Below are 115,110 nucleotides of genomic sequence, written 5' to 3'. Positions count from 1 at the left end.
CTGCATAACCTCTACAAAACGCTGGATCAGGCGCGTGAAGAGCGCGGCGGGATCTCGTTTGAGAGCGAAGAGGCGAAGTTCATCTTTAACGCTGAACGCCGCATTGAACGTATTGAGCAGACCCAGCGTAACGATGCCCATAAGCTGATTGAAGAGTGTATGATTCTGGCAAACATCTCGGCGGCACGTTTCGTTGAGAAAGCCAAAGAACCTGCGCTGTTCCGTATTCACGATAAACCGTCGACCGAAGCCATCACTGCGTTCCGCTCCGTGCTGGCTGAACTGGGTCTGGAACTGCCTGGCGGTAACAAGCCAGAGCCGCGTGATTATGCTGAATTGCTGGAGTCGATTGGCGATCGCCCGGATGCGGAAATGCTGCAGACCATGCTGCTGCGTTCCATGAAGCAGGCGATTTACGATCCGGAAAACCGCGGTCACTTCGGTCTGGCGCTGCAGTCTTACGCCCACTTTACCTCACCGATCCGTCGTTATCCGGACCTTTCCCTGCACCGCGCGATCAAGTATCTGCTGGCGCAGGAGCAGGGTCATAAAGGTAATACGACCGAAACCGGTGGCTACCATTATTCAATGGAAGAGATGCTACAACTCGGTCAGCACTGTTCCATGGCCGAACGTCGTGCAGATGAAGCGACGCGCGACGTGGCAGACTGGCTGAAGTGTGACTTTATGCTGGACCAGGTGGGTAACGTCTTTAAAGGCGTGATTGCCAGCGTCACCGGCTTTGGTTTCTTCGTCCGTCTGGATGAACTGTTTATCGACGGTCTGGTGCATGTCTCCAGCCTGGATAACGACTACTACCGTTTCGACCAGGTCGGGCAGCGCCTGATTGGCGAATCTGGCGGCCAGACCTATCGTCTTGGCGATCGCGTGGAAGTGAAGGTCGAAGCCGTTAATATGGACGACCGTAAAATCGACTTTAGCCTGATCTCCAGCGAGCGTGCCCCGCGTAATGTGGGTAAAACGGCGCGTGAAAAGACGAAAAAAGGGGGCAACGGCAACAGCGGTGGCAAACGTCGTCAGGCGGGTAAGAAGGTAAACTTCGAGCCAGACAGCGCGTTCCGCGGTGAGAAGAAACAGAAGCCGAAGGCCGCAAAGAAAGAGGCCCGGAAGGCGAAAAAGCCGTCCACCAAAACGCAGAAAATTGCGGCTGCCACCAGGGCAAAGCGCGCAGCGAAGAAACAGCAGGCGGAGTAATTCTCCCCCTCAACCTGACCCTCTCTCCTGCGGAGAGAGGGAAAAGAAAAGACAGAACGAGAACCATCAATGAGTGAAATGATTTACGGCATCCACGCGGTGCAGGCCCTGCTGGAGCGCGCACCGGAGCGTTTTCAGGAAGTGTTTATTCTGAAAGGGCGTGAAGACAAACGTCTGATGCCGCTGATCCACGCCCTGGAAGCACAAGGTGTCGTGATCCAGCTGGCGAACCGCCAGTTCCTGGATGAGAAAAGTGAAGGTGCCGTTCACCAGGGCATTATTGCCCGCGTTAAGCCAGGTCGTCAGTATCAGGAAAACGATCTGCCGGATCTTATCGCCGGGCTGGAAAATCCATTCTTCCTGATCCTTGACGGCGTGACCGACCCGCACAACCTTGGCGCATGTCTGCGAAGCGCAGATGCGGCAGGTGTTCATGCGGTTATCGTGCCGAGGGATCGCTCTGCACAGCTTAACGCGACGGCGAAGAAAGTGGCCTGTGGCGCAGCGGAAAACGTACCGTTGATCCGCGTCACCAACCTGGCGCGCACCATGCGTATGCTGCAGGAAGAGAATATCTGGATCGTCGGTACCGCGGGTGAAGCGGATCATACTCTGTATCAGAGCAAGATGACCGGCCGTCTGGCCCTGGTGATGGGTGCTGAGGGCGAAGGTATGCGCCGTCTGACCCGTGAGCATTGCGATGAGCTGATCAGCATTCCAATGGCGGGCAGCGTGTCGTCTCTGAACGTCTCCGTGGCAACAGGTATCTGCCTGTTTGAAGCGGTACGTCAGCGCGGGGAATAAACAGCAAGGCCGTCCTGAGGACGGCCTTTCGTATTTTCTGTGGGAGAGTCACCAGACGGTGAAAAACTCACTCCTCCAGTGACCGCAAATGGTCATCCTTCCTGAGCGTCATTAGCGCGAAGATACTCACTACCGCCGTCGCCATGACGTAATAAGCCGGAATATCCAGGTTGCCCGTCTCTTTAATCAGCCCGGTAATAATCAGCCCCGCACAGCCCGAGAAAAGGGCGTTCGACAGGGAATAAGCCAGCCCAAGCCCGGTATACCGTACGCGCGTCGGGAACATCTCTGAGAGCATCGCCGGCCCGGGACCTGCCAGCATCCCCACCAGACCACCCGCAATCAGCACCACCAGCGCTTTGATGGCCAGCGTGCTGGACTCCGCCTGTAAAACCTTCAGCAGCGGCAGGGCAAGGAGCAGCAGCAACGTGGTGGCGACGATCATCACCGTGCGGCGTCCGATTTTGTCGCTCAGGATCCCGGACGGAATAATCGTCAGCGCAAAACCGATATTCGAAATCACCGCAATCAACAGCGCCTGGTTAAACCCGGTATGCAGCGCCGACTGCAGATAGGTGGGCATTATCACCAGATAGGTATAACCCGCCGCTGACCAGACCATCACCCGGCCAATGCCCATCACAATGGCGTTGAGCGTGGCGACGGTATCAGCCTGAGCGGCAACCGGCTTTTCCTGCTGTTGCACAAAGCTTGGCGTCTCTTCCATACTCACCCGCAGCCACAGCGCCACCACACCCATCGGTAATGCCAGGAAGAACGGGATGCGCCAGCCCCAGTCATGCAGGGCTTCCGGTGTCAGAAGGGCAGAGAGCAGTGCGACAATGCCAGCGCCTGCTAACAGGCCCAGCGCGACGGTAAATGACTGCCATGCACCGTAGAGGCCCCGCTTGCCGCGTGGGGCAAACTCGGTCATCAGCGAGACGGCGCCGCCATACTCACCACCGGCGAACAATCCCTGCAGGATGCGCAGCAGCGTGATAATCAGCGGGGCGGCAATGCCGATGCTGGCATAGACCGGCACAATACCGATTGCGGCGGTGGCCAGCGTCATCAGCACCAGTACAATAATCAGCGTCGGTTTTCGGCCTATCCGGTCACCTATTCTGCCAAACACAACCGCGCCCAGCGGGCGGAAGAAGAAGGCGATGGCAAAGGAAGCGTAGGTGAGGATCAGGCTGGTCAGCCCCGCGTCCCCCTCAAGCTGGAAGAAGTTCTTCGCAATTACGGTCGCCAGAAAACCATAGACCGCAAACTCATACCACTCGATAAAGTTACCAATGGAGCCTGCAATTAATGCACGCTTATGCACATCCGGTTGCATAACGTTCCTCACTGAAAGGGGGGTAAGAATAAATTATTCAACAAAAGCGAATGCGCGAAATAGTTTATTCTTATGTTCTGTGAGCTATTTCACGAATGATATCAGCGGGATCGTCATCGTGTGACCTCACTCCCATGCAGCGTGCACGTGGCCTGTCCATACTTATCTTCATTGCCACTGAAGGAGGGAGACAGCATGCACTGGCAGACCCATACCGTTTTTAATCAACCTGCACCGCTCTCAAACAGCAACCTTTTCCTCTCTGATTGCGCTCTGCGTGACGCGGTTGTTCGCGAAGGCGCCGAGTGGGATATCGAGCTTCTTGCCAGCATCGGCCAGCAGTTAGGAACCGCGGAATCGCTGGAACTGGGCAGGCTGGCGAACGTTAATCCGCCGGAGTTATTACGCTATGACGCCACCGGGGAGCGACTGGATGATGTTCGCTTTCATCCCGCATGGCACCTCTTAATGCAGGGACTTTGCGCCAACCGTGTCCATAACCTGGCGTGGGAAGAGGAGGCGCGCAAAGGCGCGTTTGTCGCCAGAGCTGCACGTTTTGTCCTGCACGCTCAGGTAGAAGCGGGCACGCTTTGCCCTGTCACCATGACCTTTGCTGCTACACCGCTGCTGCAACAGGCGCTGCCCGAGCCGTTCCGTGACTGGATCACGCCGTTAATGAGCGATCGTTACGATCCTCATCTTGCCCCAGGGGCGCAAAAGCGCGGCCTGCTGATTGGCATGGGGATGACAGAAAAACAGGGCGGCTCGGACGTACTCAGCAATACCACCAAAGCGGAAAAGTGCAGTGACGGCAGCTACCGGCTTATCGGGCATAAATGGTTTTTCTCTGTGCCGCAAAGCGATGCGCATCTGGTGCTGGCCCAGGCGAAAGGGGGGCTGTCCTGCTTTTTTGTTCCACGCTTTTTGCCTGACGGGCAACGCAATGCCGTACGTCTGGAGCGGCTGAAAGAGAAGCTCGGCAACCGCTCTAACGCCAGCAGCGAAGCGGAATTCCTGGATGCGTCCGGCTGGCTGCTGGGGGAGGAAGGAGAAGGGGTACGCCAGATCCTCCGAATGGGCGGCCTGACGCGGTTTGACTGCGCGCTGGGCAGTCATGGGCTGATGCGTCGGGCTTTATCCGTGGCGCTTTACCATGCGCATCAACGCCAGACGTTTGGTAAAAACCTTATCGACCAGCCGCTCATGCGCGATGTGCTGAGCCGCATGGCGCTGATGCTGGAGGGCCAGACGGCACTGTTGTTCCGTCTGGCCCGGGCGTGGGACAGGCGTGCCGATCCTCAGGAGGCCGCCTGGGCACGGCTTTTCACCCCCGCGGCGAAATACAGCGTCTGCAAAGCGGGTATCCCGTTTGCGGCGGAAGCCATGGAAGTGCTCGGCGGCACAGGCTACTGCGAGGAGAGTGAGCTTCCCCGTTTGTACCGTGAGATGCCCGTGAACAGCATCTGGGAAGGGTCCGGCAATATTATGTGCCTGGACGTTCTGCGTGTTCTGACGAAGCAATCCGGCATCCTCGACCTGCTTGTGGATGATTTTGCCCAGGTAAAAGGGCAGGACAGGCACTTCGATCGCAGCTGGCGTCAGCTTCAGCAAAAACTGCGAAAACCGCAGGAGGCGCAGGGGCGGGAGATTACGCAGCAGCTTTTCCTGCTGGGGGCCGGAAGTCAGATGCTGCGGCACGCATCGCCACCCGTGGCGCAGGCGTGGTGCCGCATGATGCTTGATACCCGTGGCGGTACGCTGATGAGCGAGCAGGTGCAAAATGACCTGCTGTTGCGTGCCACGGGCAGGGTTGGCTAACTCTTTAGCTGGAACAGGCTCACCAGTTGGGTGAGGTGTGAGCCTTTCTCACGCAGCGTGTGTGCGGTTTGTTCGCTGCGTAGGACGCGGTCGGCGTTGATGTGCGACGCTTCGCCAATGTGGGTCATGGCCAGATTAACCTGGCCTATTCCCGCGGATTGCTCGCGGGACGCATGGTTAATCTCCGTGACCAGCTTGTTGATGTTATCGATATGCACGATGATGGAATCCATCGCCAGACGCGTTTGTTCAGACAGCGCATGGCCTTCGCTGACTTTTCTAAGCGTATCACCGATGAGCTGTTCAATCTCCTTCACCGCGTTGGCACTGCGTCCTGCCAGCGCGCGTACTTCCTGCGCCACCACCGCAAAACCTTTTCCGTGCTCGCCTGCGCGGGCTGCTTCAACCGCTGCGTTAAGCGCCAGAATGTTGGTCTGAAAAGCGATGGATTCAATCACGCGCGTGATGTCTTCGATTCGCTTTGATGCTTCGCGAATATCATCCATGGTAGCGACAGCGTGGGTGACCGTCTCACCGCCCTGGTGTACCGCGCGCGACGTTTCGCCTACCAGTTGCTGCGTTTGTTCCATGTTGGCGGCATTTTGCTGCACGGTCGCGGCCAGTTGCTCCATGCTGGCAGACGTCTCTTCTACACTGCTGGCCTGCTTGTTAATCTGCCCGGAGATTTCTTCGCTATCGGATGCCAGCGCGTTGGTGCCCATATGGATCTCCGCTGCGGCCTCGCGCACCTGTAGAACAATTTTCTGCAGTCCCCCTCCAATACCGTTAATGGCATCGATGAGCTGACCGACCTCATCCTGGCGGGTCACGGGCAGGCTGGAGCGCAGATCGCCTGCGGCATACTGTCGGGCCAGGTGGATCACATTGCGCAATGGGCGTGTCAGTATGCGTCGTATAATGACCACAAACAGACCTGCGAAGAGCACTGACAGCACCACCCCTGCCAGCAGGAAGCGGTCGCGCATGGCGGTCACGCTTGAGAGCAGTACCGATTTATCCACTTCGCCGACAATGGCCCAGTTCCAGCCTGGCAGTGGCGTATACGCCATGGTCAGCGTGCGACCATCGGCACTGACGCGCTCCAGCGTGCCGGATTTATCACTCAACAGCTGTTGCTGGATAGCGCTATCCCACTCCGGTACTTTTCCCTCCGCGCTGGTGTGGAACAGATACTGCCCGCGCGTTTTGCCATGGCTGCGGTCCAGAACAAAGAAGTGACCGCTCTCGCCCAGTCGACGGTTGAGGATTTTCTCGCGCATGACGTTCCAGGAGTGAGTGATGTCCACACCTACAAAGATGATTGCAATGACCTGGCCGTCTGCGTTTTTAACCGGCTGGTATTGGGTGATGTAGCGCTTGCCGAACAGCAGCGCCAGACCGCGATAAACCTCGCCCCGGGTAACGGCGGCAAAGGCCGGGCTGGTGGTATCCAGAACGGTGCCCATTGCCCGCTCGCCGTTCTCTTTGCGCAGCGATGTGGCGACGCGCACAAAGTCGTTACCGCTACGCACAAACAGGGTCGAGATTGCCCCTGTCCGGCTCAGAAAATCGTCTGAAAGGGTATTGTTTTCATGTAGCCCGGTTTCCCCTCCTTTCAGGAGCGGAACGTTAATCCCGTTAATCGTCTGGGTTTGAGTGTTATCAACGCTCAGTGGCTGGGGCAAAAAGGTGGTAAACAGCCGGGTATAACTCTCGACCTCTTCACTCAGGCTGGTGTTAAACATCTGCACCATATCGACCATGCCGGTGGACTGATTATGCAGGTCTTCTATCGCGAGGGCTTCAAGCTGCTGGCTGGCTTTTTGGCTGAGCAGAAAAGTGAAAAACAGAAACAGGATGGCGACACTGGCACCGGTAAGCAGCGACAGCTTTGCACCCAGACCTGCACGACGGAAAAAGTTGATCATAAATTGCTCATCATTGAAAAGGTATGGCTTTTCAACGGCAGAGCAGAGATAACGTTTACTGGTTTAGTGTAACAAAATGTTATTTAATTGTTTTTAATTGGTTTGCTAAAAGATAAAAAATTTGCAAAAACGAAAAGCCACTAAAAGTAAGTGGCTTTTATCGGAGGGGGATTACGCGTAGAGAATGGCCTGTACCCGCCAGTGATCGATGTACTGATCTTCCTGCATCTGGATAATGCGATACCATGAAGCACCCTGCTCATCGGCCTTTAATGCAACGACACGTTCAACGTCCTGCGGGCTCCCCGAAATATTATTCACGGAGATCTGGCCAATTTCATTCAGGCCAGTCACACAATCAGCACTGGCAAATTCAGCTGACTGCGCGGTTGTGCTCACAAGACCTGCTGAGAGCAACAGTGTGGTCAAAGCAAGAGTTCGTTTCATCGTCAGCTCCATTTCACATGTCTCCGGTATCCGCCGGGCAATCCTTCGCGAATAAACTCACTTCCATTGTTGCGGGCATGGAGTTTATTGTGGACAGGAAAGTGTCTATGGACGCAAAGCAGTGTAAATGTCGTTCAAATGAAGACGATCATTGACGATACAGAATGGCCTGTGAGTACCACTGTCCCGTAATGATGGTTTCGTCGATCATAATGATGACGTAATAATCTGCTTTGGCGGCGACGGCTTGTGCCTTTATTGCTTCTTCCGCGTCATCCGGGGAGCCGCGAACCAGCGCAGAGACGGTACCCATACGCTGTAATCCTTCCGTCTGATTACGACGGATTTCCTGCGGGTGATCGGCCACCGGGGGAGCGGGTTGTGGCGTTCCCTGCAGCGCGCTACAGCCACTGAGCAGTAACATCAGCAATAAAGCAGCAAACCTGCGCATAACCATATCTCGTTTCCTGATAGCCATAGTGTAGTTGTCTGTGAATTTAGTTTTGGGGGAATGTTCCCGAAGTGTTAGCTGGGGCGTAATTTTCGAATGAAAATAGCGTGAAATCGTAACCCAGTTCTCAACATTATGAATCATTCATCATTACAGGGTCGACAATGATTGAAATTGAAATACGCCATCTGGGTGATCGTGAAATATTACACGCAACACCTGCCGGAAAACGTGAGGAACCACTGCCTGTTATAGTGTTTTATCATGGGTTTACCTCATCGAAGCTGGTCTACAGCTATTTTGCGGTGGCGCTCGCGCAGGCCGGTTTTCGTGTGGTCATGCCGGATGCACCTGACCACGGCGCACGTTTTACCGGCAACGAACAGGCGCGACTTGGGCAGTTCTGGCACATTTTGCACGGTAGCCTGACCGAGTTTGCCGGGCTGCGCGACGCGCTTTATCAGGCAGGGCTGGTGGCTGATAATCGGCTGGCCGTGGCTGGGGCATCGATGGGCGGGATGGCGGCGCTGGGGATCATGACGCACCATCCAGAAGTGAAGTCAGTGGCTTGTCTGATGGGCTCGGGCTACTTTACCTCTCTGGCGAAGACGCTTTTTCCACCTCAGGCACTCACGGAGGTTGAGGCGGCGCTTGCAGAGTGGGAGGTTACCCGGGCGTTACCGCGTCTGGCCGATCGTCCTTTGCTGTTATGGCATGGTGATGCGGACGATGTGGTTCCACCCGGAGAAACGTTCCGGCTTCAGCAGGCGCTACAGCACGAGGGGCTGGATGGCAACCTGACCTGCCTGTGGGAAGCGGGCGTTCGCCACCGCATTACGCCAACGGCGCTGGACGCCACGGTGGACTTCTTCCGCCAGCACCTTTAAACGCACAGGACGTTGACACCCTGATCTTTCAGTTTCTGGAGGATCTCAGGGTTGGCACCTTTGCCGGTGATCACCATGTCTATCTGTTCAGCACGGCTGAACAGCATTCCTGCGCGTTCGCCCACTTTACTGCTGTCGACCAGCACAACGAGCTTGCCCACCACGTTAAGCATGTTTTGTTCTGCCATGGCGGTCAACATATCGGTTTTGTAGAGGCCATCCGCGGTCAGGCCTTTGCCACTGGTAAACATCCAGTGTCCGGCATAAAGACTGTTTTCGCTGTCCTGCGGGCTGAGCGTAATGGACTGGCTCTTGTTGTACTGGCCGCCCATGATGACCACGCTTTCATGCTCCTGATCGATAAGATAGTTAGCGAGCGGCAAGTAGTTCGTGATGATTTGTACCGGCTTTCCGCACATCTCCCGACCTAACAGAAACGCCGTGGAGCCGCAGTTGATCACCACGCTCTCGCCGGGGTTCACCAGCTGCGATGCCGCTCTGGCAATACGGACTTTTTCATCATGATTTTGCGCCTGATGAATGTTCATCGGCGTCCAGCGTGGACGCTGCTGGCTAATCGCTTCCGCACCGTTGCGGACTTTTTTCAGCTTACCGCTTTCATCCAGCTTATTAATATCCCGCCGCGCTGTTGCCGGGGAAATCCCTAAACGTTCGATCACTTTCTCAACGGTGACAAACCCTGTTTGCGCCAGGAGTTCCAGTAATATTTGATGCCGTTGCGCTTCCGTCATGAGCTATTCCGATAAGAATTGATTTTAAAAGATGATATTTGAAATAGCGTGAAATTACTAAAAGAAATATGAAACCGCCAGACACTCGGGTCTGGCGATGGGCCTTAATAATCAGAGGAATGACTTGAACGGCAGGTCTGGCTCAAGAGTAAAGCAATCATCAAAGCCACGTGGGTAGTGATACTCGAGATTGTCTTTGTCCAGCGGCCAGGTGAACTTGCCTCCTACCTGCCAGATGAACGGCTTAAAGCCATACTTCAGGCGATCTTTTTTCATTTCCCACAGTACGCGTATCTCCTGCGGGTCGGCCTGGAAGTTTGACCAGATATCGTGGTGGAAAGGGATCACTACTTTGGTGTTCAGCGCTTCCGCCATGCGCAGCATATCGGCGCTGGTCATTTTATCTGTAATGCCGCGTGGGTTCTCCCCGTATGAGCCGAGCGCCACATCAATCTGATGCTCATTGCCGTGCTTTGCATAGTAGTTTGAGTAGTGAGAGTCACCGCTGTGGTACAGGGAACCGCCGGGCGTTTTAAACAGGTAGTTCACCGCACGTTCGTCCATACCGTCTGGCAGTACGCCTGCGGCTTTCTGATCGGCCGGAAGAGTAATCAGTGCAGTGCGGTCAAAGGCATCCAGCGCGTGGATCTCAACGTCTTTAATTTTGACCACATCGCCCGGTTTCATGACGATGCAGCGCTCTTTCGGTACGCCCCAGCCGATCCATAAATCCACGCAGGTTTGCGGCCCGATGAACGGTACGTCATCGGCACAGTTTTGCATGACCGCTGCCGCCACGTTGACATCAATATGATCGTTATGATCGTGCGTAGAGAGAACGGCATCGATCTGGCGAATGGCGAACGGATCAAGAACAAACGGTGTGGTACGCAGGTTTGGCTGAAGTTTTTCCACGCCCGCCATGCGTTGCATCTGATGGCCTTTTTTCATCAGCGGGTTACCGTGACTCTGTTTGCCGGTGCCGCACCAGAAATCGACACAAATATTCGCGCCACCTTCTGATTTCAGCCAGATCCCCGTGCACCCCAGCCACCACATTGCAAAGGTACCAGGAGCAACCTGTTCCTGCTCAATCTCTTCATTCAGCCAGCTACCCCATTCCGGGAAAGTGCTCAGAATCCATGATTCACGGGTAATGGTGTTCACTTTACTCATCGTTTTGACTCCTGCTTTAATCAAAAGTAATCAACTGGTGATTTATTGTGATTAATGCTGTCACCATTTCACGCGCATTGCAACGATCAAAATGTGTAATTTTATCTGCCTGACGTCACGGACGCTCTTCTCGCTTCTTGTTATCTTTTACCGTATTAATCATTAATTGCATGAATTATATGGAAATAATTCTATGTGGCATGCCGAAGTGAAAATCATTACTAACACCAGGGAAATAATTTGCGTGATGCGTCACAAATAATCAGATTTAATCTTGTGATGATTATTTGTGATTAATAGAGTGTTGTCACCAACCGCACAGGGATTGCCCCTCGTGTTCTCATTTCTGGAGAGAGTTATGGAGATCCTCTACAACGTCTTTACCGTGTTCTTTAATCAGGTAATGACTAATGCCCCGCTGTTGTTGGGCATCGTGACGTGCCTTGGCTATATCCTGCTGCGTAAAAGCGTCAGCGTTATTATTAAAGGCACCATTAAAACCATCATCGGTTTCATGCTGTTGCAGGCGGGTTCAGGCATTTTGACCGGCACCTTCAAGCCGGTAGTGGCCAAAATGTCGGAAGTCTATGGCATCAACGGCGCCATCTCTGACACCTACGCCTCGATGATGGCCACCATCGATCGCATGGGCGATGCCTACAGCTGGGTAGGGTATGCGGTCCTGCTCGCGCTGGCGCTGAACATCATTTACGTTCTGTTGCGCCGCATTACCGGTATTCGCACCATCATGCTGACTGGCCATATCATGTTCCAGCAGGCAGGGCTGATTGCGGTTTCCTTCTTTATCTTTGGCTACCCAATGTGGACGACCATTATCTGCACCGCGGTGCTGGTCTCGCTCTACTGGGGTATCACCTCCAACATGATGTACAAGCCCACGCAGGACGTCACCGACGGTTGCGGCTTCTCCATCGGCCACCAGCAGCAGTTTGCCTCCTGGATTGCCTATAAAGTCGCGCCGTATCTGGGCAAAAAAGAAGAGAGCGTCGAAGATCTTAAACTGCCGGGCTGGCTGAATATTTTCCACGACAATATCGTTTCTACGGCGATTGTGATGACCCTCTTCTTCGGTGCCATTCTGCTCTCCTTTGGCATTGACGTCGTACAGGCGATGGCGGGTAAAACCCACTGGACTGTCTATATCCTGCAAACAGGTTTCTCTTTCGCGGTGGCGATTTTCATTATCACCCAGGGCGTGCGTATGTTCGTTGCCGAGCTGTCCGAAGCCTTCAACGGTATCTCTCAGCGTCTGATTCCCGGTGCGGTACTGGCGATTGACTGCGCGGCTATCTACAGCTTCGCGCCAAACGCGGTGGTCTGGGGCTTCATGTGGGGCACCATCGGCCAGCTGATTGCGGTGGGTATCCTGGTGGGCTGCGGCTCTTCCATTCTGATCATTCCTGGCTTTATCCCGATGTTCTTCTCCAACGCCACCATCGGCGTCTTTGCGAACCACTTTGGTGGCTGGCGCGCGGCGCTCAAGATCTGCCTGGTGATGGGGATGGTGGAAATCTTCGGGTGTGTGTGGGCGGTCAAGCTCACCGGTATGAGCGCCTGGATGGGCATGGCCGACTGGTCAATTCTGGCACCACCGATGATGCAGGGCTTCGCCTCCGTTGGCCTGATCTTTATGGCTGTCATCATCCTCATTGCTCTGGCTTATATGTTCTTCGCTGGTCGCACTCTGCGGGCTGAAGAAGATGCAGAAAAACAAACAGCAGAAGTTTCTGCTCATTAAGGAGTTTCGATTATGACCGTACGTATCCTGGCTGTGTGTGGCAATGGGCAAGGGAGTTCCATGATCATGAAGATGAAAGTGGACCAGTTTTTAACCCAGTCAAACATCGACCACACGGTGAACAGCTGCGCAGTGGGCGAATACAAAAGTGAACTGAACGGCGCGGACATCATCATCGCCTCTACCCACATCGCCGGTGAGATCACCGTGACAGGCAACAAATATGTGGTAGGCGTGCGCAACATGCTGTCGCCAGCCGACTTTGGGCCAAAGCTGCTGGAAGTGATCAACGCGCATTTCCCACAAGATGTGAAGTAAGGACGCAACATGAAACTACGTGATTCGCTGGCAGAGAACAGCTCCATCCTTTTACAGGCCGACGCCAGCACCTGGCAGGAGGCGGTGAAACTTAGCGTAGATCTGCTGGTAAAAGCCGATGTTGTCGAGCCGCGTTATTACCAGGCCATTCTGGATGGCGTTGCAGAGCACGGCCCTTACTTCGTGATTGCACCAGGGCTGGCGATGCCGCATGGCCGCCCGGAAGAGGGTGTTAAAAAAACCGGCTTTGCGCTGGTTACGCTGAAAACACCACTGGCTTTCAACCACGAAGATAACGACCCGGTCGACATCCTCATCACCATGGCGGCTGTTGATGCCAACACCCACCAGGAGGTGGGCATTATGCAGATCGTGAATCTGTTTGATGATGAGGCCAACTTCGACCGTTTACGCGCCTGCCGCACCGAGCAGGATGTGCTGGATTTAATTGATAACGCCACTGCGGCGGCAGTTTAAGAGGGAATTGAAAATGTCATTACCAATGTTGCAGGTCGCGCTGGATAACCAGACGCTGTCTCACGCTTACGAAACCACCCGCCTGATTGCGGAAGAAGTGGACATCATTGAAGTCGGTACCATTCTATGCGTGGGCGAAGGCGTTCGCGCCGTCCGCGACCTGAAGGCGCTGTATCCGCATAAAATCGTGCTTGCGGATGCCAAGATTGCCGATGCGGGCAAAATTCTTTCCCGTATGTGTTTTGAAGCCAATGCCGACTGGGTCACCGTTATTTGCTGTGCGGATATCAACACGGCTAAAGGTGCGCTGGATGTGGCAAAAGAGTTCAACGGTGATGTGCAGATTGAGCTGACCGGGTTCTGGACCTGGGAGCAGGCGCAGGAGTGGCGTGACGCGGGCATTCAACAGGTGGTTTATCACCGCAGCCGTGATGCGCAGGCCGCTGGGGTAGCGTGGGGGGAAGCGGATATCAGCGCGATTAAGCGTCTGGCCGATATGGGCTTCAAAGTGACCGTGACCGGAGGCCTGGCGCTGGAAGATCTGCCGCTGTTCAAAGGTATCCCAATTCATGTCTTTATCGCAGGCCGTAGCATCCGTGATGCCGCCTCTCCGGTAGAAGCCGCGCGTCAGTTCAAACGCTCAATCGCTCAGCTTTGGGGCTAAGGAGCGGGTATGTTGTCTAAACAAGTCCCGCTCGGCATCTATGAAAAGGCACTCCCTGCGGGGGAGTGCTGGCTGGAGCGGCTGCAACTGGCGAAACAACTCGGCTTCGATTTTGTTGAAATGTCAGTGGATGAGACGGACGAACGCCTGTCTCGCCTGGACTGGAGCCGCGAACAGCGTCTGGCACTGGTTAGCGCCATTGCTGAAACGGGGGTACGTGTGCCTTCCCTGTGCCTCAGCGCCCATCGTCGTTTTCCGCTTGGCAGTGAAGATGATGCTGTGCGTGCTCAGGGGCTGGAGATCATGCGTAAAGCCATTCGCTTTGCCCAGGATGTCGGCATCCGTGTGATCCAGCTGGCGGGGTATGACGTTTACTATCAGGACGCCAATAATGAAACGCGCCGTCGTTTTCGTGACGGCCTGAAAGAGAGCGTCGACATGGCCAGCCGTGCTCAGGTGACGCTGGCGATGGAGATCATGGATTATCCGTTAATGAACTCCATCAGCAAGGCGCTGGGTTACGCGCACTACCTGAATAATCCGTGGTTCCAGCTCTACCCTGATATCGGCAATCTGTCAGCCTGGGATAACGACGTGCAGATGGAACTGCAGGCGGGTATTGGTCATATCGTGGCGGTTCATGTCAAAGATACCCGGCCTGGTGTATTCAAAAATGTTCCGTTCGGCACCGGGGTGGTGGATTTCGAACGGTGCTTCCAGACGCTCAAACAGACAGGGTATTGCGGGCCTTACCTGATTGAGATGTGGAGTGAAACGTCGGACGACCCGGCAGCCGAAGTGGCGAAGGCGCGGGACTGGGTCCGTGAACGTATGGCGCGGGCTGGGTTGATGGAGGCTGAGCATGCATAAGCTTAAGCAGCAGGTCTTTGAGGCCAATATGGATCTACCTCGCTACGGTCTGGTGACGTTTACCTGGGGTAACGTCAGCGCCATCGACCGTGAGCAGGGGCGGGTCGTGATTAAGCCCAGCGGTGTGCCCTATGAGTCCATGACCGCCGACGACATGGTGGTTGTGGATCTTCATGGCAACGTGGTTGACGGAAAGTGGCGTCCTTCTTCTGATACCGCCACCCATCTGGCACTGTATCAGCGTTATCCCTCCCTGGGCGGCGTTGTGCATACACACTCGACTCATGCCACGGCCTGGGCGCAGGCAGGGCTGCCCATTCCGGCTCTTGGCACCACGCATGCAGACTACTTCTTTGGCGATATTCCCTGCACGCGGGCATTAACGCAGGCCGAAGTGGAAGGGGAGTATGAACTCAACACCGGTCGCGTCATTATCGATACGCTGGCTGAGCGTGAGCCGCTGCATACGCCTGGTATTGTGGTGTATCAGCACGGTCCATTCTCGTGGGGAAAAGACGCTCACGATGCCGTGCATAACGCGGTGGTGATGGAGGAAGTGGCGCGAATGGCGTGGATCGCCCGCGGCATCAATCCGCAGCTTCAGGGCATTGATGATTACCTTATGAATAAACATTTCATGCGTAAACATGGGCCCAACGCCTATTACGGGCAGAAGTGAATAAGTGCTCTGGAATACCGAAAAACAGTTGTAACCGGTGGTATTTCAGAGCCATTAGCAAAAAAAAGCCCCCGGGCAGGGGGCAAGTTAAACTATGGCTATGTTCTCTTTGTTGGCTTTCCTGGTGCTAGCGTTAAAGCGTTATCGGTAGATATCTGCACTGGCGTGCATATTGCCGTTGCTGCCGGGCTCACGCATCAGTATGACGTGATAATATTGTGCACTCTGAGCATCGGTCTCTTGATTGAGTGCCTGATCTGCTTCACTTTCAGTGGCGAAATTATGATTGATGTAGATTACGCCTAAGCTCTGCACATCATCCATGTTTTGGGCCTGCCGGCCGTCTATCTTGATGGCTGCCATCGCGTTTGCACTGAGCAAAAGTGCAGCCATTACGGCAAATGCGATTTTTTTCATGATATGCGCTCCACGACTGCGTGCTGTGAAAGGGGGTGTTGCTCTCCTTTTATAAATAAGGTCTCTGATTAAAGTGTAATCACTTATCCGGCGGGGATGCGTGACCATTTCTGATGCTGTTGTTCAAAAAAACAACGCTTCCTGATGTGATTAATTTTAAATCACCCACTTAGACCAGCTTTACGCTTTGTGCGAATTATTTGTGCAATCAGCTTGAGTTTCCAGGGGCGCGCAAGTATTATGACGCGTCAATTTTTCAGCCGACCTTTAACACGTTCCTTGCCTCCCCGGGCCTCGGCTGACCCAGACAGGAGGCTGAATAATCCGTAAGGAGCAATTCGATGCGTCATTACGAAATCGTTTTTATGGTCCATCCTGACCAGAGCGAACAGGTTCCGGGCATGATCGAGCGCTACTCTGCTGCCATCACTGGTGCAGAAGGTACGATCCACCGTCTGGAAGACTGGGGCCGCCGTCAGCTGGCTTACCCGATCAACAAACTGCACAAAGCACACTACGTTCTGATGAACGTTGAAGCGCCGCAGGAAGTGATCGATGAGCTGGAAACTACCTTCCGCTTCAACGATGCCGTTATCCGCAGCATGGTTATGCGTACCAAAAACGCAGTGACCGAAGCATCTCCGATGGTTAAAGCGAAAGACGAGCGCCGTGAGCGTCGCGATGATTTCGCAAACGAAACCGCAGATGATTCTGATGCTGGGGATTCTGAAGAGTAATTTCTGATGACCAACCGTCTGGTGTTGTCCGGTACCGTGTGCAGGACCCCCCTTCGTAAGGTCAGTCCATCAGGAATTCCGCATTGCCAGTTCGTGCTTGAGCATCGTTCTGTGCAAGAGGAAGCCGGCTTTCACCGGCAGGCGTGGTGCCAAATGCCCGTTATTATTAGCGGACACGAAAACCAGGCCATTACTCACAGTATAACGGTCGGTAGCGCAGTAATCGTTCAGGGGTTCATTTCTTGCCACAAGGCAAAGAACGGCCTGAGCAAAATGGTTCTGCATGCCGAGCAGATTGATTTGATAGATTCTGGAGACTAGCCATATGGCACGTTATTTCCGTCGTCGCAAGTTCTGCCGTTTCACCGCGGAAGGCGTTCAAGAGATCGACTATAAAGATATCGCAACGCTGAAAAACTACATCACCGAAAGCGGTAAGATTGTCCCAAGCCGTATCACCGGTACTCGTGCAAAATACCAGCGTCAGCTGGCTCGCGCTATCAAACGCGCTCGCTACCTGTCCCTGCTGCCGTACACTGATCGTCATCAGTAATCGGGCACGGTCCATTAATACGACTTTAAGAGGATAAGGTAATGCAAGTTATTCTGCTTGATAAAGTAGCAAACCTGGGCAGCCTGGGTGATCAGGTAAACGTTAAAGCGGGCTACGCTCGTAACTTCCTGGTTCCACAGGGTAAAGCTGTTCCAGCTACCAAGAAAAACGTAGAGTTTTTCGAAGCACGTCGCGCTGAACTGGAAGCCAAACTGGCTGACGTTCTGGCGGCTGCTAATGCTCGCGCTGAGTCAATCAACGCACTGGGCACTGTTACCATCGTTTCCAAAGCTGGCGACGAAGGTAAACTGTTCGGTTCCATCGGTACCCGCGATATCGCTGATGCAGTAACTGCAGCTGGCGTTAAAGTGGCTAAGAGCGAAGTTCGTCTGCCGAACGGTGTTCTGCGTACCACTGGTGAGCACGAAGTGGACTTCCAGGTTCACAGCGAAGTGTTCGCTAAACTGGTTGTTAACGTTGTAGCTGAGTAATTTTACTCTGCTCACGTCGAAGCGCCGGCCTTGTGCCGGCGTTTTGTTTTTTTTAGGGACCAGGCTCGCGCTTTTAGTGCTTGTAGGGTCGCTATTCCTGGCGCATTCTCTGATAATAAAATGAAACGCAATTTTATTTATGAGATTCGACATGGAAACCGCTCTGCCCACGCCCGTATTTGCCCGTCGAAAGGTGGCCTATGCCTGCGCCACGCTCTGCTGTCTGCTTTGGGGTAGCTCTTACCCGGCCATAAAAAGCGGCTATGAACTCTTCCAGATTGCCACTGATGATATTCCCTCAAAGGTTGTGTTCGCCGGTTACCGTTTTCTGTTTGCGGGTGTGCTGCTGCTTCTCTTTGCGTTAGCACAGCGCAAGCCCATCGGCAGGTTCACGCCCGGGCAGTTTGGGCAATTGACCGTCCTGGGGCTGACGCAGACGAGCATTCAGTACACCTTCTTTTATATCGGACTGGCCTACACGACAGGCGTGAACGGCTCAATCATGAACGCCACCGGCACTTTCTTCAGCGTGCTGCTGGCGCACTTCATCTACCACAACGACAAGCTCAGCTATAACAAAACGCTTGGCTGTATTTTGGGCTTTGCCGGAGTGATGCTGGTTAACTTCCACGGCGGGTTAAGCGAATTCAGCTTCGTCTGGAAGGGAGACGGGTTTGTGGTGCTGGCAGCCTTTATCCTTTCTGCCGCCACGCTTTACGGAAAACGCATCTCCCAGACCGTCGACCCGACAGTAATGACCGGCTGGCAGCTCGCTATCGGCGGCGCGGCGCTGGTGGCGGGTGGCTATCTCACGGGAGGGACGCTGGAAGTGCATAGCATGACGGCCGTCGCGGTGCTGGGGTATCTGACGTTACTCTCTTCGGTAGCGTTTGCCCTCTGGAGCGCGCTGTTGAAAGTGAACCGCGTAAGTATGATTGCCCCGTTCAACTTTGTGATCCCCGTTGCCGGGACGGTGCTGTCCGCCATTTTCCTCGGTGAAAACATTCTGGACATCAAATATGCGATTGCGCTGGTGCTGGTCTGCTCGGGGATTTGGTGGGTCAATAAGCGGAGTCACTAAGAAGGGCATTGCCGGGGGGCTGGCTCGCCTTACCCGGCCTGAACATTAACGTGCTCTGATAAAACTGCCGTCAGGCTGGCGGGTAAACAGCACCTGCTGGCCATTTCCCGTATCAATCGTGAGCCCGGTGACGACGCCGCTGGCATTCTGACGTATCTGCACCAGCTGGCCGTTCTGCAAATTACTGAGCGGCTTGCCCGCGCCTTCCACCTGCGCCATGGCATACACATCGGTTGGCGGCAGATTGTGGTCGCGGAACAGCTGCGCAAGGGTTTTACCCGGCTCTACGCGATAGGAACGCCACTGCTGCTCAATGCCGGTTGGCTGCTGAGTCTGTGGTTCTGCCGGGGCCGCTGCCTGTTCCTGTTCATCCTGAATGGGTTCCGGTTCAACAGGCGCAACCTGTCCCGGATCGTTCGTCGGAGTGACCAGTTGCGTCTGCACAGGCTGGGTGTCAGGCTGCGGTCGCGTTTGCGACTGAATATCCAGCTGGGCATTGCGGGTCACCGTCGCGGTGTCGGCGTCATCGCCACCGGAAGGAAGCAGGAAGCCCACGATCACCATCAGCGCGCCAATGATGATCCCTCTGCGATGCAGAGGCGGCAGCGGGTCCATGATGCGAAAATTGTCCGGCGCCTGCCAGATTTTCGCCAGGGTAGGTTTCAGTTCAAATCGCCCGGGCATGGCTCTCCTCCTGCTCCGCGTCTTTTTTATCCTGTGCTCCGAAGTATAGTTTGCTAACTGCCTGAACGGCGTAGCAAACCCGACATCCGTGACATTCGTTCGGGATTAATCCTGGTTCTCTCTATTGTTTCTGTTTCGTCGCGGTTTGTCACCTTAACTTCAGACAAAGTTTTACCCATAAGGGCATGGCTGATATGCTGCCCGCTACTTTAAATGTGATGGAAGGAAAACCCATGACCACCCCGACTTTTGACACTATCGAAGCGCAGGCAAGTTACGGTATCGGCTTGCAGGTAGGACAGCAGCTGAGCGAATCCGGCCTGGAAGGTCTGTTACCCGAAGCGCTGGTGGCGGGTATCGCTGATGCGCTGGAAGGCAACAACCCGGCGGTTCCGGTTGATGTTGTGCACCGTGCGCTGCGTGAAATCCACGAACGTGCTGACGCCGTGCGTCGCGCGCGTTTCGAAGAGATGGCTGCAGAAGGCGTGAAATATCTGGAAGAGAACCGTGAGCGTGAAGGCGTGAACAGCACTGAGTCTGGCCTGCAGTTCCGCGTGATCAACCAGGGCGACGGCGCAATCCCGGCGCGTACTGACCACGTTCGCGTGCACTACACCGGTAAACTGATCGACGGTACGGTGTTCGACAGCTCTGTAGCACGTGGCGAACCGGCTGAATTCCCGGTTAACGGCGTTATCGCGGGCTGGATCGAAGCGCTGACCCTGATGCCAGTGGGTTCCAAATGGGAACTGACTATCCCGCACAACCTGGCGTACGGCGAGCGTGGCGCTGGTGCGTCCATCCCGCCATTCAGCACCCTGGTGTTTGAAGTCGAGCTGCTGGAAATTCTGTAATCAGCTTTTCTTATTTCCTCTCTCCTTCGGGGGAGAGGAATATAGTGATAAAACCTATAGTTACGACGGAATCAACATTTTATCTTGCAAACGAAACTGTTGCGTGTATTTTTGTGAGCTGTTTCGCGTTGTATGAGTGATATGACACTCACTTTAAACATATTATTAACATAATATCCAAATCATAGTATTCATCCCGCCGATTCTTACCTAATATCGATGAGTCCTTTCATGGGGACCGTTATTTTTTTGACGTATTTAAAGGCCAGAAGAGCCTTAACAACACAGACAGGCATAAACAGGAAAATATCACATGGTAGATCAGGTTAAAGTCGTCGCCGACGAAGAGGCGTCGTCTGAACAGTCGCTACGGCGCAATCTCACAAACCGTCATATTCAGCTCATTGCCATCGGGGGTGCCATCGGTACCGGGCTGTTTATGGGGTCAGGTAAAACCATCAGTCTTGCCGGGCCGTCGATCATTTTCGTTTATATGATCATCGGTTTTATGCTCTTCTTCGTGATGCGTGCAATGGGTGAATTGCTGCTCTCGAACCTCGAATACAAGTCCTTTAGCGATTTCGCTTCCGACCTGCTTGGCCCCTGGGCGGGCTACTTCACCGGCTGGACCTACTGGTTCTGCTGGGTGGTGACCGGCATGGCGGATGTGGTCGCCATCACGGCCTACGCGCAGTTCTGGTTCCCTGGGTTATCGGACTGGGTGGCCTCGCTGGCGGTGATTGTTCTGCTGCTGAGCCTTAACCTCGCCACCGTTAAAATGTTCGGTGAGATGGAGTTCTGGTTTGCGATGATCAAAATCGTGGCGATTATCGCCCTGATTGTTGTCGGCCTGGTGATGGTACTGACGCACTTCCAGTCTCCAACCGGCGTTCAGGCTTCGTTCGCGCATCTGTGGAATGACGGCGGCTGGTTCCCGAAAGGCATCAGCGGCTTCTTTGCCGGTTTCCAGATTGCGGTGTTTGCCTTTGTGGGGATTGAGCTGGTCGGTACCACGGCGGCGGAAACTAAAGATCCGGAGAAATCCCTGCCGCGCGCGATTAACTCCATCCCGATTCGTATCATTATGTTCTACGTCTTCGCGCTGATTATCATCATGTCCGTGACGCCGTGGAGCTCCGTTGTACCGACCAAGAGCCCGTTCGTTGAGCTGTTTGTACTGGTTGGACTGCCTGCGGCCGCAAGCCTGATTAACTTCGTGGTGCTGACCTCCGCGGCCTCTTCGGCCAACAGTGGGGTGTTCTCTACCAGCCGTATGCTGTTTGGTCTGGCACAGGAAGGGGTTGCGCCACGCGCGTTTGCCAAACTGTCTAAGCGTGCGGTGCCGGCGAAAGGGCTGACTTTCTCCTGTATCTGCCTGCTGGGCGGTGTGGTGATGCTCTACGTGAACCCGAGTGTGATCGGTGCGTTTACCATGATCACCACGGTCTCTGCGATCCTGTTCATGTTCGTCTGGACCATCATCCTGTGTTCTTACCTGGTGTACCGCAAACAGCGTCCACACCTGCATGAAAAATCGATCTACAAAATGCCGCTGGGCAAGCTGATGTGCTGGGTGTGCATGGCGTTCTTCGTCTTCGTGCTGGTTCTGCTGACGCTGGAAGACGATACCCGTCAGGCGTTAATCGTCACGCCGCTGTGGTTCATCGCGCTGGGGCTGGGATGGTTATTTATCGGTAAGAAACGTATGGCAGGCATGCGTTAATAAAAAAAGGCCACAGATGCTGTGGCCGAATGATAACCTCAGGAAGGCGCTCTCGGGCGCCTTTTTTTATTCACCTGCGAGGGCACGCGGGAACAGGACGTTATTCTCAAGACTGATGTGCTCCATCAGGTCGTCGATCATCTCGTTAATGCCGTTGTACATCGCTTTCCACGTGGTGCACGCCTCTGGTGGCGGTGTAACGTTATGGGTAGTGTGTTTAATCACTTCCAGCAGTTCGCCTGCATCATCATGTTCGCTTTCCATGACGCTGATGGGCCCCATCGCCTGGCCGCCCATACCCTGTTTGATCATCGGGAAGAGGATTTGCTCCTCTTTCATCATGTGGCTGGAAAGCTCTTCGTGAAGCAGGGTCAGGTATTTCGCCAGACCGCGCGGTACGGAAGGTTTGTCGGCGTGAACGCGCTCCACTTTTGTCGCCTGCAGGATCAGTTCAGGCAGTTGTTCACGGTGACGGTCGTGAAAACGCACAATGATATGGTCGATGATGTCGGCAAGGGCTGCAGTGCGCCAGTCTTTCTCAATAGGCTGCTCAGCCAGTTGCGCCAGCTCCGCTTCAATGAGCCCCACATCCAGCTCTTTACGCGAGGCGGCACGTGCCAGGGTTTGCTTACCGCCACAGCAGTAATCCATATCGTATTTACGAAACAGCGCGGACGCGCGCGGGATGGAGAGCGCCAGCTCGCCAAGGGGTTGGTCGCGGAAGGCCATAGCAGTTACCTCGTCATCAATAATATAAAGTGCATTTTAAATACATCTTTTAGGCGGTGCTATAACCCTTTAGAGGGAAGGGGCAAAGTGAGAACCAGATCACAAAAAAATAATGCCTTTTAACTTCCTGAATGAATGCAGGAAATTACTTTAGAAAGTTTTTTAACGTGGGGGAACAGTAAACAACTCGCCGTGCCTGCCGATATATCCACGTCAGACAAACCTGCATATAAAAAAGGCAACGCATGTTTAAACGTATAAAAGTCATTACCCTTCTTATTTCGGTGCTGCTTGTGCTCGGCATCATGCAAGTCATTTCCGCCGGCATTTTTATCAACGCGCTGAATAACGACAAAGATAACTTCACCGTCTCGCAGCTCTCAAGCCAGAATGTCGCCGAGTTTACCGATGCATGGATCAGCCTCAACCAGGCCCGCGTCACCCTGAACCGCGGCATGCTGCGTCTGCAAAGCAGCATGGCGTCTCAGATTAACGGCGGCCAGTTGAATGAACTGGTGAACACGGCGAAGAACCTGTTGGCGGATGCGCAGTCCCATTACGATAAATACTACGCGTTGCCTAATACTCCGGGTCTGGACGAGAATCTGGCTAACCGTCTGGAAGAGCAGTACCGCATTTACTCCGCCACGCTGACGCAAATGAACGTCCTGCTGGGCCAGGGCAATCTGGAAGATATGTTCAAGCAGAATGCGGAGCAGAAACAGACCGCGATGCAGAACGTGTACCGTGAATGGCGTGAAGCGCAGGCCGTCCTCACGGACAGAGGAATTAAAGATAACGAAAACGATTATAAACGTATCCTGTGGATCCTCTCCGCGGTCATGCTGCTGGTGATTGCCGTGATCGTCTCCAGCTGGATTGCGATGCGCCGCGTTCTGCTGCTGCCGCTGCAGGATGTGATCGGCCATATCCGCGCCATTGCCGCAGGGGATTTGACCCAGCCGATTCAGGCAGAGGGTAAGAATGAAATGGCAATCCTGACGCGCAACGTTCAGGAGATGCAAACCTCGCTGGCAAACACGGTGGGCGTGGTGCGTGAAGGTGCAGACACCATTTACACCGGTGCAGGGGAAATCTCTGCGGGCAGCAACGACCTCTCTTCCCGTACCGAGCAGCAGGCCGCCTCTCTGGAAGAGACGGCTGCCAGCATGGAACAACTGACCGCCACGGTAAAACAAAACGCCGATAACGCACGTCAGGCTTCCCGTCTGGCGCTCGATGCCTCCTCAACCGCGAAGAAGGGCGGTAACGTGGTAGAGGGTGTGGTGCGCACCATGGACGACATTGCGACCAGTTCCAGCAAAATTGCGCAAATTACCAACGTAATCGACGGCATTGCCTTCCAGACCAACATCCTGGCGCTGAACGCGGCGGTGGAAGCCGCGCGTGCAGGCGAGCAGGGCCGTGGCTTTGCGGTGGTCGCAGGTGAGGTGCGTACCCTGGCCCAGCGTAGCGCTCAGGCGGCAAAAGAGATTAAAGCGCTGATCGACGATTCCGGCGAGCGCGTGAATGCCGGCTCACAGCTGGTAAACGAAGCCGGGGCGACGATGGCGGAGATCGTGAATGCGGTCACCCGCGTGACCGACATCATGGGCGAGATTGCCTCTGCCTCTGACGAGCAGAGCCGCGGTATCGATCAGGTAGGTCAGGCGGTGGCCGAGATGGATCGCGTGACCCAGCAGAACGCCTCGCTGGTAGAGGAGTCTGCGGCAGCGGCGGCCGCGCTGGAAGATCAGGCGGCACGCCTGAACGAAGCGGTGGCGGTGTTTAAAATTACCCGCAACCCGGTGGTCAACGCCGCGCCGGTGAAAAGCTACACTCCAGCGGCTAAACCTGTCGCGGCGACGTCTGAAGCGAACTGGGAAACGTTTTAACTCTCTGAAGCCGGAACGACCATCGGTTTTTCCGGCTTTGCTCTCACCGCCATCACGACCCCAACGACCAGCAATATAATCCCGCAGGCGGTTAACAGCGGCGGTACGCTCTGGCGCATCAGGAAGGTGTAAAGCAGCCCGGCCAGCGTTTCGAATACAATCAGCGGCCCTAAAATCACCGTCGGCAGCTTCTGGCTGGCGATATTCCAGCACAGCGCGCCCACCCATGAGCAGAGCACCGCAATCGCCAGCATCAGCCCGACGAAGACCCACGGTCTCGGTCCGAACGGTTGAGCGAAATCCGGTTGCTGGTGGCCTAACCAGAGACAGCCTCCCACATAGCCTATAAGCGAAACCGGGAGCGTGACCAACGCCTGAGCCGTCGCCCACATCATCGGGTGTTTATCCGGGTTTTCCCGCAGCCAGCGCGCGTTGCGCAGGGCATACCACGCCCAGCACACCACGGAAACGAATGCCAGCAGGATGCCAGAACCGTAACGCAACAGCGAGAAGTCCTCCAGCCCATGCTGCAGCTCGGCAATGTTGACGCAGACCAGCCCCACGGCGGTACACACCAACGCTGGTACCATTTTTGACCACGCCAGTTTCCCGTCGCGGTGGCTGTAAAGCAGGTTAGCGAAGACCGGGATCACCACGGGCAGCGTACCGATAATCATGGTAGATACCGGTGCACCGGTTCGCTGAATGGCGCTCGCCAGGCAAACATAATAGATAAGGTTGCCCATCATGGTCAGCGCCAGCGCGGTGAACCAGTCCTGTCGGCCGAGCTGACGCAAACGTGCACGACCGAGCCACGCCAGCGGGAGAGCAATCAGTCCCAGTGCCAGATAACGTCCGGTCGACTGCAGTATTGCCGGGTACTCCGGCACGATCAGCGGGCCGACAAAGATCAGTCCCCACATCAGACCCGCAAGCAGGGCATACAACACACCACTAATCATTTTTCCATCCACATCGGTTTATTCTGCGTTCAGTGTAGGAGGGGGAAGGGCGTGCGTATTGTATGAGGTTGCGCATCAGCGCTTAACGACCTGTTTCTGGTAGCGCACGGGGGTAATGCCATAGCGGCGGGTAAAGGCGCGAGTCAAATGGGACTGATCGGTCAGCCCGGTCGCGGCGGCGACTTCGGCGGCGGGCATGCCGCGCGTGAGAAACGCTTTGGCGCGCCACAGGCGGATAGCCATCAGCATCTGATGCGGAGTGACATGGAAATGCGCCTTGAACTGGCGCTGAAAATGGTAGGGGCTGAGTGAGACCACGTTGGCCAGCTCGTCCAGCGTCAGGGCGTGCATGTAGTTGTCGTGCATATACTCACGAACCCGTTCGAACCGGTGTGCACCTTCCCGGTTAACCGGCGCGTGGCGGGCTAACGGCTGGAAGGTCTCGATCAGATCCAGCAGCAAGCCTTTTTGCGCCAGCGGGTCGTCCGTATGCCACAGGCCATAGATAAGCCTGCCGATTTGCTGTGAGCGCAGCGGGTCATGGCGGGTTACGTCGCTAAACCACCAGTGGCGAAGGCCGGTCACCTCTTCCAGCAGGTCGGGTTCAATGTAAACCATCCGGTAGCGCCAGCCGCCATCCGTCGCCGACTCCCCGGTGTGGATCTCGTCCGGGTTCATGGTCACGACGGATTTTTCCGCCGCGAGATGCTGGGTACCGCGATAGCGAAAGCGTTCGGCACCGGTTTCAATGGTGCCGATGCCGAAGGCTTCATGCGTATGAGGCTCAAAGGCGTAGTCAGAAATATGCGCGTGATAAAGCTCCAGGCCCGGCAAATGCGCCAGATGGCGAAAGCGCGCGCTGTCTCTCTCATCAATGAACTGTTCCGGTACGCCCTGCACGGTGAACCTCCTCATGAGTCATCTCTCCATTATCAGAGATGACCCGAGGGGATGCTACAAAAAATAACCATTTTGCAACATTTACAGAATGGCTTTAATGCTCTCTGAAAGCGGTGTGGTTGGACGCCCGATCAGTTTGCTCAGCGTATGGCTGTCGTCAAACAGACCGCCTTTAGACGCGCCCACATCGGAGTCCGCCAGCATCTCCGCCAGCCCGGCAGGCAGGCCAACGCCCTTCAGCGCCGCGGCAAAATCCGCCTCGCTCATGTTCTGATACGCCACGTTTTTGCCGCTCTGTTTGCTGAGTTCGGCCGCCAGTTCGCTCAGCGTCCAGGCGTGGTCGCCGGCCAGCTCGTATACGTTGCCTGCATGACCGTCCCCGGAGATGACTTTTGCCGCGGCAGCCGCGTAATCCGCACGGGTGGCAGAGGCGATTTTGCCTTCACCGGCCGCGCCAATAAATACGCCGTGCTCCAGCGCGGGCGGTGCGCTCGCCAGATAGTTTTCGGTGTACCAGCCGTTACGCAGCAGGGCGTAAGGGATGCCGGACTCCGCCAGCGCCTTCTCCGTCGCGACGTGTTCAACGTGCAGACCCAGCGGCGATTTATCTGCATGCAGCAGGCTGGTATAGGCGATGAATTTCACGCCAGCGGCTTTGGCAGCATTAATGACGTTCTGATGTTGGGTGGCGCGCTGACCCACTTCGCTGGAGGAGATCAGCAGCAGCTTTTCTACGCCCTTAAGCGCGGAGGTCATTGTGCTTTCGTCAGCGTAATCCCCCTGACGAACGGTAATTCCCTGCTGGCGCAGGGCTTCAGCTTTTGCCGGATTGCGGACAATCGCCACAATCTGGTTTGCCGGTACGGTGTTTAACAGCTGTTCGATAACGAGCTGGCCAAGCTGGCCGGTTGCGCCGGTAATTGCGATCATGATGAATCCTCTTCGTGTTTGTCTGGTGTTGTGGCACACTAGCACCATAGCTAACTTTTAGTAAGTACGTACATAAAGGTAAGTATGAAAACAACGATACCGACACTTAGCGAACAAATGCGCGATGGCAACCTCTTCGCGGAACAGTGTCCTTCCAGAGAGGTTCTCAAACATGTCACCAGCCGCTGGGGCGTGCTGATTCTGGTGGCCCTGCGGCAGGGAACCCACCGTTTCAGCGACCTGCGCCGAAAAATGGGAGGCGTCAGCGAAAAGATGCTGGCCCAGTCGCTACAGGCGCTGGAACAGGACGGGTTTGTTAATCGCGTCTCGTATCCGGTTGTACCACCGCACGTTGAGTATAGCCTGACGCCGTTAGGGACAGAGGTGAGTGAGAAAGTGGCCGCGCTGGCGGACTGGATAGAAGTGCATACGCCGCAGGTGATGGCGAACCGGGAAGAACGCGCGGCGTAAAGGCAGGCCGGGTAAGGCGAAGCCGCTACCCGGCACACACCGCGTTACTTGCTTAAATCCACCTGATAAATGGCGAAGCCAATATCATCCGTTGCAACTTTCTTCATCGGATAGTGGGCTTTATCGTTAATAAACGCCGCCGCTTTATCGGACGGTGAAGTTTCAAAACGGATGTCCAGCGGCGTGTCGCTGTGAATGGGGGCCAGGCGCCAGTTGTTGTCCACTGCCGGATGAATGCCCCCCGCTTTTTTGGACTCCGCGCTGATCCACGCCGCCAGCACCGAGCGGTTCTCGTCCGGTGAGGCAAAGGCAATATGGCCATCTCCCGTGCCGGCAAACTTGCCGCCGTAGGCGCGGTAGTTATTGGTTACCACCAGGAAGGTGGCATTCGGGTCGATGGCTTTGCCCTTAAAGGTCAGGTTTTTGATGCGCTCGGCCTGCGGGTTAATGACCTGGCATTCGCCGTCATATTTTGCAGGCTGGGTAACATCAATCTGATACTCCACGCCGTCAATCACGTCAAAGTTATAGGTCCGGAAGCCATCCCAGTTAATCAGCGACTGCGGCTTGCTGCTGTGCGGATCAATCTGGTTAAACTGCCCGGCGGAGCACTCCAGCCACGCTTTCACCTCTTTGCCCGTCGCTTTGACCACCACCAGGGTGTTCGGATAGAGATAGAGATCGGCGGCGTTACGGAAGGTCAGTTGGCCCTTTTCGACTTCAACGTAGCTTGCCGGGTCATTCTTACGCCCGCCCACTTTGAACGGTGCCGCGGCCGACAGCACCGGCAGTTTTGCCAGGTCCGGGTCGCCCTGAATAACGTGTTCGACATAGGCTTTTTGCGCCATGTTAACCACCTGGACAGTCGGGTCATCCTGCACCAGCGCCAGGTAGCTGTACATGTTATCCGCCGATTTACCGATCGGCTTGCTGACGAAGTCGCGGGTGGCGTCGTGATCGTGCTTCAGCACGTCGACCAGTTTTTTATCTTCGGCGGCGAGTGATTTTTTAGCCGCAGCGTCGTAAATCGGGCGCGCCTCTGCTTTTGACTGAGTGACCTTCCAGTTGCCGCCGTCGTTATTGAGGACCAGATCCACCACACCAAGGTGGTCGCCCCACATACCCGGCATCACCGACGGCACGCCATTGAGTGTGCCTTTTTCGATATCCGCCCCTTTGATGCTGGCGAAATCTTTACCCGGGAAGACCGCGTGGGCGTGGCCGAACAGGATCGCATCGACGCCCGGGACTTCACTCAGATAATAAACGGAGTTTTCCGCCATGGCCTGATACGGATCGGCGGAGAGTCCCGAGTGCGCAACCACCACCACCAGATCTGCGCCTTTTTCGCGCATTTCCGGCACGTATTTGCGCGCAGTTCCGGTAATATCGTTAACGGTCACTTTCCCGTCGAGGTTGGCTTTATCCCAGGTCATGATTTGCGGCGGCACAAAGCCGATATAGCCGATTTTAAGCGTCTGTTTTTTACCGTCCTGATCGACAACCTCGGTCTCTTTAATCAGATAGGGGGTAAAGAGCGGCTTCTGCGTCTTAACGTCGATGATATTGGCATTAACGTACGGGAATTTCGCGCCAGCCAGCGCATCGTGCAGGTACTTCAGGCCGTAGTTAAATTCGTGGTTGCCCAGGTTGCCGACGGTATAGTCCAGGGTGTTCATCGCTTTATACACCGGGTGGATCTCGCCTTTTTTCAGCCCCTTCGCCGCCATGTAGTCCCCGAGCGGGCTACCCTGAATGAGATCGCCGTTGTCGACCAGTACGCTGTTTTTAACTTCATTGCGGGCGGCAGCGATCAAACTTGCCGTGCGTACCAGTCCGAATTTTTCCGTCGGGGTATCTTTGTAGTAATCGAAGTCCATCATGTTGCTGTGCAGGTCGGTAGTTTCCAGAATTCGCAGGTCTACCGTCGCCGCCTGTACGCTCACTGCAATCAGCGTCGCCAGGAGCGTTGCGCTAAACTTAATCATCAGAGGAGTCCTTTTTTCGATCCAGGCCACAAAAGAATATGTATCTATAGCGTGTTGCTTACATAAATGTGAATCCTGACAGAAAAAAGCGCCATGAAACCAGAATTGCTTCACAGATAGCGGAATTGTTCCCATTACGATATAACTAAAACAAAGAGTTAACCCCACTGCGTTAACAAAGAGGTGGAGAATGTTAGATAAGATTTGTCAGCTCGCACGGGATGCGGGAGATGCCATCATGCAGGTGTATGACGGTGCAAAACCGATGGAGGTCGTCAGCAAGGCAGATGACTCTCCGGTCACCGCGGCAGATATCGCGGCTCACAAGGTGATCCTGCAAGGACTGCAGGCCTTAACGCCGGATATCCCGGTCCTGTCAGAAGAAGCGCCGCAGAGCTGGGACGAGCGTCAGCACTGGCAGCGTTACTGGCTGGTGGACCCCCTCGACGGCACCAAAGAGTTTATCAAGCGTAACGGTGAGTTCACCGTCAACATCGCGCTGATTGAAAAAGGCAAAGCGGTGCTTGGGGTGGTATACGCGCCGGTGATGAAAGTCATGTACAGCGCTGCAGACGGTAAGGCGTGGAAGGAAGAGTGCGGCGTGCGTAAGCAGATTCAGGTGCGCGATGCGCGTCCACCGCTGGTGGTGATCAGCCGGTCGCACAGCGACAGCGAACTGCAGGAATATCTGCAACAGCTGGGTGAACACCAGACGACCTCGATTGGTTCATCACTGAAATTCTGTCTGGTGGCGGAAGGCCATGCCCAGCTCTATCCTCGCTTTGGGCCAACGAACGTCTGGGATACCGCGGCAGGGCATGCGGTCGCCACGGCCGCCGGGGCACATGTTCATGACTGGCAGGGTAAGCCGCTGGACTACACCCCGCGCGAATCCTTCCTTAACCCCGGCTTCCGCGTCTCTATTTATTGAGCCAGCAGTTTGTGCAGCAGGGCGACAACCTGCTGCACCTCTTCCAGGGTTAATGCCCCGTCTTTCACCCACTGCACGCGGCCGTCTTTATCCAGCACGATGATTGCAGAGCTCTCTTCCTCCAGCTGCCACGCCTTACGCGTCACGCCGTTGCTGTCGACAATAAACTGCGACCACGGATAGAGTTTTTTATTGCTCTCAAGGCTTGAACGCACAAACATTCCGGAGCCAGGAATGGCATCGTCAGTATTAACAATCGTGGTGGTCTGGTAGCGGTCGTGTGGGAATTTTGCGGCCTTGATCGCTTCCACCAGGTTGGCATTTTTCTCTTTTGCGGATGTACGACCGGCAATATGTTGTACAACTCTCACTTTGCCTGCGAGCTGCGCGCTATTCCACGCTTTGTAGCTAAACTTATCATTGTCGAGAATCAATTCTCCCCGGTCAGCAATGCCGACTGGTGGTACTCGTTGTCCTTTTTCAATCGCGTGAGCGCTAGCCCACAGGGGCAGAAGCAGGCAGGCTGCTGCAAGGATAGTACGTAGGGTCATGGTGTTTCCTTATTGTTTGCAGGTGATCCGACCACTTGGTCATACGCTTTTAATCATAAGTGCGATCAATGTGGTTTTCCCGCAATCCCGATGCCAGTTTGCGGGTGAACGCACATATCCATGAAAAAACGACGGCTTATACTGCCCTGAGTGAAGCTTTGCAAAGATTATTCTGAATAATTGTAATCAAACGGTAAATAAACTTATGCATACTGGGTAACACCGTAGTTCTGGTCTATAGTCTTTGGGCAACAAAATTTGCGCTCAGGACAGTCGGGCCGATTGTGGCACCGCAAGAGCGTATGATTCGCAGGAGATACAAGAATGAAAATTTTCCAACGCTACAACCCGCTTCAGGTGGCGAAGTACGTGAAGATCCTGTTCCGTGGACGGTTGTATATCAAGGATGTTGGCGCTTTTGAGTTTGATAAGGGCAAGATCCTTATCCCAAAAGTGAAGGACAAGCAGCATCTGTCTGTGATGTCTGAAGTCAACCGTCAGGTTATGCGTCTGCAAACTGAGATGGCTTAACCAACGTGCTATGCAGTAGTTAAAAACGCAGTTGATAAAAAAACGGCTCCCGATGGGAGCCGTTGATGTTTATGGACCTTACGCCGACACTTTCTCTTCTGCGTCAGGCATCCGCGGCACCAGCACGGTCGGTTTATTATCGATACGCGTCACCAGCAACTGGTCGATGCGGTAGTTATCAATATCCACCACTTCAAACTTGTAGCCAGAGAACTTCACCGAGTCGGTACGTTTCGGGATTTTTCGCAGCATAAACATCATAAAGCCGCCAATGGTCTCGTAATTACCTGACTGCGGGAACTCGTCGATATCCAGCACGCGCATGACATCGTCAATCGGCGTACCGCCGTCGATAAGCCATGAGTTCTCATCACGCTGCACAATCTGCTCTTCCAGACCCTGGCCAACCAGGTCGCCCATCAGCGTGGTCATCACATCGTTGAGGGTGATGATGCCCACCACCAGCGCGTATTCGTTCATGATAACGGCAAAATCTTCACCGGCCGTTTTGAAACTTTCCAGCGCTTCAGAGAGGGTGAGGGTATCCGGAACAATCAGGGTATTGCGGATCTGAACGCCGCTGTTGAGCGCCAGGCTCTGGTTGGCCAGCACGCGGTTCAGCAGGTCTTTCGAGTCCACATAACCGATGATGTGGTCGATATCTTCATTACAGACCAGGAACTTGGAGTGCGGGTGCTCGGCCACCTTTTGCTTCAGGCTCTGCTCGTCTTCGTGCAGGTCGAACCAAATCACGTTTTCGCGTCCGGTCATGGATGACGGTACGGTACGGGATTCCAGCTCAAACACGTTCTCAATCAACTCGTGCTCCTGCTTGCGCAGCACGCCCGCCAGGGCACCCGCTTCGAAGACCGCATAGATATCATCAGAGGTGATATCGTCTTTTCGCACCATCGGAATTTTAAACAGGCGGAAAATGCTATTGGCCAGGCCGTTGAAGAACCACACCAGCGGACGGAACAGGAACAGGCAGAAGCGCATCGGGTTGATGATGCGCAAAGCCACAGCTTCTGGCGCAATCATACCGATGCGTTTCGGGGTCAGATCAGCGAAGAGGATGAACAGGCCAGTCACCAGCGAGAAGGAGAGAATAAAACTCAGTTGCTCGGAGAGTTCAGGTGAAAAGTAGCGTGCGAAGAGGCCATGAAACACCGGTGAAAATGCTGCATCCCCCACGATACCGCCCAGGATGGCGACCGCGTTCAGGCCAATCTGCACCACGGTGAAAAACATTCCCGGGTTTTCCTGCATTTTGAGTATGCGTGATGCGTTAACGTTGCCTTCGTCAGCAAGCAGTTTCAGTTTGATTTTACGGGAGGCGGCCAGCGAGATCTCGGATATCGAGAAAAATGCACTGACGGCAATGAGACAAAGTATCACTAAAATACTGTTTAACATAGTTTATCCGGCTTCTCGCCAGATCCTCAGAAGGGGAGTTGATACCATTTGTGTGGAAACACATTGAACATCAGCTCGTAGCGTTGAGCCGATTATTTCAGCGGGTAGTATAGCGTAAAGAGATGTAAATCTGCCAGAGGTCACATTTTGACGCTTAAGTACCGAGAAGTGTTGTGTTTGGGAATTGATGGGAACCATTCTCATTTGAAGAGGGTTTTCATGCAATCTTTACCAGATCTTTATCCAATCTTTATACAGCAAAATGTGCGTTTTTTAGACAGGACAGCTTCCTCTGAACGCTCTTTCATGTGGCAGCGTCGATTAGCTGGGAAACTTCTTCGGGTTAGCCTACGCACCCAGGACAGAAATGTGGCTCAGTATCGTGCCGTAAAGCTCACTGAAGCCTTTATAAGGCTCTCTCAGCTAATGGGGAATACAAATCCACTATTGATTCGTGAAACGCTTCTAAAGGCCAGAGATAAGCAAATAGAGGATGAATTTTTATCCGCCGTCTCTGTATGTCATGTCTCGCCGCATCCAGTAATACAAGAAAAGAGCATTTCCCCTCTATTGTCATCAGTACTTAATGAGTGGCTTGAAGAGATGAGTTCTGATTGGGCGAAGAGTACCAAAGTGCTTAATGAGAGAACGGTAAATGGATTCCTGGAATGGTGTGGGGATATCCCAGTCGATTCAGTTACGAAAAAGACGGTGAGTACTTATAAAAAGTTTCTTGATAAGTCGGGTAAGTCACCTCGATCCAGACAAGATGCCATTATTAAGGTTTCTGCAATGTTCAATTTCGCTATGAAGCAACGTGATTACATCGTGAAGAATCCTTTTTTGGGGATGAACTATAAGCATGTTGAAAATATGAGTATTAAAACGGGTGTTTCATTAAGGGAGCATCAAAAATTAATTTCTTCTGAGCATGTTGCCAATACCAGATCCTTATGGTGGTTACTAAACCTACTTTTTTACACAGGAGTACGTATCGGTGAGGCGATCCAAATCTCTTCAAATGATTATATTGAGAAAGAAGACCAAGGAATACTCATTAAATGTATCAGCATTAATGATGCTGGTACTAAAACCGTTAAGAATAACGAGTCAATTCGCGATATACCTTTAAGTGATAGTCTTCTAAAGGCTGGTATATGGGAAGAGAAACCAATATATCATTGGGTTAATAATTCATCTGCAAGTAATGCCGTAAGCAAGGCTTTCAAAAAAGCAGGCATGAAACATACAGCACATGACTATAGATATGGTTTGTCAGACCGATTGAGAGATCTTCAAGAAGTACCTGACCATATAAGATTCTCGATACTTGGACATGCTCATCGAACAATGACGGATAGAACATACAGGAGTAAACAACCACTTCTGCAAATGAAACACGTGATTGATCGTATCTGAATTAAAAACAAGCACATGGATGTGTTATCGTGAAGTACATTACTTTAAATCATTTGTGAAATTCTTTCCCTTTATATCCTATACTAAAAGGAATAGTGAATTTATAAAAAATGTGAGGTTTAATATATGAGAATGAAAGAACATTATTATGATAAGACACTATCTTATTATAAATTATCAGAAGAAGAGTATGAATGTATTATAAGGGAAGAGGAAAGGAAGTTTTCTAAAGACAGCAATAAGAGGTTGTTAATAAAAACAAATATAATCAATGCTAAAAAATAACCCACATTCATTTTTATTTTATGTGTTTTTATATGTGCTGAATATTTTTGTCATTGTTTATTTTTATTCTTTGGTTATAATGCTAAAATTTTCATCATATTTTCAATGGGTAACCGATTCCTTAGTTTTTTTGTTGTGCGATAGGAACAGGTGCGTTGCTATTATTCCATAATCTAAAGGCAGGTTACTTAGCAACACTTAGTAATACAAGCTATTAAATATAAATGTACTAAAAAACGCATATTTCATTCCCTATAAATATCGGTAGATATTTATAGGGGGAGAAGAAAAAATGAAATGAATTTAAATTATGTCCTATACTATATGTATAGTTAAAATCCTGTTGGTGTACCCGTTAGTCGTGGGGTAATGATAAGAGCGTCATTACCCTTGGTATAATAAATTAAAACCTGATCCTATCGACAAGTAGATGGCAGATGAGTTGTTCAGCAGAACGCAGTGCAAATGAAACCCGTGCAAATTTCCCGAGCGTAAATTCCAGACAAAAAAGACGAAAACGCAGGAGTCACGGCAATGTGGCACTATAAAGGAATCGGATAATACCCCGTAGATTCCCTTGATAGACATATAAGGCCAATCCTTACCAAATGGTATAAGGGAGTCTATTACTTCTAATAGATTCAGTGGCGAATTTATACAATATAGATCCGTCCAGAATTCGAGAAGTACTTAGACGCTTATAGGAGTTATTCATACAGCTTTTATAAGAAGAGTAGCGATGAGCTACGACCGTTGCAGAGAATGGCGATAGGAAGAAACAGGGCAACCCGCTTCCGCTTGAGTACAATATAGTTGTATTCAAAATTCGCTGTATGAAATGTTGATGAGTATCAGCGTCAAGAAATACAAATTAATTGTATATTTTGAATTTCTTCCCCCTTAGTGGGGGATCAAAATGTATCCAAGAAATCCCGTCAAGGGGTAACGCTGTTAAAGCTATTAAATTCAATATAAGTTTATCAGTAAGGCTGACATATAAATGAATTGAAATTCGATTTAAACGAGCGTAGTGAGTTTAACATCGAATGAAATTCCTGGTTCGCTTGTAAAGCGAGACAGTTTAAACGCCATGCATAACAGATATCATACGGATTCTATATAGCAAGATCATTATGTTTCTTTTGTTTGCTAAGTCTACCTTCAGAATAGGGTAATGCTAAAGCAATTGAATTTAATGAATGGAAGGTTTTATTTAATATAGAGTTATGAAAAATAAACGTCTACTATGAATAATGGGCGAACATTATTCATAGTAGACATTGATGAGATTATATCCAGATGTCGTAGCTAAGCTTTTTTGTAATGCTGTTTACTTCATCTTCTAACACAGACAATTTTTTCTCAAAACTACGCAATAGATAGAATTTGTCTGCATCAAAGAAAATAGAGTCATCGCCAATTTTGGCTTTATGAGACATTATTCTATCTGTACCATAATATATGGAAATATAATTATCTAACTGATCAATTGCAGAAAGAAGCGATTCAAAGAAATCTGTTTGTTTACGCATAAGTTCTTCATAATTTTTTTTGTTATTTAATTTCCACCCATGAAGTTGTAGTATTGTTTCGCTTTTTCTTATGTTAATTTTTTCAGTCATATAAAATACGCGATATATTTTATATGATTCATTTAAGTGACTAATTAAGGTTTTTATATTTTTCTGAACAACGGGGTTATTATTCTCATTTCGTTCTTTCTCAAACTGTTCACGATTTTTTCTTAAAATCACTTCGTTGGATATTATTTCAACCCCTAATAAAGCTCTCCGCATCATACCCTCTAAAGGAATAATATGATTTTCGTGAAATTTAGCCACCAAGTGCAATGATGTCTCTTTTTTCTTTGCACCCAACCAGTTTTTTGCGTTAATAGCGGCATATAATGCTGCAATGGCCATTGCGACGTTACATATGGCTATAATTACATTTGAGTAATCACTAACGGTCATTTCTTTAACTCCGAATATCAGTGCTTTAAGCATAACTGCAATGGTCACAATACATAGGCATATAACCACTCCAATTAACATATAATTCAAGCGATTAGATAGCATTTTTTCCCTCTAATTAGCTTTAAATGACCTGTTTTATAAGTCATTTCTTGTGTAAATAAATGGCTTGGTAGATGTGGTATTATTAATTATCATTACTACCGTACCAATGATGTTCATTTTTTCAATATCGATATTAGTTACAGTAATGGGTGGGTGGTTCATATTGTCGCTTAATAACTGAATCCCGTTTAATAGAAACTGAACTCGTTTGAATAAATAGTTCCTGTTTTGCTTTAATACGACAAGTTTATTATCCGTCAACTTTTTATCGTTAGTATCAATTATTAGCACTGCCCCAGGTAGGAAGGTAGGATGCATGACATCAGTTACCACTCTAATGGCAAAGAGCGAATTCACATCTATCATCTCAAGTAAGCGAGCGTCCAGCTTAAGCACATCATTTTCGTGGTCAATAAAAGGTACACATAAAACATCAGATTCTAATATCTCTGTTTCTCTTTGCTGACCTGTGGCAAGCCACTCAACAGATACATTACCTGCTTTAGCGAGCAGCACCAGGTTATCAAGAGTGGGGCTTGATGCAGCATGAAGATAGTTATGCACGGTACTATAGCCAATACCTGCACGTGCCGCGAACTCTCTACCCGTCGTTTCAAGAGATGTTATGACCTGCTTTAAGCGTTCACTGAACTCTTTGATGCTCTGTTTTTTATCGATCATTCTATCGCCATTCAACTTAAGGAATTGTATTCCTAATTCGATTTGACTTGTTCATTTTATTGATCAATCATGTTCATTATTAAGTAATGAGTGATCATAATGAAGAATCATAAACAAAAAGGATCTCAAAAAAAGGAATCAAATGCCAGTACTCGAAACTGGCATCGGGCCGATGTACTTGCAGCTATACGCAAGAAAGGTAGTTCGTTGGCTAAGTTGTCCCGAGACAACGGCTTACATGAACGAACGCTATACAACGCCCTTGAGAGGCATTGGCCAAAAGGTGAGCAGATCATTGCCGATTATATTGGGGTCACCCGAGAAGAAATCTGGCCCGAACGTTACAGCAATAGTGAGGAATAAATTGTGGCATACGCAACATATACAGTGGTTTGTCCGCATTGTGGAAGTACTACGACAGTTAACACCGGAATAAAAAGCAGTGGTACAGGTGTAGGTTCGTGCGGAGCATGTAGAAAACTTGTCAGAGTAGAAGTTGACTCCCTCGGTAATATAAAACGAGTAATAAAATAACAAGGGAAAATAAAAATGAAGAAAATACAGTTTTTTGTTTATATGGGATTCGGTTTAATCATGGCGTCCATGGTTTATAGTTATTTTAGTACATTCAATGAACCAGGGATGTCATTTGCTACAGTATTACTTGCATTAGTTACTTTAGCATTTTGGAGTATGGTTATGATCATCTCATTTTGGTGGTCAATTATAGCCATTCCATCTATACAAGAAAACCACCCCGCATTAACGCAAAAATTTCCAAAGTTTTTTAATAACTTTCTTCTGCCTATCATCATTGTCATTTTATTATTAATAGCTGGGCAAGCTAATGTATATATGATGAACCTACAAGGAAAGAATCTTGGTTTTATGATCGAAGATCAATTCTCTGAAGCGAAGAGTGCCGGGATCTTTAACAGAGAAAAGTGGATTGAGGTTAAAGCTAAGCAAGATGAGTCAATAAAATTAGCCGATAAACATGCTGCCGCTGTAGCATTAGAAAAAAAGAACAAAGACTACATCGAAAGTAAGATTAATAGTCTCGACAAGAGTAGTGGTAAGTACTTAGTAGCTGAAAATATCTACAAACAACATGGTGTTTGGGTCGATGATTACATTGCTGTTCAAAAGAAGTCATGCTCACGTGAATTCAATCGACTGTTAGCTGCTAATGCAGCGTCTGAGCAAGCCATTGAGTACTGGAATGAAACCTCTGATTCTTTAACCCGGTCGGGTATTTCGCCATTTGCAGGGGGGAGGAGTCCTACAACCGATCCTGACATCCAGAGAGCCAACAACGATATTAGATTTGCCCGTTCTCAATTAGAAAACTGTGGTATAGCTCATCTTAACGAGATAGAACATCGTGTTACAGTACAAACTGATAATTGAAATGGATTCAGGATTATGTATTTTAAAGCGGCTGTTATAAGTTTAAGTTTGCTATTGTGTTTATCGGCCTCTGCTGATGAACTTAAGCAAAATATTGATAGCACATTACAAAAATGCAAGATGGATGCTGTTAGTACCATTGACTCACAGAATTGCTATATTAAAGCTACTACAGCGTGGGATACTGAGCTTGGGAATCAATATAAACTGCTAATGAAAGATCAGCCTGAAAATGTGCGTGCTGCCCTAAGAGATTCACAAAGGCAATGGATAAAATACAGAGATTCGTATAATAAAGGAATTGAGGCTTTTTATCAAAAAGAAGAGGGTACTATCTGGAGTTTGATTGCGGCTGAAAGCAAAATGAATATCATCCGCGATAAAACATTAGATCTTTATCGACTCAGGAATAGTACAAATCTTGGTGGCTGATGTTAAAAGGTAGCGTAGGCTACCTTTTTTATTGCCATCGATGAGTCAGGGCTGGTGGAAAACCGCTATTAATAATTCGTAAAGTACTTTCATCACTCCATTCACACAGCAAAACGCCAAACATCACGTAATCTTCTGTTCCAGTATCAAAGTATTTGTGCATTAGGTCATGCAAAGTCTTTTCTGTTTGTGTGAAAGAAATCATTTGCTTAACTTAAGATGCCGCACAATTCATTTCTTTCTTGATTCGGCTAATAGTGTTGGTACTTACACCGAAGTCAGCAGCTACAGAGCGAACACTTCCGCCAGATGCCAATGCGGCGAGGATTTCAGTACGCGGGATATGCCTACCATTTCCACGTCCAGCAATACGACCAGCAGCCTTAGCTGCTTCGTAACCCTCTCTTTGCCTGAGCAGCATCATTTCACGTTCCATTTGGCAAATTCCCGAAAGTAAAGTTAGAACCAGTTTACCAGTAGGTGAGTTATCTCCCGTCTTAATGCCTTCATGATGAAACTGGATCGCGACACCCCGTTTAGTCAAAGTATCTACAGTTGAGAGAAGGTCGGTTGTATTACGGGCAAGGCGGCTGATGTCATGCACATGCAAAGTATCGCCTTCGCGTAAGTACTCCATCATCGCTAAGAATGCTTCACGATTGGTATTTTTCGCACTTACTTTCTCAGTGAATACTTTTTCAAAGGTGATCCCCGTATCTGCTAATTGTCGCTCGCTGTTTTGTTGCAAGCTGGATACGCGAATATAAGCGATGTGTGCCATGTCAAAATCTCTATACTGTATCGATTTGTGTGTTGCGATTTATTATAGAGTGTAGCGATGAAAAATCAAGGCAGATCGCTACGCTTAATCAGGCTTTAGGAGGATGTGCGGTATGTAGCGATTAAGGATGCTTAATCGCTACACTATATTTTAGTAGCATATCAGTATGCGGATAAAAGTGAGGTGCGTGGCATAATCTCTGGCTAACAATTACTCCCTTGAAAATATGTCATCAACACCATCAAACCCGTTATCCTGATATCCACCATGTTGAGTATATTCTTGTCCATCCCAATCAGAATAATTTTCGATATTGCTCTCTATTATTGATTGTACATCAATATTATCAATAATGTCATCAATTTCACTTTCGTTAAAAACTATCGAGCTTTCGGATAACATATCCTTAACCATATCCTTTGCTTTCGATTTAATTAAATAACTCTCCTGCTCATCATAATACTCGCTAAATTCATTACTTTCTGAAATAAATTCATGCACAAAATCATACCAATACTCTAATAAAGAGGTACGGATATCACCCAGTAATTCATCGTCACTGATAACATTGGAAATATGGCTTAAAATATTTAAATCTTCATAGTCAAGATCGTCGCCACTGGTTAGTAACGTTAACTTTGTGTATTCCTGTGTTTTTTTATAACCTATCCAATCTATATCATTTAAAGATAACCAATGAATTATTTTTGCAATCCTATAATTATATTTTGTAAAATATTTGCTTAAGGGGAGGGTATTTGTATTTAAAATCCTTGCTGCTTTTAATTTAACACTATGTGATAAATTATTATTAGATATCATTAATTCAATAAGTTCAATGATATAGTCTTCAGTTTTGTTGCTATGAATGTTACTTAATAAGGTATCTGCGATTTTGTTTGCAGCATTTGGTGCAATTTTTTTATTTAGTAATGTGTTTAAATTGTTAAGTGATTGTATAGATGAGAGTGCTAAGAAAAATGATGGTATAAGCGATAGGTTATCATTTATTTTAGCAATTAAATAATCAGAAATTGATGGGTTTAGCACATCGTATATCGCGTCTTTGCCTTCCTCCAATTTGCGTTGTAATGTTGATTTAACTGCATGTAATATGCAGGATTTAAAATCAAGATAATCATTTCGTGAGCGATCGAAATTTATTATTTCTAACAAATTATCATAATTCTCACTTAGCTCCTTTTCAGATATTTTTCCGTTATTTAGCGATACAAGATAAGTTAAATAAAATACACATTTAGGTACTTGTTTCGTAAGCATATAATCCCAAATAGCTGTGGGATTGTCTAAACTCTCAACTATATATTCCCAGTAATGTTCTGGCTCAAGATGCGAAACTTTATCATAATCTGTAATGAATGAAATTAACCGGGGGTTATAATTTTTATGCGAAATTATTTTTCTATATCTTTTTTCTTTCCAAATGCACTCTTTGAATTCGTCTGGCAGTTCGCTAAACCACAAGTGATTATAAAGAACTTTAGCTTTATCTATTATATCAAGGTTTTTTACCTCAACCTCATATTCATGCTTTTCAGTGTTATTAATAAAAAATAATTCACTTGATGCTTTTCCTTGATTTAGTATAGTCGTTCTGGAGGTAAGAATTAATTTTTTTTCGGGTTTGAAACGGATTCTATTTATAAATCTAACTATCTTTGAATCCTCTTTGTTTCTTAATGCTTCTAAATAGTTTCTTCCAAGAAAATCATCATAAAGGAAAAGTTGTTTTGTATCTGGCTCAATGATTTTGTCACCTTCCTCTATGTCGCTTTCTATATAAACTAACTGATATCCTTCTAATATATAATTAAGACATAATTGTTCCGCAAGAGTTGTTTTTCCAACGCCTGGTTCGCCGGTAATTATAAGGGTGTTGAAATGTTCAATTTTATTCTTAGCTGTGGCGAAATCTCGTGTTTCTACGTATTTTTCTGAATTTATTTTTATTTGCTCAAGAATATGACTACTTTTTCCAATAATGTCATTATGCAATATTGATGTTAAAAAAGAAGTGCTGTTAAGCCAGAGTTTATAGTACTTACGTTCGATATTTTTATATTGAGATAATTTATGTGTTATATCTTCAATTGAAAATATATCATCACTCCGGAGATATCTACTTCCAAATATACTGATTATCTCATTCTTTCTAACATCTGTTAATCCTTTTCCGATAGCCAATATATAACGTGAAGGATTGATTCTTGCAACCTTTGCTGCTTCTTTTTTCAAATTATTAATTAAAGCAGAGTAGCTTGAGTTAACATAATGTTTGCTTTGGATAATGACCTTATTCCCACCTATATAAAATCTACCATCCATACCGCTATCTCTTCCAGGCATAAATCTTTCTATATTAGTACCTGGCATTTCAATTTTAATTAGATCAATTACCAGGTCTTCAAAGTCTTTATCATTTAGTCTGGAAAAATCATAACTATTCATAATTCCTCTCAAAATCGTTACTTTTTGTAATTGTCTCGTATTTTGAAGTTATATGTAAAGCTGAATTTTATAGAAATTAGTGGTGCGTCATTTTTTAGCATTAATCGGCTACCAGTTTTGAATGGGAGTACTCATATGGTTGCCAAGTGATATGTTTACATATATAAATTTATAGTTAATGCGTGTTCTTTAGATTATAAATTGATCATGGATACCTTGCGATATTATCTTGTGCATCAAGTATGAAAAAATGATCGTTATTAGAAAAACACTTTTCATTCGAGGAAAGCATTATCATTGTGTTTAAATCTGCGATTGTTTTATCTGTTGCGTTATGAATTGGACTTAATTTCATTTCTTTACATCCAAAAAGAAATGTATTTTTATTTAACGGGGCTAATATCATTGACCCTGGAGTAGCTAATCCAAATGTTTGCAATCGATTATGAGATAAAATAAAAGGTGAGTCACTTGTGATGGTATTAATTTTATTTGGTGCTTTGATTAGTGAGTAATTGAATTGAGGGAGGTAATAAGAGGCAATTTTGGTTTGTTTGAGTTCATATTCAATAATGTCATCGATAATGTAATCCCTCACTGACATGCCTAAGGTAACATTCCTTTGATTAAGATCTTTTTTCATTGATTCGACTATTTTTCGTTCTTGTCTTAGAGGTGTTTCGATGTTATTTCTATGTTGTGAATTTCTTAAAAATAAAGACGATAACAACCAGATTAAACCTTCATCTTCGGAATTAATTCCTTTACTCGTATCTATGGTCTCTAAAAACTCACCTATACGTGTCTCGACTGTATTACCGTACCATTCTTCAATTAGGAACGGACGTATATTTTCTTCTAATTTATAATAATTATTGCTCACACATGCATCATTAGGGTTTGTACCATGTTTAAATCCAGGCTTATTTTTTGGAAATGCCCAGAATAAAGATGTCCTTTTACCCTGATTGGTAAAGCCTTTCAGATAGCACGCAGGGATGTAATGATGTTTTTTGGGATAACTCATCAGGTTTCTTCCCTTGAAAAGTAAGAAAATTATATCTTCTACCGACCCGTACTTTAATCATAATATCTTGATCTTTTCAATAGTTATAGCTAAGGTCCAAATTCCATCAAACTCGCACCAACACTGACATACTGCCCCAGTAAAGTGGATTCAAAATGGCTGTTTAACATAGTTTATCCGGCTTCAGCCAGATCCTCGGAAGGGAAGTTAATTACATTTGTGTGAAGACACATAGAACGTCAGCTCGTAGCGTTGAGCTGATTATTTCAGCGGGTAGTATAGCGTAAAGGCGTGTAAATCTGCCAGAGGTCACATTTTGGCATAAAACCGGCCGGACAGCGAAGCGCTGTCCGGTACGTACGGCTATTTTACTGCGGATAAACTGGCGTTTCCTGCCGCCCGGCGCGTGGCATCCCCTCCCCACACCTGGTCATACTCATAGCCGGTGAGCTGTTTGATCACCACGCGGGTGTTGGCGTCGCAATCGCGATAATCTCCGCCCAGCTTGCGGCGCGCAATCTCCTTCAGCAGCAGCTTGTGCGTCTCGCGGGTCAGTTTAAATTTGTAGGTCGTGAAGAAGCTCACGGCCAGAAGGGCCGCCGTCGCGAAAATCAGCAGGCCGATAATGGCTCCCAGCGCGCTTTCAGGCTGTGCGCCGCTGCCCTTCACAAACCCTGACTCCTGCAGCACCAGGCCGATGATCATGATGGCAATCGCCACGGTGCTTTTGCGGGTCAATACCATCACCCCGGCAAAAATCCCTTCGCGGCGCTGCTGCGTCACAATCTCATCGATATCAGGAATGAAACTGTAGATATTCCACGGGATGTAATAAAGACCAGAGCGGGCGGCACCGAGCAGGATAAAGACCCCCGAGAACAGCAGCGTTGGCACCTGCGTTTTGGTGAGGTAGACCGTAAACAGGAATACCAGCACGGCGAAGATACAGCCATAAGAGAGGCGCAGCGCCGCGGACGGCGTGATATTCAGCCGGTTCAAAAGCAGCATAAATCCGTACGTGCCTGGTACCGAGGCAAAGGCGGCAATGCTCAGCCAGCCCGACACGGCCGCCGCATCCTGGCTCAGACAATAAACGACATAATAGGTAAAGACCGAGCCGAAGACGTCCATCGCAGTAAACGAGAAGATATAAATAATGATATGCAGGCGGAATGCGCGGATGCGAAAGGACGAAAAGAGGTCCAGTACCAGATATTTCAGATGATTGGCTACCCCGCTGCTGCGCTGGTTATCTATCTTAAAATCGGACTCCTGATGCACATCTTTCGCTTCCCAGGTGGTGTACCACGTAATAAACACCGCAAGGCAAAAAACGCAGGAAAATATCAGTCCGGTGAGCGTATAGGTAAACGGATTGTCTTTCCCGGTGAACTGCATAATGACGCCGGGGACGGAAACGGCAAGGAACCCCCCAAGCTGAGAGCAGATCATGCGCACCCCTGAAAGTCGGCTGCGCTCTTCGTAGCGGTTCGTCATTTCTGCGGCCAGCGTCTCCCACGGCACCAGCACCATCGCCGACAGCAGTTCAATAGAGAGATAGGTTCCAAGGTAATACCAGTATCCCATATCCGTCAGCCACAGCAGGGCATACAAAAACATTAACGGGGAACTCAGTAATAAAAAGAAACGGCGACGGCCAAATTTACGGCCGAGCCAGGTACCCGCAAAATTATCAGTGATATAACCCATGATCGGGCTTAACAGCGCATCAATGACGCGGGCGATAGCAAATATAGAGCCCGCTTCAATAACAGACAGCCCGCAATAGGTCGTGTAAAAAAATAACAGCCAGGTGCCGATAATGGCGAAAGCGCCTCCGCCAAACAGATCGGTTATGCCGTAGCCAAGCGCCACGCCATAACCAACTCTACGTTCAGTTGGTTTGACCATAATAATATCCAGTGTAGGGTAATGATTAACCCGTTTTACGGGGCGTATTTTTATTAACGTCTGGAATTCAAATTACGTTCTGGTTGTTGATATTTATCCATTGTCTTGTTTGAGATGACCGATAAATAGCCTCCACAAGGGTGAGTGATTTTCCGGCGGTACGGATATCGATATAGTCTCTGTTTTCCGGATGATGAACGGCAGTATAAAACCGGTGGATCGCCTGCTGATGACCCAGCCCCCAGTAGCTTTTTACCGTGCCGTCGGGGGAATCATCGCTTGCCAGTTTTAACCGCTCACCCGGCGTGACGCGCCAGAGAGTGTTGTCATTCAGCAGCAGCGAGCCGCGTTCACAGTGGATCTCCAGCAGGAGAGGGGCGTCCGTGGTGTGGCAATTGCTGGCATAAAACAGGCCGCGGGCGCCGTTGGCGAAGTGTAGCGTGGCCATTGCGCTGTCTTCGCCTTCGGTCACGTCTGCCAGCTCACCGCTATCCACCACGCCTTTCACTCGCGTCACGCCTTCGCCGAACCACTGCATCAGGTCGAGCGTATGGATTGCCTGGTTGATCAGCAGACTCCCGCCTTCTGTTGCCAGCCGACCGCGCCAGGGGCTTTGCGTGTAGTAAGCGCCCGCGCGTGACCATGTGAGTACTGCCCTGATGCTGAGCATTTTCCCCAGCTGTCCATGGCCTAACTCCTGCCGAATACGCTGGCTGGTGGGGTTGAGCCGGTTCTGATAGCACACGCCGAGCAGGCTCTGAGCCCGATCGGCGGCACGGGTGATATCAATGAGTTCACGGGTGTTCATGCCCACCGGTTTTTCGCAAAAAACATGCTTCCCGGCGGCGAGTGCCGCCAGAATCATCTCTTTATGCTCGAAATGGGGCGTACAGATGTGTACCACGTCGATGGCATCATCCAGCAGCATTTCCCGGTAATCCTGATAAAAACGGCATTGATAGTCTTTCGCCAGCGCCAGTCCTTTAACGCTGTCGATGTCGACCAGCGCACGCAGCGCGACGTTGGGCATCTGGCGCAGGGCATTGACATGGCAGCCATGAATCGCCCCGCCGCCGATGATAGCGGTATTCAGGATAGTCATCTCCGGCTCCCCTTAACCCGCCGCGTTGGCGAGCATTTGAGCCTTCACGCACAGCTCCGCAGCCTTGAAAGCGTGCGCCTGCGTCATGGCATTTTCAGTCCGATGGAGACAGTCGAGGATCAGTTCGCCAAAGAACGGGAATCCGACCTGGCCTGCTACCGGATAACGGAACTCCCCCTCTTTATTGACGAGATAAACCACATCCTGCTCGCCGCGGGTTAAATCGACGTATTTGCGGATTTCGATGTAGCCCTCGGTGCCGAGCAGCGTCAGTCGCCCGTCACCCCATGTGGACAGCCCGTCCGGGGTAAACCAGTCGCAGCGGAAGTAGCCGCTGGCGCCGTTTTCGCCTTTGAGCATTGCATCGCCAAAATCTTCAAAGGCGGGGTACTGCGGGTGTTTAACGTTCCGGACCTGGCTTGCTATCACGGTGGCATCGCGGTTGCCGGTGTAAAAAAGGAACTGCTCAATCTGATGGCTGCCGATGTCACACAGGATGCCGCCGAAGTATCGCCGATCGTAAAACCAGTCCGGCCTTCCTTCGCCTTCACGGTGTGGGCCTGTCCCCAGCGTTTGTACCACGTCGCCGATGGCACCTTGCTTTACCAGTTGACCGGCAAAGACAGCACTCTCAACATGCAGACGTTCGCTGTAGTAAACCGCATATTTCTTACCGGTTTTTTCAACCATCGCTTTGGCATCTGCCAGCTGTTCAAGGGTGGTGAGCGGCGCTTTGTCGGTAAAGTAATCCTTCCCCGCCGCCATCGATTTCAGCCCCAGCGCACAGCGTTCAGAGGGGATGGCGGCGCCTGCCACCAGACGCACCTCGTTATCGGCGAGGATCGCCTCCAGCGAATCCGCCACTCTGGCCTGCGGATACTGCTGGATAAATTTATCCACTCTGGACGGATCGGGATCGTAAACCCATTTCAGCGTGGCGCCGGCTTCAATCAGCCCGTTACACATTCCATAAATATGCCCGTGGTCGAGCGCGGCAGCGGCAAAGACAAACTCACCTTCCCGGACAACGGGCTGAGGTTTGCCGACTGGCGCGTAGTTCATTCCGTCATGTTTATTCATCTTCAGATTCCTCGATCCAGATCTTTACCCAGGGGGATAGCGCCCACTTCGCTGAAGTTGGCCACGCTTGTGGATTTCTCATGAAAACGGGGGGCGAGGGTGTTAATCCCGCCGGTACGGTAAAACGGATCGTCACGTGGAATGGGGAGCGAGACCACGGTGCGGGTGATGGCAGATTTATAAATTGCGGTAATCAACTCCAGCGAGCGTTTTCCCTGTAATCCATCCACCAGCGGGGCCGTGCCGCGTTCAATACTCAGCAGCAGGTCGTTAATCTGCCCGGTATGCAGCGTCCACGCGAGTGCCGGTGTCTGCGCAAAAACAGCGTTGAGCTGTGCTTCCCGCTGCTGGTCGTGAGTTTCCTGAGGAAAACCGTTATCGGCACTCACGCTGGCACAGGCTTGCCAGGGGGCAGAGATGCGTGCGCGCTCGCCCTGGATGACGATCTTCTGATCTTCGCCGTGATGCACCACCGAGGCGGTAAGCTGCGTGAGTGCGCCGCTGGGATATTTGAATATTGCGGCGCTGAGGTCTTCCACTTCGGCATTGTCATGCGCCACGTTGGTCATCATCGCCACCACCTCGGATGGAAACCCGAGCATCCACTGAATAGCGTCGATATGGTGAACCGCGTGATTGAGCGTGCAGCCGCCCCCCTCTTTTTCCCAGGTGCCACGCCACCACAGATCGTAATAGCAGTGGCCGCGCCACCAGAACGAATCCACCTGCGCATGGCAGATTTTGCCCGCGAGGCCGGAATCCAGCGCTGCTTTTAAGCGCCAGAAGGCATCGGTAAAGCGATTTTGCGCAATGATGGAGAGCGTTTTACCGCTGGCCTGCTGAGCCGCAATCATCGCGTCGCACTCCTCAAGCGAGGCGGCCATCGGCTTTTCACACAGCACATGACACCCGGCCTCCAGTGCATCAATGCTGATCTGTGCGTGGACATACGGCGGGGTGCAGACATCGACGATATCGACGTCTGGCTCGGATGCCAGCATCTGCTGATGGCTCTCATACACGCGGGCCTGCGTCAGGCCGTAGCGCGTTTTTTTCTCGTGCGCTTTTTCCGGGTAGATATCCACCAGCGCGACAATCCGGCAGCGCTGACCAAACTGCAAATAACCCTGAATATGGTTATGTGAGATATTGCCTGTACCTACAATGGCGATATTTAGCATCGTGTCGTCTCCGGAGTTACCAGGTGCCTGAGGCATCAAGCGTCACGTTTACGGCCTCTTTAGCAACAGAGGTGCTGATGCGTTGCTGGAGCAGGCGCAAGTAGTGTTTCTCGTTGATCGGCAGTTCGACCCAGTCGTCAGTCCAGGTGGAAAGATGCATGGCATTAGAGAGCGTCAGGCCGTGGATCCCGTCCAGGCCCGGCGCAATCAGCGGTTCACCGTGCAGGATGGCGGCGCAGAAGTTTGCGGTAATGACATGATGTTCGCTGCATTCGGCGGCGACAGGAATGTCGACCTCCCAGCATTCAGGCTCCCCAAAACCGTTTTGCCAGCGGGCGTTAAAGTCGGTTTCGGACTCACGTAGCCGCCAGTAGCGAAGCCGCCCCTCTTCGACGACCACTTTGCCGCGATCCCCGACGATCTCCAGGCGATTTGTCCCCGGCGTTTCTGCCACGGTAGTGATAAATACACCGGTAGCCCCACCGGCATACTCGGTATAGGCGGTGACCTCGTCTTCCACTTCAATGTCACGATGTTTGCCGAACTGGCAAAACGCGCGCAGGCGGACCGGCATGCCCACCAGCCACTGCCAGAGATCGAGCTGATGCGGATCCTGGTTGAGCAAGACGCCGCCGCCTTCTCCTTTCCAGGTCGCGCGCCAGCCGCTGGAGTTGTAGTAGCTCTGCGAGCGGTACCAGTTGGTGATTATCCAGTTAGAACGGCGGATCTCGCCCAGCTCGCCGCTGTCGATAAGATCCTTAACCTTCCGGTAGAGCGGGTTTGGTCGCTGGTTGTACATGATGCCAAACACCACGTCGCACTCGCGCGCGCAGGCGTTCATCTCCTGCACCTGCGCCGTATAAACGCCTGCCGGTTTTTCACACAGGGTATGAATGCCGTTACGCATCGCCAGCATCGACAGGCGCGGATGTTCGTAATGGGGCGTGGCGACAATCACCGCGTCGATAAGCCCGCTCTGGATCATCTCCTGGGCATCACTGAACAGGGGAATGGCCCCCACCAGCTGGCGAATGGCCGGGTGTTTTTCCGGCGCATTTTCACAAACTGCCGTCAGGCAGGCGTCATTGACCGTACCCGCGAGTAAATAACGTGCGTGGACCGTACCGATATTACCTATACCAATAATGCCAAAACGTACCTTCTCCATGTCACACCTTAATTTCAGTTGAAAAGAAGTGATGACCGGAAAATAGGAAAGGCGAGGCGTAGCGACAATGTGTTTTTGTGAGAATACTCGCAAGGTGAATAAGTAATCTCCAGGCTTTCTGAAATTTGGTTTTAAAATCAAAAGGCTGTTTCTGCAAATATTTGCAAAAACTGATTGAGAGCGAGGTCACACTATGCCGGGCAGGTTAAAAATGGAGGAGATCGCGGCCCTCACGGGATATTCCGTTAGCACGGTGTCGAGGGTATTAAGCGGCAAGTCATATACCAGCGATAAAGCCCGGGATGCAATCGTTCGCACCGCACGAGAGCTGGGCGTGCTGGAGTCCATGGCCAGTGGACGGCTGTTGATTAACGGTATTGCCGTTTTTGCTCCGGAAAGAACCTTTCAGGGGCGCGGCGATATTTTTTATCTTGAGGTGACCAAAGGGATTGCTGAGGCCTGCTCGCCACACAATGTGTGGGTCAGCTGTTGCGGATTAGAAGAACAACACGCCGATGTAAAATTATTTATGGAAAAGGCCAGCCAGAAGAACATCAACGCGATAATTATTATTGGTACTGATGATGCCACCATATTTAAACTGGCCAGCACGCTCAATAAACCCTGCGTCTTAATTAATTCCGTGGACCGGGAGCGGGTACTGGATTCGGTATCACCCGATCACCGGGCGATTGGCTTCACCGCCATGCAGTATCTCTTTGAACAGGGGCACCGGCGGGTCCTGACGCTGACCTGCCTTCGGCGAGATACGCTTTACGCTCGTCTGGATGGCATTAAAGAGGCGTATCGCCATTTTCACGTCGCCTTTGAGCCGCAGCGTGATTTACTCGTGACGGAGTGGTTTACCGCAGACGAAGCCGAGCGGGCGCTGGATGAGTGGCTGCTGAGTCATGACAGAGCGCAGTGGCCTGAGGTGATTTTCCCGAACAGCACCAGCATGACCGAAGGTGTGGTGAGGGCATTGACCCGCCACGGGCTGCGCGTTCCGGAAGACATCTCTCTGATTACCACCGATTTTGCCTGGAATTTAGCGCACGGGCTGGAAAAACCGGTCACGGGGGTCACGGTGCCCTGCCGCGAACTGGGGATTGAGGCCGTGCACCTGCTGCAGACCCGCCTTAACAGGCCGCAGGCACCGGTTTTTAACCTGCTGTTGCAGGGAAAAGTCATGAATTATGGGTCGGTCAGTAATGCCACGCGCCACGCGGCTCGCGTGGCGCTAGACCAGTAATCAGGCCAGCTGTGGCGGCAGGCAGACGCCGATACCCCCGATACCGCAGTAGCCGTACGGGTTTTTATGCAGGTACTGCTGGTGGTCGTCTTCCGCATAGTAGAACGGTTTGGCAGAGGCGATTTCCGTGGTGACCTCGCGGTTGTCACCGGCATCGTGCATCGCTTTCTGGAAGCGCTCAAGGCTTGCGCGGGCGGCCGTCTCCTGCTCAGGAGTGAGAGGGTAGATAGCCGAGCGGTACTGGGTGCCGTGGTCGTTACCCTGACGCATGCCCTGGGCCGGGTCGTGGTTTTCCCAGAACACCTGCAGAAGTTGCTCATAGCTAATGACGGCAGGGTCATACACCACGCGTACGGCTTCGGCATGACCGGTCTCGCCAGAGCACACTTCGCGATAGGTTGGGTTTGGCGTATACCCCCCCGTGTAACCCGCCGCGGTGCTGTAAACGCCGGGGAGTTGCCAGAAGAGACGTTCTACGCCCCAGAAGCAGCCCATGGCGAACAGGGCGATTTCCATTCCATCAGGAACGTTTGTCATTGAATGGCCATTCACGGCGTGTAAGGTCGCCACAGGCATAGGGGTGTTGCGTCCCGGTAATGCATCAGCTTGTGAAACAAGATGCTTTTTGTCGAATAAACTCACGATGGGGGCCTCCCGGGCTGCGATGTTTCGGTTAAGGTTGTCACGAAGCGTTTAATTGAACACAATAAATGCGCTGAATGAGTCTAGATTTAATCATAAGAAATATTTGGGTGTTACACCCGTTTTCAACCCGTGATGTGGGTTTTTGGCTAACAGGCCGTATTTTGCCGCGGAGCGGCACTTCATTTGCTTCCAGGGTGGAAAAAGGGATATTCAGGAGAAAACGTGACAAAAATCCGCCAGTTATGTTTGGTCAGTTTATTGCTGACAAGCGGGGTTGCCAGCGCGGCGAATGTCCGTTTGCAGGTTGAGGGGTTATCCGGGGCGCTGGAAAAAAACGTGCGTGCGCAGCTGTCGACCATCGAGAGCGACGAAGTGACGCCGGACCGGCGTTTTCGCGCGCGCGTGGATGATGCGATCCGCGAAGGGCTGAAAGCGCTGGGTTATTACGAACCCACCATTGATTTCGATCTCCGTCCGCCGCCAAAGAAGGGGCGACAGGTGCTTATTGCCCGCGTTTCACCGGGTGAGCCGGTCTTGATCGGCGGCACTAACGTCATTCTGCGCGGCGGCGCGCGTACGGACCGGGATTACCTGGATCTGCTCAGCACGCGGCCGAAAAACGGTACCGTGCTGAACCACGGTGACTACGACCATTTCAAAAAAGAGCTGACGAGCGTCTCCCTGCGTAAGGGTTACTTTGACAGCCAGTTCGACAAAAGCCAGCTGGGCATTGCGCTCGACAGGCACCAGGCCTTCTGGGATATCGATTATGACAGCGGCGAACGTTATCGTTTCGGCGATGTGACCTTCGAAGGCTCACAAATTCGTGAAGAGTATCTGCAAAACCTCGTGCCTTTCAAAAAAGGCGATTACTACCAGTCGCGTGATCTGGCGGAGCTGAACCGCCGCCTCTCCGCCACCGGGTGGTTTAACTCGGTGGTTGTCGCGCCGGAGTTTGATAAATCGCGCAAAACCAAGGTGTTGCCGCTGCATGGCGTTGTTTCGCCGCGCACCGAGAACACCATTGAGACCGGTGTTGGTTATTCGACCGACGTCGGTCCGCGCGTGAAAGCCACGTGGAAAAAGCCGTGGATGAACTCATACGGCCACAGCCTGACCACCAGCGCCAGTATCTCGGCGCCGGAACAACAGCTCGATTTCAGCTACAAAATGCCGCTGCTGAAAAACCCGCTTGAACAGTATTACCTTGTTCAGGGCGGTTTTAAGCGTACCGACCTGAATGATACCGAGGCAGATTCCACCACGCTTGCGGTATCGCGATACTGGGACCTCTCCAGCGGCTGGCAGCGCGCCATTAACCTGCGCTGGAGTCTGGACCACTTTACCCAGGCCAACGTCACCAACACCACCATGCTGCTCTACCCGGGGGTGATGATCAGCCGTACCCGCTCGCGCGGCGGCCTGATGCCAACCTGGGGCGATTCCCAGCGTTACTCCATCGATTACTCCAACACCATGTGGGGTTCCGATGTGGATTTCTCGGTGATTCAGGCGCAAAACGTCTGGATCCGCACGCTGTATGACAAACACCGTTTCGTGATGCGCGGCAACCTCGGCTGGATTGAAACCGGCGACTTCGACAAAGTTCCGCCGGATCTGCGCTTCTTCGCCGGTGGCGACCGCAGTATTCGCGGTTACAAATACAAATCCATCGCGCCGAAAGATGATGACGGCAAGCTGATTGGTGCCTCCAAGCTGGCTACCGGCTCGCTGGAGTACCAGTACAACGTCAGCGGAAAATGGTGGGGCGCGATGTTTGTCGACGGCGGCGAAGCGGTAAGCGATATCCGCCGCAGCGACTTTAAAACCGGCGCGGGCGTGGGCGTACGCTGGCAGTCTCCCGTCGGGCCAATCAAGCTCGATTTCGCCGTGCCGGTGGGTGATAAAGAAGAACACGGTTTACAGTTTTACATCGGTCTGGGGCCTGAATTATGAGTTTATGGAAGAAGATAAGCCTCGGGGTGCTGATTTTTATCGTACTGCTGCTCGGTACGGTGGCGTTTCTGGTCGGAACGACGTCTGGCCTGCATCTGCTGTTTAACGCGGCTAACCGCTGGATTCCCGGGCTGGAAATTGGCCAGGTGACAGGCGGCTGGCGCGATCTGCGTCTGAAAAACATCCGCTATGAGCAGCCTGGCGTGGCGGTAAACGCGGGGGAATTTCACCTCGCGGTGAAGCTGGGCTGCCTGCGGGACAGCAAGCTGTGCGTTAACGATCTGTCGCTGAAAGACGTGAACGTGGCGATAGATTCGAAGAAAATGCCGAAATCGGCACCCGTTGAGGAAGAGGATAGCGGCCCGCTGAATCTCTCCACACCGTATCCGATTGCCCTCTATCGGGTGGCGCTGGATAACGTCAATGTCAAAATCGACGACACCACCGTCTCCGTCATGGATTTCACCTCCGGCCTGCGCTGGCAGGAGAAAAACCTCACCCTGACGCCAACCTCCCTTCAGGGGCTGCTGATTGCGCTGCCGAAAGTGGCGGACGTGGCGCAGGAAGAAATTGTCGAGCCGAAGATCCAGAACCCGCAGCCGGAAGAGAAACCGCTGGGCGAAACGCTGAAAGATCTCTTCTCTAAACCTGTGCTGCCGGAGATGACGGACGTTCATCTGCCGCTGAACCTGAATATCGAAGAGTTTAAAGGCGAGCAGCTGCGTCTCACCGGCGATACCGATCTGACGGTCTTCAACATGCTGCTTAAAGTCAGCAGCATCGACGGCAACATGAAGCTCGACGCGCTGGATATCGACACCAACCAGGGCTCGGTTAACGCGTCAGGGAATGCCCTGCTGCGCGACAACTGGCCGGTGGATATCACCCTGAACAGTTCGCTCAACATCGACCCGCTGAAAGGCGAAAAAGTGAAGGTCAAAGTGGGCGGGGCGCTGCGCGATAAACTGGATGTCGGCGTTAACCTCTCCGGCCCGGTGGATATGGATCTGCGCGCGCAAACGCAGCTGGCGGAAGCGGGGCTGCCGCTCAACCTTGAGGTTGTCAGTAAGCAGCTCTACTGGCCGTTCACCGGCGAAAAACAGTTCCAGGCCGATGACCTGAAGCTCAAGCTGAGCGGCAAAATGACGGATTACACCCTGTCGTTCCGCACGGCGGTGAAGGGGCAAGGTGTTCCGCCTGCGACGATTATGCTGGATGCTAAAGGCAACGAGCAGCAGGTGAATCTCGACAAACTGACCGTCGCGGCGCTGGAAGGCAAAACGGAACTCACCGCGCTGCTTGACTGGCAGCAGGCGATCAGCTGGCGTGGCGAGCTGAAGCTGACGGGGATCAACACGGCCAAAGAGGTGCCGGACTGGCCATCAAAACTGGACGGCCTGATCAAAACCCGCGGCAGCCTGTATGGCGGTACGTGGCAGATGGACGTGCCGGAAATCAAGCTTACCGGTAACGTGAAGCAGAATAAGGTCAACGTTGAAGGCTCGCTGAAGGGCAACAGCTATCTGCAGTGGGTGATCCCGGGTCTGCACGTGGCGCTGGGCCGTAACACGGCGGATATCAAAGGCGAGCTGGGGGTGAAAGATCTTAATCTCGATGCCACCATTGATGCACCAAATCTGGATAACGCCCTGCCAGGGCTGGGCGGCACGGCGAAAGGGTTAGTGAAGGTGCGCGGCACGGTAGAGGCTCCGCAGCTGCTGGCCGATATCACCGCCAGCAACCTGCGCTGGCAGGCGCTGACCGTTGCGCGGGTTCGCGTCGAAGGGGATGTGAAATCCACCGATCAGATTGGCGGTAACCTGAACCTGCGCGTGGAGCGCATTTCTCAGCCCGACGTGAACATTAATCTGGTCACTCTGGATGCCAAAGGTAACGAAAAACAGCACGATCTCCAGCTTAAGGTGCAGGGCGAGCCGGTATCCGGTCAGCTTCATCTGACCGGAAGCTTTGATCGCAAACAGGCGCGCTGGAAAGGGACGCTAGACAATACCCGCTTCAACACCCCGGTAGGGCCGCTGGCGCTGTCCCGTTCTATCGCGCTGGACTACCGCAACGCCGAACAAAAGATCAGTATCGGACCGCACTGCTGGACCAACCCGAATGCGGAACTGTGCGTGCCGCAGACCATTGATGCGGGGGCTGAAGGGCGTGCGCAGATCAACCTTAATCGCTTCGACCTGGCGATGCTAAAACCGTTTATGCCGGAGACGACTCAGGCCAGCGGCGTCTTTAGCGGGAAAGCCGATGTCGCGTGGGACACAACCAAAGAGGGGCTGCCGCAGGGTAGCGTGACGCTCTCCGGTCGTAACGTGAAGGTGATACAGGAGGTAAACGACGCACCGCTGCCGGTGGCGTTTGATACCCTCAACCTGAGTGCCGATCTGCATAACAACCGCGCGGAGCTGGGGTGGCTTATCCGTCTGACCAACAACGGTCAGTTTGACGGGCAGGTGCAGATTACCGATCCGCAAGGACGCCGTAATCTCGCCGGTAACGTTAATATCCGCAACTTCAACCTGGCGATGGCCAACCCGATTTTCTCACGCGGAGAAAAAGCGGAGGGGATGCTCAGCGCGAACCTGCGCCTGGCGGGCAATGCGCAAAGCCCGCAGCTGTTTGGCCAGATGCAGCTTAACGGCGTGGATATCGACGGCAACTTTATGCCGTTTGATATGCAGCCAAGCCAGATTGCGATGAACTTCAACGGCATGAGCTCGACCCTCGCCGGGGTGGTGCGTACCCAGCAGGGGCAAATCAACCTCAGCGGCGATGCCGACTGGAGCCAGCTTGATAACTGGCGGGCCCGTGTCGCGGCCAAAGGCAGCAAGGTGCGGATCACCGTACCGCCGATGGTACGTCTGGATGTATCCCCGGATATTGTCTTTGAAGCCACCCCAAGCCTCTTCACGCTGGACGGCAACGTGGACGTACCGTGGGCACGCATCGTGGTGCACGAGGTGCCTGAGAGCGCGGTGGGCGTCTCCAGTGACGAAGTCATGCTCAATGAAAATCTCAAACCCGTTGAGCAGAAGAGCGCCGGTATTCCGATCAACAGTAACCTCACCGTTCACGTCGGCAATAACGTGCGTCTGGATGCGTTTGGGCTGAAGGCGAGACTGACGGGGGATCTGAAAGTCGCGCAGGACAAGCAGGGTCTGGGTCTGAACGGTCAGATCAATATTCCTGAAGGACGCTTCCATGCCTATGGTCAGGATCTGATTGTGCGTAAAGGTGAACTGCTGTTCTCCGGCCCACCGGATCAGCCACTGCTCAATATCGAAGCGATTCGTAACCCGGAAGCCACCGAAAACGACGTTATTGCGGGCGTTCGCGTTACCGGCTCTGCTGATGAACCGAAGGCGGAGATCTTCTCCGACCCGGCAATGTCGCAACAGGAAGCCCTGTCTTACCTGCTGCGTGGGCAAGGACTGGAGAGCGGCCAGAGCGACAGTGCGGCGATGACCTCGATGTTAGTGGGTCTGGGGGTTGCACAAAGTGGGCAGGTTGTGGGTAAAATCGGCGAGACGTTCGGCGTAAGCAATCTGGCACTGGACACCCAGGGCGTGGGTGACTCCTCGCAAGTGGTGGTCAGTGGCTATGTACTGCCGGGTCTGCAGGTAAAATATGGCGTGGGGATCTTTGACTCACTGGCAACACTCACGTTACGCTATCGCCTTATGCCTAAGCTATATCTGGAAGCAGTGTCCGGCGTAGACCAGGCACTTGATCTGCTCTATCAGTTTGAGTTTTAGCAATGCGAATATTTGTCTACGGCAGTTTACGAACCAAGCAAGGCAACAGTCACTGGATGACCAATGCCCTGCTGCTGGGGAATTACAATATCGAGAACTACCAGTTGTATAGCCTGGGCCACTATCCAGGCGCGGTTCCTGGGGAAGGAACAGTACAGGGTGAAGTTTATCGTATTGATAATGCTACACTTGCCGAACTTGATGCCTTGCGCACCAGGGGCGGTGAATACGCTCGCCAGTTGATCCAGACGCCGTATGGAAGTGCGTGGATGTACGTCTACCAGCGTCCGGTCGAGGGGTTAAAGCGGATTGTAAGCGGTAACTGGTTAGACAGAGACCAGTACTGAAAAAAACAACGCCACCGTCAGGTGGCGTTGTTTTTTATGGGCTTAGCTCTCTTCTGTGCTTCGGCGTCGGGTCAAAAACAGCGGAACAAAAAGCATGATGTACGGAGCAACCAGCCATATCAGGCACAGGGCGCGTGAAAAGCCGTAGTAGTTGATGCACCGCGTATTGCTTGAAATGACGGGAATAAAAAACAGTAAAAACAGCAAAATGGCATAATTGCTGCGGTAGGGGATCCATAAATAAAACAAAAACCAGGCGAGCTGGAATGTCATGATGCAGAGATACTGCCATTTGCTGTCTTTGCCGTAACAGTCAAACGCCTTTATGTAGCCCATCTTTATGCTGTGAAGAAAGAAACGTAGCATGTAAAACGCTCACGATCGCGATGGTCAGGAGTGTTCTGGCCAGCAACTCAATTAAAAAATAGCTATGGGTGATATTAGTAGCACCTGAGCTCAGGGTATGCCGTTTACTCTACCCGCTGTGCATTGCAACAAAAAGGGTAGACACACCTGTCTTCATAAAGACCTGAAGCAGACACGAAACGGGCATATTCGTCGGTAATTGTTTTAACGCAGCGAGTAGGGCAAAAGCAGGCTATTAATAGCGTTAGATAATATCAAAGACCTCTATCGGTAAATATCAGGCCATCACTCTCATAATACCCTGCAAGCTCTTCAAACAGGTCGGCTCTGCCGGGGACAAAACCTGGGGTCACAAGCTCATATATTCTGCTGGTTCCTTGAGATGTTACCCGCTATACCGTATTTAGCGTGCCAGTGTCGCGTCAGACGCAAAGCATAAAAAAGCCCCGACTCGCGGGGCCTTATTATTCAGGGGTAAGAATTACTTCTTCGCAGCGCGTTCGAAAGAGGAGATGATTTCCGCTTTCGCGGCTTCTGCGTTTTCCCAGCCGTCAACTTTAACCCACTTGCCTTTTTCGAGGTCTTTGTAGTGCTCGAAGAAGTGAGTGATCTGCGCTTTCAGCAGTTCTGGCAGGTCGTTCACATCTTTGATGTGATCGTACTCTTTGCTCAGTTTGGTGTGCGGAACAGCAACCAGTTTCGCATCTTCACCAGATTCGTCGGTCATTTTCAGCACGCCAACAGGACGGCAGCGAATGACTGCGCCTGGCTGCAGTGGGTATGGCGTTGGGACCAGTACGTCAACCGGGTCACCGTCCAGAGACAGGGTGTGGTTGATGTAACCGTAGTTGCATGGGTAGAACATGGCGGTAGACATGAAACGGTCTACAAACAGCGCACCGCTCTCTTTGTCCACTTCGTATTTGATAGGATCTGCGTTAGCCGGGATTTCGATAACTACGTAGATGTCTTCTGGCAGTTCTTTACCCGCAGGGACGTTGAGTAAGCTCATGTCTGTGTCCTTTAAAATGGATGGTAAACAAGTGGCAGGTATTATAGCCAACTGGCGCTGAATGTCTCCGCCTGTTTTCGTCTTCTCTCCACGTTCTCCCCACTTTTCAGACCGATTCCATGACAGGAAAATCCATAAACTCAGCCGCTTTTTTAATGGTGAAATGAAAGCGATTACAAACTTGTGATTAACGTTTTATTCACTTTTCTGAAGTGTGATGTAACGCAATTCGTTACATATTTCATTGGCTATAGTCATTTCGCAGAACATCTTTTAACCAACAATAAACACCCCTACGAGGACGTTCATATGTGGAAGCGCTTACTTCTTGTCACAGCAGTTTCGGCAGCCATGTCGTCTATGGCGATGGCCGCCCCTTTAACCGTAGGTTTTTCCCAGGTCGGCTCTGAATCCGGCTGGCGAGCGGCAGAAACCAACGTTGCGAAAAGCGAGGCCCAGAAACGCGGTATCACCCTGAAAATCGCCGATGCGCAGCAAAAACAGGAAAACCAGATCAAAGCCGTGCGGTCATTTATCGCCCAGGGCGTTGATGCCATCTTTATTGCGCCGGTTGTGGCTACAGGCTGGGAGCCGGTCCTGAAGGAAGCGAAAGACGCTGAGATCCCGGTTGTTTTGCTCGATCGTTCCATTGATGTAAAAGACAAATCTCTCTATATGACCACCGTCACCGCCAACAACGTTCTCGAGGGCCAATTAATTGGTGACTGGCTGGTGAAACAGGTGGATGGCAAGCCGTGTAACGTCGTTGAGTTGCAGGGGACCGTCGGGGCGAGCGTGGCCATCGATCGTAAGAAAGGCTTCGCGGAAGCCATCGCCAAAGCGCCAAACATTAAGATTATCCGCTCTCAGTCCGGCGACTTTACCCGCAGTAAAGGTAAAGAGGTCATGGAGAGCTTTATCAAGGCTGAAAACAACGGCAAGAACATTTGCATGGTTTACGCCCACAACGATGACATGGTGATCGGGGCTATCCAGGCCATCAAAGAAGCGGGGCTGAAGCCGGGCAAAGATATCCTCACTGGCTCTATCGATGGCGTGCCGGATATCTATAAAGCGATGATGGACGGCGAAGCGAACGCCAGCGTGGAGCTGACGCCAAACATGGCTGGCCCGGCATTCGATGCGCTGGAGAAATTCAAGAAAGACGGCACCCTGCCTGAAAAAGTGACGATCACCAAATCGACGCTCTACCTGCCTGACACCGCGAAAGAAGAGTTAGAGAAGAAGAAAAATATGGGCTACTAAGGCCTTTTCCCTCGCCCCTTACCCCCCTCCTCTCCCCTGAGGGGAGAGGGTATACAAGGGCGGGTAGACTGGCATGAACATTTCCCTCTCCCCAACCGGGAGAGGGCGAGGGTGAGGGGGAAACATGACCGACACACAACACCAGGAAATCCTCCGCACAGAGGGCTTGAGCAAGTTTTTCCCCGGTGTAAAAGCGCTGGATAACGTTGATTTTAGCCTGCGACGCGGTGAGATTATGGCGCTGCTGGGAGAGAACGGTGCGGGAAAATCGACGCTGATTAAGGCACTTACCGGCGTTTACCATGCCGATCGCGGCACAATCTGGCTAGAAGGCAACGCCATTTCGCCAAAAAACACCGCCCATGCACAACAGCTGGGGATTGGGACGGTTTACCAGGAAGTGAACCTGCTGCCGAATATGTCGGTGGCGGATAACCTGTTTATCGGCCGTGAGCCAAGACGCTTCGGCCTGCTGCGACGCAAAGAGATGGAAGCGCGGGCCACCAGGCTGATGGAATCCTATGGCTTCTCCCTGGACGTTCGCGAACCGCTGAACCGTTTTTCCGTCGCGATGCAGCAAATTGTCGCGATTTGCCGGGCGATCGATCTCTCCGCGAAAGTGCTGATCCTTGATGAGCCTACCGCGAGCCTTGATACCCAGGAAGTTGAAATGCTCTTTACCCTGATGCGCCAGCTGCGCGATCAGGGGGTAAGCCTGATCTTCGTCACCCACTTCCTCGATCAGGTGTATGAGGTCAGCGATCGCATCACGGTGCTGCGCAACGGCAGCTTTGTCGGCTGCCGCGAAACCCGCGAGCTGCCGCAGATAGAGCTGGTCAAAATGATGCTGGGCCGCGAGCTGGAAACCAACGCGCTTCAGCGTGCAGGCCGCACGTTGCTCAGCGATAAACCGGTCGCGGCCTTCAGCGATTTTGGCAAAAAAGGGGTGATCTCGCCCTTTAATCTGGACGTGCGGCCCGGTGAAATTGTCGGGCTGGCGGGCCTGCTGGGTTCCGGGCGCACCGAAACCGCCGAGGTGATCTTCGGGATCAAACCTGCGGACAGCGGCAGCGCGCTGATCAAAGGTAAACCGCAGACCCTGCGATCGCCGCATCAGGCCTCCTGCCTGGGCGTGGGCTTCTGCCCGGAAGACAGGAAAACCGATGGCATAATTGCCGCCGCCTCGGTGCGGGAAAATATCATTCTGGCTCTGCAGGCGCAGCGCGGATGGCTACGCCCCATCCCGCGGAAAGAACAAAACGCCATAGCCGAGCGATTTATCCGTCAGCTCGGTATTCGTACGCCGAGCGCTGAACAGCCCATTGAATTTCTCTCCGGTGGCAACCAGCAGAAGGTATTGCTGTCACGCTGGCTGCTGACTAAACCCCAGTTCCTGATCCTCGATGAACCGACGCGCGGTATCGACGTCGGGGCGCATGCCGAAATTATCCGGCTTATCGAAACGCTGTGTGCAGACGGTCTGGCGCTGCTGGTTATTTCATCCGAGCTGGAAGAGCTGGTGGGGTATGCCGATCGCGTCATCATCATGCGCGATCGTAAGCAGGTGGCAGAAATCCCGCTGGATAAACTGTCCGTTCCGGCAATCATGAATGCCATCGCGGCGTAAGGAGTTAATCGTGATGCCCCGTTCGCTTCCGCAAACCGGTGCAACCAGGCGCCGCTTCACCTGGCCTACCGGCACGCCGCAAATTATCGCGTTGCTGCTGGTGCTGCTGATCGATAGCCTGGTCGCCCCGCATTTCTTTCAGATTATCGTGCAGGATGGCCGGCTGTTTGGCAGTCCGATAGACATTTTAAACCGTGCCGCCCCGGTGGCGCTTCTGGCCATTGGTATGACGCTGGTGATCGCCACCGGCGGGATTGACCTCTCTGTCGGTGCGGTGATGGCCATCGCCGGCGCCACGGCAGCGTCCATGACCGTCGCCGGGCACAGCCTGCCGGTGGTGCTGCTGGCTGCATTAGGTACCGGGGTGCTGGCCGGACTGTGGAACGGCATTCTGGTGGCGGTCCTGAAAATTCAGCCGTTTGTCGCCACTCTCATCCTGATGGTGGCCGGACGCGGTGTGGCACAGCTTATCACCTCGGGTCAGATTGTGACCTTCAACTCCCCCGGGCTGGCATGGCTTGGCAGCGGTAAACTGTTCTTCTTCCCGACGCCGATCGTTATTGCGCTGGTCACATTAGTCGTGTTCTGGCTCTTTACCCGTAAAACGGCGCTGGGCATGTTCATTGAAGCGGTCGGGATTAACATCCGTGCGGCGCGAAACGCCGGGGTTAATACACGGCTGATGGTTATGCTGACCTACGTGCTGAGCGGCATTTGCGCCGCCATTGCCGGGGTGATCGTCGCGGCGGACATCCGTGGTGCGGATGCCAACAACGCCGGGCTATGGCTGGAGCTGGATGCGATCCTGGCGGTGGTTATCGGTGGCGGATCGCTGATGGGCGGGCGGTTTAATCTGCTGCTCTCGGTGATCGGCGCGCTGATTATTCAGGGTATGAATACCGGGATCCTGCTCTCCGGTTTTCAGCCGGAACTCAACCAGGTGGTGAAAGCGGTGGTCGTGCTCTGCGTGCTGATCGTCCAGTCGCCGCGCTTTGTCAGCATCATTAAAGGGATCCGTGGCCATGATAAAACGTAATTTACCGTTAATGATCACCCTGGGCGTGTTTGTGCTGGGTTATCTCTACTGCCTGACGCAATTCCCGGGCTTTGCCTCTACCCGGGTGATTTGCAACATTCTGACGGATAACGCCTTTTTAGGCATTATCGCCGTTGGCATGACCTTTGTGATCCTTTCCGGTGGGATCGATCTCTCGGTTGGGTCGGTGATCGCTTTCACGGGCGTATTCCTCGCAAAAGCGATCGGTTTCTGGGGGATCTCGCCGCTGCTGGCCTTCCCGCTGGTGCTGGTGATGGGCTGCGCGTTTGGCGCCTTTATGGGGCTTTTGATCGACGCGCTGAAAATTCCGGCTTTTATTATCACCCTCGCCGGCATGTTCTTCCTGCGCGGCGTGAGCTACCTGGTCTCGGAAGAATCGATTCCGATTAACCATCCTGTCTACGACACGCTCTCCAGCCTGGCGTGGAAAATCCCCGGCGGCGGTCGTCTGAGCGCAATGGGGTTGCTGATGCTGGGCGTGGTGGTGGTGGGGATCTTCCTTGCCCACCGTACCCGGTTTGGTAATCAGGTCTATGCCATTGGCGGCAGTGCCACCTCGGCAAATCTGATGGGGATCTCCACCCGCAGCACCACAATCCGCATCTATATGCTCTCGACCGGACTGGCGACGCTGGCGGGGATCGTCTTCTCGATTTATACCCAGGCGGGTTATGCCCTGGCAGGCGTCGGGGTGGAACTTGATGCCATCGCCTCGGTGGTGATTGGCGGCACGTTGCTCAGCGGCGGCGTTGGCACGGTGCTGGGGACGCTGTTCGGCGTGGCGATCCAGGGACTGATCCAGACCTATATCAACTTTGACGGCACGCTCAGTTCATGGTGGACCAAGATCGCCATTGGCATTCTGTTGTTTATTTTTATCGCTCTGCAGCGCGGCCTGACGGTGCTCTGGGAGAACCGACAAAGCTCGCCTGTTACCCGTGTAAACACTTCAGTAACAGAGCCATAACACGCTGAATTTGCTTAAAGTCTAAACATTTTCCGGTAGCGGCCGATACTCTTTTTTTATGCCCAGAAATATCTCGCTACCGGAAATAATATCATGCTTAAAACGCTATCGATTCGTACCGGCTTGCTCTCTTTACTGGCCGTTATGACCCTTCTGCTGCTGATTGTCAGCGGCATTGGCATTTATGCCCTCACACAAAGTTCTTCTTCACTCCAGCGCATCAACCACCTTCAGGGTGAGCAGATGGTGCAGCTTAATTCTGGCTATACCCTGATCCTGCGCGCGCGTAATGAAGCGGGTCAGGCGGTCCGGATGATGGAAATCGGCATGCTGGATGACGCGGCCAAATCGGTGAAAAACATCAATCAGGAGATTGCCCAGGCCCGTAAAACGCTGAAAGGCGTGATCGACGGCGGGGTGGCGGATGAGCAGGGACAAAAATTGCTGGATAAGGTGGCCGCGAGCCTGGCGACCTATAACCAGCAGGGGATCGACCCGATGCTGAAAGCCCTGAACGATCAGAGCGCAGACAGCTATTACGATCTGCTTGAGAACACGCTGATCCCGGTGGCGGCGCAGTTTGATAATGATATGCAGGTCTTTCAGAAATGGAGCGAAGCGCGCGGGAAAGCGGAAGTGAAGGCCGTGCAGTCGAGCAAAAACCGGGTACTGATCCTGATCGTGGTGGCCGCGCTGCTGACGGCTGGCATTATTGTGCTGGCGTGGCTGGTACTGCGTCACATGCTGCTCAAACCGCTTTCGGCCTCCATTGCTCAGCTGGAGAACGTGGCGGCGGGCGATTTAACCCATACGCTGAATGACCCGGCGAGCCAGGAGTTTAACCGCCTGAACGCGGCCATTGAGGGGATGCGGCAGTCTTTGATGAACTCGGTTTTACGGGTACGTGATGCCAGCTCGCAAATTGATACCGGCAGCCGCGAGCTGACGGCGGGGAACATGGATCTTGCCCAGCGCACGGAATCCACCGCGACATCGCTTGAGCAGACGGCCGCCAGCATGGAAGAGATCACCGCCACGGTGAAACTCAATGCAGACAACGCCGAGCAGGCGCACCAGCTGGCGAAATCCGTGTCTGACACCGCCGATCACGGCAGCGAAATGGTCTGCTACGTCATTGAAAAAATGCGTGATATCGCCGGCAGTTCGGCACGCATCGCCGATATTCTGAGCGTCATTGACGGCATTGCCTTCCAGACCAATATTCTGGCGCTGAACGCCTCGGTGGAAGCGGCGCGCGCGGGTGAGCAGGGGCGCGGGTTTGCCGTTGTCGCCGGTGAAGTGCGAAACCTCGCCAGCCGCAGCGCTGACGCAGCAAAAGAGATCCGTTCGCTTATCAGTGATTCTCAGACCCACGTAAACGAAGGCAGCGAGCTGGCGCAGCAGGCTGGCGAAACGATGGATGAGATCGCAACAGAAGTACTGCGCATGACCAAACTGATGCGCGAGATTGCGACCGCGTCCCAGGAGCAGAGTCGCGGCATTGAGCAGGTGAATATTGCCGTGAATCAGATGGACGAAACCGCGCAGCAGAATGCGGCGCTGGTCCAGCAATCTTCTGCCGCGACGCGCTCGCTGGAAGAGCAATCGCGTCAGCTGATGGACGCCATGGCATCATTTAAACTGACGGCTCAGACAGCGGCATAATATTTTCCCGCCCCGGCGCATTCTGTGTCGGGGTTTTATGTGTCGCTGAATTTAATGCGCCAATATTATCGTGAATGTCGCCCATTAATATTTCCAGAGACTGGGTTAATGCTAATGCATTTTCAGTCGGCTCAAGATATAACCCTTTGCGGAAAAATAGCGGCTCGTCAAACAGCTGATTAAAGCGTTTTAATGCCAGACTCACCGCGGGGCGCGACATCTCCAGACGTACGGAGGCTTTTGCCATACTGCCGCAACGGACCACTTCAATAAAAACAGGGATAAGATTTAAATCAATGCCGGTATTAGCACGGGAATAATTTTTCATGACGATTAGGCTCCAGGAAATATTTGTCAAACTGTTATGGAAATAATGCAGGAGCAAAACCGAATATTAAAGCGTGTTTTTTATAAACACTTATACGGTAAAATATATAAATGAAGCGGGGAGCCTGAAGGGCTCCCCGTGTTATGGGTTATGCGTCCGGATACTCACGGATAAAACGTTCAACGTCATCAACCATATGGGTGTTGCCGACAAAGAACGAACGACGCTGGTGCAGGCTTTCCGGCACGATGTCCAGAATACGCTCTTTACCGTCGCTCGCCTTGCCGCCAGCCTGTTCGGCCAGGAACGCCATTGGGTTGCATTCATACAGCAGACGCAGCTTGCCGTCAGGGTGGCTTGCCGTGCTTGGGTAGAGGTAGATACCGCCTTTCAGCAGGTTGCGGTGGAAGTCAGCAACCAGCGAGCCGATATAGCGGGACGTGTACGGGCGCTGAGTGGCTTTATCTTCTTCCTGGCAGAACTTGATGTATTTCTTCACGCCGTTCGGGAATCGGATGTAGTTGCCTTCGTTGATGGAGTAGGTGTTGCCCTTCTCCGGGAAGCGCATACGTTCCTGGCTCAGGCAGAAAACGCCCAGCGAGGGATCGTAAGTAAAGGCGTGAACGCCGCAGCCCGTGGTGTACACCAGCATGGTGGAGGAGCCATAAACGACGTAACCGGCTGCCACCTGGTTACTGCCCGGCTGCAGGAAATCTTCCTCTGTCACCGGCGTGCCAACAGGCGTGACGCGGCGGTAGATGGAGAAAATGGTACCGACAGAAACGTTAACGTCGATGTTAGAGGAACCGTCCAGCGGATCCATCAGCACAACGTATTTAGCGTGTTCACACCCTTCGAAAACGACAATTTCATCTTCTTCTTCGGAGGCGATACCCGCCACGATGTCGCGCGCGCGCAGTGCAGCTTTCAGTTTTTCATTTGCGAACAGATCGAGTTTCTGTTGAACCTCGCCCTGAACGTTCTCGGCACCGCTGGCACCCAGGATATCGACCAGACCGGCCTTGTTGATATCACGGTGGATGATCTTAGCGCCCAGCTTTATTGCCGACAGCAAAGCAGTGAGTTCACCCGTAGCATGAGAAAACTCGTGCTGCTTTTCGACAATAAATTCACCTAACGTTTTCATAACACTTTCCCTGCATCTTTGTGAGTAGAGCGATTGTATGTTCACTAAAACGACTAAAGCCCAACAATCTTAACAAACATTCAAATATTAGCGCAGAGGTGAATCGCGCCAGCAATATACGGATTTACCTGAAATGCGTTTCGCTGTCGCTGACATGTGAGTAAAATGTGCGCCACATTGAAGAAGGATAGTGACGTATGCGCATTCATATATTGGGGATTTGTGGCACTTTCATGGGCGGACTGGCAATGCTGGCGCGCTCTCTGGGCCATGAAGTGACAGGTTCGGACGCCAATGTGTATCCGCCGATGAGCACGCTTCTGGAGAAACAGGGCATCTCTCTGATTCAGGGATACGATGCCAGCCAGCTGGATCCTGAGCCGGATCTGGTGATCATTGGCAACGCCATGACCCGCGGTAATCCGTGCGTTGAGGCGGTTCTGGAACGCAACATTCCGTTCATGTCTGGCCCGCAGTGGCTGCATGATTTCGTGCTGCGCGACCGTTGGGTCGTTGCCGTAGCCGGAACGCATGGCAAAACCACGACCGCCGGAATGGCGACCTGGATCCTCGAAGCCTGTGGTTATAAGCCAGGTTTTGTAATCGGGGGTGTACCGGGTAATTTCGATGTTTCTGCGCGTCTGGGTGACAGCCCGTTCTTCGTGATCGAAGCCGACGAGTATGACTGCGCGTTCTTCGACAAGCGCTCCAAGTTCGTGCACTACTGCCCGCGGACGCTGATCCTCAACAACCTTGAGTTCGATCACGCCGATATTTTTGACGATCTGAAAGCGATTCAGAAACAGTTCCACCATCTGGTGCGCATCGTTCCGGGTCAGGGCCGCATCATCCTGCCGGAAAACGACATCAACCTGAAGCAAACCCTGGCGATGGGATGCTGGAGCGAGCAGGAGCTGGTGGGCGAGCAGGGACACTGGCAGGCGAAAAAACTCAACGCGGATGCCTCCGAGTGGGAAGTGCTGCTCGACGGTGAGAAAGTGGGTGAGGTGAAGTGGGGCCTGGTGGGCGAGCACAACATGCACAACGGCCTGATGGCGATTGCCGCGGCACGTCATGTGGGCGTTCAGCCTGCGGATGCGGCGGATGCGTTAGGCTCGTTCATTAACGCCCGTCGTCGTCTGGAGCTGCGCGGTGAAGCCCACGGCGTCACGGTGTATGACGATTTTGCGCATCACCCGACCGCCATTCTGGCGACGCTTGCAGCTTTACGCGGCAAAGTCGGCGGGACCGCCCGCATTCTGGCCGTGCTGGAACCGCGTTCGAACACCATGAAAATGGGCATCTGCAAAGACGATCTTGCGCCATCCTTAGGGCGTGCCGATGAAGTCTTCCTGCTGCAGCCGCAGCATATTCCGTGGCAGGTGGCCGAAGTGGCCGATGCCTGCATTCAGCCTGCGCACTGGAGTGCGGATGTGGATGCGCTGGCGGATATGGTGGTGAAAGCCGCACAGCCTGGCGATCACATTCTGGTGATGAGCAACGGCGGTTTTGGCGGGATCCATCAGAAGCTGCTGGACGGTCTGGCGAAGAAAGCGCAGGCGGTCGCAGAGTAAAAAAAAGCCCGGTAGCGTTCACGCTTACCGGGCTTTTTCTCCCTCGCCCACAGGGAGAGGGGCGGGGTTAAGGGCACTCAACGATGCTGTGCTTACTCTTCGTTTTCAGACAGCTCACGCAGATACTGGAAAATCAGGCGTGCAGACTTCGGCGGCTTGTTCGCTTCTTTCTCTTTCTGGGCATTGCGGATCAACGAACGCAGCTGCTGGCGATCGGCATCCGGCCACAGGTTCAGTACTTCCGGTACCGCATCATCACCTTGTTCAATCAGACGATCGCGGATCTGCTCAAGCTTATGGAACAGCGCAACCTGCTGGTTGTGGCGGTTTTTCAGTTTGTCCAGCGCCTGGCGGATCGGTTCAACGTCACGCTGACGCAGCATTTTACCGATAAGCTGAAGCTGACGGCGACGGCCTTCTTTCTTGATTTTCTGTGCCAGTTCAATGGCATCGCGCAGATCCTGGTCGAGCGGGAGTTTATCCAGCGCGTTTTTACCCAGTTCTACCATTTCCGCGCCAAGCTGTTTTAACTCTTCGGCGTCACGTTTAATTTCACTTTTACTGACCCAGATGATCTCATCATCTTCGTCTTCGATGTCATCACCGGGAACGTCGTCGAGCCAGTCTTCGGGCTGCTTAGTCATGTCAGGCTCCTTAAAAAAGAGGCTAATGTTACCAGTTAAGACGCGCACTGAAAAACGGTTCTCTGTTAGACTTCAATTAACTCTCTCTTACAGTATGGCATTTGCGATGAAAGTAACCTCACAAGTTGAAGCGCAGCGTAAGATTCTGGAAGAAGCCGTCTCCACCGCGCTGACGCTCGCTTCAGGTAAATCAGATGGCGCCGAAGTGGCGGTAAGCAAAACCACCGGCATCAGCGTCAGCACCCGCTACGGCGAAGTGGAAAATGTAGAATTCAACAGCGATGGCGCCCTGGGGATCACGGTTTATCACCAGAATCGCAAAGGCAGCGCGTCATCGACCGATCTCAGCCCGGATGCCATTGCCCGTACGGTGCAGGCTGCGCTGGATATTGCGCGTTACACCTCGCCCGATCCTTACGCCGGCGTTGCCGACAAAGAGCTGCTGGCATTCGATGCCCCGGATCTCGATCTTTTCCACCCGGCGGAAGTGACGCCGGACGAAGCGATCGAACTGGCTGCCCGTGCCGAGCAGGCGTCTCTGAAGGCCGATAAACGCATCACCAATACCGAAGGCGGAAGTTTTAACAGCCACTACGGTATCAAAGTGTTTGGTAACAGCCACGGGATGCTGCAGGGCTACTGCTCAACGCGTCATTCGCTCTCCAGCTGCGTTATCGCTGAAGAGAACGGTGATATGGAGCGTGATTACGCCTACACCATTGGTCGCGCGCTGGGCGATTTGCAGTCTCCTGAGTGGGTTGGCGCAGAATGCGCGCAGCGCACGCTGTCCCGTCTGTCGCCACGTAAACTCTCCACCATGAAAGCCCCGGTCATTTTTGCCAATGAAGTGGCGACCGGCCTGTTTGGCCACCTGGTGGGGGCGATTGCCGGGGGCTCCGTTTACCGTAAATCGACGTTCCTGCTCGACTCGCTGGGCAAGCAGATCCTGCCGGAATGGCTGACCATTGAAGAGCATCCGCACCTGCTGAAAGGGCTGGCCTCGACGCCGTTCGACAGTGAAGGTGTGCGCACCGAGCGCCGCGATATCATCAAAGACGGCATTCTGACGCAGTGGCTGCTGACCAACTACTCTGCGCGCAAGCTGGGGCTGAAAAGCACCGGTCACGCGGGCGGCATTCACAACTGGCGAATCGCGGGTCAGGGCCTGAGCTTTGAGCAGATGCTTAAAGAGATGGGTACCGGTCTGGTCGTCACCGAGTTAATGGGCCAGGGCGTAAGCGGCATTACCGGCGATTATTCGCGCGGCGCGGCGGGCTTCTGGGTTGAGAACGGTGAAATTCAGTATCCGGTTAGCGAAATTACCATCGCCGGCAACCTGAAAGACATGTGGCGCAATATTGTTACTGTCGGTAACGATATTGAAACACGTAGCAATATACAGTGTGGTTCAGTCCTCTTACCGGAGATGAAAATCGCCGGGCAGTAATACCCGTAAAGGCGTTTTAATAATAAAAAAGGAAGTGAGCAATGCGTAAACACCTGTTAGCGATCGTCGCAGCGTCAACGCTGGTTCTTGGTTCTTCTGCGTTTGCTGCCGATCTTGAAGACGACATGGGCATCCTCAGTGAAAACCTGAAGGTGGTGCAGAAAACGGACAATGCGGCGGAAATGAAAGGCGCATTGACCAAAATGCGTGAAGCGGCACTGGACGCGCAGAAATCCACGCCGCCAAAGCTGGAAAATAAAGCGGCAGACAGCGCTGAGATGAAAGACTACCGCCACGGCTTTGACGTGCTGGTCGGTCAGATTGACGGTGCACTGAAGCTTGCCAACGAAGGCAAAGTGAAGGAAGCCCAGGCGGCAGCTGACCAGTTTGTGACCACGCGTAATACCTATCACAAAAAGTATCGTTAATTCCCGGTACGCGCTTTCCCCGTGCGGGGGCGGTTAATCGCCCCCGCATGTTTGCTCTCCGGGCATAAGAAAACCTTATCCACCTCACATATTTGCACGCCTGCCCATAATCTTTTTCGCTCCCACGCCCCCTTAATTGCCGTCAGATAGCGTGATATTCATCACGTAAATACAGTGATTTATCTATATTCAGCATATTTATGTGGCACAGATCACTGCCGGTGCTCGCCTTTCCACTTCGAAGTGGAAAACAACTCGCTACAAACAATTCCCCCCCAACGTTAGTTTTATTCCAGAGCCATTAACGGGGTAAGACGAGTGATTAACGGAGCGGTAATGAACGACGTTGGAGATCAGGCGGTGCAAACAGAGCAGCTCGCTAACACCATGCTGGCGCAGGTGTATGCCCTGCTGGCCCGGCACAACATCATCCCCAACGCAGTACAGGAACAGATGCTCACCTCCCACGTTCGCGCGATGGCGCACCGGTCCGTGACCGGCGAGCCGCTGCCGGAGGTTGAAGCCGAGCTGTTCGACGAAATTTCTCCCGATTCAATGCGGCTTGCCCGTGAAGTGGTCGCGCAGTTTGGCAACCTTCCTGATGAAGAGGCCTGGCTGCTCTCCGTTCACTTCGAAGTCGCGAAAGACAACCTTTAAGGAGCAACACATGGAACAGATTACAGTCGTGATTGGCGATCGCCTGGGTAAAGGTCAGAAAGTGGCGGCAGGCGTTGAAAAAGCCGGTGGACGTGCGGTTGTCGTGCCGGGTGTGGCGGCAGACATGAAGCTCGGTGACGTGATGAAAGCGGAAAATGCCACCTTCGGCATCTCCTTCTGCGGCAGCGGCGGCGCGGGTGCCATCACCGCACAAACCAAATATGGCTACAAAGCCAAATACGGCATGCGTTCAGTGGATGAAGGCGTCACCGCCATCAATGAAGGCTGCAATGTGCTGGGCTTTGGCTTTATGGATAAAGAAGAGCTGGGTGAGCGTCTGGTTCAGGCGTGGCAGAAGAAACACGGCGCATAAGCATGAAAGAACAGTTCACAACCACGGTGAGAGTGAAGGGCAAAGGCGACGCTAAAGCGCGCGCCTTTGCTGATGCGCTCAACCACGTTCAGGCCGCGGTGATGAAAGCCTCACCGCATATCTTACTGCGTATTGAGCCACAGGATGTGCAGGTCGTTCAGGCGCAAGAAGCGGTGCGTAAAGAAGCTTTTCTGTTCTTCTTTCTGCGCCGGGAAAGACGCACCTACAGCGTGGAGCTGGATGTGACCGTCAACGTGACTGCCATCAATCTCGACCAGGTGGATTTCGTCACGCAACGCTGATTATTCATAAAAGGGCAGACTGATGTTCTTAATTATATTAATAAAATCGCTCATCATTGGCGGCCTGGTTGGCGTCGGTGTGGGGGCCGGGGCTGCACGCATGTTTCATGCGCCTACCACTCAGGGTATGGGCGCGTTTCGTACGTTGGGGGAACTGAACTCCTGTGAAGGGGATCCGGCTTCTCACTTCTCCTTTGGGTTAGGCTTCTTCTTTAACGCCTGGGCCTCTTCCGTGGCCGCAGGGGCATTCACACAGGACGTTGACCACCGCATCATCCCGAACTGGGGTGCTGCAGCACTGATGATTAAAAACCGTAACGTCGGCGAAACGCTGCACGATCCGCGCAAAATGGCGATTGCCTGCGGCGTAATCGGCATGATTGTCGTCACCTTCCTTAACCTCACCGCCTCTTCTGTTCCGGCTGCGCTTCAGGTAACCGCCGTGAAGGTGCTGGTGCCTGCGGCAAACCTGCTGGTCAACACCGTGATGCCGGTGATCTTCTGGCTGGCCGCCATCGATGCGGGTAAAAAATCGGGCTTCTGGGCCACCATTTTTGGCGGCGCGGCGCAGCTGATCATGGGTAACGCCGTACCGGGTCTGGTGCTGGGTATCCTGATCGGTAAGGGCGTTGAAGAGAGCGGATGGAACCACGTCACCAAAGTGATGATGGCGGCCATCGTGGCGCTGTTCGTGCTGAGCGGTTTCTTCCGTGGCTTCGACATGAAGATGATCGAATCCTTCCATCTTACCGTGCCGAACTGGCTCGACATGATCCACAACGCGCTCAGCGGTAAATAACAGGAGCCTCGACATGGAACAGAATAAAGGTTTTTGGTATGCCGACTGGTCGTTCCCGATCTTCGTTGGCCTGCTCTCTTCCGGTGTTTTCGCCGGGACGCATATGTACTACCTCTACGGCATCGGCGCGTTCAACGAAGTGGCCTTCGTGGCGATGCTGAAAGCGGGGATGGATACTGGCGTTTACGGCGCGGTGGCGGCGTTCGGTGCGAGCTTCCTGTTCGCCCGTATTATCGAAGGGTCGCTGGTCGGTATCCTTGATATCGGCGGGGCGATCCAGACCGGGGTGGGCCTCGGGGTTCCGGCGCTGCTGCTGGGTGCGGGCATCATGTTCCCGGTGACCAACTTTATCGCCGCGCTGATCACCGGCCTGGTGATTGGCCTGGCAATTGGCTACGTCATCATCCTGGCGCGTAAGTTCACCATCAATCAGAGCAACTCCACCTACGGGGCGGACGTGATGATGGGGGCCGGTAACGCCTCCGGTCGTTTCCTCGGGCCGTTGATTATCCTCAGCGCCATGACCGCCTCCATTCCTATTGGCGTCGGCTCTCTGGTGGGTGCGCTGCTGTTCTATATCTGGCAGAAGCCGATTACCGGTGGCGCCATTCTCGGTGCAATGATTCTGGGCTGGCTGTTCCCGGTCGCCCTTTAATGCCCGCGGGCGCCCCGGCGCCCGCCTTATCAGGAGATCCTCATGTTCGATTTACTCCTGCGCCGTGCGCGCCTCACCGACGATACCCTGACCGATATCGCCATTCAGGACGGAAAAATCGCGGCGCTGGGCGACATTACCGCGGCCGCCCGCAAAACGGTTGAGTTGAACGGTGAAGTGTTCGTCAGCGCAGGCTGGATTGACTCCCACGTTCACTGCTACCCGAACTCCCCTATTTATCACGACGAACCGGACAGCGTGGGCATCGCCACCGGCGTGACCTCGGTGGTGGATGCCGGCAGTACCGGCGCGGATGACGTGGACGATTTTTATGAAATCACCCGTAAAGCCTCAACCGACGTTTATGCCTTACTGAACATCTCCCGCGTGGGGCTGATTGCCCAGAACGAACTGGCCAATATGGCCAATATTGATGCGAAGGCCGTGAAGCAGGCCGTTACGCGCTACCCGGATTTTATCGTTGGCCTGAAAGCGCGCATGAGCAGCAGCGTGGTCGGCGAAAACGGCATAACGCCGCTTGAGCGCGCGAAAGCCATCCAGGCAGAGAACGGCGACCTGCCGCTGATGGTGCACATCGGCAACAACCCGCCCAACCTCGATGAAATTGCCGACCTGCTCAGCTCAGGCGACATCATCACCCACTGCTACAACGGCAAGCCGAACCGCATTCTGACGCCATCCGGTGAACTGCGTGCGTCCATCACCTCCGCCCTGAAACGCGGTGTACGCCTGGACGTCGGACACGGTACGGCGAGCTTTAGCTTTGAGGTGGCGAGACGCGCCATTGCGATGGGCATTCTGCCACACACCATCAGCTCGGATATTTACTGCCGCAACCGCATTAACGGCCCGGTAGGGTCGCTGGCAAGCGTGATGTCGAAGTTTCTCGCCATCGGCATGTCGCTGCCGCAGGTGATTGAGTGCGTCACCGCGAACGCCGCCGACGGGCTGCGTCTGACGCACAAAGGCCGTATTCAGCCAGGTCTAGATGCTGACCTGACGCTGTTCACGATAAAACGCCAGCCAACGCTGCTGGTGGATGCTGAAAATGACAGCCTGCAGGCTGAACACATTCTGGTGCCGCTTGCCGCCATCCGCGCAGGCAAAGGCTACATGACCGAACAAGGGAGCACGGAACATGCCTTCGATTTATGAGAAGTATCACTTAAAGCAAGTCATCAACACCTCAGGCCGTATGACGGCGCTGGGGGTTTCCACGCCGCGCCCGGACGTGGTGCAGGCGGCGATGGATGGCATGAATCACTATTTTGAGATGAAGGATCTGGTCAACAAAACCGGCGAATACATCGCGAAGCTGCTGGATGTGGAAGGGGCGACGGTGGTCTCCTGCGCGTCAGCGGGCATCGCCCAGTCCGTGGCGGCGGTGCTGGTCAAAGACAGCGACTGGCTGCTGGAGAACCTGCACGTCACTCCGATTGAGAACAACGAAATCGTGCTGCCGAAAGGCCATAACGTTAACTTTGGCGCACCGGTAGGCACCATGGTGGCGCTGGGCGGCGGCAAGCTGGTGGAAGCGGGCTACGCGAACGAATGCTCCGCCGACCAGCTGGCGGCGGCCATCACGCCGCGTACCGCGGCCATTCTTTACATCAAGTCTCACCACTGCGTGCAGAAAAGCATGCTCAGCGTAGAGCAGGCGGCGGTGGTGGCGCGTAAGCACGATCTGCCGCTGATCGTGGATGCGGCCGCGGAAGAAGATCTTCACGTTTACTATCGCTCCGGTGCCGATCTGGTTATCTACAGCGGTGCGAAAGCGATTGAAGGGCCAACCAGCGGGCTGGTGATCGGCAAAACGCAGTATGTTGAGTGGGTGAAACGCCAGACGGCGGGGATTGGCCGCGCAATGAAAGTGGGTAAAGAGGGGATCCTCGGCCTCACCTGTGCCATCGAACACTACCTGACGGCGACCAAAGAGAGCGGCGAAGAGATGGTGGCGAAGATGACGCCCTTTATTGACGCGCTTAATACCCTTAACGGCGTGACGGCACGCGTGGTCTGGGACAGTGCCGGTCGCGATATCGCCCGTACCGAGATTAAGTTTGATGAAGCTACCACCGGTGTTGGCACCGGCGACCTGGTGACCGCACTGAAGCAGGGCGAGTACGCCATTTATTTCCGTGGCTACAAGGCCAACGAAGGGATTATCGAAGCGGACGTGCGCAGCGTGAATGCCGATCAGCTGAACATTGTTTATCGCCGCATGAGTGAAGTGTTAGGACAGGAGAAAAAGGCATGAAACTGACCCCCAACTTTTACCGTGACCGCGTCTGCCTGAACGTGCTGGCAGGATCGAAAGCCAACGCCAGCGCCATTTACGAGGCGGCGGAAGGCCACGTGCTGGTGGGCGTGCTCTCCAAAAATTACCCGGATGTCGCCAGTGCGGTTGCCGATATGCGCGACTACGCTCAGCTTATCGATAATGCGCTCTCTGTGGGCCTCGGCGCGGGCGATCCGAACCAGTCCGGGATGGTCAGTGAGATCGCCCGTCAGGTGCAGCCGCAGCACGTTAACCAGGTGTTCACCGGCGTGGCAACCAGCCGTGCGCTGCTGGGGCAGAGTGAATCCGTGGTCAACGGCCTGGTCTCTCCGACCGGCACCGTTGGCAAGGTGAAAATCTCCACCGGTCCGCTGAGCAGCACGGCGCCGGACGGCATTGTGCCGGTTGAAACCGCGATTGCCCTGCTGAAAGATTTTGGCGGAAGCTCCATCAAATACTTCCCGATGGGAGGCCTGGCGTGTCGGGACGAATACCAGGCAGTGGCGGAAGCCTGCGCCCGTCACGATTTCTGGCTGGAGCCGACCGGTGGGATCGATCTGGAGAACTATGAAGCGATCCTGCAGATCGCCCTTGATGCGGGCGTGAGTAAAATCATTCCGCATATCTACAGCTCGATTATCGACAAAGCCAGCGGCGACACGCGTCCGGAAGATGTGCGTACGCTGCTGGAGATGACGAAGAAGCTGGCTAAGTAGTCTTTACCCCTCACCCCGGCCCTCTCCCCAAAGGGGAGAGGGTGTAATCGTCCCCTCTCCCCTTTGGGGAGAGGGTTAGGGTGAGGGGCAAAAACCGCACAAAACCAAAGGAGCCACCATGCACACCCGTAACCTGCTTGTCGCTTCACTGTCTTTACTGGCAACCGCCGCGGTCGCCCAGACCCATTACGCCTGGGTCGGGACGTACAACCCCAACGGCGAGGGGCTGTACCGCTTTACGGTCGATCCTCACACTGGCGCGCTGTCGAATAAAACGCTGGTCAGCACGCTGCCAAACGCCGCGCAGCTCACCGTCTCGCAGGATGGTAAGACGCTCTATCTGGCGAGCGAAGTGGAGCAGGGCGTGGTGCAGGCGCTGCGCGTGGGCGATAACGGCGAACTGAGCGAGCTTAATCAGGTGGCGTCCGGCGGGGCGGGGCCGGTCTATCTCTCCCTGACGCCAAAGGGTCACCACCTGCTGGTGGCGAACTACGTCAGCGGCTCGATTGCTGTTCTGCCGGTTAATGCAGACGGCAGTCTGGGGGAGGCCACGGACACGCATCAGGATCGGGGAGAGCCGGGCGCGGCGAAACCGGCGGCGGCGGTGGAAGGCAGTTTTGCCATTAGCGATCACAATGGCCCCCATGCGCACATGATCGCCGCCGATCCGCGCGGGAAATACGTTTTTTCTACCGATCTGGGTCTGGATCGTATCTACCAGTACCGTTTTGACGATCAAACAGGCAAGCTGACCCCGAACGATCCGCCGTTTATCAGTGCCTCCTCGAAAGGGGCCGGTCCGCGGCATTTCGTCTTTACGCCGAAAGGCGATGCGTTATGGCTGATTAACGAAGAGGCATCCACGCTCACGCACTATACGCTGGATGCCCGGGGCAGGCTGCAGGAGGGGAAAACCCTCTCCGCCCTGCCACACGGCTATAAAGGCACCAGTTTTGCCGCCGGGCTGGCACTCAGTGCCGATGGCAAACAGCTGTATGTGGCTAACCGTTTGCATAACAGCATCGGGCACTTTACCGTAACAGCGGATGGCACGCTGACGCATCAGGACGATGTGTGGACGCGTGGTGATTACCCGCGCACCCTGACGCTCGACAAACAGGGGCGCTGGCTGTACGTCATGAATCAGCGCAGCGACAACATTACCCGTTTTCGCGTGGCGCAGGACGGCAAACTCAGCGCCGAGCCGGACTATACCCCGGTCGGCAGCCCATCCCAGATGGTCATTTCACCCTAAGCCGTAAGAGGACAACCCCGTGCGATTTCCGAACCAACGTTTAGCGCAACTTTTCGATCTGTTGCAAAACGAGACGCTGCCGCAGGACGAACTGGCGCAGCGGCTGTCGGTCTCCACGCGAACCGTCCGCGCTGATATCACCGCCCTGAACGCGCTGCTGGCGAGCCACGGTGCGCAGTTTATTCTCAGCCGCGGCAATGGCTATCAGCTCAAAATTGACGATGCAGAACGCTATCAGCAGCTTCAGTCCTCACACCCGCGCGCGCTGCGCATTCCCCGCACCGGGCCGGAGCGCGTGCACTATCTGGTGGTCCGTTTTCTTACCTCCGCGTTTTCGCTCAAGCTGGAGGATCTGGCGGATGAGTGGTTTGTCAGCCGTGCGACGCTGCAAAGTGACATGGTGGAAGTGCGCGAGTGGTTCCACCGCTACAACCTGACGCTGGAAACCCGACCGCGCCACGGCATGAAGCTGTTTGGCAGCGAGATGGCGACCCGCGCCTGTCTCACCGATCTGCTCTGGGAGCTGGCACAGCAGGATAGCCAGAACCCGCTGGTGACCGACGTTGCGCTCAATGCGGGGGTCGCGGAGCAGATGGTTCCCGTGCTGCACGATGCGCTGACGCGGCATCACATTCGTCTGACTGACGAGGGCGAGCTGTTCCTGCGCCTGTACTGTGCGGTGTCGGTGCGTCGCATCAGCGAGGGCTATCCGCTGCCGGAATTTCACGCAGAAGATGTGGCCGAGAATGTTCGTGAGGCGGCGAAAGACATCGCTGTGACCATTCAACAGCTGGCGGATAAAGCGCTTTCGCCTTCAGAAGAGAGCTGGCTCTGCGTTCACATCGCGGCACGTCAGATCCAGGAGATTGCCCCCAGTGCCATCAATGCCGATGACGACGAAGCGCTGGTCAATTACATCCTGCGCTACATCAATACCCACTATAACTACAACCTACTCAGCGACGAGCAACTGCATGCGGATCTGCTCACCCACATCAAAACCATGATCACCCGCGTGCGCTATCAAATCATGATCCCTAATCCGCTTCTGGATAACATCAAGCAGCACTACCCGATGGCGTGGGATATGACCCTCGCGGCAGTGTCGAGCTGGGGGAAATACACGCCGTATGTGATCAGCGAAAACGAGATCGGTTTCCTGGTGCTGCATATCGGCGTCGGGCTGGAGCGCCACTACAACATCGGCTACCAGCGCCAGCCGAGGGTGCTGTTAGTTTGCGATGCCGGGAATGCGATGGTCCGGATGATTGAAGCGGTGCTGCAGCGCAAATATCCGCAAATTGAGGTGACCCGCACGCTCACGCTGCGCGAGTATGAGCTGGCGGAACCGATCGGCGAAGACTTTGTTATCTCGACCGCCCGCGTGAGCGAAAAGTCTAAACCGGTGGTGATGATCGCCCCGTTCCCGACGGACTACCAGCTTGAGCAGATAGGTAAGCTGGTGCTGGTGGACCGAACCCGCCCGTGGATGCTGGATAAATACTTCGATGCCGCCCATTTCCGCATTATCGACAGGCCGATTGACCAGCAAACGCTGTTCCGGGAGCTGTGCGAGCAGCTCGAAGAAGAGGGGTTTGTTGGCGCGGAGTTTCTGGATTCGGTCGTGGAGCGAGAGGCCATCGTCAGCACCATGCTGGGCGACGGCATTGCGCTACCGCACTCCCTCGGGCTACTGGCACAAAAAACGGTGGTTTACACCGTGCTGGCACCACAGGGTATTGCCTGGGGGGATGAAACTGCCCATGTGATTTTCCTGCTCGCCATCAGCAAGCGCGAGTACGAAGAGGCGATGGCGATTTACGATATTTTCGTGACTTTCCTGCGTGAGCGCGCCATGTCACGGCTGTGCAGTTGCAATGATTTCGCCGGGTTTAAAGCGGTGGCGATGGAGAGTGTGAGCCGGTTTTGAGAGACGTTATCCAGAATTCGATGTAATGCAAATGTAATGCTAAAATGCATTACGCATTCGATTTCACTGGAGACATAATGGCCACGCTGAACGTCCGTCTGGATGACAAACTCAAAAACGAGGCTTATGCCGTGCTTGAAAAACTCAATATCACGCCAACGGAAGCCGTTCGGTTACTGTTTCAGTACGTTGCGGAGACGGGGCGTATGCCGGTGAAAACGGTCACTGTTAGCGACAGTGAAGATGAACTCATACACACAGTCCGGGAGCGGCTGGCTAATCCGCAAAAAGGAATTAAGGTTAGGCTGGATGACTTATGAACTCGTATTTGATCCGAGGGCGTTCAAGGAGTGGACCAGGCTGGGTGATACCGTAAAAAATCAGTTTAAGAAGAAGCTTGCGAACGTGTTGGTGAACCCCAGGGTTGAATCGGCTCGCCTGCATGGCCTGCCTGATTGCGACAAGATAAAACTCAGATCCCAGGGTTATCGTTTGGTCTATCAGGTTCAGGACAACGTTGTGACGGTATGTGTTATTGCTATCGGTTAGAGAGAGAAATCAGCCGCTTATCATGACGCAAACAAACGGCTTTAGCGATCACCGCAAATGATGCACAACCTGGTTGCTGCTGCCGCGCCAGATCAGCGCAGGGTCTTTTAAATCCTGCACAAACTTGCCGTCAACCAGCACGTTAATCAAATCCACCACTTCCCTCTGTTCAGCATTCAGTTCTTCAAGCTTATAACCCGTCCAGACCCAGATATCCTTTCCTGCACATTCGCGGCGAATGCGTTTTATCAGCTTCAGAATGTCCGGCACGTTTTGCGGGTGAAGCGGGTCGCCACCGGAGAGTGAAATCCCCTGGCGATGAATGCGCGTGTCGTTGAGATCGTGGATGATCCGCTGTTCCATTTCCGCGGTGAACGGCAGGCCTGAATTCAGGCGCCAGGTGCTTTTGTTGTAACAGCCGGGGCATTCATGGACGCAGCCTGAGACAAACAGAGTGCAGCGGGTGCCGGGGCCGTTGACGATGTCGACGGAATAGTATTGATGATATCGCATAAGAAGATGTCCAGAGTGTGTGTGCGCGGGTGCCCTCACCCCAGCCCTCTCCCACAGGGAGAAGGGGAAAACGTAGGTGCGCGTTCGGTTCCCTCCCCCGGAGGGAGAGGGGTAGGGTGAGGGGAAACCCCCGACGCCTTAACCGATCTGCCCATTCCCCAAATGCTTCACGCGTCGCTTAACCTCTTCCTGCTTACCGGCGTTAAACGGACGCGCATCGGGACTTCCGAGATAGCCACACACGCGGCGGGTCACCGAGACGCGAGCCGCATCGTGGTTACCGCATTTCGGGCAGGTGAAGCCTTTGCTGGTGCACTCAAACTCACCGGTAAAGCCACACTCGTAGCACTCGTCAATCGGGGTGTTGGTCCCGTAATACGGCACGTGCTGATAGCTGTAATCCCAGACATCTTCCAGCGCCTTCAGGTTGTGCTGAATGTTCGGATACTCGCCGTAGCAGATGAAGCCACCGTTCGCGACGGGCGGATACGCGGCTTCAAAGTCGATCTTGTCGTAAGGGTTCACCTTCTTCTCCACGTCGAGGTGGAAGCTGTTGGTGTAGTACCCTTTGTCGGTTACCCCTTCGACAATGCCAAATTCAGCGGTATCCAGGCGGCAGAAACGGTCACACAGGTTTTCACTCGGGGTGCTGTACAGGCTGAAGCCGTAGCCGGTTTCGTCTTTCCACTGGTCAACCGCATCGCGCAGGCGCTGAACAATGGCGACACCTTTTTCACGCAGGGCGTCGTTGTCATACATGTGCTGGTTGCCGAACAGCGCGTTGATCGTTTCGTGAATACCGATGTAGCCCAGAGAAATTGACGCGCGACCATTTTTGAAGATCTCCGACACGTCATCGTCCGCCTTCAGGCGCACGCCGCAGGCTCCTTCCATATACAGGATGGGCGCAACGCGGGCTTTCACCCCTTCCAGACGCGCGATACGGGTCATGAGGGCCTTACGTGCGAGCTGCAGACGTTCGTCCAGCAGCGCCCAGAAGGCCGCTTCGTCGCCTTTGGCTTCGAGGGCGATACGCGGCAGGTTGAGGCTGATCACACCGAGGTTATTACGGCCGTCGTGAACCTGTTCGCCGTTTTCGTCTTCATACACGCCGAGGAAGCTGCGGCAGCCCATCGGCGTTTTAAACGAGCCGGTCACTTTGACCACCTGGTCGTAGTTCAGGATGTCCGGGTACATGCGCTTGCTCGCACACTCCAGCGCCAGCTGTTTGATGTCGTAGTTAGGATCGCCAAACTTGTGGTTCAGGCCGTCGCGGATAGCGAACACCAGTTTCGGGAACACCGCTGTCTTACGGTTTTTACCAAGCCCGGAGATACGGTTGCGCAGGATAGATTGCTGAATCAGGCGTGATTCCCAACTGGTACCCAGACCAAAACCGAAGGTCACAAACGGCGTCTGACCGTTGGCAGTATGCAGGGTGTTCACCTCGTATTCCAGCGACTGGAACGCGTCGTAGCACTCTTTTTCGGTACGGGAGTGCGCGTAGCCATCGGCGTCCGGGATTTGCCACTCTTCAGCGGTTTGACGGTGTTTATTGAAGCTTGCCGTGACGAACGGTGCCAGTACTTCATCAATGCGGTTAATGGTGGTGCCGCCGTAAATATGGCTGGCGACCTGAGCGATAATCTGCGCCGTGACCGCAGTGGCCGTGGAGATGGATTTTGGCGGCTCAATCTCGGCGTTACCCATTTTAAAACCGTGGGTCAGCATGCCTTTCAGGTCGATGAGCATGCAGTTGAACATCGGGAAGAAGGGCGAGTAATCGAGATCGTGGTAGTGGATCTCACCGCGCTCATGCGCCGAGACCACGTCGCGCGGCAGCAGGTGCTGACGGGCATAGTGTTTGGCAACAATACCGGCCAGCAGGTCGCGCTGGGTGGGGATCACTTTGCTGTCTTTGTTGGCATTTTCATTCAGCAGGGCGGAGTTGGTCTGCTCAACCAGGCCACGAATCTCCTGATTAAGACGACCGCGTTTCTCACGCTGTACGTCCCGATCGTGGCGGTATTCGATATAGGCGCGGGCTAACTGCTTGTAGGGGCCCGCCATCAGCTGGTTTTCAACCGCGGTCTGGATCTCATTGATATCGACCTGGCTGCGTTCGTTCATCTGGCTGCTAACGACTTCTGCGACGGTGGCGCAGTAATCTGCGTCATCGACACCCGCTGCTTTAGCTGCACGCAGAATGGCTTCCTGGATGCGCTCTGATTTAAACGGCACTTTACAGCCATCACGTTTCATCACATGCGGTGTCATGATCACTCCATTTTTAAAAACAGGTTATCCACAAAGGTGGAGAAGTGTTCACCGGGCGTATTGTCAGCCAGGCCAGAGACTTCCCACGTTCCCAACGCGTGTTATCCACAATTCCGGAGAGCTGAGTCGCCGTCTTGTTGTTGGAATAGCAGACGATAAATACAATATGTTGGGTCAGCGTGCATTTTAAGTGCTACATATAGTGATTTGCATCAAACATGTTTGCGATTTATTTGATTCAGAACAAAGTAAAAAGACGAGAGTACAAACGACGGGCACTCCAGCGTTTGTAAAGACGAGAGGGAAAATTCTGATTAATTATTCAACAAAAACAAGCGCTCAGCAGCATGTGCCGAGCGCCAGTCGGTTAACTCACCCCGCATGCCCAGTTCAGTCCGGCCTGGAGAAAGGCTGCCGCCGCAATACTCCCCAGTATCAGCGGGATAACAAGTGAGCGCCCGGGTTCGGCGTCCGCGTTTTGTGGCGTTTCTCTGCGCAACGCGGACAGCGCTTCTTCGCCGGTGCGCGCCGCCAGAAGCGCGTTACGCACCCGCTCTTCCGCCAGCGAACTGGTCAGCGTCGTCAGCAGCTGCATATGCGTACTGCCGGCCTCGGCGTGCGGAATGGCGAGCAGAAAAACCATCCTGACCGCTTCATCGCCTTCCAGCCCCGGCCAGATAACCGGCTCATCAAAAAGCGCCAGGCAAAACGCCGCCTGCTGCACCGCGTCTGATTTACCGTGCGGAACGGCCAGCGCTTCGCCCAGCGCGGTGGGACCTTCACTTTCGCGGTGTAAGACGCTCTGGATAAAGGCGTCTTTATCGGTGATGACGTTTCGCCCGACAAGCGGTTCGGAGAGCCAGCGGATCAGCGCTTCAGGCGTGCGGCAGGGTGGGTTAATAAACACCAGTTCGGGGTGCGTGAGTTCAAGCAAGTTCATGTTAAGCCTCAATCAAAAAATCACAGGTCGCAGAAGGGGGGATCGTCGTCACCGATGGCACGTGTTCTTCCAGATAATTGAGCTGGGGACGCTCTGCCAGGCCAGCCGGAACAGGGACAGGCTGTGTCCCGGCGTTGAACACGCGGGCGATCGTGCCAGGCGATCGTTGCGCATGGGGCAGGGCAGAAAGAACGAGCGGTTCCGGTAAGGCGAATAACGAAAATTCTGCCGGCAGCGTGCGTTCGGGCAGGCGCAGCGAAAAACGCTCAAGCCGGTTATCGAGGGTATGCAGCGTTTGCCGTTGATAGGTGAAGGGGTGACCCGTCGCCTGATTCTCCAGCTGGCGCAGCGTCAGATGGTCTGCGTTATCGGCCAGCGCCACGGTGAAGGAAAAGTGCAGCGGTTTGAGCAGCTGCGCATCGGGCGTATCGACCACCGTATTGTTAATGCCAGACGCCCGGCCGGGTCGCCAGTCAAGATCGCTGCGCCCCAGTACGCCGGTTGATTTGAATAAGGTCAGGGCAATGACTGCCGGATCGCGTCCAATAACCTGAAACTCTTTCATGCCGCGGCTATTCACGACCAGCGCTTTGCCCGCTTGCGCGATAGCGATGATGCCCTCGCTGGTTTCAATATCCACGGGCTTCTCGCGATAGCGCTCCTGCCAGTGAGTATCGTCGTACCCCGTTTTACGCTCGATTATCGAGAACGGCTGCGAGGCGAGGGAGTGACGGGTGCAAATATCGCTGTTGATCAGTAAACGCAGCCGGTGATCGCAGTGGTTGTTTACCAGCGAGCTATCAACATGCAGGTTCGGATCGTCGTGACGTAATTCGCACACTATGCGCATTGATAACGGGGTGCGGGTATTTTCCCGGCGTCCAGCGAGATCCGGCGGCAGCGACATGACCGCCTCAAGCACCATCGTTTGGCAAAGAGGGGTTTTGCTGCAGTCGATCAGCGTGAAATGCGCGCAGCGCGTCGGTTCATCGCCCGCGAGCGGCGAGAAATCATAGCTGTCTCCGGCATCCGCGCAGTCTTCAAGACTGAATAACGACGTGATGCGCCTGGCGTTGCGCTTGTCTTCAAGCACCAGCGTACCGGCCTCCAGCGTCAGTCGATAAACCGTATTCTCTATCGCCTCTCCTTTCGCGGCGCGGGTCCTGGCAAACGGAGCCGGCGTGTCTTTTACGTTGACGGTGATATAGCCCACCGGCGGCAGGAGAGGCGTCTGCAGAACAACATGCCAGCGGAAATAAGGCGGAAGGTGTGTTTCGCGTTCACCCTCACAGGTGAGGGAGATGGCCGTTCCTCCAGGTAACGTCTCGCGTTCCAGAACGTCGAAGGGCAGCGGCTGGCCCTGATACGTCAGGGTGATATTGTCGGCCCGACTGTACAGGGTGGTGTGGATCACGCAGCGGGTCGGGGTGGCCAGCGGGTTGAAAATGAGCAGGTCACCCTCCTGACAGCATGCGGCGGCCAGTGACTTCACCACCAGATTCCACAGGCTGTGACAAAGCTGCTCTGTCTGCTCGAGCCGATGAAGAATATCGCGGTTAGTGGCATCGCTGTTGCAGCCGCCCATGGAGTCGTGGGCATGGCTTCGCAGAAGCTTCTTCCAGAGGGTGTCCACGATCGGGAGCGTGACCGGAATGCCCTGATGACGCGCCATGGCGATGGTGGGCTCCAGCTGTCGCAGGATAAACTGCTCAATGTCGGCATTTTTCTTTTTGATATCGTAACGCACAGACCCGATCGTTTTGTGAATGCGGGTGTAGCGCGGCGATTTCAGCTCACCTTCCCATAACGCCAGTTGTTCCCGTTTTGTGCGCAGCAGAGCGACGTACTGCTCCAGCGAGCTGAGGACGTAACGGTCCTGCGTGGGAGAGTGCGCGCTGGCAGCCTGCAGGATATGCGGCAGCGCCGGGTCGATGCTCACCTGATCGCCGCCGCAGGGCAGGAGCAGGTCGTCAATCTGCGACCGTGAACGCAGCAGATCCACCATCGGGTAGATCTTGCCGTGCAGATGGCTGGCCTCCCCGCGCATGTTCTTGGCCGCACCATACCCCAGCGCCATTCCACAGGCGATGATGGTTGCACCTGAGGGCGCGCGCCAGAGAAACTGGCTGTTTTTGGCCTGAGTGTCGTGGTCGATACCGCGCCAGAAAACGATGTTATCGATATTGCAGCCCTGCAAAATCGTGGGCATCTGCGCGTTATGCCCAAAGGTATCCGGCAGATAACCGACCTGCATGGCATGCCCCAGCGCCCGAGCGGCGAAAATGCCGTACTTGAGGTTGCGGATAATCGATTCGCCGTGAACGTTATAGGTATCCGTCTGGGTGAACCACGGCCCGACAAACACGCTTTTCTCCCTGACCAGTTTTTCCAGCCGGGGCCTGTAATCGGGATTGATGGCGAGAAAGTCATCCACCACCGCCATCTGCCCGTCAAGGTGATAGCACTGCCAGGCCGGGTCCTGCTCCAGCGTCTCGATGACCTCCGCAAAGTTGTATGACGCCAGCACCATGCTGTCCTGGCGGGTGAAATACCACTCCTGATCCCAGTGGGTATGGGCTATGACGTGGATCTGGCTCATTGCGCTCTCCTTATCTGGCGTTCTTTGGGCTGAGATAAAGCACGCCCAAGGCGCAAATCAGTGCGCCAATAAAGACGCTTGCCAGGTACCCGACCACATTGGTCGCCAGCGGCCAGCCCCAGATAGCCGGCAGGGGCAACGTCTGCTTCACGCCGAGGGCAATCGCCACCAGCGCACCTGCGACGGCTCCTGTCATAAACACGGGGATCAGGCGTGGGTTTTTCAGGATGAACGGGATAGCGCCTTCTGAAATACCGATAAAGCCCAGCAATAACGAAGTGCTGCCAACGGTTTTCTCTTCACGGCTGAACACATCCGGCAGGCCAAAACGCCCATTGAGGAACGCGGCGAGGCCTACCCCAATAGAAGGAATCACGATGGAGAGCTCGCGGGCGGTTAAATCAAATGTCTCGCTCATGCCGTTCAGGCCGAGCGCGACCGATCCTGCCGCCTTGTTGACCGGGCCGCCGAGATCGAACGCGGTACCCGCGGCGATCATGGCCGAATAGAAGCCGCGTCCGGTATCACCCGCCGAGGTAAAAAAGACCACCATCAGCTGGTTAAGCGAACCAAAAATCGGGTTGATCAGATATTCCATAACCATCACCAGCGTAATACCGGTGATCAGCGGAACGACCAGCATGGTTTTAAGGGTGGTAAGCTGCTGTCGGACGTGAATAGCATCATTCAGCCAGCGCACCAGATAGCCGACAAAAAAGCCAATGCCAATTGCGCCGAAAAAGCCGGAGGGCATAAAGCCTTCAATATCAAAGAAGCGTTTGTAGACCTCATCTGACATGATGCCGCCGATCAGTCCGGGGATCAGCGCCGGTTTACCGGCAATGGAAAAGGCCAGATACATCGCAAAGACCGGGTACATGAACTTGATGGTCATAAAGCCCATTTTATCCAGCACGCTGAACGGCGAATGCTCAATGTTTATAAACTGCCCGGTAATTTTGGCCGTCGCCATCATCAGGCCGCCCATTACCACGACCGGTAACATATAGCTGATGGCCGCCATGATATGGCCGATAAAAATCTGGTAAGCCGAACGCTGAATGGCGTCTTCGTCCGCCACAGTGGTGACGTTTTTCTGCATGGCCAGCGCCTGACGCAGGTAGCGGTCGGTATTTTTGATCAGCTCCTGCGTGCGGGTCTGAAGGTGAGGAACGTGTTCAAAACGTTCTGCATCCTGAATGGGAACGTCGGTTGCAAGAATAATGGCCGTGGCGGAGGCAATATCCTGTTTCGTTAATCTGTTTTTTACGCCGTCGCTGCCCTGCGTTTCGACCTTGACCTCAATATTATGCTCTTTTGCCCATGCAATAATTTTACTTGCCGCCATAAACGTGTGCGCGATCCCTGTAGGACAAGCCGTTACAGCGATAATTTTTTGATTCATCATTGTAATAATTCCCTGGGTGTGAAAATAGCGAAAGTATAAAGAGAACTTAAAACAGTGTTTAAGGTTTGCTAATACTAATTACGTATCGTCATACGCTATGTGGCAATATGTGAAGCGCCTTCCAGAGACTATTTCGCTATTCTGCTAATATCCTGTTAGGTTTTAACAGGACGTAATAAATGAATTCATTTCAGGGAAGTGAACGGTTGATATTTGAATACATCCAGCACCACGCGCGCAATATTTCTGATATATCGGCAAAAGAGATTGCGCGTGATACTTTTACAACAACCACCTCGGTTAATCGTGTCTGTAAGAAAATGGGCTATAAAAGTTATACCGAGCTTCGCTATCGGTTTTTACGCGACCATTTTACGTCTGTCCCTGCCGAGCCTGCGATGGGGCCGCAGGCAGACGATATCGTGGTGGACGTGTCCCGGTTACTGACCCATTCCAGCCATATCTATTTATATGCACGCGGGGCGTCTCTCACCAGCCTCAACTACCTGTCGCGTTTTTTGTCACTGGCGAGCCTGCCGCACCTGATTCTGAATGATATGCACCAGTTGACCCGGGTATCGAAGGGCACGCTGGTGTTGATCAGTAAATCCGGGGAGACGCAGTCGCTGATTGAAATGGCGCGTAACGCGCTGCGTAAAGGGCTAAAGATTATTGCGATTACCCGTCAGGGTTCGACGCTGGCCGGGCTTTCGACTCTGTGCTGGCCGTTGTCGATTGATATGAATGCCGTCTCGTTATACCAGCGAGAGGGGCAGCTGGACCTGTTAAGCGCCGTCGATCGTATCGGCTGCAGGCTTCTGCAGCACGATACGGAGTAGGCAGGCTGTCAGAGCTGCTTCACGATACCCAGACGAATGGCGTAATCATTTTCATGATTGCCATCCTGAGTGAGGTAGGTTTTATCCAGCGACACCAGTTCGACGTAAGGCGTCCAGCCGTCGTCGAGCTTGTAGTTGAACGCTACGGTGTGCTCCCAGTAGGTATCATCCCCGGTTCCCTGATCGACATTATCCTGCCAGCGGAAGCGCGGGTTATAGGACATGCCGAATTTCCCGATGTTGTACGCGAACCACAGGTCGAACTGGTGTGACTCGCGGCGGGTGTAGCCGCTGCCGTCCAGGCGTTTGTCGCTGTGCGCGTCGTTAACGGTGTTATAGCGGTAGCGGGCAGACAGGTTCAGGCCGTTATCGAACGCTTTCCAGCCCTGGATGAAGGGGCGGTAATGCGTATTGCTGGCGGTAAAGACGGTCACCATCCCTGGTGCGATGGCGAACCCACTTCCCAGATCAAAACGCCAGCGTGTTTCGATTTCCTGTGCTGCCTCCGTTAACCCTTTTTCGTCCGGATTATATCGGTCGGTATCACCAAAGAACGTATCGTTATGGTTTTGCGCCGCTTCGACGGAGAAGTAAAAACCGTTATCAGCCTGATGCATCACTTTAATACGTGAATCATTTACGTCTGAGCGCGTATTATGACCAAAGCGAAGATCGACGGAGGTATTTCCGCACCATCCCTGGGTACTTAATAATAATGCGCTAATACATGTTGCTTTAATAATTGTCTTTTTCATAATGTCCTGCCGAGGTTATTTAAATGGCAGGGCTATTCTTATTTTGGCACACCGTGAAGTAAAAGTTATCGTCGTACATTTAGCGTATCGCTAAACATAAAAAAAGAGATACAGCTGGCTGTATCTCTTGAGGGTTATTCCTGTATCCACCAGATGGCTTCAAACGGGCGCAACAGCAGGTTGTCGGGCTGAGGGGGAGCATCCGCATAGTTGCTCAGTGCGACCCGCCAGGCTCCCTGTACTGACGCGGGAACCCATTGCTGGCGCTCACGGCTCAGGTTTGCCACCACCATCAGCGTCTGGCCCTGCGACCGCCGGCGATAGCACCACAGGGAAGGGTGGTCAGGCAGCAGATCTTCATAATCTCCCCACGTCAGCACCGGCAGGGTTTTGCGCAGGCGAATCAGCGTCTGGTAGGTGTAAAACACCGAATCAGTATCGTCCAGCGCCGCACGGGCATTGACCGTCTCGTAGTTGTCGCAAACGCCAATCCACGGCTCACCCTCGGTAAAGCCCGCACTGTGTGTGGCATCCCACTGCATTGGCGTGCGGCCATTATCGCGGGATTTACTCGCCAGAATAGCCAGCAATTCTTCAGGGGCGCGACCGTTGGCCCGCAGTTCAGCGAACATATTAAGGCTTTCAACGTCGCGGTAATCGGTTATACGGCTGAAGTGCGGGTTGGTCATACCCAGCTCTTCGCCCTGGTAAATATACGGGGTGCCCTGCATTCCGTGCAGCACCATGCCGAGCATTTTCGCGGCGTGGGGACGGTACTCCCCTTCATCGCCAAAGCGCGACACAATGCGCGGCTGATCGTGGTTACACCAGAACAGCGCGTTCCAGGCTTTGTTGTGCATGCCCTGCTGCCAGTGGCGGAAGAGGGTTTTCAGCGCCACGAAGTCCGGCCTGGCCAGGGTCCACTTTTCGCCGCCGGGGTAATCCACTTTCAGATGGTGGAAGTTGAAGGTCATCGACAGCTCGCGCCCGTCGAGAGAGGCGTATTGCTGACAGTTTTCCAGCGAGGTCGACGACATCTCGCCTACCGTCATCAGGTTTCGCGGGGTAAAGACGTCGCGGCTCATCTCCTGAAGATACTCATGAATGCGCGGTCCGTCGGTATAGAAGCGACGGCCATCGCCCACGGCGTCATCCGGGAAATCCTGGTCTTTGGAAATCAGGTTAATCACATCGAGGCGTAAACCGTCCACGCCACGGTCGGCCCAGAACTCGCACACCTTTTTCAGTTCGGCGCGCACCTGCGGGTTTTCCCAGTTGAGGTCCGCCTGCTCGGGGGCGAACAGGTGCAGATAGTACTGCTCGCTCTCGGCGTGCCAGCGCCAGGCGTTGCCGCCAAATTTGGAGCGCCAGTTATTGGGCAGTTGTTCCGGCGTACCGTCGCGCCAGATGTAGAACTGGCGATACGGGCTCTCTTTATTCAGCGATTCCCGGAACCAGGCGTGCTGCGTTGAGGTGTGATTGAACACCATATCCAGCACGATACGAATGCCGCGTTGATGGGCCTGCGCGACCAGCTCGTCAAAATCATCCAGCGTGCCGTAGGCCGGGTCGATGGCGGTGTAATTCGCCACGTCGTACCCGTTATCTACCTGCGGGGAAATATAAAACGGCGTCAGCCAGATGGCGTCGATGCCGAGGGTTTGCAGGTAGTCCAGCCGCTGCGTGACGCCGCGTAAATCGCCGGTACCGCAGCCCGTCGTGTCCTGAAAACTCTTTGGATAGATCTGGTAGATAACGCCGTTCTGCCACCAGTGAGGAAGGGTATTCATAATGCGTTCCTGCAAATGCGAAGGGGCGCAACTGCGCCCCGAAAGATGAAGTTAAACAATCTGCAGCGCGCCCTGACGGTACTTACGCTGGTAAACCACGGTGGTGAGAGCCATTGGAACGACAATCGCGATGACCATCGCCAGGGAAAACACCTGCCAGAAAGCGGGCTGGATGGAGAGAATACCAGGCAGACCGCCGACACCGATCCCGTTCGCCATCACACCGTACAGACCGCATACCAGGCCTGCCAGACCGGAGCCGATCATCGCGCACAGCATCGGGAAGCGGTATTTCAGGTTGATACCGTACATCGCCGGTTCGGTGACGCCGAGGTAGGCGGAGATGGCGGCCGGAACAGAAATCTCACGCTCGTTATGCTTGCGGCTGACCAGGATAATGCCCGTGACCGCCGAGGCCTGCGCAATGTTAGACAGCGCGATGATAGGCCAGACCGGCGTACCGCCCAGGCTCTGAATCATCTGCATATCAATCGCCAGCGTGGTCTGGTGCACGCCGGTGATCACCAGCGGGGCGTACAGGAAGCCAAACAGCATGGCACCAATCGGCGCGAAGCTGCCGGTCATCAGGTGACGTACCGCGAAGGCAACGCCGTCGCCAATCATGCGGCCAAACGGACCGATAAACGCATGGGCGAGGAAGACGGCCAGAATAAGGGAGCAGACCGGCACCACCACCAGATAGAGGTAATCCGGTACGATGCGTTTCAGGCGCGTTTCAATAAAGCCCAGCGTCAGACCGGCCAGCAAGGCTGGGATCACCTGCGCCTGATAGCCCACTTTCGCGATGGTGAACAGACCGAAGTTCCACACCTCAGGCACCTGCTGACCAAGTAAGTAAGCGTTCATTAACTGCGGAGAGACCAGCGTGACGCCCAGCACGATACCCAAAATCGGCGTGCCGCCCATTTTGCGCACCGCTGACCAGCAAATCCCGACCGGCAGATAGAAGAAGATCGCTTCGCCAATCAGCCACAGGAAGTCGTAAACGGTTTTCAGCGCCGGGTACATCTGCGCCAGGGTTTTGCCGTCGCTCATCGGCACATCACCGATAACGTTGCGGAAGCCCAGAATCAGACCGCCGCTGATCAGCGCCGGAAGCAGTGGGAAGAAAATCTCCGCGAAGTGGGAAATTAACTGCTCGTGCCATTTCATATTCTGGCGTGCAGCTTTCTTGGCTTGCTCTTTATCGGCTGAACTGTGCCCGGTTGTCGCCAGCAGAGCCTGATAGTAATCGCCCACTTCGGTACCGATGACGACCTGGAACTGACCGGCGTTGGTAAAGCAGCCTTTGACCATGGAAAGCGCTTCAATGGCTTTCGGATCGGCTTTGGCCGGATCGTTCAGCACGAAGCGCAGGCGGGTAATGCAATGGCTGACGGTCGCGATGTTTTCACGGCCGCCTACCAGAACAATCAACTGGTCGATATCTTCTTGTTTGACTTTACTCATCATGAAACCTCATGACCGATGGTGAGGGGGGTAATGACCTGAGCGCAAGCCTACTCCTTCAGCGTGACGGCGAAAATGGGAACGTTCCCGAAATCAGGCGAAGATCACAATAAACGGATAAACGAGGGTTATGAAAGGTGGGCAGGAATTACGATCTGACGCGGCTCAGCACGTCCGTTAATTTGCTCGATCAGCTGTGCAGCGGCCTGCCTGCCTGACTCGGCGTAGCCCGGATCGACGGTGATAATCTCCGGGTGCAGAAACTTCATCAGCGGCGTACTGCCTACGCTCGCGATCTGCAGTCCCTCTATGCGTTGCTCCTGAAGATATTTACTCGCGCCCAGCGCCAGGGTATCGGTGGCGCACACCAGCGCCGTGGTCTGCGGGGTCAGCACGCTGGCGACCTGCTCGTAGCCCTGTTTCATTCCCAGACCCGGCAGAGACGCGACGGCGGAAAGGTTGTGCTGTTTACAGAAGGTCAGGTAGGCCTCGTGACGCCGTTTGCCGGTGGTAACGTCCGCATGCGGTACGCCGAGGTAGCTGATATGGCGATGGCCTTTATCGTACAGACGCTGCATCAGGGTAATAATCGCCCCCTCATCGTCGTAACAGACGGAGGCAAAACCGTGGGCATCGCGCGCCAGCATCACCATCGACGCCTGCCAGGGCTTCAGCATCTCCTCTTTGATGCCGGTAAAACCGAACAGCACCACGCCGTCAATGTTGCGCCGCTGGAGCATACCCAGATGCTCTTCAACCAGCTGCGTGGAGAACTGGCTCTCCATCATGATTGGGTCGTAGCCCTGCTCATAAAAGGCGGGCAGCATGGTCTGAACGGCGAGGTTCTCGGACAGGGAATCCAGACGCGAGACGATAATGGCAACCACTTTGTCACTTTGCCCGCGCATGGCGCGCGCAGAGCGGGAAGGGGAAAAACCGTGCTGATTCATTACCGCCTCGACGCGCTCGCGGGTGCGTTCGCTGACACCGCTCTCATTGTTGAGCACACGCGATACGGTGGATTTCCCCACGCCGCTTAAACGCGCGATGTCTTTTATCGTAAGGCGGTTCTGCATGCTGTATTCCCTGTAACAATGACAACGTGGTCAGTAGAGCCTAATGCTATAGCGTGTTTTCGCTATGGGCAAAGTCTGGTTTACGTTCGGTTTATTTGCGGGGGAGTATAATACCGCCCGAATCGCCGCAAACGGTACGGTTAAATCCTTATACTGCGCGGCGGCACCCTACTTTTTTACTTACCGGAGGTGACATGGATCCCGATCCCACGCTTCTCCTGAACGGGAGCGTTCTTTCTTTCCGGTAAGCCAGCCTTTGTGCTGTCTCACCGGTATGTGAGGCAGCAACGTCCTGCACGTTCCTGCTTAAAACATTAAGTGCCTGTCAGGTACGGCCTTGCCACGCCTGCAGGAAATACTGTGTCCGCGTTTGCGGGCGCGGGGGAATGACTATGTTTAAAAATATCACCCGGCAGCTGCAGGCGATGCTGAGCCGCCACCTGCCACATCGTCTTGTTCAGCGCGACCCGCTGCCAAATGCCAAAAATATGGCCTCTGCAGCGATCCCTGCTTCCCTGAGCCAACGCTGCCTGAACGTGGCGGCGATGGATGAAAACGAAGTCTGGCGTGCCTTTGGCGGGCATCCGGAGGGGCTGAACGCGGCGGAAGTGGAAAAAATCCGTGCCGTGCATGGCGATAACCAAATTCCGGCGCAAAAACCGGCGCCGTGGTGGGTGCATCTGTGGACCTGCTACCGTAACCCGTTCAACCTGCTGCTGACCGTGCTTGGCATTATCTCCTATGCCACCGAAGATCTGTTTGCCGCCGGGGTTATCGCCCTGATGGTGGGGATCTCCACGCTGCTGAACTTTATTCAGGAGGCCCGTTCTACCCGCGCGGCAGACGCCCTGAAAGCGATGGTAAGCAACACCGCAACCGTCTCGCGCGTCATTAACGATCTCGGGGAGAACGCCTGGGTTGAGCTGCCCATCGACCAGCTGGTGCCGGGCGATCTGGTGAAGCTGGCGGCCGGCGACATGATCCCCGCGGATTTACGTATTCTTCAGGCGCGGGATCTGTTCGTGGCGCAGGCCTCGCTGACCGGTGAATCTCTGCCGGTAGAAAAAGTGGCGCGCACCCGCGACCCGCAGCAGATGAACCCGCTCGAGTGTGACACCCTCTGCTTTATGGGCACTACGGTGGTCAGCGGCACGGCGCAGGCAATGGTCATCGCTACCGGCGGCAACACCTGGTTTGGACAGCTGGCCGGGCGCGTGAGCGAGCAGGAGAGCGAACCGAATGCCTTCCAGAAGGGGATTGGCCGCGTCAGCATGCTGCTGATCCGCTTTATGATGGTGATGACGCCGATTGTGCTGCTGATCAACGGCTATACCAAGGGCGACTGGTGGGAAGCGGCGCTGTTTGCGCTCTCCGTCGCCGTAGGGTTAACGCCTGAAATGCTGCCGATGATTGTCACCTCCACGCTGGCGGGCGGAGCGGTCAAACTGTCAAAACAGAAAGTGATCGTCAAACACCTGGATGCCATTCAAAACTTTGGCGCGATGGACATTCTCTGCACCGATAAAACCGGCACGCTGACCCAGGACAAAATTGTGCTGGAGAACCACACCGATATCGCCGGTAAAACCAGCGATCGCGTGCTGCACAGCGCCTGGTTGAACAGCCACTACCAGACCGGGCTGAAAAACCTGCTCGACGTCGCCGTGCTCGAAGGCGTGGATGAAGAATCTGCCCGCACGCTCTCCGGGCGCTGGCAGAAAGTGGATGAGATCCCGTTTGACTTCGAGCGCCGCCGCATGTCGGTGGTGGTGAGCGAGCATCCGGACGTGCATCAGTTGATCTGCAAAGGCGCATTGCAGGAGATCCTCAATGTCTCAACCCAGGTGCGCTATAACGGCGACATTGTGCCGCTGGATGAAACCATGCTGCGCCGTATCAAGCGCGTCACCGATAACCTGAACCGTCAGGGGCTGCGCGTGGTGGCGGTGGCGAGCAAATTCCTGCCTGCACGCGAAGGGGACTATCAGCGTATCGACGAATCCGATCTGATCCTCGAGGGTTATATCGCATTCCTCGATCCGCCGAAAGAGACCACCGCGCCTGCGCTGAAAGCGTTAAAGGCCAGCGGCATCACCGTGAAAATCCTTACCGGCGACAGCGAGCTGGTGGCCGCCAAAGTGTGTCATGAAGTGGGGCTGGATGCGGGTGACGTCGTTGTGGGAAGTGATATTGAGCCCCTCTCCGATGATGCGCTGGCAACGCTTGCGCAGCGCACCACGCTGTTCGCCCGGCTGACACCCATGCACAAGGAGCGCATTGTCACCCTGCTGCGTCGCGAAGGGCATGTGGTGGGCTTTATGGGCGACGGCATTAACGATGCGCCCGCCCTGCGTGCGGCGGATATTGGTATCTCCGTAGACGGTGCGGTGGACATTGCCCGTGAAGCGGCGGATATCATTCTGCTGGAAAAGAGCCTGATGGTGCTGGAGGAGGGCGTTATCGAGGGACGTCGTACCTTCGCCAACATGCTGAAGTACATCAAGATGACCGCCAGTTCCAACTTCGGTAACGTTTTCAGCGTGCTGGTGGCGAGTGCGTTTCTGCCGTTCCTGCCGATGCTGCCGCTGCACCTGCTGATCCAGAACCTGATGTACGATGTCTCTCAGGTCGCCATCCCGTTTGATAACGTGGACGACGAGCAGATCCAGAAGCCGCAGCGCTGGAACCCGTCCGATCTGGGGCGCTTTATGCTGTTCTTTGGCCCGATCAGCTCCATCTTCGACATTCTGACCTTCTGCCTGATGTGGTTTGTATTCCATGCCAACACGCCGGAACACCAGACGCTGTTCCAGTCCGGCTGGTTCGTGGTAGGGCTGCTGTCGCAAACGCTGATTGTGCATATGATCCGTACGCGTCGCATCCCGTTCATCCAGAGCCGGGCCGCGTGGCCGCTGATTGTCATGACCGGCATCGTGATGGCGCTCGGCATTGCACTGCCGTTCTCGCCGCTGGCCAGTTACCTCCAGCTGCAGGCGCTGCCGCTGAGCTACTTCCCGTGGCTGGTGGCGATCCTCGCGGGCTATATGGTGCTGACGCAGATGGTCAAAGGCTTCTATAGCCGTCGGTATGGGTGGCAGTGATTTCTCCCCTCTCCCGGCACGGGAGAGGGGTACGTTTCCTCCCAAATTCAACAACCTGTGATCTCCGTCAGCGCATTCGCTTGACGACAAAATGAGCGCATGTTAACTGAATGTTTTGCCTTTATTTGGCCCGTCAGATAAGGAACATTCATGTTACGGTACAGTCTCTTAACCGCCGGGCTGATGCTCGGCGCGTCAGCGTTTGCCGCTCCGGCAGGCGACTTTCCCCTGATGCCCTGGCCTGCGAAGGTTGAACGTCCCGCGACGCAGGGCGCACTGGTACTCAGCAACACCCTTTCCGTCAGCGTTACCGGAGACGACCTCGGCGACGCGGTCAACCGTCTGCGCCAGCGCATCGCCCTGCAAACCGGCTGGACGCTACAGCCGCAGGCCGTTAAACCGGACAAGCCCACTATCCGCATTGCCATTACCAAAAAAGTGAAGCCGCAGCCGCTGCCGGACAGCGATGAGCGCTATACGCTCACGGTCGATGCCAGTGGCGTGGATATCACCGCCAACACCCGTTTTGGCGCGCTACGCGCCATGGAAACCCTGCTGCAGCTGATACAAAATGGGGCGGAAAACACCTCCCTGCCGTGGGTCACTATTGAGGATTCCCCCCGTTTCCCGTGGCGTGGGCTGCTGCTTGACTCGGCACGACACTTTATCCCGCTGCCGGATATCAAACGGCAGATTGACGGTATGGCGGCGGCAAAACTCAACGTGCTGCACTGGCACTTGACCGACGATCAGGGCTGGCGCTTCAGCTCGACACGCTATCCAAAGCTCACGCAGCTCGCCAGCGACGGGCTGTTTTACACGCCGGAACAAATGCGCGACGTTGTGCGCTATGCTACCGAGCGCGGCATCCGCGTGGTGCCGGAGATCGACATGCCGGGCCACGCCTCGGCGATTGCCGTGGCCTACCCGGAACTGATGAGCGCCCCGGGACCGTATGAGATGGCGCGCCACTGGGGGGTGCTGAAACCGGTCCTGGATCCGACAAAAGCGGCGACCTATCAGTTTGCGGAGGCGATGGTCAGTGAACTGGCGGCGATCTTCCCCGATCCGTATCTGCATATCGGCGGTGATGAAGTGGATGACACTCAGTGGAAAGCGAACGCCGCCATTCAGCAGTTTATGCGCGACAACACACTGGCAGACAGCCATGCCCTGCAGGCCTATTTCAACCGCAAGCTGGAAAATATCCTCGAAAAACACCACCGGCAGATGGTGGGCTGGGATGAGATTGCTCATCCTGATCTGCCAAAAAGCATCTTGATCCAGTCCTGGCAGGGCCAGGACGCGCTGGGGCAGGTGGCGCAGAAGGGCTATAAAGGCATTCTCTCGACCGGCTTTTACCTCGATCAGCCCCAGTCCACCGCCTATCACTACCGCAATGAAATTGTGCCGCAGGGGTTAAACGGCGAGGATGTGATTGGCGACACCGACAGCGCCCAGAGCTGGTCATTCACCATGCCGCGTCTGAAAGGCAAGCCGGTGGAGGGGAGTTTCACCCTGGTGAAAGGGGATTCCGGCTGGCGTGGATTTATTGATTTCGCCGGGAAATCCCGTCGTGCGGTACAGGATATTGCGTGGCGCGACGACAATCAGGTGACGTTTACCGTCGATACCTGGATGGGCGAAACGCGCCCGGTGGTGTCGGTGGACAACGATAAGCTGAGCGGCTATTTCCTGGTGGGCAATGCCCGCTATCCCATTGACGGCAAGCGCCTGGACGATATCCCCAAAGGCATCCCGCCGGTGGTACCGGACGCCGCTCATCAGGTGAACCTGCTCGGCGGGGAAGCCGCGCTGTGGGCGGAAAACGTGGTCGCACCGGTGCTGGATATCCGCCTGTGGCCGCGCACCTTTGCTGTGGCGGAGCGGTTATGGTCCGCGCAGGACGTTAACGATGTCGACAACATGTACACCCGCCTGCAGGCGATGGACAGCTGGTCGACGGTCTCGGTCGGGCTGCAGCAGCATACTCAGCAGCAGGTGCAGTTCACGCGTCTGGCGAATAACGCCGATACCCTTCCGCTGCAAATCCTCGCGCAGGCAATCGAGCCGGCGCAGTATTACACCCGTCAGCACCTTAAGTTCCAGACCGGAAATTACCATCAGTTCGAACCGCTCAATCGGTTTGCTGATGCGCTCAACGCCGAAAGTGCCACGGTGCGCCAGATGAACAAATGGGCTGACCGCCTGGTCAGCGACGCGGAAGACACGGAAAGCGCCGACGCGCTGCGCCACGTCTTCAACCGCTGGCAAAGCAACACCAGCGATGCGCTGGCATTAAGTGAAAACAGCTACGCACTGAAGGCGATTAAACCGGTCATTCAGGAGGTGGATAAGCTGGCCTCGATTGGCCTGCGGCTGACGGATCTGGTGGCGCGTCAGGGGACGCTGGATGACAACGAGATTGCCTCTATTCAGGGCGAGCTGGATAACGCGGCGAAAATACAGGATGAAGTGGTGATTGCGGCGGTGTATCCGCTGGAAACGCTGCTACGGGCGACGCGGAATCAGTAGCAAAACGCCCGGTAGCGCGTTGCCTGCCGGGCACAAAGGCAGCGTCGGCTGCCCCTGACTGAAACTTAGCGACGTACGGCGATCGCTTCGATTTCAATTTTCACGTCTTTAGGCAGACGCGCAACTTCCACACAGGAGCGTGCAGGGAAAGTGGCGTTGTGCTCAGTGAAGAACGCTTCGTACGTGGCGTTAACGGTCGCGAAATCGTTCAGATCTTTCACGAACACGGTGGTTTTCACGATGTCGGCCACTTTCAGACCCGCAGACTCCACGATAGCCTGTACGTTTTCCAGCGACTGACGCGCCTGCGCCGCCACGTCTTCTGGCACTTCACCCGTTTTTGGGTTCACCGGGATCTGGCCAGAGGTAATAATCATGCTACCCAGATCAACGCCCTGAACGTATGGGCCGATAGCCGCTGGTGCATTTTCCGTCGCGAGTACTTTGGTCATGATTTCTCCAGAATAACAGCTGATTAAATGTTCCCGGCCATTATAGGGAGGCCGGGATCCTTTACCAACCTCAATTAGTTGGCCAGCACCACATAATGAGAAAACTCTTTTTCGCAGTATTTGCATTTGAGTGCGATGTCATCGGCACGTTTTTTCACTGCAAAACTGGACGAAACCGGCTCAGCATGACTGATGCAGTTGCTGTTCGGGCAGACCAGCACATTTTCAATGCGATCCGGCAGATTAGGACGGGATTTACCGACCACTTCGTACTCGTCGATGCGGTTCACGGTGGCATCCGGCGCGTACAGAGAGAGCTGGTTAACCTGCTCGTCGGTCAGGAAGGTGTTTTCAATCTTGATCAGGTCTTTGCGGCCCATTTCACCCGACGGCAGGTTCAGGCCGATGGTGATGCGCTGGTCGGTTTCGGTCAGCTTGAACAGCGTCAGCAGCTTAAAGCCGATCTGGGCAGGGATGTGGTCAATCACGGTGCCACGTTTGATGGCTTCAACCTGGAGTTTGTTATCGTGTGTCATTGTCATTTCCCCTTACAGAGCCAATTCGCGATTCAGAACCAGTGCCAGTAACGCCTGGCGGGCGAAGATGCCGTTTCCGGCCTGCTGGAAGTACCAGGCGTGCGGCGTTTTATCCACGTCTGTGGTGATCTCATCGATACGTGGCAGCGGGTGCAGCACCTTCATATTCTCGCGTGCGCCGTCGAGGTCGCTGGCGCGCAGCACAAACTGTGCCTTCACGTTGGCGTATTCAGACGGATCCAGACGCTCTTTTTGCACGCGGGTCATATACAGAATATCAACGTTGCCCATCACCTCTTCGATGCTGGCATGCAGACTCCACGGGATCCCTTTTTCGTCCAGCATGTCGAGGATGTACTGCGGCATTGCCAGCGCGTCCGGCGCGATGAAGAAGAAGTGGTTGCCGTTAAATTTCGCCAGCGCCTGGGTCAGCGAGTGAACGGTGCGGCCATATTTCAGGTCACCCACCATGGCGATGTTCAGGTTTTCCAGACGGCCCTGCGTTTCCTGAATGGTGAACAGATCCAGCAGGGTCTGTGTCGGATGCTGGTTGGCCCCGTCTCCGGCGTTCAGCACCGGAATACCGCCGGAAAATTCGGTCGCCAGACGCGCCGCGCCTTCCTGCGGGTGGCGCATCACAATCGCGTCAACGTAGGTACTGATAACTGAAATGGTATCCGCCAGCGTTTCGCCTTTTTTACCCAGCGAGGTGTTGCTGCTGTCTGAAAAACCCACCACGCTCGCGCCGAGGCGGTGCATGGAGGTTTCGAAGGAGAGGCGGGTGCGGGTCGACGCTTCGAAGAAGCAGCTCGCAATCACCTTGTGCTTCAGCAGTTCCGGTTGCGGATTTGCCTTCAGTTTTGCCGCGGTTTCCAGAACCAGTTCCAGCTCTTCGCGGCTGAGGTCGTTTATGGAAATGATGTGTTTTTGATAAAGCGGATTCATGTTTATCTCCTGACGCCGGGCAAAAAAAAGCCCCTCAAATGAGGGGCTCTGGGAATAGATTGTGCAACGGGAAGAAAAACGGCAGGCCAGCGTCTGATTTCAGACGCGGTAAGACGTTATGTCGTACACGCTTGACCATGCTTCCTCCCGGCAAATTGTCGGGCATTATACGCAGCTCGATTTTCGGATCAAGGGGTTTAATGCACACTTTACTCAATGCAAACGGTTCTTTATGAATATTAATTCGTTCTGAGTAAATAATTAATTTGTTTATGCACCAGCGCAGTACGCTTCACCACCCGGGGAGCGACCCAGACGATACTGCTTCCGGCAACCACACCTAAAATTTCCGGTAACTGGTGATAATCCAGAATTCGCGCCACCGCACGGCCATATCCGGCCACGGTATGAACAAGGATAAATTCGCTATTATGCTCCACGCTCACCACCATTTCGGAAACGGTACGCGCGGCATCGGGAGCAGGGCGCAACTGAGGATTCAACGAATAAATCTTTAGCCCTTTGGCATTTCGAATTTTTATGACACCGAGCAATTTCAGCAGACGCGAAACGGTCGACTGGCTGATGCTGTCAAACCCTCTCTCCTGCAAATCGCGGCGGATTTCTTCCTGGGAGAGATAACTCTTTTCGGCGATCAGCTGCTGGCACACCGTTAGCTGCAGTTGTTCTCTGGGAGAGCAGTCTTCGTAATCCATCATATTTCCCATATCAGTTCCCGACATAACCGGTGGCACCGCACCGGTCCGTAGGCCGGACAGGCGCAGTGCCAGCCGGCAAATTACAACAAGGCACCCAGGCTTAACGCCACCATAATCACCACCGTCAGGATCGCCAGCAGCGGCGCAACCCATTTCAGGTAACGCACGTAAGGCACACGGGCAATCGCCAGACCGCCCATCACAACCGCTGAGGTCGGCGTGACCAGGTTAACGATGCCGGAGGCCGACTGGTAAGCCGTAACCACCAGGTCGCGGTTGACGTTAGCGAAATCAGCAAGGGGTGCCATGATCGGCATCGTCAGAACGGCCAGGCCGGACGAAGAAGGCACAAGAAACGACAGCACGACCTCAAGCCAGTACATCACGTTGATAAACGCCACCGTGGACAACCCGCTGACCAGCCCTTCCGCGCTGTGCAAAATGGTGTGGGTAATCATGCCCTTATCCATAATGACTACGATACCGCGCGCAATGCCGATAATCAGCGCGACGCCCAGCAAATCTCGCGCGCCGTTGATAAACGTCGAGGTCAGCTCCTCTTCGCTCATGCGGGCAATCAGCCCGACGATAATGGCGCTGGCCAAAAATACCGCCGAGATCTCCGCCATCCACCAGCCCAGCACCGCTACGCCGTAGATCATCACCGCGAAGGCGAGGGCGAAGATCAGCAGAATGATTTTGCGCACCGGGGTAAATTCCAGCGACTGCTCGCCTTTATTGCCGAGGAAGTGGGCGAGGTTCTCTTCCTGCTTGTCTGCAACGATGGAGCATGACGGATCCAGCCGCACTTTACGGGCATAGCGCATCACCCATGCCACGCAAATGAGCCAGCCGATCACCAGCAGCGCCACGCGCAGGGCGATACCGTTGGTGAACGGGATCCCGGCGGCGTTAGCGGCGATCACCGTGGCAAACGGGTTGATGGTGGAGCCGAGCGTGCCGATCCCCGCCCCGAGCAGCACGGTGGATGCAGCGACAACCGGATCGAAACGGGCGGCCAGCATTACCGGGACCAGCAGGGTATAAAAGGGCAGGGACTCTTCGGCCATGCCGTAAATGGTGCCGCCAGCCGCGAACAGCGCCATCAGGATCGGGATCATCCACTCTTCACGTCCGCGAAGGCGGGTGGTTACGCGCTCGATCCCGGCGTCGATCGCCCCGGTTTTGGTGACGATCCCGAGAAATCCCCCGATGATCAGGATAAACAGCGCGACGTCGATCGCCCCGGCCTGGCCGGAAACGGGATCGTACAGCCCGGCAATGGGGGCCATCAGTACGGAAACCAGCCCCTGCGGATGCGCCGCCACGTGCGCGTACGTTCCGGCAATCGGCACTTCTTTACCGAGGGTTTCATTCATTGCCATCTGATACTGACCGGCAGGTACGACCCAGCTCAGTGCCGCCACTACGGCAATCAGAAAAAAGAGAATGGTGTAAGCGGAGGGAAACTTGAACTTGCCCATGATGTTCTCCTGTACCCGGCGCACCCCGTGGCGCGCCGGGCGGTGATTAGTCGCCGAGTGTCGCCACCATGACCGCTTTAATGGTGTGCATGCGGTTCTCTGCTTCGTCAAAGACGATTGAGTTCGGTGATTCGAAGACCTCTTCCGTCACCTCCAGCCCTTTCAGGCCGTAGGCCATCTCGATTTCACGGCCGACTTTGGTGTGTTCGTTGTGGAACGCCGGCAGGCAGTGCATGAACTTGACGTTCGGGTTGCCGGTGGCTTTCATCACCTGGGCGTTAATCTGGTAAGGCTTCATCAGGCTGACGCGCTCGGCCCAGGCCTCTTTCGGCTCGCCCATCGAGACCCACACGTCGGTGTAGAGGAAATCGGCACCGTGTACGCCTTCCTCCACGTCGTCGGTGAGCGTGATGCGTGCGCCGGTCTCTTTGGCGATGGCGCGGCACTGCTCAACCAGCCCGGCTTCCGGCCAGAACGATTTCGGTGCGACGAGGCGGATATCCATCCCCATTTTGGCGGCACCGACCATCAGGGAGTTGCCCATGTTGTTCCGCGCGTCGCCAAGGTAAGCAAAGCTCAGGTCCGGCAGGGTTTTGCCCGGGGCATGCTCCAGCATGGTCATCAGGTCGGCGAGGATCTGCGTGGGGTGAAACTCGTCGGTCAGGCCGTTCCACACCGGCACGCCCGCATACTCGCCCAGCTCTTCCACGATGGCCTGGCCGTAGCCGCGATACTCGATGCCGTCGTACATCCGCCCCAGCACGCGGGCGGTGTCTTTCATCGACTCCTTGTGGCCAATCTGCGAGCCGCTTGGGCCGAGGTAGGTCACCTGTGCGCCCTGGTCAAAGGCTCCCACTTCAAAGGCGCAGCGGGTGCGCGTGGACGTTTTTTCAAAAATCAGGGCGATGTTTTTCCCGACCAGGGTTTGTTTTTCACGTCCGGCTTTTTTGGCGGCTTTGAGTTCGATGGCCAGGTCGATCAGGTACTGGATTTCTGCCGGGGTGTAGTCCAGCAGTTTGAGGAAGTTACGGTTTTTCAGATTGATGGTCATTGGGTCGTCCCTTTTAAAATGGTGTTGTCTGGTGCCCTCACCCCGACCCTCGCCCACAGGGAGAGAGGGAAGGTGAGGGGAAAATACGGTTCAGTGGCGAATCAACGTGCCTTTCTCGCCCGCCAGAATGTCTGCCCCGTCGGCCAGCGCGCCGATCCCGGCGATGCCGTTGCAGGCCTCGACAAACTCGCGGCAGGCGGCCACTTTTGGCCCCATCGAACCGGCGTCAAACTGCATGCCCCTGAGCAGTTCCGGCGTGACCTGTGCCAGCGGACGCTGGGTTGGTTTGCCCCAGTCGAGGTACACCGCGTCGGCATCGGTCAGGATCAGCAGGGCATCGGCTTCAATCTGGCGCGCCAGCAGGGCGGCAGAGAGGTCTTTGTCGATCACCGCTTCAATGCCGTGATACCCATTGGCGTTTTCCACCACCGGCACGCCGCCGCCGCCGTTGCAGATCACCAGGTGATCGCGCTGTATCAGTGCCGTGATGGCGTCGCTCTCAACGATGCGTTTCGGCTGTGGAGAGGGAACCACCCGGCGGAAATAGCTGCCGTCGGCCTTGAATACCCAGCCTTTCTCCGCCTGCAGCGTTTTTGCCTGGGCTTCGTTGTAGACCGGGCCGATGTATTTGGTCGGGTTAGTAAATGCCGGATCGGCGGCGTCCACTTCCACCTGGGTGAGCAGGACGCTCACCTCACGCTGGGGCAGGTTGTTTTTCAGCGCCTGCTGGAGCATGTAGCCGATCATTCCCTGACTTTCAGCGCCGAGGATGTCCAGCGGGTAGGGCGTGACTTTGTCGTACGCGCTGTTTTGCAGCGCCAGCAGCCCAACCTGCGGCCCGTTGCCGTGAACCAGTACCACGCGCCACTGTTCCGTCAGCCCGGCGATGGTGCGGGCCGCTAGCGCGATGTTCTGGCGCTGGATCTCCGCTTCCAGCGGCTCGCCGCGTTTCAGCAATGCGTTACCGCCAAGCGCCACAACCAGAGTGGGTTTTCGTTCCATGATGGCTCCTTTAAATTCCGTCGCGTTCCAGTGGGCAGCTCATGCAGCGCGCGCCGCCGCGGCCGCGTCCCAGTTCGTCACCCGGGATAGGCAGCACGGTGATACCCGCTTTGTCATATTTCTCGTTGGTCCAGACGTTACGCTCGTAGCCAATCACCACGCCCGGGCGGATGGTCAGCACGTTATTCGCGTCATTCCACTGTTCGCGTTCGGCTTCAAAGGCGTCGCCGCCGGTGGTGATCAGGCGTACCTGATTAATGCCGAGCGCTTTTTCAATGGCGTGCAGCAGATCCGTTTCCTGGGTGCGCAGCAGGCCACCGCGGCCGTCCGGGGTGAGCGTCCAGCACTGAGCGTCTTTGCGCACCACTTCCGGGTAGACGGAGAAGGTGTCCACGTCGATGTGGGTCATGACGGTATCGAGGTGCATGCAGGAGCGGTGTTTTGGCAGTTCCACAGCGATGACGCGCTCGGCCTGGCGGTGTTTGAACAGGCTATTGGCGAGGAACTCAACGCCCTGCGGCGTGGTGCGTTCAGACATGCCGATTAACACTGCGCCGCGGCCAATAACTAATACGTCGCCGCCCTCTAACGTGGCGTGGTCGTAATTAATGTTTTCATCGCCGAAATACTTAATAAAATCGCCATCGGCAAATGCAGGGTGCCAGCGATATATGGCCCGGAGATTATTGGTTTCACGCTGGCGGGCCGCTTTGGCCATCGGGTTAATTGACACGCCGTTATAAATCCAGCACGAGGTATCGCGGGTAAATAAATGGTTAGGCAGTGGCTTCATAATAAAATCATTTGCCGTGTGGGTATCCACCACCATATTTTTAAAGGCTGCCGGAATTTCACCGTAGGTTAATCCGCCGCTTAATCTGCGTGCCAGTTCGCGGTGCGGCATATCTGCCAGCCAGCCGCGCACGTCGCCGGCAAAGGTTGGCCCGAGGCGATAGTCAGAGATTTGCGTCTCCAGCAGCCAGGTTTTGGCCTCCGCAATATCAAGCGTTTGCGTGAGAAGGTCGGTCAGCAGCAGGACTTCCACACCCTGTTCGCGCAGGGTGTTAGCGAAGATGTCATGCTCTTCACCCGCCCGCTCAACCGAGAGCACATCATCGAATAGCAGCTCCTGGCAGTTCGATGGCGTTAAACGTTTCAGACTTAAATTTGGGCGGTGCAGCATAACGCTACGCAATTGACCAATTTCAGAACCGACGTAATGCTTTTCCATAATTATTCCTTTAACTGTTTTTCAGAATAAAAAGGGCATGCGCCATGTGATGTCTTTATTTACATGGCGGCTAAGCTCAATTGATTTCGAGATTTATAGTAGGCTCTTAAATAATGAATATTGTGACATCGCTCACGTGAAAATGGCTATTAAGGAGTTTGTTTTCATTTGCATGATTCGTATCAGATAATGATTAATTTGATTATATTTGCGGGTGAATAGCTAAGCAGGATCCGTTGGCATTATTTGGAGTTGTTATTATTTTGTAGAATTTAATGTTTTGACATATTTAGTTATGGTATTGATTTTAATGATAATTAAACGGCGCGCAGAATGACTATGCACTATTATCCATTAACTATTTTTGACTTAAGAAAAATCAATAAATAATTATGGGATTTAATAGCAAATTACCAAAATGATAAAGTGTGAAGTCACAGAGAGTTTTGCTATGAAGCGTATACGATCAGTAAGTTAGCATCACGGCCTGAAAGCGGAGGGCTGAGGTTATGCATAAAGACTGCATAAATGCCTGTGAGCGATTAACAGTGGAGTAACACATTTCCCGATAAACATGCGCTCGCGCAAAACTCATCGAAAAAGCGGTGGTAGGACAGTCTGAATTCTCGTATAAAAGATTAAAATGAAACGCTGTTTTATATTGAGGGTTTATTTATGATCGCTGGCAACATCCATCATCTGCAGTCCTGGCTACCTGAAGAACTGCGTCAGGCTATCGAATACGTCAAGGCGCACGTTACCGATGCTACCCCCTGCGGCAAACACGACATCGACGGCAACAGCCTGTTTTATCTGGTGTCTGAAGATATGACCCAGCCGTTTGCTGAGCGCCGCGCTGAGTATCACGCCCGCTATCTGGATATTCAGATAATCATGAAAGGCCAGGAGGGGATGACCTTCAGTACCCTGCCGCACGGTACGCCGGACACCGACTGGCTGGCGGATAAAGACATCGCGTTTTTGCCCGAGGGCGGGCAGGAAAAAACGGTGGTGTTAAGTGAAGGTGATTTTGTGGTGTTCTATCCGGGTGAAGTGCATAAGCCGCTGTGCGCGGTGGGCGCGCCTGCGAAGGTGCGTAAAGTGGTAGTGAAAATGCTGGTGGGGTAAGCCCTGTTAGCGTAAGAGAAGGGTGAAATGTTCCCTCTCCCGGTGGGAGAGGGTGAAAGCATCAGGCCGCAGCCCGTCATTATGTGATCCAGCTTATATTTTCCGCACTCCCTCATCGCCTCCCATTTACCTGCGCTTTTTCTGCGTCATAGTATGATCGTTAAATTAATGAACGCTGTTCTATAATGTAGAACAAAATAATTCAGCAAGGAGATCTCATGCCGCAGACCGCGTTGTTCACGGGAATCATTCCCCCTGTCTCCACCCTCTTTACCGCCGATGGACAGCTTGATAAACACGGCACTGCCGCGTTGATCGACGACCTGATCGCCGCAGGCGTCGATGGCCTGTTCTTTTTGGGCAGCGGCGGCGAGTTCTCCCAGCTAAACGCCGAAGAGCGTAAAACCATTGCCCGGTTTGCTATCGATCATGTCGATCGCCGGGTGCCGGTGCTGATTGGCACCGGTGGCACCAACGCCCGGGAAACCCTTGAACTGAGCCAGCATGCGCAGCAGGCCGGCGCCGACGGGATCGTGGTGATCAACCCGTACTACTGGAAAGTGTCCGAAGCGAATCTGATCCGCTATTTCGAACAGGTGGCAGACAGCGTCACGCTGCCGGTAATGCTGTATAACTTCCCGGCGCTGACCGGGCAGGATCTGACTCCGGCGCTGGTCAAAACCCTGGCCGACTCGCGGAGCAATATTGTCGGCATCAAAGACACGATCGATTCCGTCGCCCATCTGCGCAGCATGATCCGCACCGTCAAATCTGCCCATCCGCACTTCACGGTGCTGTGCGGCTATGACGATCATCTGTTTAATACGCTGCTGCTTGGGGGCGATGGCGCGATCTCGGCCAGCGGTAACTTTGCTCCGCAGGTGTCGGTGAATCTGCTGAAGGCCTGGCGTGACCAGGAGGTGGCGAAGGCGGCCGAATACCACCAGATCCTGCTGCAAATACCGCAGATGTATCAGCTTGATACGCCGTTTGTGAACGTCATTAAAGAGGCGATTGTGCTGTGCGGCCGCCCGATCTCCACGTACGTGCTGCCGCCCGCGTCACCACTGGATGAACCGCGTAAGGCGCAGCTGAAAACCCTGTTGCAACAGCTCAAGCTCTGCTGAGCCGGAAGACGACGATGACCATTGAGAAAATTTTCACCCCACAGGACGATGCGTTTTATGCCGTCATCACCCATGCGGCCGGGCCGCAGGGGGCGCTGCCGCTGACGCCGCAAATGCTGATGGAATCCCCCAGCGGTAACCTGTTTGGCATGACGCAAAACGCCGGTATGGGCTGGGACGCCAACAAGCTGACCGGCAAAGAGGTGCTGATTATCGGTACGCAGGGCGGCATTCGCGCCGGGGACGGGCGACCTATTGCGCTGGGCTACCACACCGGGCACTGGGAGATTGGCATGCAGATGCAGGCGGCGGCGAAGGAGATCACCCGTAATGGTGGGATCCCGTTTGCGGCCTTCGTCAGCGATCCGTGCGACGGACGCTCTCAGGGCACCCACGGCATGTTCGACTCCCTGCCGTACCGTAATGACGCGGCGATCGTGTTTCGTCGTCTGATCCGCTCCCTGCCGACGCGGCGAGCGGTGATCGGCGTGGCAACCTGCGATAAAGGGCTGCCCGCGACCATGATTGCGCTGGCCTCCATGCATGATCTGCCGACCATTCTGGTGCCGGGTGGGGCGACGCTGCCGCCGACCGTGGGGGAAGATGCCGGAAAAGTGCAGACCATTGGTGCGCGTTTCGCTAACCATGAGCTGTCGCTGCAGGAGGCTGCCGAGCTGGGGTGCCGCGCCTGTGCATCACCCGGCGGCGGCTGTCAGTTTCTCGGCACCGCGGGAACGTCACAGGTGGTGGCCGAAGCGCTGGGTCTGGCGCTGCCGCACTCTGCGCTCGCCCCGTCCGGGCAGGCCGTGTGGCTGGAGATTGCCCGTCAGTCTGCGCGGGCGGTGAGCGAGCTGGATAACCGTGGGATCACGACCCGCGATATCCTGACCGACAAAGCCATTGAAAACGCCATGGTGCTTCACGCGGCGTTTGGCGGCTCCACCAACCTGCTGCTGCACATCCCGGCGATTGCCCATGCGGCGGGCTGCACCATTCCGGATGTGGCGCACTGGACACGCATCAACCGTAAGGTTCCGCGTCTGGTGAGCGTGCTGCCAAACGGCCCGGACTACCACCCGACGGTGCGTGCTTTCCTGGCGGGCGGCGTGCCGGAGGTGATGCTCCATCTGCGCAAGCTGGGGCTGCTGCATGAAGATGCCATGACCGTTACCGGCCAGACGGTCGGGGAGAACCTCGACTGGTGGGAAAACTCAGCGCGTCGGGCGCGTTTTCGTCAGTGCCTGCGCGAGCAGGACGGCGTCGATCCGGATGACGTGATCCTGCCGCCTGAGCGCGCCCACGCGAAAGGCCTGACCTCGACGGTCTGCTTCCCGACCGGCAATATCGCGCCCGAAGGGTCGGTGATCAAAGCCACGGCCATCGACCCGTCTGTTGTGGATGACGATGGCGTTTACCGCCATACCGGCCGGGTGCGGGTGTTTGTCTCTGAGGCGCAGGCCATCAAGGCTATCAAGCAGGAAGCGATCCAGCAGGGCGATATTATGGTGGTGATTGGCGGAGGCCCGTCCGGCACCGGCATGGAAGAGACCTACCAGCTAACCTCCGCGCTGAAACATATCTCGTGGGGCAAGACGGTATCGTTGATCACCGATGCGCGCTTCTCGGGGGTATCAACCGGGGCGTGCTTCGGCCATGTGTCGCCGGAAGCGCTGGCAGGTGGCCCCATCGGCAAGCTGCGCGACAACGATATCATTGAGATCAGCGTCGACCGCCTGTCCTTAACGGGCAGCGTTAACTTTATCGGCACGGCGGAACAGCCGCTGAGGCCGGAAGAGGGGGCGCGCGTGCTGGCGTCGCGTCCGGTGCATCCTGACCTGCACGCCCACGCATTTTTGCCGGACGATACCCGCCTGTGGGCGGCTCTGCAGTCGGTGAGCGGCGGCACCTGGAAAGGGTGTATTTATGACACCGATAAAATCATCGAGGTAATTAACGCCGGTAAAAAAGCGCTCGGTCTTTAATTATATTTCTGGCTCTTGTCGTCTACGGAAAATATTCCGTGGACGGCTTTTGCATGTCTGTTTTTTATTATTGCGTAAATAATCTAATTACATGAAAAGAAAGGTCTTTAAATGATATCAGGATGTCGAGTGGCGTCACAAAAGCAAAATATCATAATTCAGAAATAAGATATGACCATTGTCGGTTAATTGAACACTTAATTACACTCTATTAACACGATGTTGTGAATTCAGCACACGAAATAAGGGTGTATTCCTGATGATGCACCGGGCATTTATTTGCCTGAATCAGGACCCTGGCGTTTGCACTGTTCCACGTACTGCCGTTGGGGGTAATGATGCAATTAACCATGAAAGATAAAATTGGCTACGGGCTGGGTGACACCGCCTGCGGCTTTGTCTGGCAGGCCACCATGTTCCTGCTGGCCTATTTCTATACCGACGTGTTTGGCCTGTCGGCGGGCATTATGGGGACGCTGTTTTTAGTTTCCCGCGTGCTGGATGCCGTCACCGATCCGCTGATGGGGCTGCTGGTTGACCGCACACGCACGCGTCACGGCCAGTTCCGTCCGTTCCTGCTGTGGGGCGCGATCCCGTTTGGGATTGTCTGCGTGTTGACCTTCTACACGCCGGACTTCTCCGCGCAGGGTAAAATCATCTACGCCTGCATAACCTACATTCTGCTGACCCTGGTTTACACCTTCGTTAACGTCCCTTACTGCGCCATGCCGGGCGTCATCACCGCTGACCCGAAAGAGCGCCACGCGCTGCAGTCCTGGCGCTTTTTCCTCGCGGCGGCGGGATCGCTGGCCATCAGTGGCATTGCGCTGCCGCTGGTGAGCATCATTGGTAAAGGCGATGAGCAGGTCGGCTATTTCGGCGCCATGTGCGTGCTGGGGCTGAGCGGCGTGGTGCTGCTCTACGTCTGCTTCTTCACCACCAAAGAGCGCTACACCTTTGAGGTGCAGCCGGGGTCGTCGGTGTCGAAAGACCTCAAGCTTCTGTTCGGCAATACCCAGTGGCGCATTATGTGTGCGTTCAAAATGATGGCGACCTGCTCCAACGTGGTCCGCGGCGGGGCGACGCTCTACTTCGTGAAGTACGTCATGGATCACCCGGAGATGGCGACGCAGTTTCTGCTTTATGGCAGCCTCGCCACCATGTTTGGTTCGCTCTGCTCATCCCGCCTGCTGGGGCGCTTTGACCGGGTGACCGCCTTCAAGTGGATAATCGTGGCCTACTCCCTGATCAGCCTGCTGATTTTCTTCATCCCGGCCGAACATATCGCCCTGATTTTCGCCCTTAACATTCTGTTCCTGTTCGTCTTTAACACCACCACGCCTTTGCAGTGGCTGATGGCTTCTGACGTGGTGGATTACGAGGAGAGCCGCAGCGGACGCCGTCTCGACGGGCTGGTGTTTTCCACCTACCTGTTCAGCCTGAAGATCGGTCTGGCGATTGGCGGTGCGGTGGTGGGTTGGATCCTGGCGTATGTGAACTACTCCGCCAGCAGCAGCGTGCAGCCGGTCGAAGTGCTGACCACCATTAAAATTCTGTTCTGCGTGGTGCCGGTGGTGCTCTACGTGGGCATGTTCATCATGCTGTCGTTCTACAAACTCACCGACGCCCGCGTGGCGGCCATCAGCCAGCAGCTGATTAAGCACCGTGCAACGCAGGGTGACGCCGTGCCCGAGGCTGCGACAGCCGCATCCCATTAACAGGAGGCAACATGACAACGATAACAAACCCGATCCTCACCGGCTTTAACCCGGACCCGTCCCTGTGCCGTCAGGGGGAGGATTACTACATCGCCACCTCGACGTTTGAATGGTTTCCGGGCGTGCGTATCTACCACTCCCGCGACATGAAGAACTGGTCGCTGGTCAGCACGCCGCTGGACAGGGTGTCGATGCTGGACATGAAGGGCAACCCGGACTCCGGCGGCATCTGGGCGCCGTGCCTGAGCTACGCCGATGGCCAATTCTGGCTGCTGTACACCGACGTGAAAATTGTCGATTCGCCGTGGAAAAATGGCCGTAACTTCCTCGTCACTGCGCCCTCCATCGAGGGGCCGTGGAGCGAACCGATCCCGATGGGCAACGGAGGGTTTGACCCGTCGCTGTTCCACGACGACGATGGCCGTAAATACTACCTCTACCGCCCGTGGGGGCCTCGCCATCACAGCAATCCGCATAACACCATCGTGATGCAGGAGTTTGACCCGCAGACCGGCACCCTTTCGCCCGAGCGCAAAACCCTGTTTACCGGCACGCCGCTCTGCTACACCGAAGGGGCGCACCTTTATCGTAAAGAGGGCTGGTACTACCTGATGGTCGCCGAAGGTGGCACCAGCTATGAACACGCGGTGGTGGTGCTGCGCTCAAAAACGCTCGACGGGCCGTACGAGCTGCATCCGGACGTGACGATGATGACCAGCTGGCATCTGCCGGAGAACCCGCTGCAGAAGAGCGGCCACGGCTCGCTGCTGCAGACCCACACCGGGGAGTGGTATATGGCCTACCTCACCAGCCGACCGCTGCGCCTGCCGGGTATACCGCTACTGGCCTCGGGCGGGCGCGGCTACTGCCCGCTGGGACGCGAGACCGGCATTGCGCGCATCGAATGGCGCGACGGCTGGCCGTACGTTGACGGCGGCAAA

Annotated in this window: 106 protein-coding genes and 1 pseudogene (2 of these 107 running past the window's edge); 58 read left to right on the top strand and 49 right to left on the bottom strand. The window is 54.0% G+C overall.

Going from position 1 to position 115,110, the window contains the following annotated elements:
* Positions 1–1,215, top strand: the 3' end of a protein-coding gene (gene rnr, locus QMG44_RS14290; protein ID WP_041162388.1) for a ribonuclease R. Its footprint begins 1,227 nt before the window's first position; only the last 1,215 of its 2,442 coding nucleotides appear in the window; its start codon lies beyond the left edge, outside the window; its stop codon occupies positions 1,213–1,215.
* Between the two features lie 69 nt (positions 1,216–1,284).
* Positions 1,285–2,019, top strand: coding sequence for a 23S rRNA (guanosine(2251)-2'-O)-methyltransferase RlmB (gene rlmB, locus QMG44_RS14285; protein ID WP_014168319.1), 735 nt, complete (start codon positions 1,285–1,287; stop codon positions 2,017–2,019).
* Positions 2,020–2,086: 67 nt separating this feature from the next.
* On the opposite strand, the gene QMG44_RS14280 is transcribed toward rlmB, so the two are convergent.
* Complete coding sequence (locus QMG44_RS14280) at positions 2,087–3,361, bottom strand: MFS transporter (protein ID WP_050737598.1); 1,275 nt, start codon at positions 3,359–3,361, stop codon at positions 2,087–2,089.
* Between the two features lie 195 nt (positions 3,362–3,556).
* Between QMG44_RS14280 and QMG44_RS14275 the strand changes: the two genes are divergently transcribed.
* On the top strand, positions 3,557–5,179 hold the full coding sequence (locus tag QMG44_RS14275) for an isovaleryl-CoA dehydrogenase (RefSeq protein WP_025206252.1): 1,623 nt from the start codon (positions 3,557–3,559) through the stop codon (positions 5,177–5,179).
* Here QMG44_RS14275 and QMG44_RS14270 read toward each other — a convergent pair.
* The 3 genes from QMG44_RS14270 to bsmA all read right to left on the bottom strand — a co-directional run bounded on the left by QMG44_RS14270 (position 5,176) and on the right by bsmA (position 8,032).
* Positions 5,176–7,107 carry a methyl-accepting chemotaxis protein gene (locus QMG44_RS14270; protein ID WP_047355591.1) on the bottom strand — a complete coding sequence of 644 codons (1,932 nt, stop codon included), beginning with the start codon at positions 7,105–7,107 and terminating at the stop codon, positions 5,176–5,178. The genes QMG44_RS14275 and QMG44_RS14270 overlap by 4 nt on opposite strands.
* A 171-nt stretch (positions 7,108–7,278) precedes the next feature.
* A complete protein-coding gene (gene yjfN, locus QMG44_RS14265) occupies positions 7,279–7,554 on the bottom strand; it encodes a DUF1471 family protease activator YjfN (protein ID WP_025206250.1) in 276 nt (91 codons plus the stop codon).
* Positions 7,555–7,702: 148 nt separating this feature from the next.
* Positions 7,703–8,032, bottom strand: a complete 330-nt coding sequence (bsmA, locus tag QMG44_RS14260; RefSeq protein ID WP_025206249.1) for a biofilm peroxide resistance protein BsmA — start codon at positions 8,030–8,032, stop codon at positions 7,703–7,705.
* 137 nt (positions 8,033–8,169) lie between these two features.
* On the opposite strand from bsmA, the gene yjfP reads away from it, so the two are divergent.
* A complete protein-coding gene (gene yjfP, locus QMG44_RS14255; RefSeq protein ID WP_025206248.1) occupies positions 8,170–8,892 on the top strand; it encodes an esterase in 723 nt (240 codons plus the stop codon).
* Here the strand turns inward: yjfP and ulaR are convergent.
* Together ulaR and ulaG are read right to left on the bottom strand one after the other, a co-directional pair.
* Complete coding sequence (ulaR, locus tag QMG44_RS14250) at positions 8,889–9,644, bottom strand: HTH-type transcriptional regulator UlaR (protein WP_014168326.1); 756 nt, start codon at positions 9,642–9,644, stop codon at positions 8,889–8,891. The two genes, yjfP and ulaR, sit on opposite strands and share 4 nt — an antisense overlap.
* Positions 9,645–9,755: 111 nt before the next feature.
* Positions 9,756–10,820: an L-ascorbate 6-phosphate lactonase gene (gene ulaG, locus QMG44_RS14245; protein ID WP_020882936.1), complete on the bottom strand. Its 1,065-nt coding sequence runs from the start codon at positions 10,818–10,820 to the stop codon at positions 9,756–9,758.
* 358 nt (positions 10,821–11,178) lie between these two features.
* Here ulaG and ulaA point away from each other — a divergent pair, with 358 nt between their 5' ends.
* The 6 genes from ulaA to QMG44_RS14215 are packed head-to-tail and all read left to right on the top strand — an operon-like array spanning position 11,179 to position 15,587.
* Positions 11,179–12,579, top strand: coding sequence for a PTS ascorbate transporter subunit IIC (ulaA, locus tag QMG44_RS14240; protein WP_020882935.1), 1,401 nt, complete (start codon positions 11,179–11,181; stop codon positions 12,577–12,579).
* A gap of 12 nt (positions 12,580–12,591) precedes the next feature.
* The gene (gene ulaB, locus QMG44_RS14235; protein ID WP_014168329.1) at positions 12,592–12,897 is read left to right on the top strand and encodes a PTS ascorbate transporter subunit IIB; all 306 of its coding nucleotides are present in this window, start codon (positions 12,592–12,594) and stop codon (positions 12,895–12,897) included.
* A gap of 9 nt (positions 12,898–12,906) precedes the next feature.
* Positions 12,907–13,374, top strand: coding sequence for a PTS ascorbate transporter subunit IIA (gene ulaC / locus QMG44_RS14230; RefSeq protein WP_014168330.1), 468 nt, complete (start codon positions 12,907–12,909; stop codon positions 13,372–13,374).
* A 13-nt stretch (positions 13,375–13,387) separates the two neighbouring features.
* Positions 13,388–14,038: a 3-keto-L-gulonate-6-phosphate decarboxylase UlaD gene (ulaD, locus tag QMG44_RS14225; RefSeq protein ID WP_008502901.1), complete on the top strand. Its 651-nt coding sequence runs from the start codon at positions 13,388–13,390 to the stop codon at positions 14,036–14,038.
* A 9-nt stretch (positions 14,039–14,047) separates the two neighbouring features.
* A complete protein-coding gene (locus QMG44_RS14220; RefSeq protein ID WP_014168332.1) occupies positions 14,048–14,908 on the top strand; it encodes an L-ribulose-5-phosphate 3-epimerase in 861 nt (286 codons plus the stop codon).
* Positions 14,901–15,587 carry an L-ribulose-5-phosphate 4-epimerase gene (locus QMG44_RS14215; RefSeq protein WP_032679424.1) on the top strand — a complete coding sequence of 229 codons (687 nt, stop codon included), beginning with the start codon at positions 14,901–14,903 and terminating at the stop codon, positions 15,585–15,587. Before QMG44_RS14220 ends, QMG44_RS14215 begins: the two co-directional genes overlap by 8 nt.
* Positions 15,588–15,728: 141 nt before the next feature.
* Here the strand turns inward: QMG44_RS14215 and yjfY are convergent, their stop codons facing one another.
* Positions 15,729–16,004 (bottom strand): DUF1471 family protein YjfY, encoded by a 276-nt coding sequence (gene yjfY / locus QMG44_RS14210; protein ID WP_086533158.1) that lies wholly within the window; start codon positions 16,002–16,004, stop codon positions 15,729–15,731.
* Positions 16,005–16,345: 341 nt separating this feature from the next.
* Between yjfY and rpsF the strand changes: the two genes are divergently transcribed.
* The 5 genes from rpsF (at position 16,346) to QMG44_RS14185 (ending at position 18,866) form a co-directional block, all read left to right on the top strand.
* The gene (rpsF, locus tag QMG44_RS14205; protein WP_014068637.1) at positions 16,346–16,741 is read left to right on the top strand and encodes a 30S ribosomal protein S6; all 396 of its coding nucleotides are present in this window, start codon (positions 16,346–16,348) and stop codon (positions 16,739–16,741) included.
* Positions 16,742–16,747: 6 nt separating this feature from the next.
* Entirely contained in the window at positions 16,748–17,062 is a 315-nt protein-coding gene (gene priB / locus QMG44_RS14200) for a primosomal replication protein N (protein WP_014068638.1), read from the top strand.
* 4 nt (positions 17,063–17,066) lie between these two features.
* Entirely contained in the window at positions 17,067–17,294 is a 228-nt protein-coding gene (gene rpsR / locus QMG44_RS14195) for a 30S ribosomal protein S18 (RefSeq protein ID WP_000135199.1), read from the top strand.
* A 41-nt stretch (positions 17,295–17,335) separates the two neighbouring features.
* Positions 17,336–17,785, top strand: a complete 450-nt coding sequence (rplI, locus tag QMG44_RS14190; RefSeq protein ID WP_014168334.1) for a 50S ribosomal protein L9 — start codon at positions 17,336–17,338, stop codon at positions 17,783–17,785.
* Between the two features lie 151 nt (positions 17,786–17,936).
* Positions 17,937–18,866, top strand: a complete 930-nt coding sequence (locus tag QMG44_RS14185; protein ID WP_025205818.1) for a DMT family transporter — start codon at positions 17,937–17,939, stop codon at positions 18,864–18,866.
* Positions 18,867–18,911: 45 nt separating this feature from the next.
* On the opposite strand, the gene QMG44_RS14180 is transcribed toward QMG44_RS14185, so the two are convergent.
* Positions 18,912–19,550, bottom strand: a complete 639-nt coding sequence (locus tag QMG44_RS14180; protein WP_086533159.1) for an OapA family protein — start codon at positions 19,548–19,550, stop codon at positions 18,912–18,914.
* A 233-nt stretch (positions 19,551–19,783) separates the two neighbouring features.
* On the opposite strand from QMG44_RS14180, the gene fklB reads away from it, so the two are divergent.
* Both fklB and cycA read left to right on the top strand, forming a co-directional pair.
* The gene (gene fklB / locus QMG44_RS14175) at positions 19,784–20,404 is read left to right on the top strand and encodes an FKBP-type peptidyl-prolyl cis-trans isomerase (RefSeq protein ID WP_025205816.1); all 621 of its coding nucleotides are present in this window, start codon (positions 19,784–19,786) and stop codon (positions 20,402–20,404) included.
* A gap of 313 nt (positions 20,405–20,717) precedes the next feature.
* Positions 20,718–22,127: a D-serine/D-alanine/glycine transporter gene (cycA, locus tag QMG44_RS14170; protein ID WP_014168338.1), complete on the top strand. Its 1,410-nt coding sequence runs from the start codon at positions 20,718–20,720 to the stop codon at positions 22,125–22,127.
* Between the two features lie 66 nt (positions 22,128–22,193).
* Here cycA and ytfE read toward each other — a convergent pair whose 3' ends face one another.
* Positions 22,194–22,856 (bottom strand): iron-sulfur cluster repair protein YtfE, encoded by a 663-nt coding sequence (gene ytfE / locus QMG44_RS14165; protein WP_047954951.1) that lies wholly within the window; start codon positions 22,854–22,856, stop codon positions 22,194–22,196.
* 245 nt (positions 22,857–23,101) lie between these two features.
* Here ytfE and QMG44_RS14160 point away from each other — a divergent pair, with 245 nt between their 5' ends.
* On the top strand, positions 23,102–24,751 hold the full coding sequence (locus tag QMG44_RS14160) for a methyl-accepting chemotaxis protein (protein ID WP_086533160.1): 1,650 nt from the start codon (positions 23,102–23,104) through the stop codon (positions 24,749–24,751).
* On the opposite strand, the gene QMG44_RS14155 is transcribed toward QMG44_RS14160, so the two are convergent.
* From QMG44_RS14155 to QMG44_RS14145, 3 genes are all read right to left on the bottom strand, one after another.
* Entirely contained in the window at positions 24,748–25,713 is a 966-nt protein-coding gene (locus QMG44_RS14155; protein ID WP_086533161.1) for a DMT family transporter, read from the bottom strand. The genes QMG44_RS14160 and QMG44_RS14155 overlap by 4 nt on opposite strands.
* A 75-nt stretch (positions 25,714–25,788) precedes the next feature.
* A complete protein-coding gene (locus QMG44_RS14150) occupies positions 25,789–26,613 on the bottom strand; it encodes an AraC family transcriptional regulator (protein WP_086533162.1) in 825 nt (274 codons plus the stop codon).
* Between the two features lie 81 nt (positions 26,614–26,694).
* Positions 26,695–27,543 carry an SDR family oxidoreductase gene (locus tag QMG44_RS14145; protein ID WP_086533163.1) on the bottom strand — a complete coding sequence of 283 codons (849 nt, stop codon included), beginning with the start codon at positions 27,541–27,543 and terminating at the stop codon, positions 26,695–26,697.
* Positions 27,544–27,627: 84 nt separating this feature from the next.
* Between QMG44_RS14145 and QMG44_RS14140 the strand changes: the two genes are divergently transcribed.
* Positions 27,628–28,014 (top strand): helix-turn-helix domain-containing protein, encoded by a 387-nt coding sequence (locus QMG44_RS14140; RefSeq protein ID WP_014168344.1) that lies wholly within the window; start codon positions 27,628–27,630, stop codon positions 28,012–28,014.
* Between the two features lie 44 nt (positions 28,015–28,058).
* Here QMG44_RS14140 and QMG44_RS14135 read toward each other — a convergent pair whose 3' ends face one another.
* Positions 28,059–30,002, bottom strand: coding sequence for a bifunctional 2',3'-cyclic-nucleotide 2'-phosphodiesterase/3'-nucleotidase (locus QMG44_RS14135; RefSeq protein ID WP_086533164.1), 1,944 nt, complete (start codon positions 30,000–30,002; stop codon positions 28,059–28,061).
* 190 nt (positions 30,003–30,192) lie between these two features.
* Here QMG44_RS14135 and cysQ point away from each other — a divergent pair, with 190 nt between their 5' ends.
* A complete protein-coding gene (gene cysQ, locus QMG44_RS14130) occupies positions 30,193–30,933 on the top strand; it encodes a 3'(2'),5'-bisphosphate nucleotidase CysQ (protein ID WP_014168346.1) in 741 nt (246 codons plus the stop codon).
* Here cysQ and QMG44_RS14125 read toward each other — a convergent pair.
* Positions 30,927–31,484 carry a YtfJ family protein gene (locus QMG44_RS14125; protein ID WP_086533165.1) on the bottom strand — a complete coding sequence of 186 codons (558 nt, stop codon included), beginning with the start codon at positions 31,482–31,484 and terminating at the stop codon, positions 30,927–30,929. The two genes, cysQ and QMG44_RS14125, sit on opposite strands and share 7 nt — an antisense overlap.
* Positions 31,485–31,808: 324 nt before the next feature.
* Between QMG44_RS14125 and QMG44_RS14120 the strand changes: the two genes are divergently transcribed.
* Positions 31,809–32,015, top strand: a complete 207-nt coding sequence (locus QMG44_RS14120) for a DUF1107 domain-containing protein (RefSeq protein WP_003856054.1) — start codon at positions 31,809–31,811, stop codon at positions 32,013–32,015.
* A gap of 78 nt (positions 32,016–32,093) precedes the next feature.
* Here the strand turns inward: QMG44_RS14120 and QMG44_RS14115 are convergent, their stop codons facing one another.
* Positions 32,094–33,431 (bottom strand): hemolysin family protein, encoded by a 1,338-nt coding sequence (locus QMG44_RS14115; RefSeq protein ID WP_014168349.1) that lies wholly within the window; start codon positions 33,429–33,431, stop codon positions 32,094–32,096.
* Between the two features lie 219 nt (positions 33,432–33,650).
* Here QMG44_RS14115 and QMG44_RS14110 point away from each other — a divergent pair, with 219 nt between their 5' ends.
* A complete protein-coding gene (locus QMG44_RS14110) occupies positions 33,651–34,850 on the top strand; it encodes a phage integrase SAM-like domain-containing protein (protein WP_248058253.1) in 1,200 nt (399 codons plus the stop codon).
* 1,574 nt (positions 34,851–36,424) lie between these two features.
* On the opposite strand, the gene QMG44_RS14105 is transcribed toward QMG44_RS14110, so the two are convergent.
* Positions 36,425–37,213: a hypothetical protein gene (locus tag QMG44_RS14105; RefSeq protein ID WP_281853117.1), complete on the bottom strand. Its 789-nt coding sequence runs from the start codon at positions 37,211–37,213 to the stop codon at positions 36,425–36,427.
* Between the two features lie 33 nt (positions 37,214–37,246).
* The gene (locus tag QMG44_RS14100; RefSeq protein WP_281853116.1) at positions 37,247–37,894 is read right to left on the bottom strand and encodes a LexA family transcriptional regulator; all 648 of its coding nucleotides are present in this window, start codon (positions 37,892–37,894) and stop codon (positions 37,247–37,249) included.
* Between the two features lie 99 nt (positions 37,895–37,993).
* Here QMG44_RS14100 and QMG44_RS14095 point away from each other — a divergent pair, with 99 nt between their 5' ends.
* From QMG44_RS14095 to QMG44_RS14085, 3 genes are all read left to right on the top strand, one after another.
* Positions 37,994–38,257, top strand: coding sequence for a helix-turn-helix transcriptional regulator (locus tag QMG44_RS14095; protein ID WP_281853115.1), 264 nt, complete (start codon positions 37,994–37,996; stop codon positions 38,255–38,257).
* Positions 38,258–38,443: 186 nt separating this feature from the next.
* Positions 38,444–39,304, top strand: a complete 861-nt coding sequence (locus QMG44_RS14090) for a hypothetical protein (RefSeq protein WP_248058256.1) — start codon at positions 38,444–38,446, stop codon at positions 39,302–39,304.
* 15 nt (positions 39,305–39,319) lie between these two features.
* Positions 39,320–39,736 (top strand): lysozyme inhibitor LprI family protein, encoded by a 417-nt coding sequence (locus QMG44_RS14085; protein ID WP_248058257.1) that lies wholly within the window; start codon positions 39,320–39,322, stop codon positions 39,734–39,736.
* A gap of 214 nt (positions 39,737–39,950) precedes the next feature.
* Here QMG44_RS14085 and QMG44_RS14080 read toward each other — a convergent pair whose 3' ends face one another.
* From QMG44_RS14080 to QMG44_RS14045, 8 genes are all read right to left on the bottom strand, one after another.
* Positions 39,951–40,517, bottom strand: a complete 567-nt coding sequence (locus QMG44_RS14080; protein WP_281853114.1) for a recombinase family protein — start codon at positions 40,515–40,517, stop codon at positions 39,951–39,953.
* 210 nt (positions 40,518–40,727) lie between these two features.
* Positions 40,728–42,986 carry a hypothetical protein gene (locus QMG44_RS14075; protein ID WP_248058259.1) on the bottom strand — a complete coding sequence of 753 codons (2,259 nt, stop codon included), beginning with the start codon at positions 42,984–42,986 and terminating at the stop codon, positions 40,728–40,730.
* Between the two features lie 205 nt (positions 42,987–43,191).
* A complete protein-coding gene (locus QMG44_RS14070) occupies positions 43,192–44,013 on the bottom strand; it encodes a DUF4238 domain-containing protein (protein ID WP_281853113.1) in 822 nt (273 codons plus the stop codon).
* A 363-nt stretch (positions 44,014–44,376) separates the two neighbouring features.
* Positions 44,377–45,924 carry an MFS transporter gene (locus tag QMG44_RS14065; RefSeq protein ID WP_014168350.1) on the bottom strand — a complete coding sequence of 516 codons (1,548 nt, stop codon included), beginning with the start codon at positions 45,922–45,924 and terminating at the stop codon, positions 44,377–44,379.
* A 67-nt stretch (positions 45,925–45,991) separates the two neighbouring features.
* Positions 45,992–47,026, bottom strand: coding sequence for a Gfo/Idh/MocA family protein (locus QMG44_RS14060; RefSeq protein ID WP_086533166.1), 1,035 nt, complete (start codon positions 47,024–47,026; stop codon positions 45,992–45,994).
* A gap of 12 nt (positions 47,027–47,038) precedes the next feature.
* Positions 47,039–48,106 (bottom strand): Gfo/Idh/MocA family protein, encoded by a 1,068-nt coding sequence (locus QMG44_RS14055; RefSeq protein ID WP_032679504.1) that lies wholly within the window; start codon positions 48,104–48,106, stop codon positions 47,039–47,041.
* Between the two features lie 2 nt (positions 48,107–48,108).
* Positions 48,109–49,287, bottom strand: a complete 1,179-nt coding sequence (locus QMG44_RS14050; protein ID WP_232937807.1) for a Gfo/Idh/MocA family protein — start codon at positions 49,285–49,287, stop codon at positions 48,109–48,111.
* A gap of 16 nt (positions 49,288–49,303) precedes the next feature.
* Positions 49,304–50,455, bottom strand: a complete 1,152-nt coding sequence (locus tag QMG44_RS14045) for a Gfo/Idh/MocA family protein (RefSeq protein WP_281853112.1) — start codon at positions 50,453–50,455, stop codon at positions 49,304–49,306.
* Positions 50,456–50,648: 193 nt separating this feature from the next.
* On the opposite strand from QMG44_RS14045, the gene QMG44_RS14040 reads away from it, so the two are divergent.
* Positions 50,649–51,707 (top strand): LacI family DNA-binding transcriptional regulator, encoded by a 1,059-nt coding sequence (locus tag QMG44_RS14040; RefSeq protein ID WP_086533169.1) that lies wholly within the window; start codon positions 50,649–50,651, stop codon positions 51,705–51,707.
* Here QMG44_RS14040 and msrA read toward each other — a convergent pair whose 3' ends face one another.
* The gene (msrA, locus tag QMG44_RS14035) at positions 51,708–52,349 is read right to left on the bottom strand and encodes a peptide-methionine (S)-S-oxide reductase MsrA (RefSeq protein WP_020882919.1); all 642 of its coding nucleotides are present in this window, start codon (positions 52,347–52,349) and stop codon (positions 51,708–51,710) included.
* A 225-nt stretch (positions 52,350–52,574) separates the two neighbouring features.
* Here msrA and tamA point away from each other — a divergent pair, with 225 nt between their 5' ends.
* Genes tamA through QMG44_RS14020 form a run of 3 tightly spaced genes read left to right on the top strand, consistent with a single transcriptional unit; the run spans position 52,575 to position 58,428 of the window.
* Complete coding sequence (gene tamA / locus QMG44_RS14030; RefSeq protein ID WP_020882918.1) at positions 52,575–54,308, top strand: autotransporter assembly complex protein TamA; 1,734 nt, start codon at positions 52,575–52,577, stop codon at positions 54,306–54,308.
* Complete coding sequence (gene tamB, locus QMG44_RS14025; RefSeq protein ID WP_086533170.1) at positions 54,305–58,081, top strand: autotransporter assembly complex protein TamB; 3,777 nt, start codon at positions 54,305–54,307, stop codon at positions 58,079–58,081. Before tamA ends, tamB begins: the two co-directional genes overlap by 4 nt.
* Positions 58,082–58,083: 2 nt before the next feature.
* Positions 58,084–58,428, top strand: a complete 345-nt coding sequence (locus QMG44_RS14020; RefSeq protein ID WP_014168360.1) for a gamma-glutamylcyclotransferase — start codon at positions 58,084–58,086, stop codon at positions 58,426–58,428.
* A 42-nt stretch (positions 58,429–58,470) separates the two neighbouring features.
* Here QMG44_RS14020 and QMG44_RS14015 read toward each other — a convergent pair whose 3' ends face one another.
* Positions 58,471–58,764: a hypothetical protein gene (locus tag QMG44_RS14015; protein WP_086533171.1), complete on the bottom strand. Its 294-nt coding sequence runs from the start codon at positions 58,762–58,764 to the stop codon at positions 58,471–58,473.
* 511 nt (positions 58,765–59,275) lie between these two features.
* Positions 59,276–59,806 (bottom strand): inorganic diphosphatase, encoded by a 531-nt coding sequence (gene ppa, locus QMG44_RS14010; protein ID WP_020882913.1) that lies wholly within the window; start codon positions 59,804–59,806, stop codon positions 59,276–59,278.
* Positions 59,807–60,115: 309 nt separating this feature from the next.
* Between ppa and ytfQ the strand changes: the two genes are divergently transcribed.
* The 5 genes from ytfQ to QMG44_RS13985 all read left to right on the top strand — a co-directional run bounded on the left by ytfQ (position 60,116) and on the right by QMG44_RS13985 (position 66,388).
* Positions 60,116–61,072 carry a galactofuranose ABC transporter substrate-binding protein YtfQ gene (gene ytfQ, locus QMG44_RS14005; RefSeq protein WP_020882912.1) on the top strand — a complete coding sequence of 319 codons (957 nt, stop codon included), beginning with the start codon at positions 60,116–60,118 and terminating at the stop codon, positions 61,070–61,072.
* A 124-nt stretch (positions 61,073–61,196) separates the two neighbouring features.
* On the top strand, positions 61,197–62,699 hold the full coding sequence (ytfR, locus tag QMG44_RS14000; RefSeq protein ID WP_020882911.1) for a galactofuranose ABC transporter, ATP-binding protein YtfR: 1,503 nt from the start codon (positions 61,197–61,199) through the stop codon (positions 62,697–62,699).
* Positions 62,700–62,709: 10 nt separating this feature from the next.
* A complete protein-coding gene (gene ytfT / locus QMG44_RS13995; RefSeq protein WP_025205793.1) occupies positions 62,710–63,735 on the top strand; it encodes a galactofuranose ABC transporter, ATP-binding protein YtfT in 1,026 nt (341 codons plus the stop codon).
* Positions 63,722–64,723, top strand: a complete 1,002-nt coding sequence (yjfF, locus tag QMG44_RS13990) for a galactofuranose ABC transporter, permease protein YjfF (protein ID WP_020882909.1) — start codon at positions 63,722–63,724, stop codon at positions 64,721–64,723. The genes ytfT and yjfF overlap by 14 nt, the downstream gene beginning before the upstream one ends.
* 93 nt (positions 64,724–64,816) lie before the next feature.
* Positions 64,817–66,388 (top strand): methyl-accepting chemotaxis protein, encoded by a 1,572-nt coding sequence (locus QMG44_RS13985; RefSeq protein ID WP_025205790.1) that lies wholly within the window; start codon positions 64,817–64,819, stop codon positions 66,386–66,388.
* On the opposite strand, the gene QMG44_RS13980 is transcribed toward QMG44_RS13985, so the two are convergent.
* Both QMG44_RS13980 and fbp read right to left on the bottom strand, forming a co-directional pair.
* A complete protein-coding gene (locus QMG44_RS13980; protein WP_025205788.1) occupies positions 66,360–66,716 on the bottom strand; it encodes a LysR family transcriptional regulator in 357 nt (118 codons plus the stop codon). The two genes, QMG44_RS13985 and QMG44_RS13980, sit on opposite strands and share 29 nt — an antisense overlap.
* 148 nt (positions 66,717–66,864) lie before the next feature.
* On the bottom strand, positions 66,865–67,863 hold the full coding sequence (fbp, locus tag QMG44_RS13975; RefSeq protein ID WP_020882906.1) for a class 1 fructose-bisphosphatase: 999 nt from the start codon (positions 67,861–67,863) through the stop codon (positions 66,865–66,867).
* 197 nt (positions 67,864–68,060) lie between these two features.
* Here fbp and mpl point away from each other — a divergent pair, with 197 nt between their 5' ends.
* The gene (gene mpl, locus QMG44_RS13970) at positions 68,061–69,437 is read left to right on the top strand and encodes a UDP-N-acetylmuramate:L-alanyl-gamma-D-glutamyl-meso-diaminopimelate ligase (RefSeq protein ID WP_025205787.1); all 1,377 of its coding nucleotides are present in this window, start codon (positions 68,061–68,063) and stop codon (positions 69,435–69,437) included.
* Positions 69,438–69,529: 92 nt separating this feature from the next.
* Here the strand turns inward: mpl and yjgA are convergent, their stop codons facing one another.
* Complete coding sequence (gene yjgA, locus QMG44_RS13965) at positions 69,530–70,081, bottom strand: ribosome biogenesis factor YjgA (RefSeq protein WP_014168373.1); 552 nt, start codon at positions 70,079–70,081, stop codon at positions 69,530–69,532.
* 94 nt (positions 70,082–70,175) lie between these two features.
* Between yjgA and pmbA the strand changes: the two genes are divergently transcribed.
* The 14 genes from pmbA (at position 70,176) to QMG44_RS13895 (ending at position 81,491) form a co-directional block, all read left to right on the top strand.
* Complete coding sequence (pmbA, locus tag QMG44_RS13960; RefSeq protein WP_020882904.1) at positions 70,176–71,528, top strand: metalloprotease PmbA; 1,353 nt, start codon at positions 70,176–70,178, stop codon at positions 71,526–71,528.
* 41 nt (positions 71,529–71,569) lie between these two features.
* Positions 71,570–71,956, top strand: a complete 387-nt coding sequence (gene cybC, locus QMG44_RS13955) for a cytochrome b562 (protein ID WP_014168375.1) — start codon at positions 71,570–71,572, stop codon at positions 71,954–71,956.
* 318 nt (positions 71,957–72,274) lie between these two features.
* Entirely contained in the window at positions 72,275–72,613 is a 339-nt protein-coding gene (locus tag QMG44_RS13950; protein WP_014168376.1) for a glycine dehydrogenase, read from the top strand.
* 10 nt (positions 72,614–72,623) lie between these two features.
* Positions 72,624–72,986, top strand: a complete 363-nt coding sequence (locus QMG44_RS13945) for an SFCGS family glycine-rich protein (RefSeq protein WP_003830384.1) — start codon at positions 72,624–72,626, stop codon at positions 72,984–72,986.
* A gap of 2 nt (positions 72,987–72,988) precedes the next feature.
* Positions 72,989–73,288 carry a DUF4312 family protein gene (locus QMG44_RS13940; RefSeq protein WP_006810338.1) on the top strand — a complete coding sequence of 100 codons (300 nt, stop codon included), beginning with the start codon at positions 72,989–72,991 and terminating at the stop codon, positions 73,286–73,288.
* Between the two features lie 22 nt (positions 73,289–73,310).
* Positions 73,311–74,087, top strand: coding sequence for a DUF4311 domain-containing protein (locus QMG44_RS13935; RefSeq protein ID WP_014168378.1), 777 nt, complete (start codon positions 73,311–73,313; stop codon positions 74,085–74,087).
* Positions 74,088–74,100: 13 nt separating this feature from the next.
* The gene (locus QMG44_RS13930) at positions 74,101–74,742 is read left to right on the top strand and encodes a DUF4310 family protein (protein ID WP_014882285.1); all 642 of its coding nucleotides are present in this window, start codon (positions 74,101–74,103) and stop codon (positions 74,740–74,742) included.
* A 42-nt stretch (positions 74,743–74,784) separates the two neighbouring features.
* Positions 74,785–75,918 carry an amidohydrolase/deacetylase family metallohydrolase gene (locus tag QMG44_RS13925; protein WP_086533172.1) on the top strand — a complete coding sequence of 378 codons (1,134 nt, stop codon included), beginning with the start codon at positions 74,785–74,787 and terminating at the stop codon, positions 75,916–75,918.
* Positions 75,902–77,020, top strand: a complete 1,119-nt coding sequence (locus QMG44_RS13920; protein WP_014168381.1) for a DgaE family pyridoxal phosphate-dependent ammonia lyase — start codon at positions 75,902–75,904, stop codon at positions 77,018–77,020. Before QMG44_RS13925 ends, QMG44_RS13920 begins: the two co-directional genes overlap by 17 nt.
* On the top strand, positions 77,017–77,757 hold the full coding sequence (locus QMG44_RS13915) for a 2-dehydro-3-deoxy-phosphogluconate aldolase (RefSeq protein ID WP_059306432.1): 741 nt from the start codon (positions 77,017–77,019) through the stop codon (positions 77,755–77,757). The genes QMG44_RS13920 and QMG44_RS13915 overlap by 4 nt, the downstream gene beginning before the upstream one ends.
* 118 nt (positions 77,758–77,875) lie before the next feature.
* The gene (locus tag QMG44_RS13910; RefSeq protein WP_086533173.1) at positions 77,876–79,012 is read left to right on the top strand and encodes a lactonase family protein; all 1,137 of its coding nucleotides are present in this window, start codon (positions 77,876–77,878) and stop codon (positions 79,010–79,012) included.
* A gap of 19 nt (positions 79,013–79,031) precedes the next feature.
* The gene (locus QMG44_RS13905; protein ID WP_032681846.1) at positions 79,032–80,942 is read left to right on the top strand and encodes a transcription antiterminator; all 1,911 of its coding nucleotides are present in this window, start codon (positions 79,032–79,034) and stop codon (positions 80,940–80,942) included.
* A 77-nt stretch (positions 80,943–81,019) separates the two neighbouring features.
* Positions 81,020–81,262 (top strand): type II toxin-antitoxin system RelB/DinJ family antitoxin, encoded by a 243-nt coding sequence (locus QMG44_RS13900; RefSeq protein WP_032679513.1) that lies wholly within the window; start codon positions 81,020–81,022, stop codon positions 81,260–81,262.
* The gene (locus QMG44_RS13895) at positions 81,252–81,491 is read left to right on the top strand and encodes a type II toxin-antitoxin system RelE/ParE family toxin (RefSeq protein ID WP_020885403.1); all 240 of its coding nucleotides are present in this window, start codon (positions 81,252–81,254) and stop codon (positions 81,489–81,491) included. The genes QMG44_RS13900 and QMG44_RS13895 overlap by 11 nt, the downstream gene beginning before the upstream one ends.
* Positions 81,492–81,539: 48 nt before the next feature.
* Here QMG44_RS13895 and nrdG read toward each other — a convergent pair whose 3' ends face one another.
* From nrdG to QMG44_RS13870, 5 genes are all read right to left on the bottom strand, one after another.
* Entirely contained in the window at positions 81,540–82,004 is a 465-nt protein-coding gene (gene nrdG, locus QMG44_RS13890; protein WP_086533174.1) for an anaerobic ribonucleoside-triphosphate reductase-activating protein, read from the bottom strand.
* A gap of 138 nt (positions 82,005–82,142) precedes the next feature.
* Positions 82,143–84,281, bottom strand: coding sequence for an anaerobic ribonucleoside-triphosphate reductase (gene nrdD, locus QMG44_RS13885; RefSeq protein ID WP_086533175.1), 2,139 nt, complete (start codon positions 84,279–84,281; stop codon positions 82,143–82,145).
* A 367-nt stretch (positions 84,282–84,648) separates the two neighbouring features.
* Positions 84,649–85,221, bottom strand: a complete 573-nt coding sequence (locus QMG44_RS13880) for a PTS sugar transporter subunit IIA (RefSeq protein WP_032679517.1) — start codon at positions 85,219–85,221, stop codon at positions 84,649–84,651.
* 1 nt (position 85,222) lies between these two features.
* On the bottom strand, positions 85,223–87,820 hold the full coding sequence (locus QMG44_RS13875) for a glycoside hydrolase family 38 C-terminal domain-containing protein (RefSeq protein ID WP_281853111.1): 2,598 nt from the start codon (positions 87,818–87,820) through the stop codon (positions 85,223–85,225).
* Between the two features lie 10 nt (positions 87,821–87,830).
* On the bottom strand, positions 87,831–89,228 hold the full coding sequence (locus QMG44_RS13870; RefSeq protein WP_071993116.1) for a PTS fructose transporter subunit IIC: 1,398 nt from the start codon (positions 89,226–89,228) through the stop codon (positions 87,831–87,833).
* Between the two features lie 179 nt (positions 89,229–89,407).
* On the opposite strand from QMG44_RS13870, the gene QMG44_RS13865 reads away from it, so the two are divergent.
* A complete protein-coding gene (locus tag QMG44_RS13865; RefSeq protein WP_014168392.1) occupies positions 89,408–90,067 on the top strand; it encodes a MurR/RpiR family transcriptional regulator in 660 nt (219 codons plus the stop codon).
* 8 nt (positions 90,068–90,075) lie between these two features.
* Here the strand turns inward: QMG44_RS13865 and QMG44_RS13860 are convergent, their stop codons facing one another.
* The 4 genes from QMG44_RS13860 to treR all read right to left on the bottom strand — a co-directional run bounded on the left by QMG44_RS13860 (position 90,076) and on the right by treR (position 95,158).
* Positions 90,076–90,822 (bottom strand): oligogalacturonate-specific porin KdgM family protein, encoded by a 747-nt coding sequence (locus tag QMG44_RS13860; protein ID WP_086533176.1) that lies wholly within the window; start codon positions 90,820–90,822, stop codon positions 90,076–90,078.
* Positions 90,823–90,956: 134 nt separating this feature from the next.
* Positions 90,957–92,612 (bottom strand): alpha,alpha-phosphotrehalase, encoded by a 1,656-nt coding sequence (gene treC / locus QMG44_RS13855; RefSeq protein WP_020885396.1) that lies wholly within the window; start codon positions 92,610–92,612, stop codon positions 90,957–90,959.
* 51 nt (positions 92,613–92,663) lie between these two features.
* A complete protein-coding gene (gene treB, locus QMG44_RS13850) occupies positions 92,664–94,082 on the bottom strand; it encodes a PTS trehalose transporter subunit IIBC (protein WP_025205752.1) in 1,419 nt (472 codons plus the stop codon).
* Between the two features lie 128 nt (positions 94,083–94,210).
* Entirely contained in the window at positions 94,211–95,158 is a 948-nt protein-coding gene (gene treR / locus QMG44_RS13845; RefSeq protein WP_014168396.1) for a trehalose operon repressor TreR, read from the bottom strand.
* 392 nt (positions 95,159–95,550) lie between these two features.
* Between treR and mgtA the strand changes: the two genes are divergently transcribed.
* Positions 95,551–98,259, top strand: a complete 2,709-nt coding sequence (gene mgtA, locus QMG44_RS13840) for a magnesium-translocating P-type ATPase (protein WP_086533255.1) — start codon at positions 95,551–95,553, stop codon at positions 98,257–98,259.
* A 150-nt stretch (positions 98,260–98,409) separates the two neighbouring features.
* Positions 98,410–100,794: a beta-N-acetylhexosaminidase gene (locus QMG44_RS13835; protein ID WP_086533177.1), complete on the top strand. Its 2,385-nt coding sequence runs from the start codon at positions 98,410–98,412 to the stop codon at positions 100,792–100,794.
* 65 nt (positions 100,795–100,859) lie between these two features.
* Here the strand turns inward: QMG44_RS13835 and ridA are convergent, their stop codons facing one another.
* The 4 genes from ridA to QMG44_RS13815 all read right to left on the bottom strand — a co-directional run bounded on the left by ridA (position 100,860) and on the right by QMG44_RS13815 (position 102,866).
* Positions 100,860–101,246: a 2-iminobutanoate/2-iminopropanoate deaminase gene (gene ridA, locus QMG44_RS13830; RefSeq protein WP_232937800.1), complete on the bottom strand. Its 387-nt coding sequence runs from the start codon at positions 101,244–101,246 to the stop codon at positions 100,860–100,862.
* A 74-nt stretch (positions 101,247–101,320) separates the two neighbouring features.
* Positions 101,321–101,782: an aspartate carbamoyltransferase regulatory subunit gene (gene pyrI, locus QMG44_RS13825; protein ID WP_025205744.1), complete on the bottom strand. Its 462-nt coding sequence runs from the start codon at positions 101,780–101,782 to the stop codon at positions 101,321–101,323.
* A gap of 12 nt (positions 101,783–101,794) precedes the next feature.
* Positions 101,795–102,727 carry an aspartate carbamoyltransferase gene (pyrB, locus tag QMG44_RS13820; protein ID WP_014168402.1) on the bottom strand — a complete coding sequence of 311 codons (933 nt, stop codon included), beginning with the start codon at positions 102,725–102,727 and terminating at the stop codon, positions 101,795–101,797.
* Between the two features lie 34 nt (positions 102,728–102,761).
* Positions 102,762–102,866 carry a pyrBI operon leader peptide gene (locus tag QMG44_RS13815; RefSeq protein WP_168769597.1) on the bottom strand — a complete coding sequence of 35 codons (105 nt, stop codon included), beginning with the start codon at positions 102,864–102,866 and terminating at the stop codon, positions 102,762–102,764.
* Between QMG44_RS13815 and QMG44_RS24325 the strand changes: the two are divergent.
* Positions 102,846–102,963: pseudogene (locus QMG44_RS24325) on the top strand (hypothetical protein). The gene QMG44_RS13815 and the pseudogene QMG44_RS24325 overlap by 21 nt on opposite strands.
* Before the next feature lie 3 nt (positions 102,964–102,966).
* Here the strand turns inward: QMG44_RS24325 and QMG44_RS13810 are convergent.
* The 5 genes from QMG44_RS13810 to arcA form a co-directional block, all read right to left on the bottom strand.
* Positions 102,967–103,446 carry an arginine repressor gene (locus QMG44_RS13810; protein ID WP_025205741.1) on the bottom strand — a complete coding sequence of 160 codons (480 nt, stop codon included), beginning with the start codon at positions 103,444–103,446 and terminating at the stop codon, positions 102,967–102,969.
* An 80-nt stretch (positions 103,447–103,526) separates the two neighbouring features.
* Positions 103,527–104,930, bottom strand: coding sequence for a YfcC family protein (locus QMG44_RS13805; RefSeq protein WP_086533179.1), 1,404 nt, complete (start codon positions 104,928–104,930; stop codon positions 103,527–103,529).
* A gap of 46 nt (positions 104,931–104,976) precedes the next feature.
* The gene (gene argF / locus QMG44_RS13800) at positions 104,977–105,981 is read right to left on the bottom strand and encodes an ornithine carbamoyltransferase (RefSeq protein WP_020885389.1); all 1,005 of its coding nucleotides are present in this window, start codon (positions 105,979–105,981) and stop codon (positions 104,977–104,979) included.
* Between the two features lie 90 nt (positions 105,982–106,071).
* Entirely contained in the window at positions 106,072–106,983 is a 912-nt protein-coding gene (gene arcC, locus QMG44_RS13795; RefSeq protein WP_086533180.1) for a carbamate kinase, read from the bottom strand.
* Between the two features lie 10 nt (positions 106,984–106,993).
* Positions 106,994–108,214 (bottom strand): arginine deiminase, encoded by a 1,221-nt coding sequence (gene arcA / locus QMG44_RS13790; protein WP_020885388.1) that lies wholly within the window; start codon positions 108,212–108,214, stop codon positions 106,994–106,996.
* Between the two features lie 675 nt (positions 108,215–108,889).
* Here arcA and QMG44_RS13785 point away from each other — a divergent pair.
* From QMG44_RS13785 to QMG44_RS13765, 5 genes are all read left to right on the top strand, one after another.
* Positions 108,890–109,342 (top strand): YhcH/YjgK/YiaL family protein, encoded by a 453-nt coding sequence (locus tag QMG44_RS13785; RefSeq protein WP_014168409.1) that lies wholly within the window; start codon positions 108,890–108,892, stop codon positions 109,340–109,342.
* A gap of 218 nt (positions 109,343–109,560) precedes the next feature.
* On the top strand, positions 109,561–110,469 hold the full coding sequence (yagE, locus tag QMG44_RS13780) for a 2-keto-3-deoxygluconate aldolase (RefSeq protein WP_086533181.1): 909 nt from the start codon (positions 109,561–109,563) through the stop codon (positions 110,467–110,469).
* A 14-nt stretch (positions 110,470–110,483) separates the two neighbouring features.
* Positions 110,484–112,451: a xylonate dehydratase YagF gene (gene yagF / locus QMG44_RS13775; protein WP_086533182.1), complete on the top strand. Its 1,968-nt coding sequence runs from the start codon at positions 110,484–110,486 to the stop codon at positions 112,449–112,451.
* A gap of 335 nt (positions 112,452–112,786) precedes the next feature.
* Positions 112,787–114,169, top strand: a complete 1,383-nt coding sequence (locus tag QMG44_RS13770; protein WP_074148042.1) for an MFS transporter — start codon at positions 112,787–112,789, stop codon at positions 114,167–114,169.
* 11 nt (positions 114,170–114,180) lie between these two features.
* Positions 114,181–115,110 carry the 5' portion of a glycoside hydrolase family 43 protein gene (locus QMG44_RS13765; protein ID WP_086533183.1) on the top strand. 690 nt of this gene lie beyond the right edge of the window, so only the first 930 of its 1,620 coding nucleotides appear in the window; the start codon lies at positions 114,181–114,183; its stop codon lies off the right edge, out of view.

Source organism: Enterobacter sp. 200527-13 (genome assembly GCF_027924865.1).
GTDB classification, from domain to species: domain Bacteria; phylum Pseudomonadota; class Gammaproteobacteria; order Enterobacterales; family Enterobacteriaceae; genus Enterobacter; species Enterobacter ludwigii.
Note: the sequence above shows the minus strand (reverse complement) of the source record. Positions and strands in the feature narration are given on the sequence as shown.

Bases quoted from the DNA above. Each gene is read 5' to 3' on its own strand.
- QMG44_RS14140 (WP_014168344.1), top strand. From the start codon at position 27,628: ATGAAAACAACGATACCGACACTTAGCGAACAAATGCGCGATGGCAAC.
- QMG44_RS13770 (WP_074148042.1), top strand. From the start codon at position 112,787: ATGATGCAATTAACCATGAAAGATAAAATTGGCTACGGGCTGGGTGAC.
- pyrI (WP_025205744.1), bottom strand. From the start codon at position 101,782: ATGACACACGATAACAAACTCCAGGTTGAAGCCATCAAACGTGGCACC.
- QMG44_RS14020 (WP_014168360.1), top strand. From the start codon at position 58,084: ATGCGAATATTTGTCTACGGCAGTTTACGAACCAAGCAAGGCAACAGT.
- QMG44_RS13900 (WP_032679513.1), top strand. From the start codon at position 81,020: ATGGCCACGCTGAACGTCCGTCTGGATGACAAACTCAAAAACGAGGCT.
- ppa (WP_020882913.1), bottom strand. From the start codon at position 59,806: ATGAGCTTACTCAACGTCCCTGCGGGTAAAGAACTGCCAGAAGACATC.
- fbp (WP_020882906.1), bottom strand. From the start codon at position 67,863: ATGAAAACGTTAGGTGAATTTATTGTCGAAAAGCAGCACGAGTTTTCT.
- QMG44_RS14075 (WP_248058259.1), bottom strand. From the start codon at position 42,986: ATGAATAGTTATGATTTTTCCAGACTAAATGATAAAGACTTTGAAGAC.
- QMG44_RS14080 (WP_281853114.1), bottom strand. From the start codon at position 40,517: ATGGCACACATCGCTTATATTCGCGTATCCAGCTTGCAACAAAACAGC.
- treC (WP_020885396.1), bottom strand. From the start codon at position 92,612: ATGAATACCCTTCCTCACTGGTGGCAGAACGGCGTTATCTACCAGATC.
- QMG44_RS14115 (WP_014168349.1), bottom strand. From the start codon at position 33,431: ATGTTAAACAGTATTTTAGTGATACTTTGTCTCATTGCCGTCAGTGCA.
- QMG44_RS14045 (WP_281853112.1), bottom strand. From the start codon at position 50,455: ATGGAGAAGGTACGTTTTGGCATTATTGGTATAGGTAATATCGGTACG.
- ulaR (WP_014168326.1), bottom strand. From the start codon at position 9,644: ATGACGGAAGCGCAACGGCATCAAATATTACTGGAACTCCTGGCGCAA.
- QMG44_RS13835 (WP_086533177.1), top strand. From the start codon at position 98,410: ATGTTACGGTACAGTCTCTTAACCGCCGGGCTGATGCTCGGCGCGTCA.
- QMG44_RS14180 (WP_086533159.1), bottom strand. From the start codon at position 19,550: ATGCCCGGGCGATTTGAACTGAAACCTACCCTGGCGAAAATCTGGCAG.
- ytfR (WP_020882911.1), top strand. From the start codon at position 61,197: ATGACCGACACACAACACCAGGAAATCCTCCGCACAGAGGGCTTGAGC.
- QMG44_RS14040 (WP_086533169.1), top strand. From the start codon at position 50,649: ATGCCGGGCAGGTTAAAAATGGAGGAGATCGCGGCCCTCACGGGATAT.
- QMG44_RS14110 (WP_248058253.1), top strand. From the start codon at position 33,651: ATGCAATCTTTACCAGATCTTTATCCAATCTTTATACAGCAAAATGTG.
- nrdG (WP_086533174.1), bottom strand. From the start codon at position 82,004: ATGCGATATCATCAATACTATTCCGTCGACATCGTCAACGGCCCCGGC.
- priB (WP_014068638.1), top strand. From the start codon at position 16,748: ATGACCAACCGTCTGGTGTTGTCCGGTACCGTGTGCAGGACCCCCCTT.
- QMG44_RS14145 (WP_086533163.1), bottom strand. From the start codon at position 27,543: ATGATCGCAATTACCGGCGCAACCGGCCAGCTTGGCCAGCTCGTTATC.
- QMG44_RS13860 (WP_086533176.1), bottom strand. From the start codon at position 90,822: ATGAAAAAGACAATTATTAAAGCAACATGTATTAGCGCATTATTATTA.
- cybC (WP_014168375.1), top strand. From the start codon at position 71,570: ATGCGTAAACACCTGTTAGCGATCGTCGCAGCGTCAACGCTGGTTCTT.
- QMG44_RS14085 (WP_248058257.1), top strand. From the start codon at position 39,320: ATGTATTTTAAAGCGGCTGTTATAAGTTTAAGTTTGCTATTGTGTTTA.
- QMG44_RS13785 (WP_014168409.1), top strand. From the start codon at position 108,890: ATGATCGCTGGCAACATCCATCATCTGCAGTCCTGGCTACCTGAAGAA.
- QMG44_RS14060 (WP_086533166.1), bottom strand. From the start codon at position 47,026: ATGACTATCCTGAATACCGCTATCATCGGCGGCGGGGCGATTCATGGC.
- QMG44_RS14220 (WP_014168332.1), top strand. From the start codon at position 14,048: ATGTTGTCTAAACAAGTCCCGCTCGGCATCTATGAAAAGGCACTCCCT.
- yagE (WP_086533181.1), top strand. From the start codon at position 109,561: ATGCCGCAGACCGCGTTGTTCACGGGAATCATTCCCCCTGTCTCCACC.
- QMG44_RS13980 (WP_025205788.1), bottom strand. From the start codon at position 66,716: ATGAAAAATTATTCCCGTGCTAATACCGGCATTGATTTAAATCTTATC.
- rplI (WP_014168334.1), top strand. From the start codon at position 17,336: ATGCAAGTTATTCTGCTTGATAAAGTAGCAAACCTGGGCAGCCTGGGT.
- QMG44_RS13910 (WP_086533173.1), top strand. From the start codon at position 77,876: ATGCACACCCGTAACCTGCTTGTCGCTTCACTGTCTTTACTGGCAACC.
- ulaC (WP_014168330.1), top strand. From the start codon at position 12,907: ATGAAACTACGTGATTCGCTGGCAGAGAACAGCTCCATCCTTTTACAG.
- yjfN (WP_025206250.1), bottom strand. From the start codon at position 7,554: ATGAAACGAACTCTTGCTTTGACCACACTGTTGCTCTCAGCAGGTCTT.
- QMG44_RS14270 (WP_047355591.1), bottom strand. From the start codon at position 7,107: ATGATCAACTTTTTCCGTCGTGCAGGTCTGGGTGCAAAGCTGTCGCTG.
- QMG44_RS14090 (WP_248058256.1), top strand. From the start codon at position 38,444: ATGAAGAAAATACAGTTTTTTGTTTATATGGGATTCGGTTTAATCATG.
- pyrB (WP_014168402.1), bottom strand. From the start codon at position 102,727: ATGAATCCGCTTTATCAAAAACACATCATTTCCATAAACGACCTCAGC.
- ridA (WP_232937800.1), bottom strand. From the start codon at position 101,246: ATGACCAAAGTACTCGCGACGGAAAATGCACCAGCGGCTATCGGCCCA.
- QMG44_RS13895 (WP_020885403.1), top strand. From the start codon at position 81,252: ATGACTTATGAACTCGTATTTGATCCGAGGGCGTTCAAGGAGTGGACC.
- arcC (WP_086533180.1), bottom strand. From the start codon at position 106,983: ATGGAACGAAAACCCACTCTGGTTGTGGCGCTTGGCGGTAACGCATTG.
- QMG44_RS14100 (WP_281853116.1), bottom strand. From the start codon at position 37,894: ATGATCGATAAAAAACAGAGCATCAAAGAGTTCAGTGAACGCTTAAAG.
- cysQ (WP_014168346.1), top strand. From the start codon at position 30,193: ATGTTAGATAAGATTTGTCAGCTCGCACGGGATGCGGGAGATGCCATC.
- QMG44_RS13865 (WP_014168392.1), top strand. From the start codon at position 89,408: ATGAATTCATTTCAGGGAAGTGAACGGTTGATATTTGAATACATCCAG.
- QMG44_RS14105 (WP_281853117.1), bottom strand. From the start codon at position 37,213: ATGCTATCTAATCGCTTGAATTATATGTTAATTGGAGTGGTTATATGC.
- rpsR (WP_000135199.1), top strand. From the start codon at position 17,067: ATGGCACGTTATTTCCGTCGTCGCAAGTTCTGCCGTTTCACCGCGGAA.
- QMG44_RS14215 (WP_032679424.1), top strand. From the start codon at position 14,901: ATGCATAAGCTTAAGCAGCAGGTCTTTGAGGCCAATATGGATCTACCT.
- QMG44_RS14050 (WP_232937807.1), bottom strand. From the start codon at position 49,287: ATGCTAAATATCGCCATTGTAGGTACAGGCAATATCTCACATAACCAT.
- QMG44_RS14120 (WP_003856054.1), top strand. From the start codon at position 31,809: ATGAAAATTTTCCAACGCTACAACCCGCTTCAGGTGGCGAAGTACGTG.
- QMG44_RS14185 (WP_025205818.1), top strand. From the start codon at position 17,937: ATGGAAACCGCTCTGCCCACGCCCGTATTTGCCCGTCGAAAGGTGGCC.
- rpsF (WP_014068637.1), top strand. From the start codon at position 16,346: ATGCGTCATTACGAAATCGTTTTTATGGTCCATCCTGACCAGAGCGAA.
- nrdD (WP_086533175.1), bottom strand. From the start codon at position 84,281: ATGACACCGCATGTGATGAAACGTGATGGCTGTAAAGTGCCGTTTAAA.
- ulaB (WP_014168329.1), top strand. From the start codon at position 12,592: ATGACCGTACGTATCCTGGCTGTGTGTGGCAATGGGCAAGGGAGTTCC.
- QMG44_RS13915 (WP_059306432.1), top strand. From the start codon at position 77,017: ATGAAACTGACCCCCAACTTTTACCGTGACCGCGTCTGCCTGAACGTG.
- QMG44_RS13880 (WP_032679517.1), bottom strand. From the start codon at position 85,221: ATGAACTTGCTTGAACTCACGCACCCCGAACTGGTGTTTATTAACCCA.
- mgtA (WP_086533255.1), top strand. From the start codon at position 95,551: ATGTTTAAAAATATCACCCGGCAGCTGCAGGCGATGCTGAGCCGCCAC.
- mpl (WP_025205787.1), top strand. From the start codon at position 68,061: ATGCGCATTCATATATTGGGGATTTGTGGCACTTTCATGGGCGGACTG.
- QMG44_RS13810 (WP_025205741.1), bottom strand. From the start codon at position 103,446: ATGATGGATTACGAAGACTGCTCTCCCAGAGAACAACTGCAGCTAACG.
- QMG44_RS14275 (WP_025206252.1), top strand. From the start codon at position 3,557: ATGCACTGGCAGACCCATACCGTTTTTAATCAACCTGCACCGCTCTCA.
- QMG44_RS14070 (WP_281853113.1), bottom strand. From the start codon at position 44,013: ATGAGTTATCCCAAAAAACATCATTACATCCCTGCGTGCTATCTGAAA.
- argF (WP_020885389.1), bottom strand. From the start codon at position 105,981: ATGACCATCAATCTGAAAAACCGTAACTTCCTCAAACTGCTGGACTAC.
- fklB (WP_025205816.1), top strand. From the start codon at position 19,784: ATGACCACCCCGACTTTTGACACTATCGAAGCGCAGGCAAGTTACGGT.
- QMG44_RS14160 (WP_086533160.1), top strand. From the start codon at position 23,102: ATGTTTAAACGTATAAAAGTCATTACCCTTCTTATTTCGGTGCTGCTT.
- ulaG (WP_020882936.1), bottom strand. From the start codon at position 10,820: ATGAGTAAAGTGAACACCATTACCCGTGAATCATGGATTCTGAGCACT.
- tamB (WP_086533170.1), top strand. From the start codon at position 54,305: ATGAGTTTATGGAAGAAGATAAGCCTCGGGGTGCTGATTTTTATCGTA.
- QMG44_RS14055 (WP_032679504.1), bottom strand. From the start codon at position 48,106: ATGAATAAACATGACGGAATGAACTACGCGCCAGTCGGCAAACCTCAG.
- ytfQ (WP_020882912.1), top strand. From the start codon at position 60,116: ATGTGGAAGCGCTTACTTCTTGTCACAGCAGTTTCGGCAGCCATGTCG.
- QMG44_RS14065 (WP_014168350.1), bottom strand. From the start codon at position 45,924: ATGGTCAAACCAACTGAACGTAGAGTTGGTTATGGCGTGGCGCTTGGC.
- QMG44_RS14125 (WP_086533165.1), bottom strand. From the start codon at position 31,484: ATGACCCTACGTACTATCCTTGCAGCAGCCTGCCTGCTTCTGCCCCTG.
- QMG44_RS13985 (WP_025205790.1), top strand. From the start codon at position 64,817: ATGCTTAAAACGCTATCGATTCGTACCGGCTTGCTCTCTTTACTGGCC.
- ulaA (WP_020882935.1), top strand. From the start codon at position 11,179: ATGGAGATCCTCTACAACGTCTTTACCGTGTTCTTTAATCAGGTAATG.
- yjfY (WP_086533158.1), bottom strand. From the start codon at position 16,004: ATGAAAAAAATCGCATTTGCCGTAATGGCTGCACTTTTGCTCAGTGCA.
- QMG44_RS13940 (WP_006810338.1), top strand. From the start codon at position 72,989: ATGAAAGAACAGTTCACAACCACGGTGAGAGTGAAGGGCAAAGGCGAC.
- QMG44_RS13815 (WP_168769597.1), bottom strand. From the start codon at position 102,866: ATGGTCAAGCGTGTACGACATAACGTCTTACCGCGTCTGAAATCAGAC.
- QMG44_RS13930 (WP_014882285.1), top strand. From the start codon at position 74,101: ATGGAACAGAATAAAGGTTTTTGGTATGCCGACTGGTCGTTCCCGATC.
- yjgA (WP_014168373.1), bottom strand. From the start codon at position 70,081: ATGACTAAGCAGCCCGAAGACTGGCTCGACGACGTTCCCGGTGATGAC.
- QMG44_RS14015 (WP_086533171.1), bottom strand. From the start codon at position 58,764: ATGGGCTACATAAAGGCGTTTGACTGTTACGGCAAAGACAGCAAATGG.
- treB (WP_025205752.1), bottom strand. From the start codon at position 94,082: ATGAGTAAAGTCAAACAAGAAGATATCGACCAGTTGATTGTTCTGGTA.
- QMG44_RS13945 (WP_003830384.1), top strand. From the start codon at position 72,624: ATGGAACAGATTACAGTCGTGATTGGCGATCGCCTGGGTAAAGGTCAG.
- QMG44_RS14155 (WP_086533161.1), bottom strand. From the start codon at position 25,713: ATGATTAGTGGTGTGTTGTATGCCCTGCTTGCGGGTCTGATGTGGGGA.
- QMG44_RS13870 (WP_071993116.1), bottom strand. From the start codon at position 89,228: ATGATGAATCAAAAAATTATCGCTGTAACGGCTTGTCCTACAGGGATC.
- QMG44_RS14095 (WP_281853115.1), top strand. From the start codon at position 37,994: ATGAAGAATCATAAACAAAAAGGATCTCAAAAAAAGGAATCAAATGCC.
- pmbA (WP_020882904.1), top strand. From the start codon at position 70,176: ATGGCATTTGCGATGAAAGTAACCTCACAAGTTGAAGCGCAGCGTAAG.
- arcA (WP_020885388.1), bottom strand. From the start codon at position 108,214: ATGGAAAAGCATTACGTCGGTTCTGAAATTGGTCAATTGCGTAGCGTT.
- rlmB (WP_014168319.1), top strand. From the start codon at position 1,285: ATGAGTGAAATGATTTACGGCATCCACGCGGTGCAGGCCCTGCTGGAG.
- ytfE (WP_047954951.1), bottom strand. From the start codon at position 22,856: ATGGCCTTCCGCGACCAACCCCTTGGCGAGCTGGCGCTCTCCATCCCG.
- yjfF (WP_020882909.1), top strand. From the start codon at position 63,722: ATGATAAAACGTAATTTACCGTTAATGATCACCCTGGGCGTGTTTGTG.
- yagF (WP_086533182.1), top strand. From the start codon at position 110,484: ATGACCATTGAGAAAATTTTCACCCCACAGGACGATGCGTTTTATGCC.
- ulaD (WP_008502901.1), top strand. From the start codon at position 13,388: ATGTCATTACCAATGTTGCAGGTCGCGCTGGATAACCAGACGCTGTCT.
- bsmA (WP_025206249.1), bottom strand. From the start codon at position 8,032: ATGGCTATCAGGAAACGAGATATGGTTATGCGCAGGTTTGCTGCTTTA.
- QMG44_RS13920 (WP_014168381.1), top strand. From the start codon at position 75,902: ATGCCTTCGATTTATGAGAAGTATCACTTAAAGCAAGTCATCAACACC.
- QMG44_RS13925 (WP_086533172.1), top strand. From the start codon at position 74,785: ATGTTCGATTTACTCCTGCGCCGTGCGCGCCTCACCGACGATACCCTG.
- QMG44_RS13875 (WP_281853111.1), bottom strand. From the start codon at position 87,820: ATGAGCCAGATCCACGTCATAGCCCATACCCACTGGGATCAGGAGTGG.
- QMG44_RS13805 (WP_086533179.1), bottom strand. From the start codon at position 104,930: ATGGGCAAGTTCAAGTTTCCCTCCGCTTACACCATTCTCTTTTTTCTG.
- QMG44_RS14280 (WP_050737598.1), bottom strand. From the start codon at position 3,361: ATGCAACCGGATGTGCATAAGCGTGCATTAATTGCAGGCTCCATTGGT.
- cycA (WP_014168338.1), top strand. From the start codon at position 20,718: ATGGTAGATCAGGTTAAAGTCGTCGCCGACGAAGAGGCGTCGTCTGAA.
- QMG44_RS13935 (WP_014168378.1), top strand. From the start codon at position 73,311: ATGTTCTTAATTATATTAATAAAATCGCTCATCATTGGCGGCCTGGTT.
- treR (WP_014168396.1), bottom strand. From the start codon at position 95,158: ATGCAGAACCGCCTTACGATAAAAGACATCGCGCGTTTAAGCGGCGTG.
- QMG44_RS14135 (WP_086533164.1), bottom strand. From the start codon at position 30,002: ATGATTAAGTTTAGCGCAACGCTCCTGGCGACGCTGATTGCAGTGAGC.
- yjfP (WP_025206248.1), top strand. From the start codon at position 8,170: ATGATTGAAATTGAAATACGCCATCTGGGTGATCGTGAAATATTACAC.